The 115,343-nt window shown below is 48.7% G+C and carries 114 protein-coding genes and 1 riboswitch (2 of these 115 running past the window's edge); of the genes, 19 read left to right on the forward strand and 95 right to left on the reverse strand.

The window, feature by feature from the left end; genetic code table 11:
- The 7 genes from B5E53_RS04690 to B5E53_RS04720 all read right to left on the reverse strand — a co-directional run.
- A protein-coding gene (locus B5E53_RS04690; protein WP_162611789.1) for an ABC transporter permease crosses the window boundary here: on the reverse strand, nt 1–382 show its 5' portion. The gene continues 323 nt to the left of window position 1, outside the view; only the first 382 of its 705 coding nucleotides appear in the window; its start codon is at nt 380–382; the stop codon falls past the left edge of the window.
- A gap of 1 nt (nt 383) precedes the next feature.
- Nucleotides 384–1,301, reverse strand: coding sequence for an ABC transporter ATP-binding protein (locus B5E53_RS04695; protein ID WP_343215595.1), 918 nt, complete (start codon nt 1,299–1,301; stop codon nt 384–386).
- Nucleotides 1,302–1,372: 71 nt separating this feature from the next.
- Entirely contained in the window at nt 1,373–2,383 is a 1,011-nt protein-coding gene (locus tag B5E53_RS04700) for a HAMP domain-containing sensor histidine kinase (RefSeq protein WP_087312895.1), read from the reverse strand.
- Complete coding sequence (locus B5E53_RS04705; RefSeq protein ID WP_242963513.1) at nt 2,384–3,094, reverse strand: response regulator transcription factor; 711 nt, start codon at nt 3,092–3,094, stop codon at nt 2,384–2,386.
- 103 nt (nt 3,095–3,197) lie between these two features.
- A complete protein-coding gene (locus B5E53_RS04710) occupies nt 3,198–4,058 on the reverse strand; it encodes a HAMP domain-containing sensor histidine kinase (protein WP_087312896.1) in 861 nt (286 codons plus the stop codon).
- Nucleotides 4,051–4,872, reverse strand: coding sequence for a response regulator transcription factor (locus B5E53_RS04715; protein WP_242963514.1), 822 nt, complete (start codon nt 4,870–4,872; stop codon nt 4,051–4,053). The genes B5E53_RS04710 and B5E53_RS04715 overlap by 8 nt, the downstream gene beginning before the upstream one ends.
- A gap of 98 nt (nt 4,873–4,970) precedes the next feature.
- Nucleotides 4,971–5,228 carry a heavy-metal-associated domain-containing protein gene (locus tag B5E53_RS04720; RefSeq protein WP_087313038.1) on the reverse strand — a complete coding sequence of 86 codons (258 nt, stop codon included), beginning with the start codon at nt 5,226–5,228 and terminating at the stop codon, nt 4,971–4,973.
- Nucleotides 5,229–5,437: 209 nt separating this feature from the next.
- On the opposite strand from B5E53_RS04720, the gene B5E53_RS04725 reads away from it, so the two are divergent.
- Complete coding sequence (locus B5E53_RS04725; protein ID WP_087313039.1) at nt 5,438–6,280, forward strand: DUF368 domain-containing protein; 843 nt, start codon at nt 5,438–5,440, stop codon at nt 6,278–6,280.
- 81 nt (nt 6,281–6,361) lie between these two features.
- Here the strand turns inward: B5E53_RS04725 and B5E53_RS04730 are convergent, their stop codons facing one another.
- Complete coding sequence (locus tag B5E53_RS04730) at nt 6,362–7,030, reverse strand: HAD family phosphatase (RefSeq protein WP_087312897.1); 669 nt, start codon at nt 7,028–7,030, stop codon at nt 6,362–6,364.
- 245 nt (nt 7,031–7,275) lie between these two features.
- Nucleotides 7,276–7,381: riboswitch (TPP riboswitch) on the forward strand.
- Nucleotides 7,382–7,566: 185 nt separating this feature from the next.
- On the opposite strand from B5E53_RS04730, the gene thiS reads away from it, so the two are divergent.
- The 6 genes from thiS to B5E53_RS04760 all read left to right on the forward strand — a co-directional run bounded on the left by thiS (nt 7,567) and on the right by B5E53_RS04760 (nt 13,086).
- Entirely contained in the window at nt 7,567–7,764 is a 198-nt protein-coding gene (gene thiS, locus B5E53_RS04735) for a sulfur carrier protein ThiS (protein ID WP_087312898.1), read from the forward strand.
- 3 nt (nt 7,765–7,767) lie between these two features.
- Entirely contained in the window at nt 7,768–8,526 is a 759-nt protein-coding gene (gene thiF, locus B5E53_RS04740) for a sulfur carrier protein ThiS adenylyltransferase ThiF (protein WP_087312899.1), read from the forward strand.
- A gap of 20 nt (nt 8,527–8,546) precedes the next feature.
- Nucleotides 8,547–9,317: a thiazole synthase gene (locus B5E53_RS04745; protein ID WP_087312900.1), complete on the forward strand. Its 771-nt coding sequence runs from the start codon at nt 8,547–8,549 to the stop codon at nt 9,315–9,317.
- Between the two features lie 183 nt (nt 9,318–9,500).
- A complete protein-coding gene (gene thiH, locus B5E53_RS04750; RefSeq protein ID WP_343215600.1) occupies nt 9,501–10,637 on the forward strand; it encodes a 2-iminoacetate synthase ThiH in 1,137 nt (378 codons plus the stop codon).
- Nucleotides 10,634–11,284 carry a thiamine phosphate synthase gene (locus tag B5E53_RS04755; protein WP_087312902.1) on the forward strand — a complete coding sequence of 217 codons (651 nt, stop codon included), beginning with the start codon at nt 10,634–10,636 and terminating at the stop codon, nt 11,282–11,284. The genes thiH and B5E53_RS04755 overlap by 4 nt, the downstream gene beginning before the upstream one ends.
- 137 nt (nt 11,285–11,421) lie before the next feature.
- On the forward strand, nt 11,422–13,086 hold the full coding sequence (locus tag B5E53_RS04760) for an AAA family ATPase (protein ID WP_087312903.1): 1,665 nt from the start codon (nt 11,422–11,424) through the stop codon (nt 13,084–13,086).
- Nucleotides 13,087–13,174: 88 nt separating this feature from the next.
- Here the strand turns inward: B5E53_RS04760 and B5E53_RS04765 are convergent, their stop codons facing one another.
- The 29 genes from B5E53_RS04765 to B5E53_RS04905 all read right to left on the reverse strand — a co-directional run bounded on the left by B5E53_RS04765 (nt 13,175) and on the right by B5E53_RS04905 (nt 42,991).
- On the reverse strand, nt 13,175–13,438 hold the full coding sequence (locus B5E53_RS04765; protein ID WP_087312904.1) for a Txe/YoeB family addiction module toxin: 264 nt from the start codon (nt 13,436–13,438) through the stop codon (nt 13,175–13,177).
- The gene (locus tag B5E53_RS04770; protein WP_087312905.1) at nt 13,416–13,682 is read right to left on the reverse strand and encodes a type II toxin-antitoxin system RelB/DinJ family antitoxin; all 267 of its coding nucleotides are present in this window, start codon (nt 13,680–13,682) and stop codon (nt 13,416–13,418) included. Before B5E53_RS04770 ends, B5E53_RS04765 begins: the two co-directional genes overlap by 23 nt.
- 87 nt (nt 13,683–13,769) lie before the next feature.
- A complete protein-coding gene (locus B5E53_RS04775; RefSeq protein WP_343215596.1) occupies nt 13,770–15,131 on the reverse strand; it encodes an MATE family efflux transporter in 1,362 nt (453 codons plus the stop codon).
- Between the two features lie 189 nt (nt 15,132–15,320).
- Nucleotides 15,321–16,088, reverse strand: coding sequence for a phosphonoacetaldehyde hydrolase (gene phnX, locus B5E53_RS04780; RefSeq protein ID WP_087312906.1), 768 nt, complete (start codon nt 16,086–16,088; stop codon nt 15,321–15,323).
- Nucleotides 16,089–16,119: 31 nt separating this feature from the next.
- Nucleotides 16,120–17,223 (reverse strand): 2-aminoethylphosphonate--pyruvate transaminase, encoded by a 1,104-nt coding sequence (gene phnW / locus B5E53_RS04785; protein ID WP_087312907.1) that lies wholly within the window; start codon nt 17,221–17,223, stop codon nt 16,120–16,122.
- 35 nt (nt 17,224–17,258) lie between these two features.
- Nucleotides 17,259–18,254: an extracellular solute-binding protein gene (locus tag B5E53_RS04790; protein ID WP_087312908.1), complete on the reverse strand. Its 996-nt coding sequence runs from the start codon at nt 18,252–18,254 to the stop codon at nt 17,259–17,261.
- A 98-nt stretch (nt 18,255–18,352) separates the two neighbouring features.
- On the reverse strand, nt 18,353–20,032 hold the full coding sequence (locus B5E53_RS04795) for an ABC transporter permease subunit (protein WP_343215597.1): 1,680 nt from the start codon (nt 20,030–20,032) through the stop codon (nt 18,353–18,355).
- Between the two features lie 12 nt (nt 20,033–20,044).
- The gene (locus tag B5E53_RS04800; RefSeq protein ID WP_087312910.1) at nt 20,045–20,812 is read right to left on the reverse strand and encodes an ABC transporter ATP-binding protein; all 768 of its coding nucleotides are present in this window, start codon (nt 20,810–20,812) and stop codon (nt 20,045–20,047) included.
- Nucleotides 20,813–21,005: 193 nt separating this feature from the next.
- Nucleotides 21,006–21,875, reverse strand: a complete 870-nt coding sequence (locus B5E53_RS04805; protein ID WP_087312911.1) for a MurR/RpiR family transcriptional regulator — start codon at nt 21,873–21,875, stop codon at nt 21,006–21,008.
- A gap of 339 nt (nt 21,876–22,214) precedes the next feature.
- Nucleotides 22,215–23,765, reverse strand: coding sequence for an FGGY-family carbohydrate kinase (locus B5E53_RS04815; RefSeq protein WP_087312913.1), 1,551 nt, complete (start codon nt 23,763–23,765; stop codon nt 22,215–22,217).
- A 71-nt stretch (nt 23,766–23,836) separates the two neighbouring features.
- Entirely contained in the window at nt 23,837–24,277 is a 441-nt protein-coding gene (locus tag B5E53_RS04820; protein WP_087312914.1) for an RpiB/LacA/LacB family sugar-phosphate isomerase, read from the reverse strand.
- Nucleotides 24,278–24,377: 100 nt separating this feature from the next.
- Entirely contained in the window at nt 24,378–25,172 is a 795-nt protein-coding gene (locus tag B5E53_RS04825; RefSeq protein WP_087312915.1) for an HAD-IIA family hydrolase, read from the reverse strand.
- 36 nt (nt 25,173–25,208) lie between these two features.
- The gene (locus B5E53_RS04830) at nt 25,209–26,387 is read right to left on the reverse strand and encodes a sn-glycerol-1-phosphate dehydrogenase (RefSeq protein WP_087312916.1); all 1,179 of its coding nucleotides are present in this window, start codon (nt 26,385–26,387) and stop codon (nt 25,209–25,211) included.
- A gap of 25 nt (nt 26,388–26,412) precedes the next feature.
- Nucleotides 26,413–27,363, reverse strand: a complete 951-nt coding sequence (locus tag B5E53_RS04835) for a sugar-binding transcriptional regulator (protein ID WP_087312917.1) — start codon at nt 27,361–27,363, stop codon at nt 26,413–26,415.
- Nucleotides 27,364–27,648: 285 nt separating this feature from the next.
- Nucleotides 27,649–28,065, reverse strand: a complete 417-nt coding sequence (atpC, locus tag B5E53_RS04840) for an ATP synthase F1 subunit epsilon (protein ID WP_087312918.1) — start codon at nt 28,063–28,065, stop codon at nt 27,649–27,651.
- Nucleotides 28,066–28,086: 21 nt separating this feature from the next.
- Nucleotides 28,087–29,484 (reverse strand): F0F1 ATP synthase subunit beta, encoded by a 1,398-nt coding sequence (atpD, locus tag B5E53_RS04845; RefSeq protein WP_087312919.1) that lies wholly within the window; start codon nt 29,482–29,484, stop codon nt 28,087–28,089.
- A gap of 88 nt (nt 29,485–29,572) precedes the next feature.
- Entirely contained in the window at nt 29,573–30,466 is an 894-nt protein-coding gene (atpG, locus tag B5E53_RS04850) for an ATP synthase F1 subunit gamma (protein ID WP_087312920.1), read from the reverse strand.
- A 19-nt stretch (nt 30,467–30,485) separates the two neighbouring features.
- On the reverse strand, nt 30,486–32,000 hold the full coding sequence (gene atpA, locus B5E53_RS04855) for a F0F1 ATP synthase subunit alpha (RefSeq protein ID WP_087313041.1): 1,515 nt from the start codon (nt 31,998–32,000) through the stop codon (nt 30,486–30,488).
- Between the two features lie 5 nt (nt 32,001–32,005).
- Complete coding sequence (atpH, locus tag B5E53_RS04860) at nt 32,006–32,530, reverse strand: ATP synthase F1 subunit delta (protein ID WP_087312921.1); 525 nt, start codon at nt 32,528–32,530, stop codon at nt 32,006–32,008.
- Entirely contained in the window at nt 32,505–32,954 is a 450-nt protein-coding gene (gene atpF, locus B5E53_RS04865; protein ID WP_087312922.1) for a F0F1 ATP synthase subunit B, read from the reverse strand. Before atpF ends, atpH begins: the two co-directional genes overlap by 26 nt.
- A gap of 58 nt (nt 32,955–33,012) precedes the next feature.
- Nucleotides 33,013–33,243 carry an ATP synthase F0 subunit C gene (atpE, locus tag B5E53_RS04870; RefSeq protein WP_087312923.1) on the reverse strand — a complete coding sequence of 77 codons (231 nt, stop codon included), beginning with the start codon at nt 33,241–33,243 and terminating at the stop codon, nt 33,013–33,015.
- Between the two features lie 107 nt (nt 33,244–33,350).
- The gene (locus B5E53_RS04875; RefSeq protein ID WP_087313042.1) at nt 33,351–34,043 is read right to left on the reverse strand and encodes a F0F1 ATP synthase subunit A; all 693 of its coding nucleotides are present in this window, start codon (nt 34,041–34,043) and stop codon (nt 33,351–33,353) included.
- A 430-nt stretch (nt 34,044–34,473) separates the two neighbouring features.
- Complete coding sequence (locus tag B5E53_RS04880; protein ID WP_087313043.1) at nt 34,474–35,004, reverse strand: DUF2798 domain-containing protein; 531 nt, start codon at nt 35,002–35,004, stop codon at nt 34,474–34,476.
- A 169-nt stretch (nt 35,005–35,173) separates the two neighbouring features.
- The gene (locus B5E53_RS19925; protein ID WP_275532665.1) at nt 35,174–35,308 is read right to left on the reverse strand and encodes a hypothetical protein; all 135 of its coding nucleotides are present in this window, start codon (nt 35,306–35,308) and stop codon (nt 35,174–35,176) included.
- A 26-nt stretch (nt 35,309–35,334) separates the two neighbouring features.
- Nucleotides 35,335–35,898 carry a 5-formyltetrahydrofolate cyclo-ligase gene (locus tag B5E53_RS04885; protein WP_087312924.1) on the reverse strand — a complete coding sequence of 188 codons (564 nt, stop codon included), beginning with the start codon at nt 35,896–35,898 and terminating at the stop codon, nt 35,335–35,337.
- Nucleotides 35,899–35,919: 21 nt separating this feature from the next.
- Nucleotides 35,920–36,144, reverse strand: a complete 225-nt coding sequence (locus tag B5E53_RS04890) for a DUF896 domain-containing protein (protein ID WP_087312925.1) — start codon at nt 36,142–36,144, stop codon at nt 35,920–35,922.
- Nucleotides 36,145–36,252: 108 nt separating this feature from the next.
- Nucleotides 36,253–38,142, reverse strand: coding sequence for an FAD-dependent protein (locus B5E53_RS04895; protein ID WP_087312926.1), 1,890 nt, complete (start codon nt 38,140–38,142; stop codon nt 36,253–36,255).
- A gap of 281 nt (nt 38,143–38,423) precedes the next feature.
- Nucleotides 38,424–40,871 carry a hypothetical protein gene (locus tag B5E53_RS04900; RefSeq protein ID WP_087312927.1) on the reverse strand — a complete coding sequence of 816 codons (2,448 nt, stop codon included), beginning with the start codon at nt 40,869–40,871 and terminating at the stop codon, nt 38,424–38,426.
- Entirely contained in the window at nt 40,868–42,991 is a 2,124-nt protein-coding gene (locus tag B5E53_RS04905) for an MMPL family transporter (protein WP_087312928.1), read from the reverse strand. The genes B5E53_RS04900 and B5E53_RS04905 overlap by 4 nt, the downstream gene beginning before the upstream one ends.
- Nucleotides 42,992–43,255: 264 nt before the next feature.
- Here B5E53_RS04905 and B5E53_RS04910 point away from each other — a divergent pair, with 264 nt between their 5' ends.
- Nucleotides 43,256–43,867 (forward strand): TetR/AcrR family transcriptional regulator, encoded by a 612-nt coding sequence (locus tag B5E53_RS04910; protein ID WP_087312929.1) that lies wholly within the window; start codon nt 43,256–43,258, stop codon nt 43,865–43,867.
- A 97-nt stretch (nt 43,868–43,964) separates the two neighbouring features.
- On the opposite strand, the gene B5E53_RS04915 is transcribed toward B5E53_RS04910, so the two are convergent.
- The 4 genes from B5E53_RS04915 to B5E53_RS04930 form a co-directional block, all read right to left on the reverse strand.
- Nucleotides 43,965–45,353 (reverse strand): NAD(P)/FAD-dependent oxidoreductase, encoded by a 1,389-nt coding sequence (locus B5E53_RS04915; protein WP_087312930.1) that lies wholly within the window; start codon nt 45,351–45,353, stop codon nt 43,965–43,967.
- On the reverse strand, nt 45,350–45,859 hold the full coding sequence (gene ybeY, locus B5E53_RS04920; RefSeq protein WP_087312931.1) for an rRNA maturation RNase YbeY: 510 nt from the start codon (nt 45,857–45,859) through the stop codon (nt 45,350–45,352). The genes B5E53_RS04915 and ybeY overlap by 4 nt, the downstream gene beginning before the upstream one ends.
- Before the next feature lie 77 nt (nt 45,860–45,936).
- Nucleotides 45,937–46,986 carry a PhoH family protein gene (locus B5E53_RS04925; protein WP_087312932.1) on the reverse strand — a complete coding sequence of 350 codons (1,050 nt, stop codon included), beginning with the start codon at nt 46,984–46,986 and terminating at the stop codon, nt 45,937–45,939.
- Between the two features lie 236 nt (nt 46,987–47,222).
- On the reverse strand, nt 47,223–48,254 hold the full coding sequence (locus B5E53_RS04930) for a YeiH family protein (protein WP_087312933.1): 1,032 nt from the start codon (nt 48,252–48,254) through the stop codon (nt 47,223–47,225).
- 170 nt (nt 48,255–48,424) lie between these two features.
- Between B5E53_RS04930 and B5E53_RS04935 the strand changes: the two genes are divergently transcribed.
- The gene (locus B5E53_RS04935) at nt 48,425–49,318 is read left to right on the forward strand and encodes a LysR family transcriptional regulator (RefSeq protein ID WP_087312934.1); all 894 of its coding nucleotides are present in this window, start codon (nt 48,425–48,427) and stop codon (nt 49,316–49,318) included.
- Here the strand turns inward: B5E53_RS04935 and B5E53_RS04940 are convergent.
- Both B5E53_RS04940 and B5E53_RS04945 read right to left on the reverse strand, forming a co-directional pair.
- Entirely contained in the window at nt 49,300–50,499 is a 1,200-nt protein-coding gene (locus B5E53_RS04940) for a sporulation protein YqfD (protein ID WP_162611790.1), read from the reverse strand. The two genes, B5E53_RS04935 and B5E53_RS04940, sit on opposite strands and share 19 nt — an antisense overlap.
- Nucleotides 50,500–50,588: 89 nt before the next feature.
- Nucleotides 50,589–50,852 (reverse strand): YabP/YqfC family sporulation protein, encoded by a 264-nt coding sequence (locus tag B5E53_RS04945; RefSeq protein ID WP_162611791.1) that lies wholly within the window; start codon nt 50,850–50,852, stop codon nt 50,589–50,591.
- A gap of 173 nt (nt 50,853–51,025) precedes the next feature.
- On the opposite strand from B5E53_RS04945, the gene B5E53_RS04950 reads away from it, so the two are divergent.
- A complete protein-coding gene (locus B5E53_RS04950) occupies nt 51,026–52,321 on the forward strand; it encodes a bifunctional diguanylate cyclase/phosphodiesterase (RefSeq protein WP_087312937.1) in 1,296 nt (431 codons plus the stop codon).
- A gap of 120 nt (nt 52,322–52,441) precedes the next feature.
- Here the strand turns inward: B5E53_RS04950 and dhaM are convergent, their stop codons facing one another.
- The 3 genes from dhaM to dhaK form a co-directional block, all read right to left on the reverse strand.
- Nucleotides 52,442–52,822 carry a dihydroxyacetone kinase phosphoryl donor subunit DhaM gene (gene dhaM, locus B5E53_RS04955; RefSeq protein ID WP_087312938.1) on the reverse strand — a complete coding sequence of 127 codons (381 nt, stop codon included), beginning with the start codon at nt 52,820–52,822 and terminating at the stop codon, nt 52,442–52,444.
- Between the two features lie 12 nt (nt 52,823–52,834).
- Nucleotides 52,835–53,458, reverse strand: coding sequence for a dihydroxyacetone kinase subunit DhaL (dhaL, locus tag B5E53_RS04960; RefSeq protein WP_087312939.1), 624 nt, complete (start codon nt 53,456–53,458; stop codon nt 52,835–52,837).
- A 90-nt stretch (nt 53,459–53,548) separates the two neighbouring features.
- A complete protein-coding gene (dhaK, locus tag B5E53_RS04965; protein WP_087312940.1) occupies nt 53,549–54,547 on the reverse strand; it encodes a dihydroxyacetone kinase subunit DhaK in 999 nt (332 codons plus the stop codon).
- Between the two features lie 244 nt (nt 54,548–54,791).
- Here dhaK and B5E53_RS04970 point away from each other — a divergent pair, with 244 nt between their 5' ends.
- Nucleotides 54,792–55,823: an aldose epimerase family protein gene (locus B5E53_RS04970; RefSeq protein WP_087312941.1), complete on the forward strand. Its 1,032-nt coding sequence runs from the start codon at nt 54,792–54,794 to the stop codon at nt 55,821–55,823.
- A gap of 71 nt (nt 55,824–55,894) precedes the next feature.
- Here B5E53_RS04970 and B5E53_RS04975 read toward each other — a convergent pair whose 3' ends face one another.
- The 11 genes from B5E53_RS04975 to B5E53_RS05025 form a co-directional block, all read right to left on the reverse strand.
- A complete protein-coding gene (locus tag B5E53_RS04975; protein WP_242963517.1) occupies nt 55,895–56,923 on the reverse strand; it encodes a galactose ABC transporter substrate-binding protein in 1,029 nt (342 codons plus the stop codon).
- Between the two features lie 39 nt (nt 56,924–56,962).
- Nucleotides 56,963–57,937, reverse strand: a complete 975-nt coding sequence (locus B5E53_RS04980; protein WP_087312943.1) for a substrate-binding domain-containing protein — start codon at nt 57,935–57,937, stop codon at nt 56,963–56,965.
- Nucleotides 57,934–59,778: a sensor histidine kinase gene (locus tag B5E53_RS04985; RefSeq protein ID WP_343215598.1), complete on the reverse strand. Its 1,845-nt coding sequence runs from the start codon at nt 59,776–59,778 to the stop codon at nt 57,934–57,936. Before B5E53_RS04985 ends, B5E53_RS04980 begins: the two co-directional genes overlap by 4 nt.
- Nucleotides 59,768–61,378, reverse strand: a complete 1,611-nt coding sequence (locus B5E53_RS04990) for a response regulator (RefSeq protein WP_087312944.1) — start codon at nt 61,376–61,378, stop codon at nt 59,768–59,770. Before B5E53_RS04990 ends, B5E53_RS04985 begins: the two co-directional genes overlap by 11 nt.
- A gap of 210 nt (nt 61,379–61,588) precedes the next feature.
- Complete coding sequence (locus B5E53_RS04995) at nt 61,589–63,244, reverse strand: galactoside ABC transporter permease (protein ID WP_087312945.1); 1,656 nt, start codon at nt 63,242–63,244, stop codon at nt 61,589–61,591.
- A gap of 49 nt (nt 63,245–63,293) precedes the next feature.
- A complete protein-coding gene (locus B5E53_RS05000; RefSeq protein ID WP_087312946.1) occupies nt 63,294–64,802 on the reverse strand; it encodes a sugar ABC transporter ATP-binding protein in 1,509 nt (502 codons plus the stop codon).
- A 227-nt stretch (nt 64,803–65,029) separates the two neighbouring features.
- Entirely contained in the window at nt 65,030–66,325 is a 1,296-nt protein-coding gene (locus B5E53_RS05005) for a substrate-binding domain-containing protein (protein ID WP_087312947.1), read from the reverse strand.
- A 265-nt stretch (nt 66,326–66,590) separates the two neighbouring features.
- The gene (gene rpsU / locus B5E53_RS05010) at nt 66,591–66,767 is read right to left on the reverse strand and encodes a 30S ribosomal protein S21 (protein ID WP_087283424.1); all 177 of its coding nucleotides are present in this window, start codon (nt 66,765–66,767) and stop codon (nt 66,591–66,593) included.
- Between the two features lie 182 nt (nt 66,768–66,949).
- Complete coding sequence (locus B5E53_RS05015) at nt 66,950–67,573, reverse strand: NUDIX hydrolase (RefSeq protein WP_087312948.1); 624 nt, start codon at nt 67,571–67,573, stop codon at nt 66,950–66,952.
- 231 nt (nt 67,574–67,804) lie between these two features.
- A complete protein-coding gene (locus tag B5E53_RS05020) occupies nt 67,805–68,821 on the reverse strand; it encodes a uroporphyrinogen decarboxylase family protein (RefSeq protein ID WP_162611792.1) in 1,017 nt (338 codons plus the stop codon).
- Between the two features lie 60 nt (nt 68,822–68,881).
- Nucleotides 68,882–69,697: an ATP-binding protein gene (locus tag B5E53_RS05025; RefSeq protein WP_087312950.1), complete on the reverse strand. Its 816-nt coding sequence runs from the start codon at nt 69,695–69,697 to the stop codon at nt 68,882–68,884.
- On the opposite strand from B5E53_RS05025, the gene B5E53_RS05030 reads away from it, so the two are divergent.
- Entirely contained in the window at nt 69,634–70,272 is a 639-nt protein-coding gene (locus B5E53_RS05030; RefSeq protein WP_087313045.1) for a helix-turn-helix transcriptional regulator, read from the forward strand. The genes B5E53_RS05025 and B5E53_RS05030 overlap by 64 nt on opposite strands.
- Here B5E53_RS05030 and sdaAA read toward each other — a convergent pair.
- Nucleotides 70,266–71,150 (reverse strand): L-serine ammonia-lyase, iron-sulfur-dependent, subunit alpha, encoded by an 885-nt coding sequence (sdaAA, locus tag B5E53_RS05035; RefSeq protein WP_087312951.1) that lies wholly within the window; start codon nt 71,148–71,150, stop codon nt 70,266–70,268. The two genes, B5E53_RS05030 and sdaAA, sit on opposite strands and share 7 nt — an antisense overlap.
- A gap of 1 nt (nt 71,151) precedes the next feature.
- Nucleotides 71,152–71,817 (reverse strand): L-serine ammonia-lyase, iron-sulfur-dependent subunit beta, encoded by a 666-nt coding sequence (sdaAB, locus tag B5E53_RS05040; protein WP_087312952.1) that lies wholly within the window; start codon nt 71,815–71,817, stop codon nt 71,152–71,154.
- Nucleotides 71,818–72,154: 337 nt separating this feature from the next.
- Between sdaAB and B5E53_RS05045 the strand changes: the two genes are divergently transcribed.
- Genes B5E53_RS05045 through B5E53_RS05055 form a run of 3 tightly spaced genes read left to right on the forward strand, consistent with a single transcriptional unit; the run spans nt 72,155 to nt 73,850 of the window.
- A complete protein-coding gene (locus B5E53_RS05045; RefSeq protein WP_087312953.1) occupies nt 72,155–72,526 on the forward strand; it encodes a GntR family transcriptional regulator in 372 nt (123 codons plus the stop codon).
- Nucleotides 72,523–73,221 (forward strand): ABC transporter ATP-binding protein, encoded by a 699-nt coding sequence (locus tag B5E53_RS05050; protein ID WP_087312954.1) that lies wholly within the window; start codon nt 72,523–72,525, stop codon nt 73,219–73,221. The genes B5E53_RS05045 and B5E53_RS05050 overlap by 4 nt, the downstream gene beginning before the upstream one ends.
- Nucleotides 73,215–73,850 (forward strand): hypothetical protein, encoded by a 636-nt coding sequence (locus B5E53_RS05055; RefSeq protein WP_087312955.1) that lies wholly within the window; start codon nt 73,215–73,217, stop codon nt 73,848–73,850. The genes B5E53_RS05050 and B5E53_RS05055 overlap by 7 nt, the downstream gene beginning before the upstream one ends.
- 138 nt (nt 73,851–73,988) lie before the next feature.
- Here B5E53_RS05055 and alaS read toward each other — a convergent pair whose 3' ends face one another.
- The 12 genes from alaS to B5E53_RS05115 form a co-directional block, all read right to left on the reverse strand.
- Nucleotides 73,989–76,628: an alanine--tRNA ligase gene (gene alaS / locus B5E53_RS05060; protein ID WP_087312956.1), complete on the reverse strand. Its 2,640-nt coding sequence runs from the start codon at nt 76,626–76,628 to the stop codon at nt 73,989–73,991.
- A gap of 122 nt (nt 76,629–76,750) precedes the next feature.
- Nucleotides 76,751–76,879 (reverse strand): hypothetical protein, encoded by a 129-nt coding sequence (locus B5E53_RS19930; protein WP_275532666.1) that lies wholly within the window; start codon nt 76,877–76,879, stop codon nt 76,751–76,753.
- 176 nt (nt 76,880–77,055) lie between these two features.
- Nucleotides 77,056–77,808, reverse strand: coding sequence for a class I SAM-dependent methyltransferase (locus B5E53_RS05065; RefSeq protein ID WP_087312957.1), 753 nt, complete (start codon nt 77,806–77,808; stop codon nt 77,056–77,058).
- Nucleotides 77,809–77,919: 111 nt separating this feature from the next.
- Entirely contained in the window at nt 77,920–79,494 is a 1,575-nt protein-coding gene (locus B5E53_RS05070; RefSeq protein ID WP_087312958.1) for an ATP-binding cassette domain-containing protein, read from the reverse strand.
- 396 nt (nt 79,495–79,890) lie between these two features.
- The gene (locus tag B5E53_RS05080; protein ID WP_087312960.1) at nt 79,891–80,319 is read right to left on the reverse strand and encodes a HEPN domain-containing protein; all 429 of its coding nucleotides are present in this window, start codon (nt 80,317–80,319) and stop codon (nt 79,891–79,893) included.
- Nucleotides 80,295–80,696 carry a nucleotidyltransferase domain-containing protein gene (locus B5E53_RS05085; protein ID WP_087312961.1) on the reverse strand — a complete coding sequence of 134 codons (402 nt, stop codon included), beginning with the start codon at nt 80,694–80,696 and terminating at the stop codon, nt 80,295–80,297. Before B5E53_RS05085 ends, B5E53_RS05080 begins: the two co-directional genes overlap by 25 nt.
- Before the next feature lie 165 nt (nt 80,697–80,861).
- On the reverse strand, nt 80,862–82,085 hold the full coding sequence (ilvA, locus tag B5E53_RS05090) for a threonine ammonia-lyase (protein ID WP_087312962.1): 1,224 nt from the start codon (nt 82,083–82,085) through the stop codon (nt 80,862–80,864).
- Nucleotides 82,082–83,023 (reverse strand): signal recognition particle-docking protein FtsY, encoded by a 942-nt coding sequence (gene ftsY, locus B5E53_RS05095; RefSeq protein ID WP_087312963.1) that lies wholly within the window; start codon nt 83,021–83,023, stop codon nt 82,082–82,084. The genes ilvA and ftsY overlap by 4 nt, the downstream gene beginning before the upstream one ends.
- 51 nt (nt 83,024–83,074) lie before the next feature.
- Complete coding sequence (smc, locus tag B5E53_RS05100; protein WP_087312964.1) at nt 83,075–86,641, reverse strand: chromosome segregation protein SMC; 3,567 nt, start codon at nt 86,639–86,641, stop codon at nt 83,075–83,077.
- 25 nt (nt 86,642–86,666) lie between these two features.
- Nucleotides 86,667–87,365: a ribonuclease III gene (rnc, locus tag B5E53_RS05105; RefSeq protein WP_087312965.1), complete on the reverse strand. Its 699-nt coding sequence runs from the start codon at nt 87,363–87,365 to the stop codon at nt 86,667–86,669.
- A gap of 11 nt (nt 87,366–87,376) precedes the next feature.
- The gene (gene plsX / locus B5E53_RS05110) at nt 87,377–88,411 is read right to left on the reverse strand and encodes a phosphate acyltransferase PlsX (RefSeq protein ID WP_087312966.1); all 1,035 of its coding nucleotides are present in this window, start codon (nt 88,409–88,411) and stop codon (nt 87,377–87,379) included.
- Nucleotides 88,412–88,528: 117 nt separating this feature from the next.
- Nucleotides 88,529–89,416 (reverse strand): DegV family protein, encoded by an 888-nt coding sequence (locus tag B5E53_RS05115; RefSeq protein ID WP_087312967.1) that lies wholly within the window; start codon nt 89,414–89,416, stop codon nt 88,529–88,531.
- Nucleotides 89,417–89,591: 175 nt separating this feature from the next.
- Between B5E53_RS05115 and B5E53_RS05120 the strand changes: the two genes are divergently transcribed.
- Nucleotides 89,592–90,302 (forward strand): gamma-glutamyl-gamma-aminobutyrate hydrolase family protein, encoded by a 711-nt coding sequence (locus B5E53_RS05120; RefSeq protein ID WP_087312968.1) that lies wholly within the window; start codon nt 89,592–89,594, stop codon nt 90,300–90,302.
- A 22-nt stretch (nt 90,303–90,324) separates the two neighbouring features.
- Here the strand turns inward: B5E53_RS05120 and B5E53_RS05125 are convergent, their stop codons facing one another.
- The 7 genes from B5E53_RS05125 to B5E53_RS05155 all read right to left on the reverse strand — a co-directional run bounded on the left by B5E53_RS05125 (nt 90,325) and on the right by B5E53_RS05155 (nt 95,674).
- Nucleotides 90,325–90,942 (reverse strand): histidine phosphatase family protein, encoded by a 618-nt coding sequence (locus B5E53_RS05125; RefSeq protein ID WP_162611793.1) that lies wholly within the window; start codon nt 90,940–90,942, stop codon nt 90,325–90,327.
- A 140-nt stretch (nt 90,943–91,082) separates the two neighbouring features.
- Nucleotides 91,083–91,262, reverse strand: coding sequence for a 50S ribosomal protein L32 (gene rpmF / locus B5E53_RS05130; protein WP_087276255.1), 180 nt, complete (start codon nt 91,260–91,262; stop codon nt 91,083–91,085).
- A gap of 57 nt (nt 91,263–91,319) precedes the next feature.
- Entirely contained in the window at nt 91,320–91,838 is a 519-nt protein-coding gene (locus B5E53_RS05135; RefSeq protein ID WP_087312970.1) for a DUF177 domain-containing protein, read from the reverse strand.
- An 824-nt stretch (nt 91,839–92,662) separates the two neighbouring features.
- Entirely contained in the window at nt 92,663–93,043 is a 381-nt protein-coding gene (locus B5E53_RS05140) for a mannose-1-phosphate guanylyltransferase (protein WP_087276260.1), read from the reverse strand.
- A gap of 50 nt (nt 93,044–93,093) precedes the next feature.
- Nucleotides 93,094–93,645 (reverse strand): hypothetical protein, encoded by a 552-nt coding sequence (locus tag B5E53_RS05145; protein WP_242963519.1) that lies wholly within the window; start codon nt 93,643–93,645, stop codon nt 93,094–93,096.
- A 120-nt stretch (nt 93,646–93,765) separates the two neighbouring features.
- Nucleotides 93,766–94,140 carry a DUF2500 domain-containing protein gene (locus B5E53_RS05150; protein ID WP_087276265.1) on the reverse strand — a complete coding sequence of 125 codons (375 nt, stop codon included), beginning with the start codon at nt 94,138–94,140 and terminating at the stop codon, nt 93,766–93,768.
- A 154-nt stretch (nt 94,141–94,294) separates the two neighbouring features.
- Nucleotides 94,295–95,674 carry a TrpB-like pyridoxal phosphate-dependent enzyme gene (locus B5E53_RS05155; RefSeq protein ID WP_087312972.1) on the reverse strand — a complete coding sequence of 460 codons (1,380 nt, stop codon included), beginning with the start codon at nt 95,672–95,674 and terminating at the stop codon, nt 94,295–94,297.
- A gap of 208 nt (nt 95,675–95,882) precedes the next feature.
- On the opposite strand from B5E53_RS05155, the gene B5E53_RS05160 reads away from it, so the two are divergent.
- Nucleotides 95,883–96,953, forward strand: coding sequence for a hypothetical protein (locus B5E53_RS05160; RefSeq protein ID WP_087312973.1), 1,071 nt, complete (start codon nt 95,883–95,885; stop codon nt 96,951–96,953).
- An 86-nt stretch (nt 96,954–97,039) separates the two neighbouring features.
- Here the strand turns inward: B5E53_RS05160 and B5E53_RS05165 are convergent, their stop codons facing one another.
- The 7 genes from B5E53_RS05165 to B5E53_RS05195 all read right to left on the reverse strand — a co-directional run bounded on the left by B5E53_RS05165 (nt 97,040) and on the right by B5E53_RS05195 (nt 103,956).
- Nucleotides 97,040–97,654, reverse strand: coding sequence for a hypothetical protein (locus B5E53_RS05165; protein WP_087312974.1), 615 nt, complete (start codon nt 97,652–97,654; stop codon nt 97,040–97,042).
- 33 nt (nt 97,655–97,687) lie between these two features.
- Nucleotides 97,688–98,230 (reverse strand): pantetheine-phosphate adenylyltransferase, encoded by a 543-nt coding sequence (gene coaD, locus B5E53_RS05170; protein WP_087312975.1) that lies wholly within the window; start codon nt 98,228–98,230, stop codon nt 97,688–97,690.
- Between the two features lie 36 nt (nt 98,231–98,266).
- A complete protein-coding gene (gene rsmD / locus B5E53_RS05175) occupies nt 98,267–98,818 on the reverse strand; it encodes a 16S rRNA (guanine(966)-N(2))-methyltransferase RsmD (RefSeq protein WP_087312976.1) in 552 nt (183 codons plus the stop codon).
- A gap of 122 nt (nt 98,819–98,940) precedes the next feature.
- Nucleotides 98,941–99,663: a tyrosine-protein phosphatase gene (locus B5E53_RS05180; RefSeq protein WP_162611794.1), complete on the reverse strand. Its 723-nt coding sequence runs from the start codon at nt 99,661–99,663 to the stop codon at nt 98,941–98,943.
- Nucleotides 99,664–99,754: 91 nt separating this feature from the next.
- Complete coding sequence (gene recG, locus B5E53_RS05185; protein WP_087312978.1) at nt 99,755–101,776, reverse strand: ATP-dependent DNA helicase RecG; 2,022 nt, start codon at nt 101,774–101,776, stop codon at nt 99,755–99,757.
- Nucleotides 101,777–101,849: 73 nt separating this feature from the next.
- Nucleotides 101,850–103,541: a DAK2 domain-containing protein gene (locus tag B5E53_RS05190; protein ID WP_087312979.1), complete on the reverse strand. Its 1,692-nt coding sequence runs from the start codon at nt 103,539–103,541 to the stop codon at nt 101,850–101,852.
- A gap of 58 nt (nt 103,542–103,599) precedes the next feature.
- Nucleotides 103,600–103,956, reverse strand: coding sequence for an Asp23/Gls24 family envelope stress response protein (locus tag B5E53_RS05195; RefSeq protein WP_087312980.1), 357 nt, complete (start codon nt 103,954–103,956; stop codon nt 103,600–103,602).
- A 187-nt stretch (nt 103,957–104,143) separates the two neighbouring features.
- On the opposite strand from B5E53_RS05195, the gene B5E53_RS19100 reads away from it, so the two are divergent.
- Entirely contained in the window at nt 104,144–104,287 is a 144-nt protein-coding gene (locus B5E53_RS19100; RefSeq protein WP_162611795.1) for a hypothetical protein, read from the forward strand.
- Between the two features lie 250 nt (nt 104,288–104,537).
- Here the strand turns inward: B5E53_RS19100 and rpmB are convergent, their stop codons facing one another.
- From rpmB to B5E53_RS05250, 10 genes are all read right to left on the reverse strand, one after another.
- The gene (rpmB, locus tag B5E53_RS05205) at nt 104,538–104,723 is read right to left on the reverse strand and encodes a 50S ribosomal protein L28 (protein ID WP_087276298.1); all 186 of its coding nucleotides are present in this window, start codon (nt 104,721–104,723) and stop codon (nt 104,538–104,540) included.
- A gap of 156 nt (nt 104,724–104,879) precedes the next feature.
- Complete coding sequence (gene eno, locus B5E53_RS05210) at nt 104,880–106,175, reverse strand: phosphopyruvate hydratase (RefSeq protein WP_087313046.1); 1,296 nt, start codon at nt 106,173–106,175, stop codon at nt 104,880–104,882.
- Nucleotides 106,176–106,536: 361 nt separating this feature from the next.
- Entirely contained in the window at nt 106,537–106,956 is a 420-nt protein-coding gene (locus tag B5E53_RS05215; RefSeq protein WP_087312982.1) for a GerW family sporulation protein, read from the reverse strand.
- Between the two features lie 39 nt (nt 106,957–106,995).
- Complete coding sequence (locus tag B5E53_RS05220; protein WP_087312983.1) at nt 106,996–107,910, reverse strand: DUF2953 domain-containing protein; 915 nt, start codon at nt 107,908–107,910, stop codon at nt 106,996–106,998.
- An 18-nt stretch (nt 107,911–107,928) separates the two neighbouring features.
- Nucleotides 107,929–108,246 (reverse strand): hypothetical protein, encoded by a 318-nt coding sequence (locus B5E53_RS05225; protein WP_087312984.1) that lies wholly within the window; start codon nt 108,244–108,246, stop codon nt 107,929–107,931.
- 144 nt (nt 108,247–108,390) lie between these two features.
- Nucleotides 108,391–109,818, reverse strand: coding sequence for a pyruvate kinase (gene pyk / locus B5E53_RS05230; RefSeq protein ID WP_087312985.1), 1,428 nt, complete (start codon nt 109,816–109,818; stop codon nt 108,391–108,393).
- 49 nt (nt 109,819–109,867) lie between these two features.
- Nucleotides 109,868–110,683, reverse strand: a complete 816-nt coding sequence (locus B5E53_RS05235) for a hypothetical protein (RefSeq protein ID WP_087312986.1) — start codon at nt 110,681–110,683, stop codon at nt 109,868–109,870.
- Between the two features lie 97 nt (nt 110,684–110,780).
- Nucleotides 110,781–111,719 carry a magnesium transporter CorA family protein gene (locus tag B5E53_RS05240; RefSeq protein WP_087312987.1) on the reverse strand — a complete coding sequence of 313 codons (939 nt, stop codon included), beginning with the start codon at nt 111,717–111,719 and terminating at the stop codon, nt 110,781–110,783.
- Nucleotides 111,720–112,064: 345 nt separating this feature from the next.
- The gene (gene rbr, locus B5E53_RS05245; RefSeq protein WP_087312988.1) at nt 112,065–112,733 is read right to left on the reverse strand and encodes a rubrerythrin; all 669 of its coding nucleotides are present in this window, start codon (nt 112,731–112,733) and stop codon (nt 112,065–112,067) included.
- A gap of 201 nt (nt 112,734–112,934) precedes the next feature.
- Entirely contained in the window at nt 112,935–113,288 is a 354-nt protein-coding gene (locus tag B5E53_RS05250; protein ID WP_162611796.1) for a LysM domain-containing protein, read from the reverse strand.
- A 285-nt stretch (nt 113,289–113,573) separates the two neighbouring features.
- On the opposite strand from B5E53_RS05250, the gene B5E53_RS05255 reads away from it, so the two are divergent.
- Nucleotides 113,574–115,343: the beginning of a 2-hydroxyacyl-CoA dehydratase gene (locus B5E53_RS05255; RefSeq protein WP_087312990.1), read on the forward strand. The gene runs 2,493 nt beyond the window's last position; the window shows 1,770 of its 4,263 coding nt (coding positions 1–1,770); the start codon lies at nt 113,574–113,576; its stop codon lies off the right edge, out of view.

The raw sequence follows: 115,343 nt of genomic DNA on the forward strand, positions 1-115,343 counted from the left end.
CGCAGCAGCACAGATAACCCAGCGCCATGGCAGCCGCTGTGAACAAGATGATGATCATAAGTTTTGCTGCAATGAGCCGTTTCTTGTTCAGCGGACAGGTAAATAAGATCATGATGGTTCTGTTATTGTATTCTCCGATGACAAAGGAAGACGTCTGTACCGATGCATATACGAGAAAGAGCAGCGGCAGCAGGATTTCCGTCACCTGAAACATGGACATAAAACTATCTCTTGTCTGTTCCGGGTCTGTCATACTGTCCACCATAGAAACGGTCAGAAACAACAGACAAAACAGATATAAAAATATGGTGATTAATATATTTCTTTTCAGATTGAATTTCCGAAACTCCAGACGGAGCAGATGAGTCATTGTGTTTTCCATCTCAGTCCTCTCCTCTCGTATACGCAAAAAAATAATCTTCCAGGGTACTCTGCTTTCGGACAAGTTCTTCCAGTCCGATTCCATGATTCACGAGCATTGCCGCAATCTCCCTGGGGGAAAGCTCCGGGTCAAAAATCTGAATCCTGTTTTCCTGGAGTATTTTCATCCCGGATATCTGCTTCTCTTTTTCCAGCAGAGCGGCCGCCCGGCTCACATCATCCACTTTGATTTCCAGGTAATCCGACCGGTATGCATGAATTTCATCCATGGAAATTTCTTTCCGCAATATTCCGCCGGATAATATGCCGATTGTATCCGCCATTTGTTCCACTTCCGCTAAAATGTGGCTGGAAATAAAGATGGTGACACCTTCTTCCCGGCTGAGTCTCTGAAACAGCTGGCGCATCTCGCGGATCCCTTCCGGATCCAGAGCATTGATGGGTTCATCCAGAATCAGGAGCTGTGGACGGGTAAGAATGACCCTGCCGATGGCCAGCCTCTGTTTCATTCCCAGTGAATACTGGGAAACTGGTTTGTTTTCCACATGATGAAGCCGCACTTCTTCCAGAACTTCTCCAATACGTTCCCGGTTATGATACCCTATGTAATCGCAGTACATTTCAAGATTTTGCCGCGCCGTCATCTTTTCATAAAAATATGGATTCTCAATAATCGAACCCATACGTTTCAGACATTCATAGCTGCTATCTGTGAGTTTTTCCCCGAAGAGAAAAATCTCCCCGCTGTCCGGAGCAATGAGATTCAGCAGCATTTTCATTATGGTGCTTTTCCCTGCTCCATTGGGCCCCACACATCCGTAGATTTCTCCCTGTTTTACATGAAGGCTGACCGACTTCACCGCTGTCTTTTTCTTATAAGATTTTGTCAGATGATTTGTCCTGATCACATCATTCATCATCAAGACCTCCTTTCGCAAAACAGTATACAAAACGGACTTCTCTTTTTTGTGCCAAAATTCTCACTTTTTTCTCACTTTTCCGGGCAGGCGTTAAAAACCAGCCGGAACACCGCTCCCCGGCCTTTTTTGCTGTGAACAAAAAGGTCTGCCTGCATCTGCCCGGCCAGGTTCCGGGCGATGGAAAGACCGAGACCGCTGCCGCGCCCCTTTGTATAAGTTCTTAAAAATATTCTCTCCTGATCTTCCACGGGGATGCCTTCTCCATGGTCTTCCACCTCTATCTGAACGTTTTCTTCATTCTGGCTGAGACGAACGGCAAGATATTGGCCGCTGTCACCATATTTCACCGCATTATCCAGCAAATTTTTGAGAATCCTCGTCACCGCCTCCCCGTCAGCCATCACATGACAGGGCTCTTCCGGTATCTCTATGTCAACGTGAAACTGCTTTTCTTCCAGCAGATTGTAGTAATCCAGCAACACTTCATGACAAACCCGCACGAGGTTTATTTTTTGAATGTGGAAAATGCTGTCGCCGGATTCCAGCTTGGACAGCGTAAAAAAATCTTCCATGAGCGACGCCATTTCATCGGCTTTCTGATAAATCTTCTCCGCCATCTCTGAGAGATTCCCGGGGGACGCCTTTTCCGTCAGATGTTCCTGCCGGGTTCCTTTTTCCCGGATCTCATTCTGCGGAATTCCTCCTCCCTGAATTTCTCCTCGCCGGGTTTCTTTTTGCAGCATCTCACTGTAACCTTTCAGCACGGTGAGCGGCGTCCGCAGATCGTGAGAGACGTTTGTCAGCACCTGCTGCATGGATCTTCGGGTGCGGTCATAGTCTGTTTTTTGCCGATAGTATTTCTCCAGCATCCGGTTTACCTCCGCCGCCATGCTCTTTATGGCCGGATTGTCAGAGGGGACAAGGATATAGCCTCCCTCTCTGCCCTGACGTACCTGCCTGAGCCGTTCATCGAGATACAGAAGCTCCCGGTGAAGATGCAGATATTTTCTTCTTTCCCACAGATACAAAGAAAAAAGGCAGAGGGACACAAACATCCATCCTGCCATCATCCAGATATTCATTTATTCTTCCTCCATCTTATAGCCGATTCCCCAGAGTGTCTTGATGTAAGTCTTGTCCGGGTTCCGCGGATCTCTGAGTTTGGCACGGAGCCGGTTCATGTGGGAATTCACCACATTTTCTTCCCCATAATAAGGCTCCTTCCATATCTGTTCGTAAAGGCTTTCCTTGGAAAAGGCCCGTCCCGGATTGGACGCCAGCAGCGAGAGAATATCAAACTCAGTTCTGGTCAGATTCAGGGAACGCCCACTCTGTGTGACTGTACGTTTTGACACATTTATCTTCAAATCTTTATAGGTCAGAACCTCTTCTTCCTGACCGCTCTTATCATACTGCAGTGCCCGCCGGAGATTTGCCCGGATCCTAGCCGTCAGCTCAATGAGAGAAAAAGGCTTGACCACATAGTCATCGGCCCCCAGATTCAGTCCCATTACCTTGTCGGTATCATCATCTTTGGCCGTGATGATTATAATGGGAAGACTGCTTTCCTTCCGGATCGCTTTGATCACTTCCATTCCGCTCATGTCCGGCAGCATCAGATCCACCAGCGCCAGGACGTATCTTTCACCGTCAAAAGAAGAAAGGGCGGAATCTCCGTCGTGAAACATCTCCACCTGAAAAGATTCCCCCAGCAGATAATTTTGTATCATCGCACCGATCGCCGGATCGTCTTCCACCAGGAAGATTCTCTGCCGGATGCTGTTATTCATCATCTCTCACTCCTCCCATGAAGGAAATCGCTTCCCTTTATGTAAATCTATTTCTTTTATGCAAATTAATTTCCCTTATGCAGATACATCACAAATTTTGTGCGAATCAATTTCCCTTATGCAGATACAGCAGAAATTCCGAACCATTTCCCGGCCGGGATTTTACCTTAACATATCCATTTTCTTTCTTTAGGATCTCCCTCGTCAGATAAAGACCGATGCCCACGCCTTCTTCCTGGCTCACCTCCACCGCCCGGTAGAATCTGCCAAAGATTTTAGGGATTTCTTCTTCCCGGATCCCGATGCCGGTATCTTTCACGCCGATTGCCAGATACATTTCATATTCCGTGACAGAAAGGACCACTACGCCGCCATTGGGAGAATATTTCACCGCATTATCCACCACATTTCCAAGGGCCTCTTTTGTCCATTTAAAATCAAAAGAAGCCTCCGCGTTTCCCATATACTCATTCCGCAAATGTACTCCTTTTTTCTCTGCTTTCATGGCGGCCTCTTCCAGCACCTCCGAGAGCAGCGGTGCGATTTTCTGCCGCTCCGGGCGCACTGTCACGATATTACTCTCCAGCCGGGACATTTTTGTAAGAGACTGGATGAGGAACTCCAGCTTCTCCGTCTGGCGGATGAGTTCTTTTGTCATGACGAGCGCCTCCTCCTGCCGGAACATGTTCTCTTCCTTGTGGATCAGTTCTTCCAGCAGGGAAGCGTACAGCCGGATATTGGTCATGGGCGTCTTCGTCTGATGAGAAATGTCAGAAACCAGGCTTTTTACATTTTCTTTTTCCCGGGTCAGCGCATCCTTTGACAGCGAGGACGCCACCAGAAACCGCTTCCATTTGGTCTCCAGCCGGGAAAGTTTCGTCTCATCATAGTCACTTTCCCGAAAATCACCGGTCAACGCCGCGTCAAGCATTTTGTCCAGACGATCAATGGTTCTGTTTTCAAACATGGGAACTTCCCTGCCCTTCTTCTTTTTTCTTCCACATATATCCCTGACCATAAATGGTCTGAATATAAGATACCCTGTCCCTTTTATCTTCAAGCTTTCGGCGGAGACGGTTCACCGTCACAGACAACGCATTCTCATCCACATACTCCCCGCTGTCTCCCCAGAGCCGGTCAAAAAGCAGATTTCTGGTGAGAAGCCTGCCGGGATTCTCCACAAAAAGCCGCAGCAATTTCTGTTCATTGACGCTTAAAGAGATTTCTCTGTCATTCTTAAAATATTCCAGCCGGTCAAAATCAAACCGGAAAGAATCTTCCTCAAATACGACCTTCTCCGGCACGGCACCTTCAAAAGTGCCATTTCCGCTTCCCTGGCCGGCTGTGCCATTCCGGGAAGCGGAACCGTCGTTCTTTTGGGAACAGGCGTTCAGACTGCTTTGTCCGGCATCGGCCTTTCGGACGGCGATACGTTTCCTGAACAGTGTGATCCGCGCCCGGAGCACCGCCAGACTAAAAGGCTTCGCCATATAGTCATCCGCTCCCAGCGTCAGCCCCATAACCTCATCCGTTTCCATATCATTGGCCGTGAGGATCAGAACGAGGGCATCCGACCGCTCTTTTACCCAGCAAAGATAGTCATAGCCGCTGCCGTCGGGGAGATTAATGTCAAGAATCACGATATTCGCCGCCTCTTTTGAAAAGTCCTCCCGGGCCTGCAAAAGGCAGGCGCTCTGTACAAAAGCAAGCCCCGTCTCCTGCAAAGCCAGGCGGATACCGTCACTCAAAGCCCTGTCATCCTCCACAATCTGAATCCGCATGTCATTTTCCTCCTGTTTTTCCATCCTGCCCGTTATTCTTATCCACTATAGCACATTTTCCACGGTCTTCACAAGGACGGAGTTTCCGGATTCCATCGTTATCTCCTGCCCCGGCCAAACCATCCTTTTTTCTCATACGGACCCGCTTCAAAAGACAGTACACGGTACCCGGTCTCCCCGATGACATCCCGGAGCTTTTGTTCATCCGGGACCTGCTCTGCCAATATGACCGTCTCCCCCTTGCTGTGGGAAGAAGTCACCTTTTTTACCGGAAATGTTTTGCGGATTACGTCGTTTATGTGGCTCTCGCACATACCGCATGCCATACCGTCAATTTTCAATGTTATTTTCTGCATCATTGTTACCTCTTTTCTCAAACTCAACTATTGGTTGCACACTTCTTATTATAGATAGTTGTATCTAACTTTTCAACAGCAATCCGTAAATTTCTGTAAAAGATGACCCCTGGCGCTTGCCTTGCCATGGCAGGTGTGGTATATTGAGACGTATTGCGGGCGTTATGACCGCATATACTCATATCAATGGAAGAAAGGACAGATTTTTTATGAAAGATAAGCACCCAGGCATCCTGCACCTGATTCTCCGGGTACTTCAGGGTATTCTCATCGGTGTGGGCGCTGTGCTGCCAGGCATTTCCGGCGGCGTTCTCTGTGTTGTTTTTGGTATTTATAAACCGGTCATGGAGCTTCTGGGAAGCCCGTTTAAAAGATTTAAAACCCATGTTCCCATGCTGCTTCCGGTTATCATAGGCGGAGTGGTCGGTTTCCTCGGCGTGGCGAAGATTCTGGCATTTTTCCTGGAAAAATATCCGGATCCGTCCGTGTGTCTGTTCATCGGACTGATCACCGGCATGCTGCCTTCTCTGTTCCGGGAAGCCGGCGAACAGGGCCGTCCGAAAAACTGCTGGATTCCTCTGGTGATTGCCTTTGTCATCATCATGGCACTGTTAATCTCCCTGAATCTGTTTTCCGTGACCATCGCTCCAAACTTTGGATGGTACATTTTCTGTGGTTTCTGCCTGGCACTGAGCGTCATCGCTCCGGGTATGAGTTTCTCTACCCTGTTGATGCCCCTCGGACTCTATACTCCGTTTGTGGACGGACTGGGCAGCCTGGAAATCGGCGTTTTGATTCCGGCCGGCATTGGCGCCGTGGTGACTGTCATCTGCCTGGCACGGGCTGTGGATGCGCTGTTTGACCATTTTTATCCTTACGCCTTCCACGCCATCATCGGTATTGTCATCGCAGCTACCATCATGATCATCCCGGTGAAGAGCTTCACTGTATCGGCAGGCTCTGCCATCATCAATATCATCTGTATCGTGGTGGGGATCGTGGCCGCACTGGCGCTGGACGCTTTTAACTCACGGATTCCGGTGGAAGATTAAAAAAGAGTGAATGTTTCCAGACATCCAAAGAGACCTTTTTGTTTCTTTGGATGCATCCGTACATTCACTCTTTTTTCGTTCTTATACCTGTTCTTCTGCAAGGCGTTCCTTCAGATATTCTTTTACTTCCAGCAAGGAAGGAAGTATACAGCAGGCCAGCTCCCGCATCTCCTCATCCGGCTGTTTGATGTCCGGCACCATGATGCAGGAAAGTCCTGCTCTTGTGGCGGAACGCACGCCGTTAAAGGAATCTTCCACGGCGCAGGCATTCTCCGGTTCCACCTGCAGGCACTCGCAGGCTTTCAGATAAATATCCGGCTCCGGCTTGCTCCTCCTGATCATATCGCCGCAGACGATGGCGTCAAAATAGGACAGCAGACCGGCTTCCTCAATCTCTCTCCGGACTGTCCTCTCCTTTGAGGAAGTGGCAAGAGCAATCTTCAATCCACGCTCTCTCAAAAAGGTCAGCAGCGCATCCACGCCCGCTTTCTTTGGAAGCTGTCCGCCATCTGCCTTCTCATGGAACAGGCCGGCCATCTCCCTCTCATAAGTATCATAAGGAAAATCTTCTCCGTAAACCTCCAGAAACTTTGCCCTGGTCTGTACATCGTTGGTGCCGAGGCAAATGCAGCAGACATCCTCCACACCGGTAAACCCTTTCTCACCGGCAACCTTCTTCCAGCATTCAATCACAAGACGTTCTGAATCAAAGATTACTCCGTCCATATCAAAAACAACTGCCTGAATCATAGAATCCTCCCTGAAATAAATGTATCTTGATCACACTGCATCTCCTTTGGTACAGGGACGCATTTCCCTGCTTCCGGTCCACAGTGTTCGCGCCTATCATATCGTGTTTTTGAAGAAAATACAAGGATTTCAGGAACAATACTTTCCTATTTGTCCGCCTTAACGAAGAGACAGCTTCCGGAACCACATAAAAAACATACACTTTCCCTTGACATTTTCTTAAAATGCTTTTATATTAGAAAACGTAAATAAATATGGGGAGCTTGTAGACAGGCTGAGAGGAAGTTGCGAACTTCGACCCGGGAACCTGATTTGGATAATGCCAACGTAGGAAAAGAACGACAATTACGGGAGACGGCAGATGCCATCTCCCGATTTCTTTTTTCATCAGGGAATTTACACAATACAATACAGGAAAACGTGTGATTGAACGAGATACTTTTGGTTCATGAAGGGGTGCACCACCGCGGGTGTATTCTTTCGTGAACCTTTTTTCTTTGTTCTGAGGATCACACACCCCGGAAAGGAGGCATCTTATGATACGGGTCAACGGACAGGAAGAAGTCCTGGAAGAAAAACTGACCATTGAGGATTACATTTCCCGGCATGGTTACCGTACCAACCGCATTGCCGTGGAAAAAAACGGAACCATCGTGCCCAAAAGAAATTATGCGGACACCTTGCTCGAAGATGGAGATCAGATTGAGATTGTAAGTTTTGTGGGAGGAGGATGATTTATGAGGACGGAGCAATATAAACAGCAAGACCGGAAGACGGCCATTCCAGGGCAGCGGCCGGACAATCCAGCGGCAATCCCCACCCGGGAAGAACTTCAGCAGGCCCTCATCCGCCGCCATACCGGGACCGTGCAGCATCGCCTCGCAAAGGCGCGGGTTGCCGTGGCAGGACTGGGCGGTCTTGGCTCCAACATCGCCGTCTCCCTTGCCCGCATCGGCGTGGGCCATCTGCATCTCATTGACTTTGACCGGGTGGATATCACAAACCTGAACCGGCAGCAATATTTTATTCATCAGATCGATATGGCCAAAACCGAAGCCCTGTCGGAGATTCTTCTCGCCATCAATCCTTACCTGACGATTCAAAAGGATGCTGTGCGAATCACTAAAGAAAATGTACCGGCACTCTTCCAGAATGACACTTATATCTGCGAGGCCTTTGACGTGCCGGAAAATAAAGCTATGCTGGCTGAAGCGGTGCTGGAACATTTTCCGGAAAAATACCTCATTGCCGCCAGCGGTATGGCTGGCTATGGGAACAGTAACGCAATCCGTACAAGAAAAATCTCTTCGCATTTTTATCTCTGTGGGGATGAAACTTCGGAAGTCTGCGAGGGCCGCGGTCTGATGGCACCCCGGGTGGCGCTCTGCGCAGCTCACCAGGCGAACCTGGCGGTGGAGCTGATCCTGAAACAGGCAGAAACGAAGGAGCGGCCATCCTGCGGAAGCTTCCCTTCTGCCAGAAAACGTGAAGAATAATAAAAAGAAAGGACAAAACAATGAAAAACGATACATGGAAATTAGGAAACCACGAATTTACATCCAGATTTATCCTGGGCTCCGGCAAATATTCTCTGGAGCTCATCAAAGCCGCTGTGGAAGAAGCCGGCGCGCAGATCGTGACCATGGCTCTGCGCCGCGCCAATGAAGGCGGTCTTGCCAATATCCTGGACTACATACCGGAGGGAGTCACTCTTCTTCCGAATACTTCCGGCGCCAGAAACGCCGATGAGGCCGTCCGCATCGCCCGGCTGGCCAGAGAAGTCTGCGGCAGTGATTTCATCAAAATCGAGATCATGCGGGATACCAAATATCTCCTGCCGGATAATTATGAGACGATCAAGGCTACGGAAATTCTCGCCAAAGAAGGCTTCATCGTCATGCCTTATATGTACCCGGACTTAAACATGGCAAGGGATATGGCAAAAGCCGGCGCCGCCTGTATCATGCCGCTGGGCGCGCCGATCGGTTCTAATAAAGGTCTGTGTACCAGGGAATTCATTCAGATCCTCATCGACGAAATTGATCTGCCGATCATCGTGGACGCGGGTATCGGCCGTCCGTCCCAGGCCTGCGAAGCCATGGAAATGGGCGCTGCGGCGGTCATGGCCAACACAGCCATCGCCACCGCCGGTGACGTAAAACTGATGGCCGGCGCCATGAAAAAAGCCGTGGAGGCCGGAAGAGCCGCTTATCTGGCCGGCATGGGAAATGTACGGGCCAAAGGAGCCAGCGCTTCTTCCCCTCTCATCGGCTATCTGAGAGACTGATGTCTCTGCATCCGGTACGGGAGGAAATAAACTCCGAAACCGTAGCCTATTTCCTCCGGAAGATTTCCAGAAGTTATTTTCAAAAGTGAAAAGGAGCAAAAAATGAACACAAAATCTCATATCAACGAAAGTATTTTAAGCGATGAAATCCGCGAACATCAGAAAGAAAACCGCATCGACCACATGACCTATCTGCCGGATATGGAAGACATCGGTTCCGACGTGATGGACCAGGTAATTTCCGCCATGAACGCCTACAACTACGATACTTACACTGAAAATGACGTGCGCCGCGCCCTCGCCCATGACAACCGTTCCCTGGAAGACTTCAAGGCGCTGCTGTCCCCGGCGGCGCTGCCTTTGCTGGAAGACATCGCCCAGGCAGCCCAGGCAGAAACCCGGAAACATTTCGGCAATTCCGTCTGTATGTTTACTCCGGCCTACATCGCCAACTATTGCGAAAATTACTGCATTTACTGTGGATTTAACCGTCACAATCACATTAAACGGGCGCAGCTCAATGAAGAGGAGATTGAGAAGGAGTTTGCCGCCATCGCCAAAACGGGACTGCAGGAAATCCTCATCCTGACCGGTGAGAGCCGGAAGCGTTCCACTGTGGAATATATCGGCCGGGCCTGCCAAATCGCCCGGAAATATTTCCGGGTGGTCGGTCTGGAAGTTTACCCGATGAACTCTGACGAATATGCCCATCTGCATCAGTGCGGAGCAGACTACGTCACCGTCTTTCAGGAAACCTACAACTCTGACAAATACGAAACTCTCCATCTGGCCGGTCACAAACGAATCTTTCCGTACCGGTTCAATGCCCAGGAGCGGGCTTTGATGGGAGGCATGCGGGGCGTGGGCTTTGCCGCTCTCCTGGGTCTTGATGATTTCCGGAAAGACGCTTTCGCCACCGGTATGCACGCCTGGCTTCTCCAGAAAAAATATCCTCACGCGGAGATTGCCTTCTCCTGCCCGCGGTTGCGGCCTATCATCAACAACGACAAGATCAATCCTATGGATGTACATGAAGCACAGCTTCTGCAGATTGTCTGCGCCTACCGGCTGTTCATGCCTTTCGCCAGCATCACCATCTCCAGCCGGGAATGCGCCAGAGTGCGGGACAACCTGGTGAACATCGCCGCCACCAAGATCTCTGCCGGCGTCAGCACCGGCATCGGCGAACACGGCGAGGAAGTGGAGGATAAGGGCGATGAACAGTTTGAAATCTCTGACGGCCGCTCTGTTCAGGAAGTCTACGACGCCCTGGTGGCCGAACACCTGCAGCCGGTCATGGCGGAGTACATTTACGTATGAGCGCCCCTCATACCTTACAGCCGGAAAACTCCGTCACTATCGCCGTTACGAACCGCGCCCTCTCCGCCCGCCCTTATGAAGAACAGATTACCCGCATCTGCCGCTTTCACCCGGCGGCGGTGATCGTGCGGGAAAAAGATCTGCCGGAAGAAGAATACGCCCGCTTGGCCGGAAAGGTGCTGGCCATCTGCCGTCAATACGGCGTGCGCTGCATTTACCACACCTACCCGGAAGCCGCCCGGGCCGCCGGCGTCAAAGATATTCATCTGCCGCTCCCCATTCTGCGGCAGTATGCCGGCGGGGCAGATCCGCAACCGGCGGATTCCCTCCGGCCAGATATTCCCGGCGGGGCAAGGACGCCCCTCTCCTTTTTCACTGCCGTCGGCACTTCCGTCCATTCCAGGGCGGAAGCTGAGGAGGCGCTGCGGCTGGGCGCCACCTATCTGACGGCGGGACACATTTACAGCACCGACTGCAAAAAAGGCGTTCCGCCCCGGGGACTTTCCTTCTTAAAAGAAATCTGCCGGATGTCCCCGGTGCCGGTTTACGCCATCGGCGGCATCCATCTGGGCACCAGGCAGCTTGCCGAAGTACTTTCCTGCGGGGCCGCTGGCGGGTGCATCATGTCGGAGATGATGCGGATATAGCAGGATTTTCACTTGCGTCTTTCTTCCTGGCATAGTAAGATAGGATTATATAAATAAGACTATAATTATAGAAAGAACAATTTATCCCCGGCCAAGATGCGCCAGGGACGGTTTGACACCTGGAAAGGAGGGGTACCATGGGCTGGACGCCGCTGCCAATCGGAATTGAGAATTACGCGGAAATGATCGAAAAGGGTTATTATTATGTGGACAAGACATTGTTCATCAAAGAGCTGCTTGACCGCAAAGGCAAGGTCAATCTCTTCACCCGCCCAAGGCGTTTTGGAAAGACTCTGAACATGAGCATGCTTCAGTATTTTTTTGAAAAATCCGAACGAGATCATACCCCTCTTTTTACCGGAACCAAAATTATGAAGGCGGGGGAAAAATATGTAAGTGAAATGGGACGATATCCCGTTATCTTCTTATCATTAAAATCCATGAAACAGGACAGCTACTCCTCTGCTTTTTATTGTCTGAAAGAAGGCATTGCCGCTGAATTTAAAAGGCATCTGGAACTTCTGCGGCAGCTTCCATTAAAAGAAGACTTCGACAAATGCCGGCGTTTTGCCGCCGGAAAGGCAGAAGATACCGAATACCTGACGGCATTGCGGTTTCTTTCTGAATGTCTTGCTGCTGTCTGCGAAACAAAGGCCGTCATTCTCATCGATGAATATGACGTTCCCCTTGAAAACGCCTATTTTCATGGTTTTTATGACAGAATGGCCGGGCTCATCCGCTCCTTGTTTGAGTCAGTCCTGAAAACCAACAACGCCCTGGAGTTTGCCGTCATCACCGGCTGTCTCCGTATCAGCAGAGAATCCATTTTTACCGGACTGAATAATCTGAACATCATCTCCATCATGGACAATTCCTATGCGGAGCATTTTGGATTTACACAGGAAGAAGTTGACACTATGCTCTCCTTCTATCATCTGGAATCCAAAAGAGATTCTGTAAAAGAATGGTATGACGGATATCGGTTCGGCGATACGGAAGTATACAATCCATGGAGCGTCATCTGCTATGTGGATTCCTATTACAAAAATCCCGATGCCCTCTTTAAACCTTACTGGTCCAATACCAGCTCCAACAGTATCGTCCGCACTCTGGTGGACAGAGCGGACCTCTCCGTCCGGCAGGAGATCGAATCGCTCATCGCGGGACATACGATTTTTAAACCAGTCCATGAAGATATCACCTATGAGGATATGGATTCCACACAGGATCATCTCTGGAACTTCCTGTTTTTTACCGGCTATCTGAAAAAAATCCGCCAGATACAGCAGGAAGAAGACATTTTTGTGGAAATGTCCATTCCCAACATCGAGGTTCGCTACATTTACAAAAATACTGTACTTCGCTGGTTTGAAGAATCAATTAACAAGAAAAATCTGTCCCCTCTTTATGACAGCATCCTCAGTGGCAGACGGGAACAGATCGCGGATATTCTTTCCGAAAATCTCATGGAAACCATCAGTTTCTATGACTATCAGGAAAGCTACTATCATGGATTTCTCGCAGGACTGCTGAAAAATATGGGAAATTACATCGTGCTTTCCAACCGGGAATCCGGCAGCGGCCGTCCCGACATTCTTCTGAAATATCCAAGTGTCCGGGGAAAGGCTGTCATTATCGAAATCAAGATTGCCAGAAGTTATCAGGAACTTCCCGGAAAATGTGACGAGGCGCTCCGGCAGATTGAAGAGCAGCAGTACGAAGCTTCTCTTCGCCAGGAGGGGTATCAGGATATTCTCAAATATGGCATCGCATTTTATCGGAAGGAATGTATGGTGAAGTAGATAATGCTGCTGGCTGTCAATTGACGCCAGGTAAGTAAAAACAGGAGAAATGCAACGGTTTTATCAGTTATTACATTCCTCCTGCTTTTTATTTATCGCGATAATGCGAGCCGCATTGAACAATCTTAATAATATCCCCATCAATACGATATACAATCCGGTTAGCTGCATCAATTCTACGACTCCAATAGGGCGCCAAATCTCCACTTAACCGTTCTGGCTTTCCGATACCTTCATAACCGTTCCTGTCAATGTCCTTAAGGAGCTGAAGAATACGTTTTAAAGTCTTTTTATCCTGCTTCATCCAATACTCAAAATCTTCCCATGCCTCATCCGTCCAAGCCTTTATCATCGAAATCCACCTCATGAATCGTTCCACCTGTAGCTTCCATCTGTGCAATTGACTTTTTCAGTCTCTGTATATTCTCATCCGAATAAAATGGATCCACAGACACCTCAAAAGGGATTCTCTTCTCACGCCCAAGTTTTTTAAGATAAATATTAATCGCCGAAGAAAGAGACAATCCTATATCAGAGCAAACATCCTCAGCTCTTTTTTTTACCTCATCATCTACACGCAGACTAATCTGTGCCATAATTATCCCTCCTATCTGCTTTTTCTTCTATTATACTTGAAATTTTGCAAATGTAAAGCATTATAATATACAACTGCTTTCCTTTTTTCATGCCGTCTCTCCCAGCACCTTCCGGCATCGCTTTCTCACAAAGAAGAAGCACACCGCCTGCATGGCGATGGTGGCGATCCAGGAACCGGGATACGAAATAAACAGAAAATGTAAAGAACGGTGCTGCGGGAAAAATCCATAAATCCAGAGAATTCTTGTGCCCACGGTACCGATGATGGATAATACCATGGGAACTGCCGAATATCCCATGCCCCGCATGGCTCCCGGAAACAGATCCATGATGCCGCAGAGGAAATAAGGCACCGTGGTGATGGAGAGAATCTCCAGGCCACACTGGATCACATCTGCATCTGTCGTGTAAATTCTAAGTACCTGAGAGCCGAAAACCCAGGCGCCGACACCCAGCACCAGCGCGATTCCGGCAGACAGAAAGATACAGTCCAAAAGCACCCGGTCCATCCGTTTCGGCTTCTTCACACTGTAGTTCTGGCTGGTGAAACTCATGCAGGCCTGAGTAACCGCATTAACGGATACATAGAGAAAACCAAGAATGTTGTTGGCTGCCGTATATCCGGCCATGGCGATGGAGCCAAAGGAATTCACGGAGGACTGCAGCAGCGCATTGGAAAAGTTAATGACCGTGGTCTGAATGCCTGCAGGAATACCCACCTGAAAAATACGTTTCACATAAATCCCTTTGACGGACAGTCTGGAAAACCGCAGCTGATAACTTCCCTCGGATTTATACAGACAGTGGATGACAAGAATGCTCGATACCATCTGGGAAGCCACCGTTCCGATGGCCACGCCGGCCACACCCAGCGGGATGACGATGACCAGCAGAAGGTCCAGCACCACATTGGCCATACCTGCAAAAAGCAGGAAAAACAGCGGCCGTTTGGTATCCCCCACCGCCCGGAGAATCGCCGCTCCATAGTTATAAAGCATGAAAAAAGGCATTCCCAGAAAATATATCTTCATATAAAGAGTGGACTGTCCAATGACGTTTGACGGTGTGTCCATGAGGCCCAGCGCCCATCCGGCAGCGCAAAAGCCCACCACTGCCATGAGAATACCGCTGATCAGGGCAAGTGTAATGGCCGTATGCACCGATTCCGACATTTCTTTATCATGGCCGGCGGCGTAATATCTGGCACACAACACATTGGCTCCCATAGAGATTCCGATAAACAGGTTGGTAAAAATGTTGATGAGCGCCGTGGTGGCTCCCACCGCCGCGAGGGCGTCGCTGCCGCTGAAGTGTCCCACCACGATGATATCCACTGCGTTGAACATCAGCTGCAGAATACTGGTAGCCATCAATGGCAGTGAAAAAGAGACCAGTTTGTCCATGATAGAACCGTTTACCATGTCGATTTCATACTTGTTCTTTTGCAATTTTCATCCCATCTCCTCAAAATAATCTTTTTATGTATGTGCCAATTCCGTACAAATAAATCTGACAGCACAAATTCAGGTGCGCAAAATCTGCCGGTTTTTCCGTCGAACTTTGCGCACCTGCTTTATCTTACTCCATTCTTTTATTTTGGTCAATGGAATGTTCCGCAACAATCCACGGACATCCTATCATGAGATCAACTCCAGCACGCCCCGGATATCCTGCACCACGGCGTCAGCGCCGGCGTCCATGTAGCGTTTTGTCACTGCCTGCACTTTTGCTTCCTTTTCTTCCGCGGTGAGAGCCTCATATTCCGCTTTGGTCAGCCCCATCTCTGAGCTGCCCTCGATGATGCCCACGGTGAAGACTCCGGCGTTTTTGCCCTCGCGGATATCAGAGAGCGTATCTCCCACCTTCATGACTTTATCCACACCGGTGATCTGCAGCGCTTCCATATTTTTGAAAATCATATATGGATACGGGCGTCCCATGTGGCCTGTGGAATCCGGACTGAACCAGCAGTCCGGCTCATAGCCGGCTTTTGCCGCTTCTTTTGTCACAATGTCCATCATGGCGTCGGTGTAGCCGGTGGTGGAACCGATCTTCAGACCGGCCTCCCGGAGCTTTGCCACAGTCTCCACCACATAATCCTTCGGATCAGAGAACTGATCCAGAATCTTCATGAGGCTGGCGGCAAATTTTTCATGCATTTCATCCACATCTTTATCGGTAAAATCCCTGCCGTGGATCCGCTTGAATTCGTCACGAATCCGTTCCATGGAAAGCATGGTCTTGATATGATCCCATTTTAACATTCCCATAGGTTTTCTTGTCTCTTCCATAGTCGGAGTGATTCCGTATTCTTTAAATATTTCCATGAATGCCTGCACCGGCGCAAAGCATCCGTAATCCACTGTGGTTCCTGCCCAGTCAAATATCACTGCTTCGTATTTCATTGTTCTGTCCTTCTTTCTTTTTTCAGGCTGTCTACGCTGCGGCCTTCTTCATGTTCACAAACTCTTCGATGATATCACAGACTTTGTTGATATCTTCCGGATAAATCTCACCGATGTTTCCGATGCGGAAGGTCTCCGCATCTGTCACCTTTCCCGGATAGATGGCGTAACCACGCTCTTTGATGTATTGGTACATTTCCTGGAAAGTGTAATCTTTGTTGGCCGGATAGAAAAATGTGGTGATGATCGGTCCCTGGTACTCGTCGCCCACATAAGTCTCAAACCCGAGAGCCCGGAGGCGGCTGGTCAGAAGCTTATTATTTTCCGTATACCGTTTATTTCTTGCCGGAATGCCGCCCTCTTCTTCCATTTCCTTTAAGGCCTGGGCAAAAGCCAGCACCACATGGGTCGGAGAAGTAAATCTCCACTTGCCGTCGGCCTGCATGGTCTCCCACTGGTCATAGAGGTCTAAAGAGAGGCTTCTCGCCTTGCCTTTGCTGGCCATGAGGGCGTCTTTCCTGCAGATAATGAAGGAGAATCCCGGCACACCCTGGATACATTTGTTGGCGCTGCTTATGATGAAGTCGATGCCCAGCTCTCCCACCGGGATATCCACGCCGCCAAAACTGGACATGGCGTCCACGATCATGGTTTTTCCCGCTGCCTTTACCACCTTTGAGACGGAGGCGATATCGTTTAAGATTCCGGAAGTGGTTTCGCTGTGAACCATGGACACATGGGTGATATCCGGATCTTCTTTTAAAATTTCCGCGATTTTTTCCGCATCCGGAATCTCATTGTAATTGACTTCATACATTCTGTAGCAGATGCCGGCGTGTTCCGCAATGTCCGCCATCCGGCGGCCGTAAGAACCATTGGCGGCGATCAGAAGTTTTTCCTCTTTTCCGACGGTGCTGGTGATGACAGACTCCACACCGAAAGTACCGCTGCCCTGCATGAGTACCACTGTGTACTCCGGCTCGCTGACATGGGCCAGTTTTAAGAGTTTATCTCTGATTTCCAGTGTGATTTTTTTGTAATCGTCGTCCCAGGTACAGTGATCAAACATCATCTGCTGTTTTACTGTATCGGTAGTTGTCAGTGGTCCTGGTGTTAAAAGTTTATAATTTTTCATAATATCTTGCCTTTCTGCTTTTTTCTTATTTTATCTTACTTTCCCGCCAGCTCTTTGGCGTTCTCAGAAATCTTTTGATGCTGTTCCAGCAAATCCACGGTCAGTTTCTCCGGAAATACTTTCGGATTGGCGGACATGTAAGCGGAATCAGCGGTTTCACCTTCATAAATCGGCAGTGGGTAGTACTCCTGCAGTTTGCTTCTTCCCTTGGTGATAATGCACTCTGCCATCTCCATGGCCAGCTCTTTGCTCTTGTCTCCCTTATCCACAACAGCGATGGATTCTGTCAGAGAGTAATTGCCCTCGGTCGGATCCACATAATCCACCGGCAGGCCGTCTTCCTTATCAGCCACCGCCTGATGACGAAGGCCGAAACCGATGGCCACTTCGCCGGCACGGACTTTTTTAAGTGGTGCGGAACCGGAACTTTCCACATGAGGACCGGCGTTCTTGTAAATGTCCGCAAGAATCTGTGTGGCTTCCTCTTCCCCGTAGTTGTCTACCAGAGCCTGTAACAGAAGCCATGCGGTGGAGGAGCTGGCGATATCGGTCACTGAAATAAATCCGCTGTATACCGGGTCAGCCAGATCTTTGATGCTTGCAGGCATCGGCAGATTATTCTCCTTCATCATCTCGGTGTTAATCAGAATAGCTCCCTCCTGGGCAGTGATCGGCGTATAGAAAGAAGGATATTCTTCCATGGCGTTTGTCTCAAAGGTCAGATCTTTGAACATGTGCTGCTGTTCCTGGGCACTGTCCAGATAAAAGGAGCTCATGGTCACCAGATCCGCCTCTATATTGGTTCCCTCTGCCAGAAGCTTTCCGCCCAGTTCGGAAGTGCCGAAGGACTGAATGATGTACTGACCGGAATATCCGTTTTCATCAAGGGTGCTTTTCATGGCCTCGATGGCCTCGTCATCGGCGTTGGTATAAAGCACCACTTCGTCGCTGGCAGAACCGCCGCATCCGGTCAGGACAGCGGAGAGTGCCAGGGTCATTGCCACTGCTGCTGCTAAAAATTTTTTTCTCATTTTGTTTTCCTCACTTTTTTATTTCTCAGTTATGCTATTTTCCCTTTCGTGCGGGACTGTTGCTTCCTGCGGATCATTTTTTTCACCGTTTGGCCTGATCACATTTCTGCCGCCATGGTCCGGGCCTTTTTCCTGGCCTTTGCTTCTCTCGTCTTGCTTCGGTCGGTGGCAAGATAGCCAAACAGCAGCTTTGCCGCCAGATTGGTGAAGAGGATCAGCAGGGACAGCACAAAAATCTCATTGAATTTCGTATAATACTGCAGTTCCTTGATCTTTGTGGTGATGACCATGGTTCTGGCGCCGGCAATAAAGATTACCGCGCTGACAGTCACCATGGCGTTGACAAAATAGTAGCTGAATACTTCCAGGATGGTTCCCATGGCGTTGGGCGTCACCACCCGGACGATGGTCTTTAACCAGGTATCTCCCATGAGCATGGCCGTGGTCTCCCAGGAGGCGTTCATTTTTGCCAGAGAGTTCTTGATCATCAGGTAAGGTGTCGAGAAGAAATGTATCACGTTACAGATGACGATGATGGCCAGCGTATTTTGCAGCGGCGTGCCGGAGAAAATGAGCATGTAGGCGATACCGATGACCATACCCGGTATTGTATTTGTAATTAACGAAATATTTTCAATGACCTGCTTTACCTTTGACGGCAGCTTGCTCCTGGCTGTGGTAAGGGCGGCTCCGTAGGTAAGAAGGGAACCCAGGAGAGCTGTCAGCACAGCCACCAGCAGGGAATTCTCATAGACGCTGATCAGACTTCTGTCCGCAAATACCGCCTGCACATGTTCCCAGGTAACATTCATCTGATACGGCCAGTTTTCCACCAGAGGCACCGCGAAGATGACCAGAAATACCGAGAGCACCACCAGAAGGACCAGTCCGCTGACTCCGCCGAAAATCACATCCCGCAGGGTATTTTTCCGGATTTCAATATTGGAAATCTTATTATAGCGGATGTTATATTTTTCAAGATAATGGAGCAGCGCGATGGTCACCACCGAAGGAATAAGCATCATCATGGCGACAGCGGAACCGGTATTAAAATTCGGGATACTTCCAAGCATCTCATTGTAGAGCACCGTAGCTACCACATCGTATTCGCCGCCCACCGACGCCGGAATACCGTAATCAGTAAAGCAGAGGAAAAAGCACTGCACAAAGGATGCCGCCAGCGTTCCCAAAAGGGGCCGGACCACCGTTGCCATAAATGTGGTCAGCGGTTTATCTCCCATGATCCGGGATACGATGGTAAATTTCTTATCGATGTACTCCATGGTATTGGACACCAGGAGGAAGGATATCGGCAGCGTATAGATCACATATCCCAAAAGCAGGCCGTTGAATCCGTAGATCTCAAAGAGCTGTCTGCCAAAAATCTTTGTGATCAGTCCCTGTTTACCAAAAGAATAAATGATGGCAAATCCGTAAGTGATGGTCGGAAGCAGCATCGGGACCACCGCCGCCTTCCGGATGAATCCTTTATAGCCTTTTGGAATGTTGGTATAATTGATCGTGTAAGCCAGTAAAAAGGCAAGAAGCGTTGTGATCACCGCGCTGACCGAGGAAATGATCAGGCTGTGTCCAAATGCGCCCATGAATCCGTGGCTGGTCAGCACTTCCGCATAACTGCCAAATCCCACCCCTCCTGTCTGACTTTCAAAGGATTTCCATAATAAGCGGAGAATCGGAATCAGCAGGAATATCAGAAACAATGCTGTGACAATGATAAATATTCCCTTTATCTCTTTCTCTTTTCTCTGTGTACCCATTTTCATTCCCCTCTACATGGCCATCCGGGCTTCTGTTCCCTGATGAAACAGGGTGAAGATATTATTTTTCTTGATGACAAGCTGATTGAGAATAAATTCTTTCACAAAATCATTGTCCGGGGTCTGAATGATGTCATCCGGGCTGCCAAACTGAGAGATAGTTCCGTTATTGACGATCAGGACTTTATCAGATAACGTCAGCGCCTCCTCCGGGTCATGAGTGACAATGATGGTGGTCAGCTTAAATTCCCTCGCGATCTGTCTGATCTTATCTTTGATGGATTCTTTGATGACGCCGTCCAGGGCGGAAAGCGGCTCATCCAGAAGAAGAATCTTCGGTTTCATGACCATGGTCCTTGCCAGCGCCACCCGCTGCTTCTGACCGCCGGAGAGCTGTTCGATCTTTTTATCCAGATGCTCTCTGAGTCCCAGCAGATCGATCATATCCTCCACTTCCTGTCTGGTGGAAACGTCCGGCTTATTTTTTAATCCATATGTAATGTTTTTATATACATTCAGGTTCGGGAATAAGGCGTAATCCTGAAATACAATATTGAAGCCTCTGGCCTCCATTGGAATATCCAGCACATTTTTCCCCTGAAAAATAATTTCTCCCTCATCGGCATCGGTGAGCCCGAGAATCAGATTCAATAAAGTGGTCTTTCCACAACCGGATGGTCCGAGAATAGAAACGATCTCGCCGTCCTCAATCGTTAAGTTAATATCATGTAAAATAGTCACTCCGTCATAGGATTTCTTTAAATTTCTAATTTCAAGCATTTTGTTCTCCTTTCCGTTCGCGAAACAACCGCATGATAACACAGAGACAAAACACCTTTCTATCATTTTTCCAATTCCCGGGATGTTTTCTACATAAGAAATTGCATTCCTATGAAATAAAAAAAGGCGGAGATCAACTCCGCCTGAAACAAATATGTAGTGAGAAAACACATCCCTGCCGGAAATGCGTTTTTTATTCTTTCGATACCGTATCGTATGCCTGCTTCCTTATTATGTTGCTGCTTCTGTCAAGAACCGCCGTGTACTTATCATAATCACTGAGCAGAATCCCGGTGTAAAGCATATCCACCACCGCCAGCTGGGACACCCTGGAGAAGATAGAATCCCCGTAAATAAACTGCTGTCTGCTGGTCATGAGGACAATATCCGCATACTGTTCCAGCAGCGAATTTTCGAAATTGGTGATGGCTATGGTCCTCGCCCCCGCTTTTTTCGCGATTTTCATGGCATCCACTGTGCTCATGGAACAGCCGGAATAAGAAATGCCGATGGCCAGATCTTCCTCTGTCAGGTTGCCGGCGCTGACGTTTTGAAGATAGTAATCGGAATACGAACAGCAGTTAAAGCCCAGATACATGAGCTTTGTGACCAGGTCGCTGGCCGTACAGGCGGAATTCTCCACATAGAAAACCACGATATTTCTTGCTCTGGTGATCTCCCGCACCGCCTTTTCCAGCTGATCTGCCGACAGATTCTTCAGGGTATCCTTTAACTGTTCTATGGCAGTTCCGACAAGCTTAGCCGGAAGTTCCGCGATGGTATCCTCCTGGGAGACAGAAGAACCAAAGAGAAAATACCCATTTTCTTTTCCTCTCTCATCCTTCACCAGCTCATACCGGAAATCCTTAAAGCCCTGATATCCAAGGGCTCTGATAAACCGCAGAACTGTCGGCTGACTGACTCCTGCTCCGTCCGCGAACTGCTCCAGGGTCAGCTCCCGTCCCTCTCCCTGAAAATGCAGCAGAAAATCCGCCGCCTTTTTCTCGGACTTTCTCAAAGAAGAATATTTTTCTCTGATGATAAATTCCAGTTCCTCATTCATGGATCGTCCTCCTGATTTACCCATAGTGTATTTTGCGCGCCTGTCTCTCACCGGCGCATTTGATTTTTTGTAGTTTTTCTACATTTTCTCCGATCTGTGAGAATTGTAGTTCTTCTACAAAATTTTGAAATGTCTTTTGATATATTGTTTTTCCCATTTTTATTTTTTTCGAAAAAAGGAAAGAGTATCCGGACAGATTCCTTCCATAAAAGAAGGGCTGCTCCATAAAAGAAATATTCTTTATGAAACAGCCCTCCGCCAGCGCATATTTTGTCAGAAAACTCTCCTGTTCACACATGCGCTGTCTGTATGAGACGCAATGCCAGGCGTCACAGTCCCTTATTTATTGTTATGATCTACAGTTTTATGTACGATATCACGCATCTGAGGCCATGTTTCCATGTAACGCTCCATGTAGAACTGATATTCTTTGTGTGCTTCCATATCCGGAATATACTCTTTGTCCACACGGATCATGCTGTCAGCAGCATCTGCAAAGGACGGATATATGCCGATACCCTTTGCGGCAATGATACAGTCACCCAGACAGCCTGCACTCTGGTTCTCTACGGTTGTGTACATCGGTACGCCGATGATATCTGCATGCATCTGCATCCAGAAATCAGACTGAGCCAGACCACCGCAGGCATAGATTTCTTTGACATCGTATCCGGCCTCTTTCATGCTGACGATACAATGGTTTGCACCGTAGGCAACACCTTCATAGATGGCTCTTGCCAGATGTGCTGTGGAGGTACCGATGGAAAGTCCCCAGAACATTCCACGGGCCTTGGAATCAGAATACGGTGCACGGTTACCCTGGAAGTAGTCCATCATAACAAGGCCGTCACAGCCGATCGGCACGGTTTTAGCCTTTTCTGTGATGTAATCATAAATGTTCATATCTTTATTCATGGCTTCCTGTGCCCAGGTACCAGGAAGAAGATTATTTCTGAACCAGGTTAAGATCGATCCGGCTGCGGTCTGTCCGCCTTCCAGAAGGCTGGTTCCCTCATACATACAGTTCGGATAGGTTCCGTTTACACCGTTTACATGGAAGTCTTCTTCAGAAAGACCCAGCAGACAGGTGGAAGTTCCACCGATCAGAGTCATACCGTTTGGTCTTACGCCACCGACACCAAACATACATGCGTTACAGTCCGCAGTACCTTCCACAACGACCGTCTTGGTGCTGAGACCAAAAATCTGCGCTGCCTCACGGCTGACGTTTCCGATGATCTCTCCGACTCTGTACATATCTTTCGGGAACTTGTCAACTACATCATCAAGACCAACCGCATTATAGAAATCGATCGGATATCCGCCGTTCTTGTCATCATAGTTCCAGCGGAATGCGGCGATGGACATACATACGCTCTTCTTTCCGGTGAGCTTCCAGTTTAACCAGTCCTCAAACTCCATGATGGTCTTGGTCTTTGCCCAGTTTTCCGGCTCATGTTTCTTCACCCACATACACTTCGGCACCATAGTGTCGGCACGGAAGCTTGGTTTATAGAATCTGGTTGCCTCATAATCGTCACGAATCTCATCGATAAATGAAGCTTCTTCTGTGGCACGAACGTCCATCCAGAGGATTGGCGGGCGGACAGATTCATCATCTTCACCCAGGTAAACCAGAGTGTTGGTCGTGGCGTCACAGGTGATGGCTGCGATATTATCCGGTCCGATACCTGCCTTTTTGATACATTCCGGAATCGCTTTTGTGAGCGCTGCCCACCAGCCTTTGTCGTCCTGCTCTGCCCATCCGTTCTTCGGATATGTGGTCGCGTACTCTTCAATATGATATGCGCGGTTCTGTCCGCGGAAATCATAAAGCGCCACTCTCACACTGCCCGTACCTGCGTCAATACCCATTAAATATTCTGCCATAGTTAAACTCCCTTCTCCTGAATTTGCGAAAAGGCCTGTCTCCTCAGGCCTCTCTTTTTCTTATAAAGCCTTTACTGTTCTTCGTTTTCAAAATCAATGATTCTCTGTACTTTGTCTTTGGACCGGCAGTTCGGATCATAAGTACAGGAAAGATATTCTTTTACCAGACATTTTGCCAGCTCGATGCCAATCACCTGTGCCCCCATGGTGATAATGTTGGCATGATTGGAAAGCTCTGCTCTCTGTGCCTGATAAACATCATGAATACATGCGGCGTAAGCGCCTTTTACTTTGTTGGCGGCAATGGAAACACCAATACCTGTTCCGCATACCACAATACCCCTGTCATATTCTCCTGCAGCTACTGCTTTCGCGCATTTGATCGCAACATTGGCGTAAATCGGGTCGTCGCTGCCAAAATCGGCAACTTCATGTCCCAGCCCTTTTACATATTCCATCAGCTGTAATTTAAAATCTGTTGCGTTAGGGTCACATCCAAATACAATTTTCATTGTGTCTTCTCCTTTCTTTTAACGGGTAAGCCCCGGAACATCACCAAAGGCTCCATATAGCTATAAGTATACCACAACCTTTGGTGATTTTGTACAATAATTATAAGTATTTTCTCATTTCTTTGAGCGAATCGTAAATACAAGTCGGTTCCACATCGGATTCTGCCACCGTCTGCATATCGGCCTCCCCGGTAAGTACCAGAAATCCTTTGGCGCCGTTGTTGACACCGGTAGCCACATCCGTGTACAGACGGTCACCCACAAAGGCCATCTCCTCTGCCTTATATCCGGTGATCTCTGATACCATATCCACTGTCTCTTTCCATGGCTTGCCCAGAAAACGAGGTTTCACTCCGGTGGAATCGGTGATCAGGCTGCACATGGCGCCGCAGTCCGGCATAAATCCATACTCTGTCGGGCAGTTGGTATCCATATGAGTGGCGATGAACGGCACGCCGTTTCTCACATAGTGGCAGATACGATCCAGCTTCTCATAGGTGAGTGTGGTATCAAAACTCTGCACTGCCACATCAGGATCTTCTTTTACAAGATTGATGCCCTTCTCTTTCCAGTTCTCTTCCAGGACCGGCGTACCATTTAAGTACACTCTTGCTCCCGGATAGTTTACCTTCAGGTATTCCGCACAGACATCTCCGGCGGTGACAACCTTGCTCTCATCCACATCAAGTCCCAGCTTATGAAGCTTTTCCACGTAAACCGACGGCACCCGGGAAGCGTTGTTGGTAAAAAAGATAAAATCCCGGTCCTCAGACTGTTCCACATCGTGAATAAAATCCAATGCTCCGTCAATGAGCTGGTCCCCCAGATATACGGTGCCGTCCATATCGAGGACGAATAACTTCACACCGTTAAGCGCTTCTTCTTTTTTCAGCATACATGTACCTCTTATTTCTTCTATGATTATAGATAATTATCCGTAAATCTCTTTGGTGATCTTCTCTGCAATCTCTTCCAGACGGCCATTGTCCTTCGCGAACTGCATAACTGAGTATCTCGGACGTACCGTATAGCCCTTTAACAGACTCTGACGGAACAGCTCTCTGTCGATACCGATCTCCTTCGGGCTGGTCGGAGCTCCGCCTTTTTCCAGCAGCGCTTTGATCTCATCGGCGGAAGGACAAAGTTCTTTGGTTCCCTCCGGAAGGATATCAGCAAGTTCTTCGAAGAAACGGGCGATGACAGGAGTAGCCACGCCAACCTGAATACCGTGGTGGTTCGGATTTAAACCGCGGGCAATATAGTCCATCTCCCAGAAATGGGACAGCATATGTTCTGCTCCTGAAGCCGGACGGGAAATGTTGACCAGAGCCATGGCAACGCCGGTCAGCGTCAGGGCCTCCAGCAGAGCTCCCAGAGAGTCGGCATTTCTGGTCTTTAAGCCTTCTGCCTTGTCAAAACATTTATCCAGTGCTCTCTGCACCAGAGTCACACAGGTATCACAGCGGTAATCGCCGTTGGCCTTCACTGCCAGATCCCAGTCCGCGATGGCTGTGATCTTTCCGATCACATCGCCGTATCCTGCCTGGATCAGATCCTGCGGTGCGGTCTGTAAAATATCGGTATCACCGATCAGTCCATAGGTCAGATGTGCCTGTGGAGAATACTTATATCCGTGGGAAATGATCGGAGCGCCGTCTGCCACATAACCGTCCATGGATGGAGCGGTTGCCACGATAATATACGGAAGTCCGGTACGGGAAGTGACAAACTTCACAGAGTCATTGATGACACCGGAACCTACAGCAACCATCAGCTTCACATCCAGATCCTGCTCCTGGAGAATTCTTCCCAGCGTCTTCTCATCCGGAATCAAAATATCATCGCCGGTATCAAAAAGAAGTTCTTTTACATTGAATCCATCTGCTTTCAGCAGTTCCACAGCCTTCTTGCCGGCCACCTTGTAAGTATGATTATCAAATACGACCAAAACTTTTCCGTCTTTAAACGGAGCAGCCATCTTCGGCAGTTCTTCGATGGCGCCTTTGCGGATCTCCATGGCGTGTACACTGAAGTTGTGATGGCGTCCGCAGGAACAATCAAACTCTGTCTGTGGCATCTCGTTAATACTCATGTTAAGGATCTCATTCATAATAGTTGCCCCCTTGAATAAAAAATTATGGTTCGACAGCCAGCGCCTGCGCGCACTGAATGTCGGTAATCAATATGTTAATGTAATGTCCCCTGACAGCACCCAGCACAGCGGAAAACTTCTCCATGCCTCCGGCTATGCCGATGGAATATGGAATATCCCGAAGCTTATGTATGTCAATGCCGATTACATTATTATCTTTTTCAAACCGGGAAGTATCTCCCTCTCTGTCATAAAACTGCATGCAGATGTCTCCGACCGCATCCCTCTCCCGGAGAGATTCTATCTCATTCTCTTTAAAATAACCGGTCGCCATGATGGATGAATTCACATAAGGACATCCGATGCCGATGATCGCCATATCAAGATTCCTGGTCATCCGAAGCGCCTCCGCCAGACTCTCCTCTTTCATAAACTGTTCCCGGATCTTCGCCCCCGACACTCTGGCCGGCGCGTGAAGGGGAACAAATCTTCCGTCATAAATGTAAGCGAGTGTCTCTGCCAGATTATTGGCATGAAGATCCATCCGAAGCTGTCCCATACCTCCTATGAGGGGAACAAAGGTGACATCTTCCGCCTCAGGATGATTGATGCCTGCAACCACCTCATAGAGAGTGGAACCCATGGAAAGCCCCACGATACTGCCGTCTTTGATCGTTCTCTCCAGATACTGTCCGGCAGCCTTCCCCAGCAATTCCTTCTGCAGGTCCGGCTCCGGAGAGGAATCCACGATCAGCACCTCCCGCAGACCGTACTTCTCTTCCAGCTGTCTCTCCATCTCCCAGTACTTGATCAGATCCAGATTGGAAACGGAAATCTGTACGACTCCCTTCTCCCTGGCTGAGGAAAGCAGACGGGAAACTGTAGGTCTTGAAAGACTGAGCATACCGGCAATCTGCTGCTGACTGATATCCTGATTATAATATAGATCACAGACCTTAGTCATCAGACGCACATCATCTACTATCTTTCTCATACTCCCCGCCCTCCTTTGTTCTGATTATACGGCAGCCAAAAGCCGATGTCAACAAAAACAGAAAATTATTTTATCATTTTTTCAATATTTGTGTTTTTATCTCAATTTTAACCGATTTTTTTATTTTTATTTTTTCAAATGTAAAAATATATTTTATTTTCGTCTTATCATGGCCATCTTTATCCCATGAAGATCCCGGCGAAATGAGCTGTCTGTAATAAAAGAAAAAAAGACCCTGATAACAGGATCTTTCTCCTGTTATCAGGGTCTGCTTCTGATATCAGATCAACTGTGGAATCGTTTTGCCACCTTCAGTCTGGACATGGCACGGGAAAGGGAAGCACTGCTTCTGTAGTATTCCTGGATGCTCTGCTTCTGCCGAAGCTGTTCCAGGGCACGTTCTTTGGCTTCCTCTGCCCGGCGGATATCGATCTCCTCCGGACTTTCGGCTGTCTCCACCAAAAGAGTGACACGGTTATTGGCAATCTGAACAAAGCCGACGCCCACAACACCGTAAATCCACTCCTCGCTGTCCTCGGGAAGGAAACGGATCTCCCCCTCATGAACAGCGATGATCATATTTTCATGATATGCCTGAATCTCCCGCTCTCCGTCTTCCTCCTGGAAGATCAGAGCCTCGCACCGGCCGGAATAAAAAAGCCGGTTTACAGACAAAATCTGCAGATAGAATGAATTAGCCATCCGGACACCTCCCAGTTTCCATTATGCCTGCTGTGCAGCCATCTCTTCCGCTTTCTTCTTCACATCTTCGATGGTGCCCACGTTAAAGAACGCATTTTCCGGATATTCATCCATCTCACCGTCGATGATCGCCTTAAATCCGCGGATCGTCTCTTTCAGCGGAACATAGACACCCTGAATACCGGTGAACTGCTCTGCCACATGGAACGGCTGGGACAGGAACTTCTGGATCTTTCTTGCACGGTAAACCGTGATCTTATCTTCATCAGAAATCTCCTCCATACCGAGGATGGCGATGATATCCTGCAGCTCTTTATATTTCTGCAGAATCTCCTGCACTTTCCGCGCAACCATGTAATGCTCTTCGCCCACGACATCCGCTTCCAGAATACGGGAAGTGGATTCCAGCGGGTCAACGGCAGGATAAATACCCTGCTCCACGATCTTTCTGGAAAGTACCGTGGTGGCATCCAGATGGGCAAATGTGGTGGCCGGGGCCGGGTCTGTAAGGTCATCGGCCGGCACGTATACCGCCTGCACGGAGGTAACGGAACCATTCTTAGTAGAAGTGATTCTCTCCTGCAGATCACCCATCTCTGTGGCAAGGGTCGGCTGATATCCAACGGCGGAAGGCATTCTTCCTAACAGAGCGGATACCTCGGAACCTGCCTGGGTAAAACGGAAAATGTTATCAATAAACAGAAGCACGTTCTGATGTTTCTCATCACGGAAATATTCCGCCATGGTCAGACCAGTCTCTGCCACACGCATACGTGCTCCCGGCGGCTCGTTCATCTGACCGAATACCAGCGCTGTCTTCTCCAGAACTCCGGATTCACTCATCTCTCTCCAGAGGTCATTACCCTCTCTGGAACGCTCACCGACTCCGGTGAAGATGGAATAACCGCCGTGCTCTGTGGCTACGTTTCGGATCAGCTCCTGAATAAGCACCGTTTTACCAACGCCGGCACCGCCGAACAGACCAATCTTACCGCCCTTGGAATACGGAGCCAGCAGGTCGATGACCTTGATTCCGGTCTCCAGAATCTCAACGGCCGGGCTCTGTTCCTCAAAAGAAGGAGGATCCCGGTGAATCACCCATTTCTCGCCTTCCGGCTGTTCGCCGCCGTCAATAGCCTGTCCCAGCACATTAAAGAGACGGCCCAGTGTCTGTTCTCCCACAGGAACCTTGATGCCGCTGCCTGTGGCCCGGACTTCCATATCTCTGTGGAGTCCCTCACTAGGAGCCAGCATGATGCAGCGCACCACATTATTTCCAATATGCTGTGCCACTTCCATGACACAGGTTTTTCCATTATTATCAACTTCCAGTGCATCTTCAATAGCCGGAAGGTCGTTATCTTCAAACATTACGTCCACAACAGGTCCCATGACCTGCACAATCTTTCCGATTTTCAACTTGTGGCCTCCTCTCGGTCCTATTTTTTCAACTGCGCTCCTGCACATTTTTACGGAGCGCGATCAGATGAGAACTCCCCGCATCTGATCAGCGTTTTTTCTTCTTCTGTGCCCGGACACCGCCGATCACCTCTGTGATCTCCTGGGTGATGGCTGCCTGACGCACACGATTATAGAGAACATCCAGCTCATGAAGCATATCCTTTGCGCTGGACGTCGCCGATTCCATGGCTGTCATTCTGGCGCTCTGCTCACTGCAGTACGCCTCCACCAGGGCGCCGTATATAAATCCCACGATGTAGTTCGGCACGATCTTATCCATCACTTCGTTCGGTGACGGACGAAGCAGAAGTTCGGATACAGTGATTCCCGGCGGAAGCTCCATCTTGTAATCCGCCTTTTTCAGAGGCAGGAGCTGCATGACTTCGGCCTCCTCTTTCATTGCATTGACCTGTTTTGTAAACACAATGAAAATCTTATCCAGCTCGCCATCCAGATAATGAGACAAGATCTCATTCCGAATGGATCTGGCCCGGTGCAGCGTAGGGTTCTGCACGGTATAACGGAATTCTTTGTAAATATCCATACCTTTCTGCTCAAAGTAATGGCGGCCCTGCTCACCCACGACCAGAAGACGGGGATCGTTATATTTCGCCATCTCTTCTTCTGCCAGGCGGATGACATTGTGATTGTAGGCACCGGCCATTCCCTTATCGGCCGTTACCACCACAAATCCTGCCCGGGTCTCTTCGATCGGCTTTACCTTTGCGGGATTCTCAAAATATATGTCTTCCATTTCCGGAATATGACGAAGAATACGGGCCATTGTTGACTGTAATGTATAAAAATATGGTTCTGTATCTTCCAGATTTTTTTTCGCTTTTTTTAATTTGGAGGAGGAAATCATATACATGGCGTTCGTGATCTTCATGGTGTCACGAATACTTTTCATTCTCTCCTGAATCTCTTTCATATTTGCCATACAAACACCCGCTTATCTTTTATTCTTCACTCTTGTCTGCCTGAAAATGTTCAGCAACCTCCCTGAGTTCTGCTTCCATCTCCTCTGTGAGAACCTTTTCATTTTCAATGGAATCACAGAGATTTTTATGATGAACATTCATATAATCAAGGATCTCTCTCTGATAAGCTTTTACCTTTCTGGTTTCCACTTTATCAAAAACACCGTCGTTGGCCAGGCAGAGAGTGACTACCTGTTCCCACAGAGAAAGCGGAGAGCCAAGCGGCTGTTTCAACAGTTCCATCAGCGCGCTTCCGTGCTGAAGCTGTGCCTTGGTGGCGTCATCCAGGTCCGAAGCAAACTGGGTAAACACTTCCATCTCCCTGTACTGGGCCAGATCGATACGGATACTTCCCGATGCCTTCTTCATGGCTTTGGTCTGCGCAGCACCGCCCACACGGGATACGGACAGACCGACATTGACCGCCGGACGGAAACCGGAATTGAACAGGTTACTTTCCAGGAATATCTGACCATCTGTAATAGAAATAACGTTGGTCGGAATATAGGCGGATACGTCTCCTGCCTGGGTCTCGATGATCGGCAGCGCCGTGATGGATCCGCCGCCCAGTTTATCGCTCAGACGGCTGGAACGTTCCAGAAGTCTGGAATGCAGATAGAAAACGTCTCCCGGATAAGCCTCACGTCCCGGAGAACGCTCCAGAAGCAGAGAGATCGCACGGTAAGCCACCGCATGTTTGGATAAATCATCGTAAACGATCAGCACATCTTTTCCCTGATGCATGAAATACTCACCGAGAGCAGTTCCCGCATACGGCGCAATGTACTGTAAAGACGCCGGATCACTGGCCGTGGAATTAAGCACGATGGTGTAATCCATAGCGCCGTGGGCATCCAGCATGGATACCAGCTTGGCAACACTGGACGCCTTCTGACCAATGGCCACGTAGATACAGATAACTCCCTTTCCCTTCTGATTCAGAATGGTATCTGTGGCAATGGAAGTCTTTCCTGTCTGACGGTCACCGATGATCAGCTCTCTCTGTCCCCGTCCGATCGGGAACATGGCGTCAATGGAAAGGATTCCTGTCTCCATTGGCGTGTCTACCGGCTGACGGTCAACGATACCCGGCGCATCTTCTTCGATCGGACGATATCCGTCCTCCTTGATGGCGCCTTTTCCATCAATCGGCTCACCGAGCGCATTGATGACTCTTCCGATGAATCCTTCTCCCACCGGAATACCTGCTTTTTTCTTTGTTCTTGTTACTTTTGTTCCTTCTTTGATTCCGGTATCCTTTCCGAATAAGATACATCCGATCTCATTCTCACGGATATCCTGAACCATTCCCTTTACTCCGTTTTCAAAAAGAACAATCTCACCGTACATGGCATGGTCGATACCGTAAATGGTGGCAATACCGTCTCCCACCCAGATGACGTTTCCCGTCTCCCGGCTTTCCATGTCCCAGTCATAGTTCTCTATCTCACTGCGGATAATGGATATAATATCTGTCGCACTGATTGCACCCACAATCTTCACCTCACTGTTAACTTTCTTTCAAGCTGCCGGAGCCGGCCTTCATAGCTCCGGTCATATTCTGTATGTCCGACGCGGATGAGGATTCCGCCCAGCAGATCTTCCTGAACCTGAAGCGATGTCTGGATATCCTTGCCCGGATATTCCCTGTGAAGGAAATCCATGGTCTTTTCCACTTCGCTCTCTTCCGGAGATTTCGCGCAGAGAAGTTCCGCATGAATGATGTTATGCTTTTCCTCCCACAGGGAATCATATGCATCAACAATATTTAAAAGCAGGGCAGTGTCTCTGTGGTCGCATAAATACTTTAAAAAGTTCTTTATGTTCGCCGGAAACCCTGCCTCCCTGGCGATATCGTCGATGATCTGATGTTTTTTTGCAAGAGGGATCATAGGATCTGCCAGAACTTCTGCCAGCGGCGCAGCTTCCTCAAACAGTGTACGCAGCTGGTCCACTGTCTCTTTCCCGGGCGTCAGCTCATACAAAGCCGTTGCGTAATTAATTGCCCGCTGCGTCATGAACATCACCTGTCTTCATTATCTTTCTTGCTGCTTCCATGGCCAGAACAGCGATATCTGCCTGCACCTCTTTTTTCGCCTGTTCCTGTTCTGAACGAATCTCCGCTCTTGCTTTTTCAAGCATCTGCTCGGTTTCTTCTTTTGTCTTTTCGACGGCAAGGCGCTTTTCTTCATCGGCTCTGGCTTTCGCCTCCGCAATGATATCTTCTGCCTTCTGGCTGGCGTTTTTCAATTTTTCCTGATAATCTGTTTTTAACTGTTCCGCCGCTTTCTCTTTTTCAGCGGCATCCGCCAGCTGATTGTGGATCATTTCTTCCCGCTGGCGGATGATGTTCAGTACCGGCTTGAACAGGAACACCTTCAGTCCCACAAATAAGACCAGTACGTTTACTACAGTAAAAAACAAAGTCCATCCATCTAAACTAAGCATGTACTTTCACCTGCATTCTTTTTTACATTTTCAAAAAAATTACCGCTGTTATGACTTATTATCCAAGGAAGAGGATGATCAGAAGCGCGATAACGAAACCGTAAATAGCGGTTGCCTCTGCCAGCGCACAACCTAAAAGAAGGGATTTGCTGATCTTGCCTTCCGCTTCCGGCTGTCTTGCGATGGCGTCCACTGCGGAAGCAGTGGCTTTTCCGATACCAATACCTGCTCCAATACCTGTTAATACTGCGATACCTGCTCCGACTGCTACTAATAATGTTGTTGCCATAATCTATTTCTCCTTTTTCTTTTCAATGTTTTTATTTTGACGTCTCACAGACGTCTGTCTTTTCCTGTTGTTCTGAATGTCTGCGAGTTACATTTTCTTTTTGTTTGTTATTCAATTGCTTCCTTTACAAATAATGCTGTCAGGAAAACAAAAACGTATGCCTGAATGATGCCATCAAAGATATCAAAATAAGCACTGAACACCACCGGCACCACAGCCGGCACAATCTGTTTGATCAACTCCATGATAACAAAGGAGCCCAGGACATTACCAAACAACCGCATGCACAGCGACAGCGGTCTGATGAATATCTCCAGCACATTGATCGGCGCCACGATGGCAATGGGCTCTGCAAAACTCTTCACCCAGCCCTTTCCGCCTTTTTTGCGGATGCCGGCAAGCTCGATCAGCACAATACTCATCAGGGCAAGTGCTGCTGTCACATTGATATCTTTTGTAGGCGGCTTAAAACCAAAGAGTCCAATCAGATTGGACGCACCCACATAAATTGCGACAGCCATAAGATACGGCACATAATCTCTTCCTGCTTCTCCTAAAATCTCATCAAAAAAGCGATAGATACCAGAAACCGCGGTCTCAAGAACCATCTGCTTTTTGCCGGGATGCATAACGTCAAACCCTCTGACAAGGATGATACAGACCAGAAAAAGAACGGCCATGATGATCCAGGATACAACAACAGCTTCTGATACGGGAATCCCTCCCAGTATCGGGATTGTAAAGACGGTCTCGCAATTCAATTCTTCCATTAATTGTTCTACGAGCGCTTCCACTGGCATATCCTCCTTCATTTTTCTCTTTCGGGCTTAGAAAACCCTCTTCACACTTTTTGTTTCTTTTTGCAGTTTTTACAACCTCCTTTTTCATTTTTTGTTTGAAAAATGCAAAAGTTGTATCTTGACTTTTGTTGCTTTAATCATATCCCTTTCCACTAAAAAGTCAACCGGTTTTTTTACGAAAATATTAAGAAGAAATTTTTGTTCCGCGAAATTTTTTAATTTTTTTAATTTTTTTGGTATAAATCGACATTTTTTCACTTCTATTTTCTGTTATTTTTGTTTATATTTCAAGTATTCTTAAAGAATATTGTGTGAATTTTTGGCACAATTACCTTTAGCCAGATTCTGACATCTGTGTTTTTATCGTTTTTTATGAGTTATTTTTTGAAATTTTTAATTACAAATCTTTCATTTTGTAATATTTTGCTCACTAATTCTTTTCTGTGTTAAGTCCGGAAACATTTTCTCCAAAATTCTCCCTGTTATGCACAGTTTTTTCCTCTTTTTCCGGGAAAATTTTTCTGAAAATCATCCGCACAAACGGTCCCGCAAAGAAGATCTGCCAGCAGAGCGCCATCGGAAAATTCAAAGCAGAAGTCTGCAGCCATTTTGCGATGATCTGGCTGTCCACGCCCTTAAACAGCACTGTGGCCACAAAACTCATCATCGGGCACATAAGACATACTGTCATGGCTGAAATGGCAAGAATCACAAAAATCATCTTATCTTTTCCCGGTGTCACGATACGGAAGGCCAGTTTTTTTGATAATGGTCCTGCCACAAACATCTCCAGCACGAAACCGACCACTCCCATGATCACCAGCTCACCCAGCGCCAGGGCAAACACCTCGTTAGACAGTCCTCCCTTATCGATGGAAATGTTGTACACCACCATTCCGTAGACCATAACGATCACCATCATAATCGTAAAAATAACATCCTGAAACTTTGTTTTCGGCATTTTCTCTTCCTCCTGTTTTTCCGGCAGCAAAAAAAGTAGTGAGACCTCCCGTATTCATAACTTTCGCTGCGATTACGGAAAATAATCTCACTACCATTCTCATCTGCCTGTATTTATTTATTATTTTGAATCAGCCGGACAGGCACCGCCGTCCCTGCTGCGACTGTCACTATATCACAAAATATACTTCTTCATAAGTACTTTTTTTATTTTCTATGTATTGAGAGAAAAAAATATAGTTTTCTTTTGAAATTTTATGCATATTTTCTTTCACCGGCTCTACAGCCTGCCGCAATTCTCCCATTCCTCTGCAGCTGACGCATCACAAAATCACCGGCAATCAATGATCCGTTCCGGCGTTATGATATAGTCCACCTGCTTATCATGTTCCTCACACGGTACTTCGTCCAGGATCTGAAGTTCATAAGCCAGAGCTGCGCACGGATAATCCGGATGGCTCTTCAGATATTTATCATAATATCCACCTCCGTATCCGAGACGGCTGCCCTTTTCATCAAAAGCCAGTCCGGGAAGGAGGATCAGCCCCGGGTCGTCTGCCGGCGCCTTGTAAGAAGCCGGTTCCAGAATACCGAACTCACCCGGACGGCAATCTTTGATGGACTGAATCTCATAGAAAGCGATCTCGTCATCTTCCACCTTCGGCACGGCCACTTTTTTGCCCATCCGGATAAAATCGCAGATCAGATCAATGGTATCCACCTCGGACCCGATGGCCATATAAGAATAAATCCACTGATTTGCCTGAAATTCCGGAAGGGCGGCCAGATTATCAAAACACTTCCTCGTAAGATCATGGATCTGCGTCAGGGTCAGATCGTTTCTCCTTCTGCGCATTTCTTTTCTTAATTCTTCTTTATTATTCATCTGTGACATGGTATCACCTGCTTTCTCCGGCTAATTGCCGGAATATTTTTTTCCGTATTTCTCCCCAAGGTTGGTAATGGAGCCATCTTCATTCTCGATGGAAATATTATTTAACTCGCCCCGTAAATTCCTGCGGATGGCCAGGACGTACTCTCTCCGGAGTCTCTTCTGCTCCGCAGCCTCGGCCTCCGTCAAACCAACGCTCTTGGATTTATGATACAATTCATTGATGCGGTCAATATCCGTATGTTTCATTATGATCTCCTTTTGATTTTATTTTTCCTGCTCTTGCAATATAAATACCCGGAATCAAAAACACTTCTCTGTCATTATACTGGAAAAATCCTCTATTGTAAATTTATTTTATTCATATTTTCCACATATCTTCTGCGCCGCTGCCTCGGCCATGCGGATTCCGTCCATGGCCGCCGAGGTGATTCCTCCGGCATAACCTGCACCTTCCCCGCAGGGAAACAGCCCCCGGATGCCGGACTGGCCGCTCTCGTCTCTTTCCAGACGCACCGGCGAAGACGTCCGGGTCTCCACACCGGAAAAGATCGTATCTTCCCGGTTAAACCCATGAATCCGGTGTCCGAAAGCCTCCATGCCCTCCAGCAGCGATTCCACAATGTACGGCGGCAGACACTGCCGCAGATCGGCAAACTGCCACTGGCCTTTCATGCAGGTCCGGATCTCACCAAAACCGCTGCTCATCCGGTCCTGCCTGAAATCCCCGTAAAGCTGCACCGGCACCTTTCCGCCGCCCGCCCGGAAAGCCAGCTCCTCGTACTTTCGCTGGAAAGCCATGCCTGCCAGCGGATGACAAGGCAGGGTATTCTCTCCGTCAGCTGTTTTACCTGCGCACATCCACGCCGGGCGATCTCCCTTTCTCATGGCTGCATCCTGTGCTGTCATCCCTGCCATATCGGACAACGCCGCGAAATCCTCCGGCGTCACGGTGGTGATGATGGCGCTGTTGGAATTGGCGCCGTCCCTCCCGTGGTAACTCATACCGTTGACGCAGAGCCGCCCCTGTTCCGAGGAGGAATTGACCACGTAGCCGCCGGGGCACATACAGAAAGAATAGATACCCCGTCCGTTCTGACATTGATGGGTCAGCTTATAACTGGCTGTGGGCAGACTTTTATCATATCCCCTTCCGTACTGACTTTCGTTGATCATGGCGGCGGAATGTTCCACCCGGACGCCGATGGCAAAAGCCTTCGGCAGCATCTTCACCCGCTGCTCATAGAGCATGGAAAAGGTATCCCTGGCACTGTGGCCGATGGCCAGGATCACCGTACGGCAGGATCTTTCCGTGAAATGTATTTTTCTGCCGTGGACGGCTGCCGCCGCTGCTGCCACATTGGCTGCAGCTATCCCGGCTTTCACCGCCGTATCGCTGCCGGCTTCTGCCGCGGCTGTCTCCAGACGGATACCGGTCAGAATACGCTCTCCGCCCCTTTCTTCTGTCAAAAGCTCCACAAGTTTCGTGCGAAAATGCACCTCTCCGCCCAGGGACAGAATCTCCTCCCGGATGGAAGCCACCACATTTTTTAAAATATCCGTGCCGATGTGAGGTTTCGCCTCATAGAGAATTTCCTCCGGCGCGCCGTGGCGGACGAACTCTTCAAGCACGAGCCGGTTGCGCCCGGACTTATCCCTGACCACCGTGTTCAGCTTGCCGTCTGAAAATGTACCGGCGCCGCCCTCTCCGAACTGCACATTGGACTCCTCATCCAGGTCTCCCCCGGCAAAAAACGCCTCCACCTTCTGCGAGCGGACATCCACTGCGTCTCCCCGCTCATAGAGCACCGGCGCAAAACCTCCGCGGGCCAGCATCAATGCGGCAAACAGACCAGCCGGACCGGCGCCGATGACCACAGGGCGTTCCTCCTCCGTGGGCCGCCGTCCGCCACGTGGGAGTCCGTCGTATGATATGCCGCCAAGCGGCGTTTGGTCGCATGGTATGCCGCTATCACCGGACATCCCGCTGCGGAAGGGAAACTGATATGCCGCCTCGTGGATTTTGCTCCATTTGCTGTTCCTGTGATGGAGCACTTTCTTCTCATTGGCAAACTCCGCGTCAATGGTATAAATATAATAAAGCTCCGGCTTCTTCCTGGCGTCAACGGAGCGGCGCACGATCTTCCACTTTACCGGCTTCTGCCCGTAAGCCCGCCGGGCGATCTCCGCCGTCAGCGCTTCCTCCGTGTGGGGAATCTTTAACTTCAGCTGTGATATTCGTATCATGGATTATCCTTCCTCTTTTCTGCCTTTAAAAATAAGATGCATTCCTTCCTTACCAAAAAGAAGTAAAATGCATCTGTACATTCTCATGTATAGTATCTATTTTTCCCGGAAAAATCAAGCGTCAGGCGTTTTTTAACATGAAAAATCTGAAAAAATTCAATCAGAGAACACCGTGGAGCAGAAATGCGGAAGCGCTTTTCAGCGCACTGAGAAACCGAAAGTTCTCGTGCTGCCAAAAAGCGCCCGACAGATTACAGATTCTTTTATCCGGTAACCGGGATTTATTCCCCGTCATCGGTTTCCACAGCGCCGGTCTCAATGATAAACCGGACACTGCCGCTGGCTTCTTTTTGCTTGCCCGCAAAGCTATCATATTTTTTATCCGCTTTTTTGATGGCTTTAAAGCGATGGATGACAGCCTGCAGATCGTCCCCCGCCAGATCGGAGATTTTACCGATGCCATCTTTGTTGAATTCTTCCATGCCGGAAGAAAGCGTGCCGGCTCCGGCAAGGAGTTTGTCAATACCGTCTGTAAGCAGACTTCCGGCTCCGCGGAGCCGGGCAGTGCCGTCAGAAAGTGTCCCGGCGCCCCCGGCAGCCGTGGCAACACCGGCAGTGTAGTCGGTGATTCCTTTTTTCAGCTTTCTGCTTCCGGAGTGCAGCTTTCCTGCCCCTTTCTCTGCGGCATCAGCGCCGTCATTTAGCGTATCATTATTTTCACTCAGCAAAGCGGCGCCGGTCTGCATGGTCGTGATACCGGAAGAAAGGGCGTCAAGGCCATCGCGCAGCGTCTTCATCCCTGTCAGCATTGTCTCATTCTTGCCGGTCAGGGCATCGGCCCCTTCTTTCAATTCCGATACCCCGTTAGTCAGAGCCGGCAGATTTTTCGTGAGATCTGCCAGTTCTGATGTACTCTTCGCAAAGGTTTCCAGTACCGCCGCCTGATCCTTCATATCCGAAAGCAGCGATTCCATATCTGAAAGATTCAGATCCACAGAAGAAATATCCAGTGTCGGCGCAGTACCAAGAGCTTCCCTCGCTTCATCCGCAGCGCCTTTTATGGTGATGCTGTCCACATCCACCTGGATGTCTATGGCCTCTTCTATGGCTTTTTTCAAAGCGGCTTTTTCTTCTTCAGGGATATCCTGGGCGTCCACGGCGGCCTTTGCCTGACGGACCGCCTGACTGGAAGCCCGGGAGTTCATGGAATCTTTCTGATCTTCCATCTGTTCGTTGGCCTGGCCGGATGCCTTTTCATCCACTTTGTCCAGCGCTTTTTCCGCCTCGGAAAAACGTTCTTTCACATCGGCGTTATGCTTCTCTGTCAGCGAGGACAACTGATTGATCTGCTCCATGGCCGAAGTAACGGCAGCGGCGTTTTTCTGCAGCATTGCGGCATCTTCTTCCAATTTTCCGGCCGCTGTTTTCACGGCAGACAGCGTGCCGCTGTCAGGCAGAGACACATTTTCCAGCGTGTCAAGCTGTTTTTGAAGCGCGGCGAGCCCTTCTTGCAGGGAAGCGACTCCGTCGGTATAGTTCTTAAGCCCCTTCTGCAGAGTGCCGGCGCCTTTCTTGAGGGACTGAGCGCCGCTGTCTGCGGTCTGCAGGCCGGCATCAAGGCCGGATACCCCGCCGGTATATTTTTTGATGCCGTCTTTCAGCGACTGTGTCCCGTCTTTCAACGTTTTCAGGCCATCCTTTAAATCATCGGCTCCGTCAGTGAGGTCCTTTTTCCTGGAATCCAACGTTTCCAGACCTTTTTTCAATTCCTGTGCGCCCTGATCGGCATCTGTCACCCCATCCGTATAAGTATCAAAAGAATCTGACAGTGTGTTAAGACCTTCCAGCAGTTCCCCGCTGCCGTTTTCCAGCGCTTCGGAAGCATCTGTGAGTTTTTTGATATTCTCTTCCAGATCGTCCATGCCGCCGATACTGCCAATATCCATCTCATCAAGAATTCCTGTGGCTGCCGCTGTCAGAGTCATAGACAGGGCAAAATCGTTCACGTCCGCCGTAACTTCCACATAATCCGGAAGGGTGACCTCCGACAAAGCGTCATAATCCGACAGTTTCAGACTGTCCCCAAGCCCGGGAAATGCAATGCCGACCACAATATTTTTATCTCCGTCCGCCATCACCTGCCCGTTTTCCACCTGCACATTGGTAAAAATATCGGAAGGCAGCACCATGGCCGTCACCATGGTAAACGGAGTCTGAATTTCATAATCCTCTCCTTTCACCTTCACTTTTTCGCTGGAATGGTTGTAATAATCAAAGCGGATCTTTACTTTACCACTTTTTCCCGCCAGCTCTTCCGGAGATATTTTCTGCCCGTCCAGATAATAGCTGACTTCCATGGAAACCGGCAGCGCCTCCTCTGTTTTCCCCTGGTAATAGATATCATTGCCCCGGGCGTCCCAGGTGAGATTCCCGCTGCTGTCTTCCGTAAAAGTTTCATCCCCTTTTACGTTGGTGATTTCTTTCAGATTGGAATAATCCTCGAGCGTCTCACTGCCGTCAGGGTTCCGGAGCCATTCACTGACAGTCACCTGCTCTGCTTCACCCTCAGCGTCAGCATTGACATACACGGTCTCCGTCTTATCTTCTCTTTTTTGTTTCTCTTTTTTTGCGGCTGCCTGTGCGGACACCGGCATCCCGGAAGCCAGAACGGCGCTCATCACAAAGGCAAATACCCTTGAACTATATCTGATATATTTTTTATTTCTCATTTTTCATCCTCCCGAATCTTCTGAATTGCTGAAACTCCCTGTTTCTTTTTGCCCACAAGATTCCCCATTCCCAGAGTCGTCTTACAGATTACTTTATCAAAAATCAAAAACATGGCCGGCAGCAGCGTCACCACCACTACCATGCTGATAATGGCGCCCCGGGCAAGAAGAGTACAGATGGAACCAATCATATCCACCTGGGAATAGCAGGCCACGCCATAGGTGGCGGCAAACAGGCTCAGGGCGCTGGTAATGATGGAAAGCATATTAGTTTTGTGCGCCGTCCGCACCGCCTCCCATTTTCCTTTGCCGTCTTTTCTCTCCCGAATATACCGGCTGGTCATAACGATGGCATAATCCACCGTGGCTCCCAGCTGAATGGTTCCGATGACAATACTCGCCACAAAAGGCAGGCTGGTATCTTGATAAAACGGCACTGCCATGTTGACAGCGATGGCAAATTCTATGACAGATACCAGGATCACCGGCAGGGAGACAGACTTGAATACCAGCAGGATGATCACAAAAATCGCCAGGACAGAGGCTATATTGACATTCTGGATATCCACGTCTGTCACCCGCTCAAGATCTTTCATGAGAGGAGCTTCGCCGATGACCATGGAAGACGAATCATAACTCTTTGTAATCCGGGTCACTTCCTGAATCTGGTCATTGATCTGCGGCGTAGCCGCATCATATTCGGAACACAAAAAAGCCAGTTCTGTATTGCCGCTTTGCAGCATCCCCTTTATGTCTTTCGGGATCATGGAATCAGGCACCGCCGGCCCCACCAGAGAACGCATGCTGATACACCATTTGATTCCGTCCACATCGTCAATGGCATTCATCATGGCAATCTTATCTTTCGCCTCTATATTTTTATCCATCATGATCATATAGACTGTATTCATATCGAAGTCTTCTTCCAGCTTTTGCGCGGCCACATTGCTCGGCAGGGAATCCGGCAGAGACTGAGCGATATTGTAATATACCTGTGTGTGATCATTTCCGTACACCGCCGGAATCAGGAGAATCAGAAAAACCGCCGTCCAGATTTTATAATGCTTTGTCAAGAATCCCGATACGCCGTCCACACTTTTGATGAGCGGCCGGTGCGCCGTCCTCTCGATCTGTTTATCAAAGGTCAGGATCATGGCCGGAAGAAGGGTGACGCAGCATAACACTCCGATGATAACCCCCTTGGCCATGACAATCCCCAGATCCCGCCCCAGAGCAAATGTCATAAAGCACAGAGCGGCAAACCCGGCGATGGTCGTCACGGAACTACCCACGATGGAGCGAAAAGTGTCCGCGATGGCGTACCCCATGGCAGCGATTTTATCATTGGAAAATCTTCTCTTGTTCTCCTCAAAACTGTTGAGAAGAAAAATGGAATAGTCCATGGTAACACCCAGCTGCAAGACTGCGGTGAGCGCCTTTGTGATATAAGACACTTCTCCCAGGAAATAATTGCTGCCCAGATTATAGAGAATGGCAATGCCGATGCTCAACAGAAAAAATACCGGAACCAGAAAGGATTCCGTGGTAAGTTCCAGAACCACAAACGACAATACCGCCGCGATGACCACATAGACCGGCAGTTCTTTCAAGGCGATATCTTTAATGTCATTGACAATTCCGGACATGCCGCTGATAAAGCATTGCTGTCCGGCCAGCTTACGCATATCCGCCACGGCATTCATGGCTTCATCCGAAGACGTGGTATTGTCAAAAAGCACCAGCATCATGGTGGCGTCTCCCTGAAAGAACGCCTCCCGCAGATTCTGCGGAAGCATCTCCACCGGCAGACTTAAATCCGCCACATCATCATACCAAAGCACGTCTTTCACGTGATCCACCTGACTGAATGCGTCTTCCAGTTTCTGAACATCTTTCAGCTCCATGTTTTCCACCACGACCATGGAAAAGGCCCCCATGCCGTACTCATCCACCATCACGTTCTGCCCTTTCACTGTCTCCAGCGAGTCCGGCAGGTAGCTCAGCAAATCATAGTTGACCTTCGTGGCCGCCATCCCCAAAAAGGAGGGAATCAGCAGCAAAAATCCAAGCAGAAGAATCAGCTTCTTATGTTTTGCGATCCATTTTCCCAATCGAATCAAGTTTCATCATCCTCTCTGTCTGTTATACCGCGCAGTCCGGATCTTTCACTGCGCGGCCTCTGCGAAAATTTTCCGCAATCCTATCTACTATTATATTAAAAAATGACCATTGGTCAATACTTCACATTTCACAATTCTCACCACAATAAGAAAATGAATTTTGGTCATTTTTATCCATAAGACACACTTTATGAATCTTGTTTTTTTTTTCTTCTTATTGTAATATGAAGGAAATCAGCAAAGAAAACAGATGGAGATGAAACAATGGGAAAACTGGAACGTAAAAAACTACAGAAAAACACAACCCTTCTGCAGACCGCCTTCGAGCTGTTTCTGGAGAAAGGATTTGCCAAAACTACTATTTCCGACATCGTAAACCGGGCAGGTCTGGCCAAAGGCACTTTTTATCTTTATTTCAGGGATAAATATGATTTGAGAGATCAGCTGGTCATCCATAAAACCGGGCAGCTTTTTATGGATGCCCATGAAGCGATCTCCAAAGAGGACATTCATGGTTTTGAGAATCAGATGCTGTTTGTGGTGGATCATATCATTGAGGCATTAAAAAAAGATCCGGCTCTTCTCCGGTTCATCACCAAAAATCTCTCCTGGGGCATTTTCAAACATGCCTTTGAAAATACCGTCACCGAGGGATCACAACAGTTTTATGACTACTATCTGGAACAGATGAAAAAAGATCACATCGCCTGTGAACAGCCGGATATCGTTCTTTTCACCATCATCGAGCTGGTAGGGTCCACCTGTTACAGCTGTATTCTTTATGGAGAGCCGGTATCCATGGACGAATATCTCCCCTGCCTTCATCAGGTGATCCACCAGATTCTCAACACTTTTACCACAAAGGCAGAGCCTTAAAAAAGCGGGTTCCGGCCTTAGAAGTTTGATCTAAGGCCGGAACCCGCTTTTTCTTTTTACTGCGGACCCCGCTTTTGACTAGACGGCGCCGCGTGATTTACTTTTGATTTCGCCTCCAGGCTGCCTGTCCGGCGACGCTGCCGCTGGAAAAGGCCCACTGAAGATTATAGCCGCCGCAGGTCCCGTCCACATCGAGGACTTCTCCGGCAAAAAACAGGCCCGGGCAGCAGAGGGATTCCAGATTGCCCGACAGTTCAGACAAAGTAACGCCGCCTCTGGTCACCTGCGCTTTCTCATAGCCCACGTAGCCGGAGATGCGCAGCGGAAAATTCCCGATGATCGCTGATATTTTCCGGAGGATGTCGTTGGTTTCTGTCCGCCACTGTTTCAGCGGGATATTCATCTGATCTGCTTCCAGACCCGCCTCCCGGAGAATCACCGGCGCCAGTTTTGCCGGCAGAATGCCGGAAAGCATCTCCTGCAGACTCTTATATGGACAGTCATCGCAGCAGGAGCGTAGAAGTTCTTCCACTTCCCCTGCGGAATACTCCGGCATGAAATCCAGAGAAAGCTGCACCGTTCTTCCTTCTTCCAGGGCCAGAATGGCAAAACGACTCATCTGAAAAACCGCTACGCCGGAAATGCCATAATCGGTCCATTGGAGCTCTCCCCTCTCCCGGCACACTTCTCTGCCATCCACCAGCAGGACTGCCGACGCCTGATTGCGAAGGCCGCTCAGCTTTTTTAAAAATGGCGCGGAAGATTTCAGGGCCGTGAGAGCCGGCAGAGGTTTGATAATATGATGGCCCAGGGATTTTGCCAGAGGATAGCCGCTGCCATCACAGCCCAGATGGATGCCTGCCATTCCGCCGGATGCGAGGATCAGGCTGCGGCAGGCAAACTGCCGTCTGACCGCATTGACAGCCTGCCTGTCCCCCTTTTTCCCCTGGCGCTTTTCCGCCGTCTGTTTCTTTTTCGTTCTTGTCATGCTTTCCCTTCGACGCTCTGCCGCTTCTTTCCGTCCCGCTTTTTCAGTCAAAAAAGATTCCGCCGTCACCACAAACCCCTCCGCCGTCTTCCGGACGGCGGTCACAGAGGTTTCCGTCAGCACATCCAGTCTTTCGCGGGACAAAACCGCGCTCTCAAAAGCATCCCGGACGGCGGCCGCCTGTTCGTTATAGGGATACACATAGCCATCTTTATCTCTGGTAAGGATACCCAGTCGATGAAAAAACTCCATGGTATCCGCCAGATCAAAGGCCGACAGCACACCGGCAATTTTCTCCGGATCCTCTCCCCGGTAACATTCCGGCTCCTGACGGCGGTTGGTCAGATTACATCTGCCGTTGCCGGTCACCAGAATTTTCTTGCCGATGCGCTCGCACCGTTCCATGAGCAGCACCCGCTGTCCGCCTCTGGCACACCAAAGGGCCGCCGTCATGCCTGACGGTCCGGCCCCCACAATAATCGTATCGTATGATCTCACTGATTTACCTCCCGGAGATATCCGCACTGTTTCAGTATCTCTTCCTGCTTCTGCTCCATGACAATGCGCTCCTCCTCTTCCATGTGGTCATAGCCCATGAGGTGAAGCATACTGTGGGCCACCAGAAAGGCCAGCTCTCTTTTCTCGGAATGGCCGTATTCCCTCGCCTGTTCCTTTACCTTATCCATGGAAATGAGGATGTCTCCCAGCATCAGCTCGCCGCTTTCCGGATGAAAGGCATCCGGCTCCCGTTCCTCAAGGTCAGAAAAATCCGCCGGGTGTGTATATTCCGCCATGGGAAAGGACAGCACGTCCGTGGGCCGGTCGATCTGGCGCTGTTCCAGATTCACCTGATGGATCTCTGCATTATCTGTGAGGAGCACATACACCTGCGCTTCGTAAGGACAGTCCTCATAATCCAGAGCTGTCTCCACCACATTCCGGATGATGTCCTCGTAGTCGGGGATAAATTTCTCTTCGTAACTGTATTCAATCTCTATATGCATAGTATTCTCCCGTTCATCTGCCATAAAACAAAGGTCTGCCTCTGCCTGCCATGCAGGGGCCCGTCCCTTCTCATCTTTTAAGACTTCTTCCTGCGGCGCAGCATCTTGTCCTTTTTATCCTTTTTGCCGTCGGCGTCAGCCCGTCTTGCGCGGTTTCTTGCCTCCCGGCGCTTCTCATCGGCGTCATAAGCCGATACAATCTTCTGTACCAGAGGGTGCCGGACCACGTCCTGACTGGTCAGCATACAGACGCCGATCTCATCGATGCCCCTCAACACCCGGAGCGCATCATCAAGACCGGATCTCGCGCCTTCCGGCAAATCCTTCTGGGTCATATCACCGGTGATGATAGCCTTGGAACCAAAACCGATTCGGGTCAGGAACATCTTCATCTGCGCCGGCGTGGTATTCTGTGCCTCGTCAAGCACCACAAAAGCATTATCCAGCGTCCGCCCGCGCATGTAGGCAAGGGGCGCCACCTCAATGAGTCCCTTTTCCATATTTTTCTGGAAGGTCTCCGCTCCCATGATCTCATAAAGGGCGTCATAAAGAGGACGCAGGTACGGATCCACCTTACTTTGCAGATCTCCGGGCAGAAATCCCAGCTTTTCCCCGGCCTCGATAGCCGGACGGGTCAGAATGATCCGGCCCACCTCGTTGGCTTTAAACGCTGTGATGGCCTTGGCCATGGCCAGGTAAGTCTTTCCCGTTCCGGCAGGTCCAACGCCGAACACGATCATCTTATCGGTGATCTCTTTGACATACTTCTGCTGTCCCATGGTTTTCGGCTTCACCGGCTTGCCCATGACTGTGTGACAGATGATATCGCTGTCAAGCTCCGTCATGGATTCCACGGTGTCGGACTGGGACATAGCCAGGGACAGCGCATAGTTGACATCCTGTTCTGTGATGACATTTCCCCGCTCTGAAAGAACCGTAAGTTCATCAATGACATCTCTGGCTTTCTGACAGCCTTCCCCGCTGCCGATTATCTTTATCTTATCATCCCGGAAAATAAGGGTCACATGCAGCGCCCGCTCGATCTTCTTCATGTAAGCGTCAAACTGTCCGAAGACATTGCCTGCATGTGCCGCTGGAAAAGAAAATTCCACTTCCGATATATTCATGCTTTCGCTCCCTTCTGTCTGATATCATATTTCTCCCTACCTGAGAAAACTCTCTTTTGTTCCGGGAAAGAACCCCCTTGTTTCAGGAAAAACTCTCCGTCCATATAGGTAGAGAAAACGTGTCTATTAACCATTCTATCATCTTTTTGTATTATTTCCAGCCTTTTTTGTCGCTTCCGGAAATATCGGAGCCATCACCAAGGTCTGTCACAAAACACAAAAGGAAGCGCCGTCTGTTACCAGATGCCCATGACATTCTGAAGAAGCAGGCTCACTGCCGTGATCCCCGCCCAGCAGCAGGCACCCATCACCAGCGGTCTGCCGCCGGTTTTCACCAGCTTGACCACATCGGTATTGAGTCCGATGGCAGCCATGGCCAGGACAATGAAAAATTTGCTGAGCGTCTTCAGAGGAGCAAAAATATCCGCTGAAACGCCGCACTGTACAGCCACCGTGGTGATCACGGAAGCGGCGATGAAATATAATATAAAAAACGGGAAAATCTGTTTCATGCTCACTTTCTTTCCGTCATTTCCCGACGCCTGTCTCGTTCTCAGGAAGGCCAGCACCAGAGTGATCGGAATGATGGCGAGAGTTCTTGTGAGCTTTACAGTCACCGCCTTATCAAGTGTCTGGCTGCCAAGCCCCCACATACTGTCCCAGGTGGAAGCCGCCGCCGTCACCGATGAAGTGTCATTGACAGCGGTTCCCGCAAAGATGCCGAAAGCCTCGCCGGAAGTGGTGTCAAAGCCGATCATCTGTCCGAAAACCGGAAAGAGAATGGCGGCCAGCACATTGAAAAAGAAAATAACAGAAATCGCCTGGGCCACTTCCTCGTCATCGGCGTCAATGACCGGTGCCGTCGCGGCGATGGCGGAACCTCCGCAGATGGATGAACCAACCCCCACCAGCGTGGAGATTTTGGACGGGATATCCATGGCTTTATGCAGAGCGAAGGCGATCACCAGCGATGTGGTGATCGTGCAGACGATAATCGGCAGAGACTGTTTTCCCGTCTGGAAAACCACACCCAGATTCATGCCAAATCCCAGCAGGATCACTGCCCACTGCAGGATCTTTTTGGAAGTAAATGTGATCCCCGACGCGAAATCTCTCTTTTCCTTCCAGAATACTGTCACAGCCATTCCTGCCACAATGGCAATGACGGCGCCGCCCACTACGGGAAATAATTTACCAATAAACCAGGAAGGCACTGCGATGACCAGACAGAGCAGCAGTCCTTTTCCATTTTTTTGTATCCAATTCATTTTTTCTACCTCTTTCTTTTGTTTTTCTCAATGTAGCATAATTTTACCAGAAGATAAAATGATAAATATTTATAAATCCATAAATTTATGTTATGATAACTGCGACACCTGCCGGCACCGGATATTTCCGCCGGCCATAACATATCACACCGCAAAAGAAGAGGATTCCTATGATCGATTATCGTTTACATACATTTTTGACCGTCTGCAGATACATGAATTATACCAAAGCCGCCCGGGAGCTGTTCATCACCCAGCCAGCGGTCTCTCAGCACATTCGTTATCTTGAGAAATATTACGGCGTCCGCCTGTTTGACTACAGAGGAAAAACTCTGACCCTCTCCCCTGCCGGCCGTCTCCTTTTGGAGAAAGCCTCCGTTATGGATAATGACGGGCGCCGCCTGAAAGAGTCCTTACATGAAGCGGAAAACGGCGGTGCCACTTACCGTTTCGGCGTGACCACCACCATCGGGGAGTTTGTCATCGCCCGGCCCCTGGCTCGTTTCCTCCGGAATAATCCTGACATACAGATTCAGATGACCATGGGAAACACCGAGGAACTTCTCTCAGGTCTGCGGGACGGCACCTTTCATTTTGCCCTCATCGAGGGATTTTTCCCCCGGGAAGAGTTTGCCTCCCGCATCTATAGCACGGAAGAGTTCATCCCTGTGTGCGCCGCCGGTCATGTCTTTTCCAGACAGCCCGCCCGGATACAGGACCTTCTTTCCGAACCGCTTTTGCTGCGGGAACCCGGCTCCGGCACAAGAAATATCCTGGAAAAGGCGCTGGATATCAACAATATTTCTCTCTCCTCCTTCTCCCGCATCACAGAAATCAACAGCATGTACGCCATCGTCCAGCTTTTGCTCGAAGACTGCGGCATCTCCTTTCTGTACAAGACAGCAGTGCTGCCCTATCTCGCTTCCGGAACGCTGCGTCAGATTCCTCTGGAAGATTTCCGCCTGCAGCACGACTTTTCCTTTCTCTGGCAGACCGATACGGTCTTTGCCCGGGAGTATGAGGCGATTTTTGCTCAGTTGAAAGACTACTGCGAGATTTCCTGAATTTTTCCAAAAGGTTCCCGCACGATAATTTTTCCTTTTGCCCTGCAGACTCCCTCCCCGCAGGTAATGCGGACTTTATTGTCTATAATTTCCACCCCCTGCTCTTTGTATTCCTGCAAAAATACAGAGAGCCTTTTTTCCGCTTCCTTCACAGCCTGCTCTTCGGTGTAAGTTTTTTCCTGTATCTGACATTCCGAGCGGGTAGTCACATACAAAGACAGGGGCAGGTAAAGCTGCGGACCGATGTGCAGTATATGCTGCTTTGTCTCCTCGTCATAATACCGGTAGGTCTCCTTTTTTCCGGGCAGACTGATCAGTTTTTCTCCCGCCAGGATCTGGAAGAGATCAAAGGAGCGGCCTGTATGTTTTTTTACATAATGGAGCATCGAAAAAGAATCCTCATACTTGATTTTTGTGATGGCCAAAATACTTCCCTCCGCCTTCACCAAAGCCGTCTCCGTCAAGGTCCCGCTGTCATCATAAAGCCCCACTTCACCGGAAATAAGCACATCCCCCCGCTTCACCTTATCCCCTTTTTTGACCATGGCGCTGCCGCTTCTCACCACAATGGAATCAATGGTCCCCTTTTTGGCGGCGATCAGATTGCAGGGGACGTCTGCCGTCTCCGCCTGCACCGCTTCTTTGTCCAGAGTTTCCTTTATGGTCACCGTGAGCAGCGTTCCCTTCAAATCACAGGACACCCAGGCGATATCCTTATAATCCCGGCGGATCTGTTCCTCCAGCGCATGGCAGGAAATCTCCGAGAGTCGTCTGCCGCTTTTGATTCCCTGTTCTTCCAGATAATCAAGAATCTCTTCCTCCGAATGACTGCGGCAGCCCACCGCCTGAATCTGCCAGAGGAAAAGGGACATCACATACAGGCTGACGGCTGAAAAGAGAAAGGCCGCCAGAAGAATTTTTCGTTTTCTATAGCGATGGAACAAAAACGGAAGACCTTTTTTACAGATAATCCGATAGGAACATCCGGTCTTCGCGGATATCTCTTCCAGCTCTTCCATTCCTGCTCTGCTTATAAAAAAAATATAATGGGAATCCTTTCTGGTCAGCTTCCACAAAAGAATCTGCTTGCTCACACAGATATTCAGAAAACGCTCCTGTCCCCCTCCGTTCAGCACAACTTTGCAGTATCCGCCGAGAAAATGCAGTATGGAAAAAATCATAGACGTACCCTCCCTGTTGATTGGTGCCTTCCCATATGCAAAAGGCAGCAAAACCAGCCGTTTCCGGCTCTTTTTCATTTTGCTTTCCTTTAAAAATGAATCGAATGAATGTTTCCTGTGATCCTCATGTCAATGTCCGTAAAATACTCGATCAAAAGGCGCTCCCCTTCTATGACCATCTTGCATTTATAACAATGGAGCACGATTTTTTCTTCATTATAATCGCCCAGGGATCCATAATTCTCAATATTCAGTTCTCCGGTTCCGTTCATCGTACACACGAAGGCACGGCGACGGTCCTTTGCAGTTGTTCCGGCTCCCGCCTGATTTTCTTTTTTCTTTTTTTTGAACACCCAATCACTTCCTGCAGAATTCGTTGATAGCAATGGTCTTTTTTTCATCTTTATGCATCAAAAGAGAAATCAGAACAAAATATAAAAAAGTATCAATTTTGAATTGAATTTTTCGTGAAAAAAGTATAGAATTACACATATTGCAGAAAAAGAAAGAATAAAGGAAAAGTGTTATGAAATCAAACAAAACTACCATTCATCTGGAGCCATTACACCCTGGAACTTCCGGTTTTTATTCTGATCTCAGAAATCTGGAACCCGGCTGTTCCCATGGCGCTTTTCTCCGGTTCGGCATTGATGGTCTGAAAGTCATCAACACACATTACGGCATCGAATACGGCAACATGATTCTCAGAAAAACGGCCGACTGTATTTCCAATCATCTTCTTCCCACCCAGCAGCTGCACCACATTTTAGGAGATGAGTACATTGTCACCGATTATCAGAGCGACGATGTGGCAGCGGCCATCCAGCTGTATCGGCGGGTATCCCATGCCATCGAGGAAATCAACATTGCCAATAATTATGAAGCCATGTTTACGATTTCCTGCGGTATCATTTTGCGCAGAGATATTGAGCATTTTTCTTATTCCAATGTGATGAATCTGACGGAATTTTCTTTAGATGAGGCAAAAAAACGAGGCCGGAATCAATATTATCTGTTTGAAAAACAGGATTACGAAAAGTTTTTAAGGAAAAATGCCCTGACCCAGGAACTTCGGCAGTCCATCAATCACAATTTTGAAGGGTTTGAAGCATATTTTCAACCGCTGATCCAGACAAAGGATCAAAAGATATACGGCGCAGAGGCACTGATGCGTTATCATTCCAGTCAGTTCGGCGATGTCTCTCCCACAGAATTTATTCCCATACTGGAAGAGACAAACATGATCATCCCCGCCGGCCGCTGGATTCTCGATCGGGCTGCCGCCGCATGCCGGGATTTTCAAACCCTCATCCCTGATTTTAAGATCAGCATCAATCTGTCCTATGTACAGGTTTTAAAAAGCTATGTCGGAAGCGACGTGATCCGCACTGTACAAAAATACGGGATTTCTCCGGACAGCCTCACCATTGAACTGACGGAGAGCGGTCTTCTGGAAACAGATTCTCACCTGAAAAAAATGTGGACATACCTGAAAAAAGAAGGGATCAGCCTGGCCCTCGATGATTTCGGAACCGGTTATTCTAACTTTGCCTACCTGGCGACTCTCCGGCCGGATACCATAAAAATCGACCGGGAATTTACATGCCGGGCACTCCACAATTCCTATGAATACCAGCTTCTGGCTCTTTGCAGTTCCATGGCCCATTATCTTCGCCTGTCCATCTGTATTGAAGGAGTGGAGACCGCGGAGGAACTCTCTGCAGTCCGCAAACTCTCCCCTGATTATATCCAGGGATATTTCTTCGGACGGCCATGCGACTACGATACTTTTTTCAATACCTATATAAAAGCTGCGGTATGAACAGCGTCCGCGCTGTTTTCGTACCGCAGCTTTTCTGCCGGAGTATTTCTCCCGCCTCTATATTATAGTTTAAACCGTTCCCGGATATCTGCTGTTTTCCGGACAGCATCCAATCCTCTTCTAGAACTTTGCCGTTGTCTTTGCGGCTTCTGCCACCTGGATGACATCTTCCATGGACGCATTTCCCGCAGCGACGACCGCAGCGGCCACCGCTCCTTCCACGACCGGACAGTCGACCATTTTGACCTTGCGGTCTTCCATGGTCTCCAGAACCATCTCTGTGGTCATGACAGCGCTTCCCATATCCATCAGAATGATGACGCCGTCATCAGAATAAATCTCATCGATGGCATTGTTGATCTTCTCAAAACTTGTTCCAAAACCGCCGTCGTCCATACCGCCGGCTGCCCGCATCGGTGTCTCCGGTGCCATCAGGGAAGCCAGATCCACTACGCCTTCTGCCAGTTTCTGACTGTGAGAAACAATTACTATTCCAACCATATGACAAACCTCCTATGCCAGTGCCTGTACTGCCTTGAGCATCAGTGTAAAGGATGTAGCACCCGGATCCTGATGTCCGATACTTCTCTCGCCCAGATAACTTGCACGTCCTTTTGTGGCGATGATCGTCTTCGTGTACTCGATTCCTTCTTCCGCAGCTGCCACGCCGGCATCCAGTGCCTTCTTAGCGTCTTTGTCCGCCTCATAGGAAGCCTTCATGGCGTCAAGAGCAGGAATCATAGCGTCAAGCATGGTCTTCTCGCCTTTGACTGCTTTACCACGCTTCATGATACCTTCAATGGCAACATCCATCATACCGATAAAGTCGTCCATGTTCATCTCCATCTTGCCGTTTAAGTATGCGCCGGCTTTCATAAATGCTGTGCCGTATAACGGACCGGAAGCGCCTCCCACGGTGGAAACAAGCTTCATACCCACAGCTTTTAAGATGGATCCGATATCTTTGCCCTCGAAAGTTCCGATCACATCGTTGACCGCGTCAAATCCACGGGCCAGGTTGATACCGTGGTCTCCGTCACCGATCACATTGTCAAGTTCTGTAAGGAAAAGCTTCTGCTCATCCACATCCGCGATGATTTTTTTAAGAATTTCAATTACTTTTGCACTGTCAGCCATTTTCATATACCTCTTTTCTTTTAATCATTCCCTGCTGTCGTTACGAAAAGAAAAGGCCGACGGGAATTGTCGGCCTTCTTCGCCAGTAAATTATTTAGCTACTGTCATAGCCGGAGTGTCTGCTTCTGCATCTAACAGCTCTTTCATCTGATCATCCAGACGGAGTAAGGAAATAGAGAATCCTTCCATCTCCAGGGATGTCATATATTCACCAACAAGGGTCTTGTAAACTTTAATGCCTTTTTCGGCAAGAACATCAGCCACATGATTGTTGACGATGTAAAGCTCCATCAGAGGAGTAGCGCCGCATCCGTTAACCATTACAGCAACTTCAGAACCGGAGTAGTCGATGTCAGCGAGAATCTTGTCCAGTAAAGTATCAACGATCTCGTCTGCTGTCTCCATAGGCTTCTTCTCTACGCCTGGCTCACCGTGGATACCGATACCGATCTCCATCTCATTGTCAGCCAGTTCAAATCCAGGTTCTCCTGCTGCAGGAACCGTACAAGGACGGATAGCCATACCCATGGTTCTCACATTGTCGATAACCTTCTGAGCCACAGCCTGTACTTCGTCAAGGCTTGCTCCACTCTCAGCCAGAGCGCCGGCAATCTTATGTACAAATACTGTACCGGCCACACCACGACGTCCTGTGGTATATAAGGAATCCTGTACAGCCACATCATCATTCACTACAACTTCTTTTACTTCGATGCCGTCCATATCGGAAGCCATCTCAGCAGCCATCTCAAAGTTCAGCACATCACCGGTATAGTTCTTAACAACCATCAGAACACCTTTGCCGGCATCAATTGCTTTGATTCCTTCATAAATCTGGTCCGGAGTAGGAGATGTAAATACAGCACCTGCCACAGCAGCATCCAGCATACCTTTTCCGACAAATCCGCCGTGTGCCGGCTCATGTCCGCTTCCGCCGCCGCTGATCAGAGCAACCTTGCCCTCTTTTTTATCAGCTCTTACTACAACGTTTCCACAGTCAAGCTTCTTCAAATACTGAGGATAAGCTTTAACCATACCTTCTATCATCTGGTTTTCTACCTGATCCACTGCATTAATAATCTTTTTCAAAATAATCTCCTCCTTACTGGTTCTTTGAAAATAGTTCAGATTAGACAATTATTGCCTACATCCTTTATTAATAATATCACTTTTGCACATACAGGTCAATTAAAAAAATCTATTTTTCATCCAATTTACACACTTGTCTCATTTCCTTTATTTTATTAATCCGCAGCACAAAATGACGGTTGTGTTTTCCGTAAAAATATTATATAGTTTTTGTAAATTACCCATTTGAGAAAAGGAGAAAAATATGAACGTATTGGATTTTGGGAAGACAAAAGACGGCGTACAGACGCATCTGTACACCATAAAAAACGAAGATCTGGAATGCCGTGTCACGGACTTTGGATCGATCCTTGTCAACCTGTTTGTGCCGGACAAACACGGAAAGCCTGTCGACGTGGTCCTGGGTTTTGATACTGTCTCCGGCTACGAACAGGATACCGCCAGCCTCGGCTGCAACGTGGGCCGCTGTGCCAACCGGATCGGCGGCGCCTCTTTCACTCTGGACGGCCGTACATATACCCTGGATAAAAACGACGGAGAGAATTGCCTGCACAGCGGTTTTCACCAGTATTCCAAGCGGATCTGGACAGTCACACAGCACACAGACACCTCCGTCGCCTTCTCCCTGGACAGTCCGGATATGGATCAGGGATTTCCGGGCGCTGTCACCATGACCGTCACCTACGAACTGAAAGAGAACCAGCTGATCATTTCTTACGCCGGCACGCCGGACAAGGATACGATCATCAACATGACCAACCACAGTTATTTCAATCTTAACGGCGGCGGTAATGTTCTCGGTCATATGGCTGTGGTCAACGCCAGCCGGTTCACTCCTTCCGACGCGCAATCCATTCCAACCGGCATCTTTGCTGAAGTGGCCGGCACTCCTATGGATTTCCGTGAACCGAAGGCCCTCGGGCAGGACATCGGGGCAGAGTACGACCAGCTCATTAAAGGACTGGGCTACGACCATAATTATGTCATCGATGATTATGACGGCACCACCCGCTATGCCGTCCATCTGTATTCCGAGGAATCCGGCATCCTCATGGATCTTTCCACCGATTACCCGGGTATCCAGATGTACACCGCCAATTATCTCAAAGACGACAACGGCAAAAACGGTGCAGTCTATCACCCTCGTGACGCTGTCTGCTTTGAACCGCAGTTTTTCCCGGACGCCATCAATAAGCCGGAGTTTCCAAGTCCCGTATGCAAAGCGGGCACTCCGTATCACAAAGAGATTATCTATACGTTTTCCATCGATAAATAGGAATCTTAAAGAAGCGATACCCTCACGGATACCGCTTCTTTTTATTTTCGCGCCGCTGCGCATCACATCTTTCACTGCCGGTCCATAAATTCTTCCACGTTATCGCCGGTCACTTTCAGATAAGGCAGATAAATGTACCGGTCATTTTCAAAGGCAATATCCTCCAGTCCTTCTCCGGTACCCAGAGCCACAGACAGCTCTGCCATGGCGGACGCCTGTCCTTCTTTATCATTATACACTGTCCCGGCAAAATCTCCGTCTCTGACTGCCTGCAGTCCTACAGAAGTGCCATCCACGCCGAAGAAAACCGGACGGCTCTCCTCGGTATAATTCAGTTCATCGTAGGCGTCAATGGCTCCCGCCGCCATATCATCATTGTTGGCAAGCACCAGCTCGATCTCATCATGGAACTGCCGGATCATCTGCTGCATCCGGTTCTGCGCCTGCGCCCGGTTCCAGTTGGCGATCTGATAGCTGAGCTTCTCCAGGGCAATCCCGTTTTCTTTTAATGTATTGACCACACTTTCTGTGCGGATAATAGCATCCTGGTGATCCGCCTCTCCTTCCAGAATCACGTACTGGATCTTTCCGTCCCCGTTTTTATCTACTTTTCCTTCTTTGATCACCTCGGCAGCCATCTCTCCCTGCAGTTCACCGGACTGTCTGGCCACCGCGCCCACATAATACGTTTTATCCCACTGCATCATATCTTCCGCCACCGGTTCTCTGTTAAAGAAAATCAGCGGTATATCCCGCTCTCTTGCCATATCGATGATTTCCGACGGGTCTGCCCGGTCCACCAGATTCACGCAAAGCACGTTGCATCCGGCATCGATGAGTTCCTCCACCTGCTCATTCTGCGTCTTTTCCGATCCCGCCGCCTCCCGGACCATGACTGTCACTTCCAGATCTTCTGTCTTGCGGCTTTCCAGATCATTCTTATAGCAGTCAATCAATTCCCGCAGGAACGTATCTGTCTGATTATAATAAGTTACCCCCACCTGCACCTTTTCCGGAGTATTTCCTGACGTTTCTCCGCAGGCGCACAGACTCCATGCGGCAAATCCGCACAGAAATATCATACATAATGTTTTTCTCATAGTTTTTCCCTTCATAACAATAGCTTGCCGGTCTATCACTTACTGGCTCATGCTGAACAAAATATTCTGATTTTCCTCGGAAAACAGCGTGTCCCTCCGGACCACCGTGTAAGACACCAGCAGGCGGTCCTCCTGCCGGTAAGCGTGATCCAGCTTTTGCACAACCGCCGACAGACTCTGGTATCCCACATTGAATTCATCGGGGACCACCAGACATTCCACATAACTGTTATCCAGACAATAAAAGGCTTCCACGGAATTCCCGATCCCGTAGACCACCGCTCCGTGCAGCTGCTTGTCCGCGGCAGCTTCCCCCGCCTGTACAAGACTGCTGTCATCCAGCGCAAGCATGATATCTACCGGCGGATAGGCCGGCAGCGCCAGCTCTCCTCCCTTTCCTGTATATCCGCTGACCGTCCAGAGGATTTCTCCTCCGGCTCTGCGGATGCAGTCTTTTGCTCCGGCCTCCCGTCTTTTGGCTGCCTCCGTCCCCTCTTCTCTCTGAAAAATCCCAATGGTCTTCCCATGGAGACTGCCGCCAAAATCTTTTTTCAACTCTTCTGCCAGCGCCTGGCCCACTGCATAATGATCCGGCTCCGCCACCGGCAGATCCGATGCGCCTCCCTCCGCATCGCCGGCGGATTCCACCTGGATGACCGGAACTTTTTTATTGATTTTTTCCAGGAAGCCTTCTTCGCCACTTCCCGGCACCGGCTGCACGATAATACCGTCGGCACCGTTCTCCACCTCTGTTTCCAGCAGCTCTTTTTCCTCCTCCGCCGTCAGCGTCCCGCCGGTGCTGACCACAAATACCTCCACATCGTTATCTGACGCCGCCATCTCAAGCCCATACTTAAAGGCAGCCCACCGGGATCCGTCTGAATCCTGCACCACCACGGATATTTTCCGTACCTCTGTATCCGCCCACTCTTCAATCATAAAGAGGGCGACGATCAAGGCCAGAACCGCCAGGATAGTTTCAATCAATATAAATATTTTTTTATCATTTTTCATGACCGCTCCCCTGTGGTCTCCTCTCCCCGTAAAATATGTCCCTGCTCCAGTATCTTCCGGTTTTCTTCCGTATAAGGTATTTCCGGAATACAGATGGAAACCTTCGTTCCCTCATCCGGTTCACTTTCTATAGTGAGTCCGTATTCTTTTCCGAAAAGAATCTTGATCCGGTTGTTGACGTTGACAAGACCGACTCCGGAACCTTTCTTATGTACCCGGCTGCCGTCTGTCAACACCAGCGCCGCCTCTTCTCCGGACATGCCGAGTCCGTTATCTTCCACAGCCAGAATAATATTTCCATTCTCCCGTTTTCCGGTCACGATAATCTCTCCGCAGTCATCCATGCTGCTGACTCCGTAATTGATGGCATTTTCCAGGATCGGCTGCAGGATCAGCTTCACTGTACAGCAGTCCTCGATGTCGGGATCCACCTGAAAATCCACGGAAAACGTATTTTTATATCGAATTTTTTGAATATTCATGTAGCTTCTCGCATGCTGGAGCTCATCTCTGACCGGAATCACCGTGCGCCCTTTGGACAGACTGATGCGGAAAAGCTTGGCCAGCTGAGAAATCATAAACGAGGCCTCCTCATTTCGCTCTCCCTCGATCATCCAGATGATGGAATCCAGGGCATTATACAGGAAATGGGGATTGATCTGACTCTGCAGCGCATCCAGCTCGCTCTTGCGCCTCTCATTCTGTTCAACGACGATCTCTTTCATGAGGGTGTCGATTCTCTCATAGGACTTCTGAATGGAATAACCCAGATGCCGGATCTCCAGCGATCCTCCGATGTAGATTTCCGGCTTTTCGCCGGCTTCATATTCTTTGACAGAATCATTGAGCTTCATGATCGGGCTGGAGATCCTCACAGAGACAATGCGGTTGACCGCCATCAGCATCATAAAAGTGAGAAGGATGAGCAGCGCCACAAAATACTGCATATTGAGCATCCCTTTGGTAAAGGAATCATAAGGAATGACTCCGACCAGCTTCCATCCGGTATAGCTGATGGTATCCACCACCACCTTGCGGCTGTTTCCGGCAAAATATTCGTCGTAGACTCCGTTCTCATATTTGCCGTTAACATCGGTATTTTCTTTATAAAGTCCTTCACTGATCTGAATCTGTCTCGGATGATAGATGATCTCCCCGCTGCTGTCGCAGAGATAATAATACTGTCCGTTGTTTGATGTATTGATCTGTTTCATCATCCATGAAATGCCGGAAAAATCCATATCGACCAATAAAACGCCGGTCTGTACCACACCGCTGTCAGTAATCTCCACTGCCCGGCTCAGGGAGATCACCCAATAATAATGCTGCGTCCCGTCATCAAACAGATTCTGGATATGCGGGGTGGAAAAATGCATGTTTTCTGTCTTGTTCATGGCCTGTTCGAACCACTCCTGGCCGGTGATATCCACATTTTCTTTCTGGTTTGCCACCGGCTCCGCCATCATAAGCGCACCTTTATTATTATAAAGCGCAATACTTCTCAGTTTATCTTTATTGGCTTCATAGAGAAGGTTCATCTTCACCTGAATATCCTGCACATCCCGAGAAAATTCGCTTTCCTTAATGGTGTTGTAATACAGGGCGTCTGAAATCTGACGCATACTGACCAGATAGTCTTCGAGACTTTTCCCGGTCTGCTCGATGAGCTTCTGGGTATTCTGGACATTTTCTTCCCGGATGATACTCAAAAAACGGTTGTACATGATGATCCCCATGACCAGCATGATAAAGACCGAGATCAGGGAAAACGCCGCCATGATGGTGGACTGGATCTCTCTGGGTTTGATGCTGTCCCAGAATCGGATGCTTTTATTTTTCACTGTTTGTATGCTCCATTCTGTATTTGGACGGGGATACTCCGAACTGCCTCTTAAATACATAGCTGAAATAATTCGGGTCCGCGTACCCCACCTGTCCGGCGATAACATAGTTCTTTTCATCGGTCTCGATCAGCAGCCGTGCCGCCCGCTCCATGCGGCACTCCGTGAGAAATCCGATGAAAGAAGTGCCGGTTTCTTTTTTGAAAATGCTGGAAAAATAGGAGGTGGACACCCCAAGCTCCCGGCAGATTTCGTCGAGAGAAAGAGCCTCATCCGCATAGTTAACATAAATGTACTCCCTGGCTTCGGACACAATGGACTGCGAGGACGTGCTTCTGACACGTGCCAGTCTGTCGCTTAAAGCAAAACTCGTATCTGTCAGCCACTGCCGGAGGATCTCCGGCACCAGGTCGATGAGACGGTCATACAGCTGTTTCAGATCCCCGAGGATATCCTCCGCGGGAATATCATTGTGGGCGGCAAAGCGGTACAGTTCGCTGAGCATCTCCATGACCGCCACGTGGTGCTGCTGCAGGGACTGCCCGGAAAAGGAAGGATGCTGCAGATATCGTTCCGCCGCCTCCTCAATCCGTTCTCTGTCTCCCAGACGGATCATTTTAAAAAGTTCCGATACATCGGCGCTGTACTCAGAATCCGCTTTGTCAAACTTCTGAGGGATGATCTCCTCAATATTGATAGCCCGGGACGCTCCGTAAATCGCCCGATAGGACAGTGCCTCTCTGGCTCCTGTGTAGGACTGGGACAGTTTCTGAATATCCGCACACACCGCTCCCACTCCCACGGTAACTACCGCCTCCAGAATACGCTGGGCGTAGCGACAGAACCGGTCACAGTCATCGGTCAGTTCCGTGATGTCTTCCTCCCGGTTAAGCTGGGCGATGGCCACCCCGTTCTCCAGATAGGTAAAATGTTTGATTCTCCACTTCCGGCTCAGATGCTCGTCAGCCTGCTTCTGCACCAGGGTATCCAGAAGGACCGGATGCATCCCTTCCGGCACCTGACTTTTGGAAGTATGGATCACCAGGCAGCAGTAAAAGGGGCCGTCCAGGGTAATCTGATAATCGGAAAGAGAACTCTGCAGTTCTGCCGGCACGATTCTTCCCTCAATGAGCGTCGAATAAAAGTTCGCCTGCAGCAGAGGAAGGGATTCCATGTAATACTGCTGAAGCACCTCCACATTTCTTTTCTCAGCTTTCTCCTGCTCCAGCTTCTTCCAGAGACCGGCAAAGACCCCGGACAGTTCCACGGAGTTGACCGGCTTTAAAATGTATTCCTCCACGCCCATATGTACAGATTCCCGGGCGTATTCAAACTCGTCAAAACCGGTAAACACCAGAATCTTTGTCTCCGGATACCTGTCCCTGATCTGTCTGGTCAGCTCGATGCCATCCATGTAGGGCATCTTGATATCTGTCATGACCACGTCGGGCTGATACTCTTCCACCATTTCCAGGGCCTTCACTCCGTTGCCGGCATAGCCCACCACGGAAAAACCCAGGGCATCCCAGTCCATTTTTTTGATGATGATCTGAATCACTTCCTCCTCATCATCCACCAAAAGCAGGGTGTATTTACTCATTCTTTTCTCTCCAACTTCATTATCATTTTAGTGATTATTTATTTTGTCTATCATAACAAATCATACTGTCTATCATAACAAATATGTCCGGCAATGTAAACATGAAGAAAATCTCTCATAGTCTTTGCAGCAGACACCTGCCGGCACCAAATCTTCCTACTCCAAAAAGGACCAGAATATCGTCTGGTCCTTTTGGCGAACACTTATCATTTATTTCTTCTGAACGTATTTCAGACAGTCCAGAGTAACTGCGATCAGAATGATGATACCGGAGAATACGAACTGCAGGTTCGTATCGATACCGAAGATTGTCAGAGAGTAAGTCAGAGCGGTAAAAATACACACACCGACAACCACGCCTGAAATCTTACCGATACCACCGGTAAAGGATACGCCGCCCACTACGCAGGCCGCGATGGCGTCCATCTCCCAGCCCTGTCCATAAGCGGCAGAACCGGAACCGACCATTCGGATACATTCAAGCCATGAACCAAAACCGTAAAGGATTCCCGCCATGACAAAGGCGCCTACGGTCACCGCAAACACAGAGATGCCGGATACCGCTGCCGCTTCCGGGTTACCTCCAACGGCGTAGAGATTCTTTCCGAAAGTAGTCTTATTCCAGATAAACCATACGATGGCAATGGCTGCCACGGCCCAGATGATGATGGTCGGAAAACCGTTGATCTTTGGAATGATCATATTCGGAATCGCCGGTTCGATGGCTCCAAAGGACACACCCTTTGTGGCGTATGTGACAAGACCGAAAATCACAAGCATGTTCGACATGGTCGAAATGAACGGATGCATTTTAAACTTCGCCGTAAAAAAGCCGGCAATGGTTGTAAAAAATGTACACAGAACCACACAGGTGATCAGCGCAAAAATCACACGCACGCCGAGGGGCAGTCCGGTAAAATCAAAAATATGTCCGAACACACCGCCGGTATTGATGCCCTGATGCATGATGATGGTGGCCGCCGTCATGCCCATACCAACCATACGTCCGATGGAAAGGTCTGTACCTGCCAGCAGGATCAACGCCGCAACTCCCAGCGCCAGGAACATTCTAGGCGATGCCTGCTGCAAGATATTGAGCACGTTGTTATAGGTTAACAGCGGCGATCCTTTAATGATCGGCGTGATGATACAAAGTGCTATAAATATAAGGATGATGGCTATGTAAAGACCATTCTGCAGCAGGAACGATCTTTTATTAAAGGTATATTTATAATTTTCCCATTTCTGCGCTCTGGTCTCCCCAAAGGTAAATTTGGACATACGCAGCAGATCGATGAGATGATATTCATGGGAAAACGCTTCATGTCTTCTGTCCTTGATGGACTGCAGGTCGTTCTGCAGCTGCAGTTTCGCGTCAAACAGACGGTTCTTGTAGACATAATTCTCGTCTTTGATTTCCTGGCTGTCCGACAGTCCTTTCAGATTCTCTTCATGCTCCTGTTTTAACTCTGCCAGTTTCTGGTTATATCTCTCTTTGGCTGCCACTTTTTCCTGGGCGCAGCTTTCTTTGACCGGATTATAATAATCCTTTTCAAAATGTGCCTTCAGATAACTTTCCGCATCGGCGATCAGCCCGGAGATTTCTTCTTTATTCTTTGCCTCCACGCCTTTTGCCATCTCGATCTCTGTGCGGAGGGTGGCGATCCGGTTCTCTTTTTCTCCCTGGGTCAACGAGCGGTCCCGTTTTACCCCGTCCAATGTATTTTGAAGAGAGATCACTTTGTCAATGCCGTCCGCCCGCAGCGCGTCGATTTTTTTCTGGATATTTCCTACGTATTCGTCGATGGGCTGACGCAGCTTCTTTTCTTCTTCAACCGTAAGAATAGTTGTATTTCCTTTCTCCATATCTTCTTCTCCCTTATTATAGGTATCATTTACAGGTTACTGGTCCTCATTACAGGTATTTTGCACTGAGCCGCAGCAGTTCCTCCTGATTGGTTTCCCTGGTGTTGACGATTCCGGAAAGATGTCCGTTGGACATAACACCGATACGATTCGTGATACCGAGGATCTCCGGCATCTCCGAGGATACCACGATGATCGTCTTTCCTTCTTTCGCCATCTTGATGATCAGCTCGTAGATCTCGTATTTGGCGCCCACATCGATTCCTCTGGTCGGTTCATCCATCATAAAGACCTTCGGATTCCTCTCCAGCCATTTTCCAAAAATAACCTTTTGCTGATTGCCGCCGGAAAGACTGGCGATCATATCGTCCGGCCCCATACATTTGGTATTCATGATCTTGATCTCATCCGCCGTCGCCTTCACCATCTTGGGATCCGACAACGCCACACCGGATTTATAATGATTCAAATTGGCAATAGTCGTGTTAAAGGTCAGATCGGTCTTTAAAAACAGTCCGTTGGCCTTCCGTTCCTCAGTGATCATGGCAAATCCGTGATCCATGGCCTCTTTGGCACTGTTAAAGTTCATCAGTTTGCCGTTGTAATACATCCGCCCGGCCGCTCTGGTCCGAACGCCGAAAAGAGTCTCCAAAAGCTCTGTCCGCCCGGCTCCCACCAGTCCGTAGAGTCCGAAAATCTCGCCTTCCCGCACATCGAAACTGATGTCTTTTAAATGCGGTTCGAACTTCGTGGATAAATGCTGTACGGACAAGATCACATCCTTCGGCGTGTTATCCACCGGCGGGAATCGGTTCTCCAGGGAACGGCCGACCATGGCCGCGATAAGCTCATTCATATTGGTGTCTTCGGAACGTTTTGTCATAACGAGGTTACCATCCCGCAGCACGGATACTTCATCACAGATGGTAAAGATCTCGTCCATTTTATGGGAAATGTAAATCAGAGAGATTCCCTGATCTCTGAGCATGCGCATCATCTCAAACAGCTTGTCAACCTCCTGCACGGTCAGAGAGGAGGTCGGCTCATCGAGAACGATCACCTTGGCATTGTAGGAAATGGCCTTGGCAATCTCGCACATCTGCCTCTGGGATACGGACATATTCCGCATCGGCTGTGTCAGGTTCACTGTCATTCCCAGCTTTCTGAACAGTTCAGAAGCCTCTTTTTTCATTCTTCCTTCATCCACAATACCCATGGAATTGACCGGATACCGTCCCAGAAACAGATTATCCACCACATTTCTTTCCAGACACTGATTCAGCTCCTGGTGAACCATGGCAATTCCATTTTCCAGCGCATCTTTCGGACCGGAAAAACTGACTTCATTTCCGTCCAGGAAAATACTTCCCTCATCTTTCTGGTATGTACCAAAGAGACATTTCATCATGGTGGACTTGCCGGCACCATTCTCGCCCATCAGTCCCATGACCGTTCCCCTCCTCAGGTCCAGATTAATGTGATCAAGCACCCGGTTCCGTCCAAAAGATTTGCTCATATTGCGTATGGATAAGATAATATCGTCTTTCTTATCTGCCATATCTTTTACTCCTGTATCTATTCCTGGATACTTTACACAAGTTCCGATTCCTTCTCTTCCCATTTCTGTAAAATATCCAGGTTGCAATGGAGGATTGGAAAAAGCCTCCCCAATCCTCTTTTTTTCCCGCGGCGGCGCGGATACACCGCCACCGCCGCTTTAACTATAAAAATGAAACAAATGAAATTAAAAAACAAGATGAGAATTATTCCGCAGATCCCTGCCGCCTACTGAAGGAGAGTAGTGTAGGAAGCCGCGTTGTCTGTTTTCACCATATTGATGGCGAATGCATCGTAAGCTCCCGGATTTCCAAGACGATTTGTGATATTGGACTCTGTCTGTCCGTCACCGCCGATATACTCGACATTGAGGTTCAGCAGGTCGTCGTACTGTTCCAGAAGAGGCTGATAGGTAGAGCTTAAGAAGTTATCTGCCGCATTGTAGATGTTCAGCCATACGTTCTTTGTGGCATGAGAGCCTTCATCAAGCTGTGCGGACACCGGTTCATAGATCTTGGTAGAGTCTGTGAAATCCTGATAATTTTCAGCAGTTACCGCCAGGTTCAATGCGTAATAGGAACGCTCGTCTGCGTTATATACGTAATCCACGCCTTCCTGCAGTGCATTTCCCGCCTCATCCGCAGTACCGATACCGGTATCGATATCCACGCCGTCAAGGGCGTTACGAAGAACACGAAGCGTTAAATAAGCCTGTACATCAGCATGCTGGCTGATCGTTCCGCCGTATCCTTCCGCAATGGCTGCCACCGCGTCGCTGTTAGCATCATAACCGAAGGTAGGAACCTTGTTATCTTTGGACCATGCGTTGAACATGGACATTCCCATACCGTCGTTGTTGGAAGCAACGACATCGATCTGGTCTCCGAAGGAAGAAGCCCAGGTTCCGATGGCGTTACCTGCTGTAGCCGCATCCCATGTGGCACCGGCAGAGTTCTTCATTTCCTGAGAAGCCAGCTCCCGAACCACGTAAGTCTTTCCGTTCACTTCGATCTCGCCGTCTTTTACCGCTGTGGCGGAACCGTCTGTGTTGGTTCCCACCGGATTACTGTTTACAGCGCCGTCAGTTTCCACTGCGGTACCGAGGGCGTTGCGGACGCCTCTGGTACGGGCGATGGAATCGTTATGTCCGATATCGCCGATGGCCAGAACATATCCGATGACACCGTCGCCGTTACGGTCGATGGTATCGATATTCTTTTCGATGTACTCTTTGATCATTGTTCCCTGAAGTTCCGCACCCTGATTTGCGTCAAAACCTACATAATAGGTATTATCGTTGAAATTAAGGGCTGCCATATCCAGCTCTCCTGTGGAACTGTTGGAAGGCTGACGGTTAAACCAAACCAGCGGTTTGTCCTTATTTGCCACAGAACTTCCTGACGCTGCCTGCTGTGCTGCTCCGGTGTTTCCCTCGCTGCCTGCATCGCCGCCGCTTGAACCACACGCACACATGGACACTGCCAGCGCTGCTGCCATCACAGTCATAAACAATTTTTTCCTCATTACATTTTTCTCCTTTCTCCAAACGTTTGACTCACGTTTTTGTTGACAATGACAGTTTAGCGCACATTTCTTCCGGTTTATATAGAATATTTTACTATTCATCTTGAAATTCTTTCGATGGTTCTGCAAAAATCTAAAGAAATTTAAGCAAAAAAAATGGCTGACGCCATCTCTCATTATCATAAACCACAAAGATCCCTCTCTGTTCACACTTTTTGTAACGACAAAAAGGAGCATCCTTACGGATACTCCTTTTACAGCACAATTATTTATATTTTCTTTTTCTTGCAGCTTCGGATTTCTTTTTACGTCTAACACTTGGTTTTTCGTAATGCTCTCTCTTGCGAATCTCCTGCTGAATTCCTGCTTTAGCACAGCTCCTCTTAAATCTGCGAAGAGCGCTGTCTAAAGATTCGTTCTCTTTAACGATTATATTTGACATTGTCTCACCTAACCTCCCTCCAGTTGCGTATTGTGCCTAATACAACTGTTTGGGTATTTTCGCACTGCTTTATATTATACCATAACATCCGTTTTCGTCAATAACTTTTTGAAGAAAAACTAAATAAATCTCTGTCAGCCGCGGATAATCCCACTTTTTCGACATGGCCGGCATCCCCTCTGTCATTCCAGGATCGTCTTCCAGGTGTCCGCGTGGTGATAAGCGTCAAAACACAGAGCGATCTGCTCCGCGTTGTTCTTCTCCTCCGCCAGAGGCGGCAGCTCATCCAGGCGAAAATATCCGCTGTCAATGGTCTCACTGTTGGCCTCAAACTGTCCTCCGGTCACTGAACACAGCACAAACACTTTGCAGATCTTGTGCACATAGACCGGCAGATTATGCTTATCTCTGTCCTGAATGGCGATGACCAGATCTGCGGTGACATCCAGCCCCGCTTCCTCCCTGGCCTCCTTGACCGTGTTCTCTCCGATGGACAGATCCACATCCACCCAGCCGCCCGGCAGAGACCAGGTGCCGTTCTTCTCCTGTACTAAAAGTATCTTATCCTCTTTAAATATCGCTGCCCGGGTATCAAGCTTCGGCGTCTGGTAACCGCTCTCATCACAGAACAGATCCTTTACCTTGTCCACGGGAATCTCCGTCTTATAGGAAATCATCTCCGCTGCGATCTCCCGGATCCTCGCATAGCGTTCCCTGTCAAAAACGCCTTCCCCGTACCACAATCCGGTCTGCGCGATACTCTGTAATTCCACTGCCCACTGCAGCCATTTTTCATTTTTATCCATGGTGTACCTTTCTTGTTCTTTGCCGGCAAAGTTCTGCCGTCTGCCCTTTGAAGTTCTACTGTCTGCCCTTTATTGTAGAGAAAATTTACAGCCCTGTCAACATTCCATCTGACGGTTTCAGCAAATGTACACACGTTCACGAAAAAACCCGCCGCTCTCCATCAAAGCAGCGGCGGGTTTTTATACAACTCATTTCACACTATTTTATTTTTTAAGGAGAAGGAAGAACGCCTATCCGCGGTTTTTATTGAAATCCCGGCAGGCCTCAAAATACGCGTCAATGTTCTCTTTTGGAACCACCGGCGCCAGATCACATCCGGATGACAGCACAAAATGCGGATATGGTTTCATATCTTCCAGCAGTTTCAGGGTCTGTTCCCGGATGGATTCCGGCGTGCCCATGAAAAACGCTGTGGACGGGTCGATATTTCCAAATACCAGAATGTCCGGCGGAATCTGCGGAAGGATATCTCTCATATCCACAGAGTTTCCATAATGATGACCCTTACATCCGGTGCTGTACATGGATTTCACAGAATCTTTTACCTGTCCGCAGTCATGCAAGATCAGGAAAAAGTAATCATCCTGGACTGCTTCCACCAGTTTTTTTACATATGTGGAGGAAAACTCATCCAGCTGGTCCGGAGACAGCAGTCCCGCTGTCGGTTCCGCCATAAATATTCCGTTGGCTCCTGCGGCCTTGTATTCTTTCGCCCGCGCGATCAGGAATTCCGTCGCTTTGTCCAGAAGAATCTTCATCGAATCCGGGTCCGTCATGGTCAGCATCAGCGCGTTGGATACCTCCATCAAATTGGCCGCCAGAGAGAACGGTCCCAGCATTCCTCCAAAAATCGGCCGGTCGGTGATCAGTTTCTGCGCTTCTTTCACCGCATCTGTAAAAACATCCACCCGGCCGCTGTGTACGTCAGGAACCTTCAGATTGCGGATATCTTCCGCCGTCTTTACCACATGTTTTACGATGGACGGCACCTGCTTGTCACTGAATTTTACTTTTCCACCAAAGGCTTCCGTATCCACCGTCAGATCCATTCCCGTGACCGCGGCGATGATGTCCGGATATTCTTCTGTCACCTTTTTCATGGTCTTCGCGATATTTTCCGGTGAGCTCACTGATTCCGTTACCGTAAAGCCCAGCTCCTGTACGCATGGGAAATATAATACCGGAAGATTTTTCACATCTTTTGACTCAATAATTTCTCTCGACCATTTATCCATATTGATTCTCATTGTCATTTCCTCCTGTTTTCTGTTTTATTTATACCAATGTTCACAAATTCATTGCAATGCTCAGAAATTCATTGCGAGCATATACTCTTCCTGAAAATCCATATTCACGGACAATTCCACGTGCTCCACCTGTTTTACCCAGACTTCCGCATTCCGGCGGCAGTCCCTGTTCAGGAGAGCCATGCATGCGCCGGTTCCCGCGGAATTTCCGATGGAGATGATCTTCTCCGGAGCCACAGACGGAAGCATCCTGATTTCCAGAGCACTGTTTTTATCAATGTAATTGCCGAAGGCTCCGGCGATGAGCAGGCCATCCAGGGACGCCTCATCGATACCGGCGATTTTCATCAGCGTTTTCATCCCCGCCAGCATGGCTCCCTTGGTCAGCTGAATTTCCCGGACATCATTCTGGGTAAGGATGATTTCTTCATCCTCTTCTTTCCACACGGTAAATTCCATCCCTGTGTCAGTTTTTCTCAGACCGTCCGCCAGGGATTCCGGTATGCCAAGGGCCAGCGCCTCCTCCCGCTCAAGCATCCGTCCTTTATCATTGATCAGACCCGCCCGGCGCAGGGCCGCGATCAGATCTATGACGCCGGAACCGCAGATGCCCAGTGGTTTTTCCTGGTCGATCACCGAAATCTTCAGGTGCCCTTCCTCTATCCACACTTTCTCAATGGCGCCGGGTGCAGCGCGCATTCCGCAGCGTATGCCGGCCCCCTCAAAAGCAGGTCCCGCAGCCGTGGAACACGCCAGCAGTTTTCCATCCCGGGCACAGACAACCTCCCCGTTGGTCCCGGTATCAATTTTCCATCGGCGAACTGGCTGACCTGGTTCACAAGAGCAAGTCCACCCTTTCCAAATATGAGAACGGATTGATCACGATCGATATCCAGACCCTGGAAGATATCTGCTGCGCTCTCCATGTGGATATCCGGGAAATGTTTACCTACAAAAAACCGGAAGAACAATCCGCACTCTTCGCGCACAACCGGATTTTTTCCAGAAATAAATTATATATCTATTATTATGACGGGAGAAAAAAGAGTATTGTCAAATCTTATATGACCATTCAGAATAATAATTCACAAAATGTGGTGAGCTGCACTTTCTACATGGATATTCCCTCTTTTGAAGAATACGATCAGTGTGCGTTTTACTATATCGGAAAGATGGATCCCTTTGATCTGGTCACCTACTGCACTTTGATCAATCAGGTCAATCCCATGGAACGACTTGGTATGTGTTTTTTGAATCCTTTTCATCACAATGTAAAAACCTGGGGAATCATGTTCGGCATCAGCTACCGGCCCATCGCCCCTTTTGCCTTAAAATTCCTCCTGTCCACCGCTCCGCTGAACGAAAATGAACTTCTGGAAGAAAATCTCATGATCACCCAGGATGAAATCAAAATTATGAAACAGATGAATATGATGCTGTTAAATCAATAACCGTCCGGAGAACCTTCCTCCAGCATCTCCCTGATATTTTTTCCTGTGGGCGTAACAGCCAGACCTCCTCTGGCCGTCTCCCTCAACTCTTCCGGAAGGGCTCTCCCCACCTGGCGCATGGCGTCAAAAACCTCATCTGCCGGAATCCGGCTTCTGATACCGGCAAGAACCATATCTGCCGATGTGAGGGCATTCACCGCTCCGATGACATTCCTCTTGATGCAGGGCACTTCCACCAGACCTGCCACCGGATCGCACACAAGCCCCAATAGTCCTTTCATAGCCAAAGCCGCTCCATGGGAAATCGCTTCTCCGTTTCCTCCCATCAGATAAACGGCGGCTCCGGCCGCCATGGAAGAAGCTGCGCCAATCTCCGCCTGACACCCGCCGGCAGCTCCGGCCAGCGTCGCCTTCCTGGCGATCACCCCACCGATCCCTGCCGCCACAAACAGCGCCTCTACCATTTTTTCTTCCGGTATCTTTTTCTGTTCTTCCATGGTCAGAAGAACAGCGGAGAGGACTCCGCAGGAACCTGCCGTGGGAGCCGCCACGATTTTTCTCATGCAGGCGTTGGACTCGCCCATCTTCAGGGCCTTTTCCATGACACGGTTGATAAAATCTCCGCAGAGCAGTTCCCGGTTTTGCCGGGCCGCCGCCATTTTCTGTCCGTCTGCGCCGGCAAGACCGCTGTGGGAACGGAGAGAAGGATCATAGTCCGCATCGGCCTGCTTCATTTCCCGGTACATATTTCTCATCTGCTCAAACAACTTTTCCGGGGATATTTTCGTCTCCTCGCACTCCTCCCTGCGGATCAGTTCCCAGAAAGGAATCCCGGTTTCCTGTTCCAAATCTATAATCTCCTGTAATGACAGATACATTTTATACCTCCCTTTCCAAACTAAGATATGTCACCTTCAGCACACCTTCCAGATGAGCCAGCCAGCGGATGGATTCCTCCGGAATCTCCTGATCACATTCCAGGATCATCACCGCATTTCCTCCCCGGTGCGCCCGGTAGAGCTGCATTGTGGCAATATTGACAGACTTATGTGCCAGCATGGACGCCACCTCCGCCACATGTCCCGGCTGATCCAGATTGTGGACCACCAGGGTAGGATACTCCCCGGAAAAATCTGCCGGCAGTCCGTCGATCTCCGTAATCCGGATGGAACCGCCGCCCACGGACGCCGCCATCACCTCCAGCTCTCTGCCTCCGCCGTACAGCAGCATTTTCACTGTGTTCGGATGCACCTCTCCCAGATCTGCCGCCTGTATGGAAAAATCCAGTCCCGCCTCCCCGGCGTAACGAAAACTATCCGGGATCCGGATGTCATCCACGGGAAATCCCAGAAGCCCCGCCACCAGCGCTTTATCGGTGCCATGTCCTCTGCCGGTCGCATAGAAGGAGCCGTGGCAGTATATTTCCGCCCTCTCCAGAGGCGCCCCAAACAGTTTTCGTATGACATTTCCTATTTTTACCGCTCCCGCCGTGTGGGAGCTGGACGGCCCGACCATCACCGGACCGATTATATCTGACAAATTCACAGTAAACCGCCTCCTTAAAACAAAAAAAGGCAATACAAAATACTTCTTTGTACTGCCTTGTAATACGGTGTCATCATAGCAGACGAAATTTTGTTTGTCAAATAACAGTGTTCCCCTTTTCTTTCCGGATTTTCCTGTCAGGAAACTTTTTCTCTAAAATGCAGTCTGCCGCAGCCTTTCCAGTTAAAAATCATCTGAATGTTTCCTGAAAATATTTTTGATAAAAACACCAGAAAAAATTTTGATAAAAAGTTCTTGACATCTCCACTGTATGAATGTATTATTGTACTAAGTTATTAATACAATAACGCACTCAATATTTTAAGGAGGTGAGCACATGCCTTGGAACCTTGATTCCAGCCGTCCGATCTACACACAGCTGGTGGAACGGATTCAGCTTGACATCCTGGCCGGACAGTATCAGCCCGGCGCCAGACTTCCGTCCGTGCGGGACCTGGCCTCAGAGGCTGGCGTGAATCCCAACACCATGCAGAAGGCGCTGGCAGAACTTGAACGAGAGAACCTTGTACACTCCGCCCGAACGAGCGGCAGATTTATCACAGAGGACACAGCTATGATCGAAAAGATGAGGGAAGAGCTGGCAACAGCTCAGATAAGAGAATTTTTTGAAAAGATGCAGCAGATGGGATTTGACAGCCAAAAGACCATTCAACTCATTGAGAAAATGATGAAAGAGGGGAAATCATGAAAACGATTCTGGAATGTAAGAATTTAACCAAACGTTACGGCCGCACCCAGGCTCTTTCCGGCATCAATCTGTCGTTGAAAGCCGGACGGATCATCGGTCTGCTGGGGCCAAACGGCAGCGGCAAAACCACCATGATCAAACTGATCAACGGTCTTCTCACACCTACCGGGGGAGAAATCCTCATCGACGGCATGGCGCCGGGCGTGAAGACCAAGTCCATCGTCTCCTATCTTCCGGAGCGGACCTACCTGGATGAATCCATGCGGATCACCGAGGCCATTGACTATTTTGAAGACTTTTATAAGGATTTTGACCGAAAGAAGGCCATGAAAATGCTGGAAAAAGTAAATCTGAATCCGGCCCTCCGCATCAAAACCTTATCCAAGGGCAACAAAGAAAAAGTACAGCTCATCCTGGTCATGAGCCGCCGGGCAAAGCTCTACTGTCTCGACGAGCCCATCGCCGGCGTGGACCCGGCTGCCAGAGATTACATTTTAAGTACTATTATCAATAATTACGAACCGGATGCCACCATCCTGATATCCACTCATCTCATCAGCGATGTGGAAAACATTCTTGACGAAGTGGTCTTCATCCAGAACGGCCATATCCGGATGCAGGAGGAAGTGGAAACCATCCGCGACAAAGAAGGAAAATCCGTCGACGACTTATTCCGGGAGGTGTTCAAATGTTAGGAAAATTATTCAAACACGAATGGATCGCCATATCAAAACTGCTGGTAGTCATCCACGGCTTCATCCTCATATTTGCCATCCTGTCCCGCCTCTTCTTTGAAGTCAGCGGCGGCATTGAGGTGGTAATGGCAGCAGGATCCAATAATATCACGGGAATCATTGCAGCCATGATCATCTTTGTCCTGGTACTATTTATTTTCTGTGCCGCGATGTTTACCTCGGTATACATTGCCTACCGGTTCTACAAAAATGTATTCACTGATCAGGGATATCTCACCAACACCCTGCCGGTGACACCGGCACAGATCATCATCTCAAAAGGACTGACCGCCCTTTTGTGGACCATCATTGACCTGGTAGTTCTTGGCGCTTCCCTGCTGATCCTGTTTGCCAACGGAGAATTTATGTCCGTACTGCTGCCGGCATTGGGACAGCTGTTCACATACCTTAACACGCTGCCGGCATTCTGCTGGATCTTGCTGATCATGATCCTGCTGTCTCCGTTTTTGATGATCATCCACATGTACTTCTGTGTGGCCGTGGGCAGCCTTGTCCCGAATCACAAGATTCTCGGAGCCATCGGCGTCTACATTATAAAAAATAACATTTTTTACCGATCAACAATATAAAAATCCCCGCAGAGTTTATAAGCATTGAAGCTTCTGCGGGGATTTTTTCTTATATTCCTTATTTACATTTATATTGACCTGTTGGCACCATCTGTTCCGGCCATCGTACTTATGCCGACTGTCCTTTAACGATGATTTTTACGCCAGCTGTCCTTTCGCCAGTTCCACGGCTTTTGCCAGGGCATCTTGAATGCCTGCCGGGTTCTTTCCGCCGGCCTGGGCCATGTTCGGGCGTCCGCCGCCGCCACCGCCAACGAGGGCTGCGGCCTCTTTGATGATCTTGCCGGCATGAGCGCCTGCTTTTACCGCATCATCGGTGGCTGTGACAATAAGGTTCACTTTGCCGCCCATGTCGGAGGCAAGAACCACAACTCCGCTGCCGATTTTTTCTTTCAGGTCGTCGCCCAGAGTACGGAGGGCGTTCATGTCCACATCTTTTACGGATACCGGAAGAACCTTGAATGCGCCGGCCTCTTCCACCTGGTTCATGACATCTGCCACTTCACTCTTGGCAATCTGATCTTTTAATTTCTCATTTTCAGAGGAGAGAGCCTTTACTTCGTCAAGAAGGGCGTGAATCCGCTCTGTAAGTTTATGCGGGTCTGCCTTGGCAGCTTTTGCAGCCTCCAGAAGCATCTGCTCCTCATTCTGATAATATTTCAGTACGTTATTGCCGGTGATGGCTTCGATACGACGCACGCCGGCTGCCACACCAGTCTCGGAAATGATCTTAAAGGTCTTGATATCGCCGGTATTTGATACGTGAGTACCTGCACAGAACTCCTTGGAGAAGTCACCCATGCTGACCACACGAACCTTCTCACTGTATTTTTCACCGAAAAGCGCCATAGCTCCGGTCTTCTTTGCCTCATCCACCGTCATGATCTGTGTCTCAACCGGAAGCTGTGCGGCAATTTCTTTATTGACGATTTCTTCCACCTGAGCAATCTCTTCCGGTGTCATAGCCTGGAAGTGAGAGAAGTCAAAACGCAGACGGTCTTTGTCGTTGTAGGAACCGGCCTGTTCCACATGGCTTCCCAGAACCATACGAAGGGCTTTCTGTAACAGATGCGTAGCGCTGTGGTTCTTTCTGGTATCATTTCTCTGTTCCGTGTTGATGGACAGAGTCACGGTATCGCCGGTCTTGAACATACCCTTGGTCACACGGCCGATATGTCCAACTTTATCACCAAGCATCTTCACGGTATCTTCCACCACAAACTCTCCGTCCTTGCAGCGGATCACGCCGGTATCGGCATGCTGTCCGCCGCCGGTAGCATAAAATGGTGTCTCTTCCACGAAGATAGTTCCCACCTGTCCGTCGGTGAGGGCCTCGGTAATCTCTGTGTCGGTCGTCATGACTGTGATTTTGGAATCATACTCGTCATGGTCATATCCCACAAAGGCAGTAGTGATGGATGGGTCGATGGACTCGTAAACAGTCACGTCAGCACCCATGTAGTTGGTAGTCTTTCTGGCCTTTCTCGCCTTCACTCTCTGCTCTTCCATGCAGGCTTTAAAGCCTTCCTCGTCGATGGTGTATCCTTTCTCGCCGAGAATCTCTTTGGTCAGATCCAAAGGGAATCCGTAGGTATCATATAATTTAAACGCTTCCTCGCCGGAAAGCTCTGTCTTTCCACTCTCTTTTAATTCATTTTCCAGTTCATTTAAGATATTCAGTCCCTGATCGATGGTCTTGCTGAACTTGCTCTCTTCCTGAGTCAGCACGTTGAAGATGAACTCTTTCTTCTCTTCCAGTTCCGGATAACCGTCCTTGGAACCTTCGATCACTGTCTTACTGAGTTCTGCCAGGAACTGTCCGTCGATGCCGAGAATCTTTCCGTGGCGGGCTGCCCGGCGGATGATTCTTCGGAGCACATAACCGCGTCCTTCGTTGCTCGGCATGATTCCGTCGGAAATCATGAAAGTGGCAGAACGGATGTGGTCAGTGATCAGACGGATAGATATATCGTCCTCTTCGTTCTCCTGGTAAGTCTTTCCTGCCATCTCGCAGACCTTGTCCCGCAGAGAGCGGATCGTGTCCACGTCAAAGATGGAATCCACATCCTGCACAACCACTGCCAGACGCTCAAGGCCCATACCGGTATCAATATTCTTCTGCTCCAGCTGTGTATAGTTATTATGTCCGTCATTTTCAAACTGGGTAAATACGTTGTTCCACACTTCCATGTAACGGTCGCAGTCGCAGCCTACTGTACAGGTCTCTTTACCGCATCCGTATTTCTCGCCGCGGTCATAGTAAATCTCGGAACATGGACCACATGGACCTGCGCCGTGCTCCCAGAAGTTATCTTCTTTTCCAAACTTGTAAATGCGCTCCGGCGCGATGCCGATCTCATCTCTCCAGATGGCAAACGCCTCGTCATCTTCCAGATATACAGACGGATACAGTCGATCCGGATCCAGTCCCACTACCTCAGTGAGGAACTCCCAGGACCAGTGAATGGCCTCTCTCTTAAAGTAATCTCCGAAGGAGAAGTTACCGAGCATCTCAAAAAAGGTACCGTGGCGGGCTGTTTTACCTACGTTCTCAATATCACCGGTACGGATACATTTCTGGCAGGTGGCCACCCGTCTTCTCGGCGGGATCTCCTGTCCGGTAAAGTATGGCTTAAGCGGCGCCATACCTGCGTTGATCAACAGCAGACTGTTATCGTTATGCGGAACCAGTGAGAAACTCTTCATCACCAGATGTCCCTTGCTCTCAAAATAGTCAAGAAACATTTTCCGCAGTTCATTTACTCCATACTTCTTCAATGTCTTATCCTCCTACTATTACGCTATATCCCTGCACGCAGGGTAAAGGGTGCTGAATGAAACAATACCTTCTTTGTTTCCTCCAGCACCCGGAAATATCTTTTGGGACTGCCAGCCAGTTCTCAGCTCTCTGTCCGTCTCTTTTTTCTCTGCAGGAGCTTCTTCCCTGCAAAAATCCCAAGTCCGGCAATGGCAATATAATAAACCGCTGTCACCAAATATTGCATAAATGCCCCAAATACTGCCGACATACCAAAGCCCCCTTTACATTAATGCGCCCCCTGCCGCTGTATTTTAAAAAAACAAAACGGCAGCGCGGCGGTGTCTGCACCCCACTAGTATTCGCAGTTATAAATGATTATAGCACAATCGGGGAAAATGTGTAAATATATTTTTGTGATTTCTGCCTCCCATGAAAATAAATAGTTTATTTCTTTTCCCTCTCCGGGCCGGGCTTCCTCGCCGCTACCAGAAGCATCATCGGCCGGCGCATCTCATCTTTCATGCCCGGGAGATCCATCATGTTCTCCGGCGGCTGCGGTTCAACCACATGCCGGAGGATAAATTCATTCTGCAGCAGTGTCTCCAGATAGGTGGTGAGAGTCCGGTGATATTTCACCACATGTTCACCCAGAAAAATGGCGTCCCGCTTCCCTTCATAGTAATAATTGTCCACAGGAAAATGCAGAATATTTCCGTCAGCATCATAATACCAGTCCTGGGAGCCGTAAGCCGTAAACACCGGGTGTTCCACCGAGAACACCAAATCTCCGCCAGGCTTCAGCCACCGGCCGATGCGGGACGCCAGCCCCGAAAAGTCTTTTACATAGTGAAAGGCCAGGGAACTGATAACGCAGTCAAAGCTCTCCGCCGGAAAATCCAGGTCTTCCATGGCGGCGCACTGATACGTGATCCTGGGGTCGCTGTTTTTCTGCCGGGCCGTCTCCAGCATCCTGTGAGAAATGTCCGTTCCAAGAACAGAAACCGCGCCATGGTCGGCGGCATATTTGCAGTGCCAGCCATACCCGCAGCCCAGATCCAGCACTCTTTTCCCCTGAAAATCCGGGAGGATCTGTCTCAGTGCGTACCACTCGCCAGCGCCGGAAAGTCCCTCCCTGGAGCGGGGCATCTCACTGTATTTTTTAAAAAATTGTTCGTCGTCGTATCTGTTTTCTTTCATAACCATGTTCCTCTTTTATCTGTCGGTTTTGAATCATTACATTTGAGCGTCACTCTTAACTCTTCATTCCGAGAAACAATCTTCTGTTGCTTCCGGGGAAACTATCCTCAGTCACTTCACGGAAAAATCATCCTGCGTCACCCTGCGAAGCCCGTCTTCCGTCAGCTGGTAGATCGTCTCACACACTTCCCCGATATATTTCCTGTCATGGGAAATACTGATGATCGCGCCGCCAAAGTCCCGGAGCACCTGCCGGATCACCGGGTTGGACAGCGGAGAAAAGTTGCGGGTGGGCTCGTCGAGGATCAGTACATTTGCTCCGGAAAGATTCATTTTCAGAAGAAATATTTTTGCTTTCTGACCGCCGGACAGCTCCCGAATGGGATGTTCCATCTCATCGGCAGTGTACTTCATGGAGCCAAGCCAGGTGCGGATTTTGGTGATTTCCCCTTTATGGCCGCTCTTTGACAGGTAATCCACCGGCGTCTTGTCAAGGTCCAGCAGTTCCTCATAATTTTGCGGCATATAAGCGGCCTTTATATCCTGCCGAGGCAGAAGCTCTGCGGCGATACGCTTTAATAGGGTCGTCTTGCCGACGCCGTTTCTGCCGATCATGCAGACTTTTTCCGGGCCGCGGACAAGGAGATGGATATTCCGGGCCAGCACACGGGACGGGGCGCATTCTGTACCTTTCCCCGCCGTCAGGGCATCCAGATGAAAATCCAGCACCGTCTTTCCTGCCGGCAGACGGATATCCGGCGAAAATCGCAGCAGGATCGCCTCCTCTTCTTCCGGCCGTTCCGTCATCTGGCCTGCCGCCTTATCAAAACGTTTCTCCATGGATTTGACCGCTTTCATTTTCTTTTTCAGCAGCCGTCCGCCGTGGGGATCCTGGCGGGAGATGACATTCTGCTCATGTTCCACCCGCTGCATGATCCGGTTCAGCTTCTCCCGGCGGATCCGCTCCTGCCGCCGCTCATCAAGCGCCATCTGCATCTGGTTGTCCATGACATTTTCCCGGTGGGAAAGATATTCCCGGTACGACATCCGCGCCACGGTGTGGCGGCTCACGGTCTTTCTGCGAATCTGTTCCAGGTGGATCACCACGTTGGCTGTCCGCTCGATGAGAGTCTCATCATGGGAAATGTAGAGCACCGGCTGCCGTGCCTCTGAAATAAATCGTTCCATCCACTCCAGCGTGTCTATGTCAATATCGTTGGACGGCTCGTCCAGCAAAAATGCATCGGGTTTTCCCAAAAGTATCCTTGCCATCTGCGCTTTGACCTTCTCGCCGCCGGACAAGGTGTACATTTTCTGCTCCCCGTAATAAAAATCTGCCGGCAGCCTCAGCTCCTTTGCCAGCCTGCCCAGTTCTCCCGGATCCTGCAGAAAAAATTCTTCTTTCTCACAGAAAAACTCGTAAATCGTCCGCCCCTTTTCTTCCTCGGGAAGCTCCTGGGGCAGATAACCGATTCTGACGCCGCCGGTGATGCGCTCCCCCTCCGCTTCCACATAATCCTCCACCAGAGCCGGATTTACCAGCCATTTCAGGAGCGTGGACTTTCCGTTGCCCTCTTCCCCGATGACGACCGCCTTATCGCCCGGGTTCAGCGCAAAACTGAAATCATCAAGAATCGTCCGAAGATCTTTTTTATGCATCAAATGCAGGTTCTTTACCTGTATCATGATAATCCCTCCTCACTGTTTTCCCTCTACAGTGAGCGAACGTTGCTTTGCGCCGGTGTTCAGCCTGCCTGAAAGACTGTTTTTTCCGGAAATCCAGCGAAAGTTCAAAAAAAAGTTCCCGGGAAAGAAAAACGGCTGTCCGTTACCGGACAGCCGATGAATGCACCAAAAGAAACCTGATGCAAAAAACACAGGTTTCACGAAAATGCCATTCCTCTTATCCGGTATCACAAACAAATCCCCTCACTGTAAACGGGACTATTATCGTCTGTCTGTTACCAAATAAGATTATCTGAACATTTCCTCACCTACACATGAAAACATGTGCCTTTCTTTTTATTTCGGTCATAACTATAACACATCTTTGGAGAAGATGCAAGCAAATAAAATGAATTATTATTCTTCTAATCTTTTTATTATATCCAAAGTAAATTCACGCGTTAATTTTACTGCATTCGCAGCATCTGCGATTTCTTCCTCTCCCGCAATAAAACTATCATTCCCCGGATATCGTGTAGTAAAGTAAAAACCATCTATTATTTTCATTGCATTGGAAACTGAAGAAGGAATTTGAATCTGCATCTCATCTTTCATGTAACGCATAATCTTTTTTAAGCTGTGCGCATGCAAAACAGCCTTTTTATTCATTTCTTCCTCCACGCTGCATGGCTGTGCGTATTCTGAAATAATGTGTTTTAAATACCGTTCACATATATTCTGCCCCAATGCAGCCATGGAAGTACCAAACACCTCATGATCAAAATTATACATAAAAAATTTATAATCATTTTCCGCAAAGTCTAAATATGTGCTTCGTTTTTCCAAACATCAATCCCTTCCCTTCTGATGTCTTTATAATATAAATCCTCATTTTTTTCCCAATCATTACCTACTACAATATTCAAATCTATATCAGGTAAATCATCTTCCAGTGACGTAAGTTCCGATTTAAGCATATAAAGATAGGCTCTGTGTGTTTGTATTTCATCTGTATCTTTTAATACCAGCAATAAATCTATATCACTGCTATAGGTCTGTTCTCCTCTTGCCGCACTTCCGTACAATATCAGTTTTTCAACAAATGGCGCTATCCTGGATTGTTTTATGATTGAACAAGCTTTTTGTACAGAACGAATGCTGCGTTCCTTATTGAATTTTCGAACCTCTTTTGAAGATTTTGATGCAATAATCACATTCATCATCCCCCATTGAAAATATTTTCTTACAGCACTTTGTCTCTAAAACACCTGCGCCGGGCGCAAGAGTTCAGCCGGGCAGAACTCTTTATTATTATATCGGATGAAAAATATATCTGCAAGAAAATCTTCAGACTGTTCTAATACTGACTACTCTAATACAATGCCGCTCTAATACAACGCCCGCGGATTTCTCTCTTCCGGCGCGAAGCCTGCGTCCCGCAGTGCCTGGATGATGCTCCGCTTGTGATCTTCGCCGAAGGCCTCCATGGTGATGATCAGTTCCACGGAGCTGTTTCGGTTGACGCTGATAAACTGGTTGTGCTCCAGTTTGATGACGTTGCCGTTGGCGTCGGCGATGACCTTGGATACTTTGTTGAGCTGTCCCGGCACATCCGGCAGACGCACGGAAACCGTAAAGATTCTGGAACGCTGGATCAGGCCGTTTTGTACCACGGAGGACAGGGTGATGATATCCATGTTGCCGCCGCTTAAGATAGAAACCACTTTTTTATTCTCAGCCGGAAGATGCTTTAAGGCTGCCACTGTGAGCAGGCCGGAGTTCTCCACCAGTAATTTGTGGTTTTCCAGCACGTCCAGGAAGGCGACGATCAGCTCATCGTCCTCAATGGTGATGATATCATCCAGGTTCTGCTGCAGGTATGGGAAAATGTTCTCTCCCGGTGTTTTTACGGCTGTACCGTCAGCGATAGTATCTACTTTATCAAGCGTTGTCACCTTTCCTTCCCGCAGGGATACCTGCAGGCAGTTAGCACCCGCCGGCTCCACGCCGATGACATGGATCTTCGGGTTGAGCATTTTTGCCAGGGTGGACACGCCGGTGGCAAGACCGCCGCCGCCCACCGGAACCAGGATGGTATCTACCGTCGGTAGTTCTTTTACGATCTCCATGGCAATGGAGCCCTGTCCGGTAGCCACATCCAGATCATCAAAAGGATGTACAAAGGTGTAGCCGTGTTCCGCCGCCAGTTCAAGCGCCTTATCACAGGCTTCGTCATAGACGTTGCCGTGAAGAATCACTTCTGCGCCAAGATTTTTAGTGCGGTTCACTTTCAGGAGCGGAGTGGAAACCGGCATTACGATGGTCGCCGGAACGCCAAACTTTCTCGCTGCATAGGCCACACCCTGGGCATGATTACCTGCTGATGCGGTAATGAGGCCTTTCTGTTTTTCTTCATCACTCATGGTGCTGATCTTATAGTAAGCGCCACGGATCTTGTAGGCGCCGGTAAGCTGAAGATTTTCCGGTTTTAAATAGACTTTATTGCCGGTTGTCTGCGAAAAAAAGTCGCTCTGGATGAGGTTGGTCGGCAAAACGACCTCCTGCACCCGTTCATAGGCTTCTTCAAATTTGTCAAGGGTTAACTGATTCATTCTTCTTCCTCCTCGGTCTTCTCAAATAATGCATTTACAAATGAATCGGAGTCAAACTTCTGTAAGTCTTCGATATGTTCGCCGATACCGATATATTTCACCGGAATACCCAGCTCCGCCTGAATGGCGATGGCAATACCGCCTTTGGCGGTTCCGTCCAGTTTGGTAAGGACGATGCCGGAGATATCGGTCACCTCTTTAAACTGTCTGGCCTGCACCAGTGCGTTCTGACCGGTGGTTCCGTCCAGGACGATGAGGGTCTCCAGATAGGCCTCCGGGAACTCCCTCTCGATGACCCGCCGGATTTTGGACAGCTCATTCATGAGGTTCTTCTTATTGTGAAGACGTCCTGCCGTGTCACACAGCAGCACGTCGGCGTTTCTTGATTTGGCCGCCTGGCAGGCGTCATAGACAACCGCCGCCGGGTCTGAACCTTCCTGCTGGGCGATGATGTCCACGCCGGCCCGGTGGGCCCATTCGGTCAGCTGCTCGATGGCCGCCGCCCGGAACGTATCGGCCGCGGCCATGATCACTTTCTTATTCTGTGCCTTTAACTGGGCGGCCAGCTTTCCGATCGTCGTGGTCTTGCCGACGCCGTTGACGCCGATCACCAGCACCACGGAAGTCCTGTTCTCATATTCATAAGCGGTCTCGTCCACGGCCATCTGCTCTTTGATGATATCGATGAGCAGCTGCCGGCACTCGGACGGTTCCTTGATTTTTTCTTCTTTGACTCTCTCCTGCAGATTCTCAATGATGTTCATGGTCGTATCCACGCCCAGATCTCCCATGATGAGAATCTCCTCCAGCTCCTCGTAAAAATCATCATCGATTTTTGAAAAACCGCTGAAAATCGCATCAAGTCCGGAGGCAATATTTTTTCTTGTCTTGGTCAGACCGCTGACCAGACGACTGAAAAATCCTTTTTTCTCTCCCATGTTCTATTCCCCTTTTTATTGTTTCGGTTTCCCGGTGAGCACAGTCTTTCTCTATTCATCCAGCTGCTTGTCAATGAGGTCCACAGAGATCAGCGTGGACACGCCTTTTTCCTGCATGGTAATGCCGTAAAGGGCTTCCGCCGCGCTCATGGTCCCCCGCCGGTGGGTGATGACAATGAACTGAGTGTCGGCGGACAACTTTTTCAGATATCTGGAAAAACGTACGATATTGGCGTCATCCAAAGCCGCCTCAATCTCATCCAGAAGACAAAACGGCGACGGTTTCAATTTCTGAATGGCAAACAACAGGGCAATGGCCGTAAGCGCCCTCTCCCCGCCGGATAACAGCATGATATTCTGCAGTTTCTTTCCCGGCGGCTGCGCCACAATACGGATACCGCATTCCAGCATATTTTCATCGTCCATCAGTTCCAGATCGGCGGTGCCTCCCTCGAACAAATCCTGAAAGACTGTGGTAAACATCTGCCGTATCTCGGCAAACTTTTCCGTGAACTGTTCCCGCATGGCAGTGTTCAGCTCATCGATCATGGTCAGCAGCTTTGCTTCCGCCTCTTTGATATCGTCGTACTGTCCCCGCAGGAACTCATACCGCTCTCCCACTGTCTTGTACTCTTCGATGGCGCCCACATTGACATTTCCCAGTTTTTTAATCTGCTGGGAAATCTCTTTTTTCTCCTGACGGTACCGGGCCGCCACCTCGCCGCTGACATCCTGATGTTTTAATTCCATGGCGTAATTATAGGTAAGCTCATACTGTTCCCACATATAATCCACACGGCTCTCCAGATCACTTTCCAGCTTCTCCTTCTGGGCCGCAAGACGGGCGTTTTCTTTTTCCAGAAGAAGCATACGATCGTTCTGCTCTTCCAGTTCCCGGAAAATTACCGTGTGCTTTCCGGACACGGTTTTCTGTTCTTCCTTCAGGCTGTCCAGCTTTCCGGCAATTTCCTCCAGAGCCTTCATGTACTTCTCCGTTTGTCCGGAGATCTCCCGCCGTTTTTCTTCCGCTTCCCCGTTCTGCCGCTGCAGCTCTTTTTTCTGCTGCCTGTTTCCTTCTATGCTGCGGTCACAGCCAAAGATTTCCTCTTCCAGACGCCGGCAGTCAGACGCATAGAATTCCATCTGCTGCTTCGCCTGAGAGATACGAAGAATCACCTGATTCTCTTTTCCTTCTATATCACGGATGGTTTCCTCCAGAGCGGCTATCTGCTTTTCCAGACGATCCATGACATCGTTATTTTTCTCATGAATCTTCTCATGACTCAGCTGGTTTTCCGCCAGCACTTCTTTCTGCGCCCGGATTTCCAGCAGCTGATTCTTCAGTGAAGCGTGCTCCTCTTTCAATGTCTCAATATTCTCTTTTAACGCCTTCTCTTTTTCCAGAAGATCCGGAATCTGATGTCCCAGATCATGGAGGGCCATCTGCAGAGAAGTCACTTTTTCCTGCTTTTCTTCCAGACTGTTCTGATTGGCCTCCCGGTTTTTTCCAAGAGCGTTCAGTTTCTCTCTGATCTGCCTGCAGGATGCTTCCGCCTGCTGCATCTTCTCCCGGCTCTCTTCCATTTCTCTTTTTCTTCCCAGAAGATTGCCGGAATGCCGGTAAGCTCCACCGGTGATGGAACCGCCGGGATTCAGCAGCTCACCGCCGATGGTGACTACCCGGAGACTGTAATTGTTTCTTCTTGATAACAGAAGCGCATTCTCAATGGTATCCACCACGATGGTCCGCCCCAGAAGGAACTGCACCAGCGGTTCAAAGCGGGCCTCCACGGTGACCAGGTCGCTGGCCAGACCGATGACCCCTTCCTCCTCCAGAATGGACGGATGAATACTGCTGTTTCTCCGCCGGATATTGGTCAGAGGCAGAAAAGTAGCCCGGCCAAACCGGTTCTGCTTTAAGAATGCGATCATCTTTTTGGCCACCTGGTCGTCTTCGGTGACCACATTCTGCAGGGCGCCTCCCAGGGCAATCTCGATGGCCGTCTCATACTTTTGGTCCAGCTTCATGATGTCCGCCACCACGCCGATAATGCCGGGATTATTTTTTTTCTGCTCCATGATATGTTTGATGGACTGATTATAGCCCTCATAGCGCTCCGTGATGCCGGCCAGTGTCTCATATCGGGAACGGGCCCGCAGAAAATCCTGATTCTCCTGTCCGAGAGCCGTATCAAGACGGCTCTCTTCCGCAGAGAGCATCCGGTCTTCTTCCTGGGCCTGCTCCAGCTCCTCCAGAGCCTCATCGTAACTTTGCTGGGTCTTTTTCAGCTCCTCTTCCAACCGGGTATTCTTCTCATTATACTCTTTTAAATCCGACTGCAGGGCAATGAGCCGGCTGTTATATTCCGCATTCCGGATCTGCAGCTGCTCTTCCATGGTGTCATACCGGCTCAGTTTCTCTTTGGTGTCCAGCTGGTCGTCCATCATGGAAAACAGCTCATCCTTCTGGATGGACAGCTTCTCGGAAGCCAGCTTCTTTTCCTCGATGTACGTTTCTTTTTCCTTCGCAAGCCGTGACTTTTCCGTCTCAAGCTCCGCCAGCTCTTCCTCCCGGGAAGCCAGCTGTTCCTGCTGCTCTTTCTTTTTTGCAGTTTTTGTTTCTTTTTCCACCAGATTCTGGCTGATAATCTCCTCATAATGGGCGATCATACGCTCATTAGACTCAATCTTGTGCTGAAGAAGGAGATTCTGGCTGTCCAGCTCTTCCTTTCCGGAAGAAACGCGCTCCTTCTCCGCCCCGGTCTCCTCAATCTTTGCCAGAAGTGCCTCCGACTCCTGCTGGAGGGACGCATTTTTTTCTTTAATCTGGTCATGAATTTCTCTGGTCTTCTCCAGATCCTTTCCGACAATCTCCTGCCGGTTCTGATTCTCTTTTAACTCTTTTTGTGTGTTTTCGTAATCATAAAGAAAGAGATGGATATCCAAATCCTTCTCTCTGTCTCTTAATTTCAGATATTCCTTTGCCGTCCGGCTCTGCTCTTCCAGAGGACCGACCCTTTCTTCCAGCTCCCTGAGGACATCGGTCACTCTCTCCAGATTCTGGCGCTCCTGCTCCAGAGATTTCTCCGTCACGGAACGATTCTTTTTGTATTTTGCAATACCGGCAGCTTCATCAAAGAGCTCCCGGCTGTCCTCAATCTTTCCGCTCAGGATCTTTTCCACCTGACCCTGTCCAATGATGGAATAGCCTTCCTTTCCGATACCGGTATCATAAAAGATCTCCACGATATCTCTTCTCCGGCAGGCGGCTCCATTGATGAGGTATTCGCTCTCACCGGAACGGTACACTCTTCTTGCCACCTTCACCTCATCATAATCGAGAGCGATTTTTCTGTCCCGGTTGTCAAAAAGGATCGCCACATAAGCAAACCCCAGCGGCCGCCGGTTCTCCGTACCGGAAAATATGACGTCTTCCATCTTGGAGCCCCGCAGCTGCTTAGCGCTCTGTTCTCCCAGGACCCATCGTACCGCGTCGCCGATATTGCTCTTTCCGCTGCCATTCGGTCCCACAATCCCCGTGATCCCGTGGGGAAACTCAAACACAATCTTGTTGGCAAAGGACTTAAATCCATTAATCTCTATACTTTTTAAATACATTGATGCACCTGCCTGCTGCCATACTTTACTGCTTCTGCTGTTTCTTTAAAAGAAGGATGGTCTGATAGGCCGCTACCTGCTCTGCCCCCTTCTTTGTCTTACCCACACCGGCTGCGTACACTTTATCTCCGATATGCGTCTCCACAGTGAACTCTTTATTATGGTCAGGGCCGGTCTCCCGCACCAGCTTATAATAAAGCTGCCCGTTTCCTCCGGACTGCACCATCTCCTGCAGAATCGTCTTGGCATCATAAAACAGTGACTTATCCTCCACATCCTTTAACAGGTGATCCCGGATAAACCGTCCCGCTTCCTCGATTCCTCCATCCAGATAAATGGCGCCGATAAGCGCCTCAAAAGCGTCGGAGAGGATGGAATCCCGCTCTCTCCCTCCGGTCAGATCTTCTCCCTTGCTTAAAAGGAGATAATTCCCCAGAGATACATCCCTGGCACAGATGGCCAGGGTATATTCACAGACCAGGCTGGAACGCAGTTTGGTAAGCTTGCCTTCCGCATAGGAAGGATACTGCCGGAACAGATAATCAGATACCGTCACTTCCAGCACCGCATCTCCCAAAAACTCCAGACGCTCATTATTTTCTTTTTTTCTGCCTTTATGCTCATTGGCATAGGAGCTGTGCGTGACGGCCAGCAGCAGCTTATTCTTATCTGCAAATGTATAACCGATCTTCTGCTCCAGCTCTGCTAATTTTACAGGCTTCATTCTATGCCTCCTTATCTCGCACTCTCTCCGGCTTCTTCTTTTGCCGGGGCGAGATACTCCATAATTCTCTCGTTGATTCTTGCTTCCTTAAAGGAAACACACTGCAAAATGGCTGTTTTTGTCTCCTTGGCTGTGGAACTTCCGTGAATCTTTACCACAAGTCCCTTAAGTCCCAGCAGAGGCGCGCCGCCGTGCTCAGATGCATCGAAGGTCTTCAATGTCCTTTTCAGGGACGGTTTCGCCAGAAGGCCGCCGATCTTACCCATCAGTGAAGACATCATACCTTTTTTCACCACGGAGATCATGGTCTTTGCCAGACCCTCTTCCAGCTTCAGGATGACATTTCCCACAAAGGCCTCTGTGACAATGACGTCCACATCTCCTTTCGGGATATCTCTTGCCTCAATGCTTCCCACAAAATTAATGCCCGGACATTCTTTTAACAACGGGTAGGTCTCTTTTACCAGGGCATTTCCCTTTGCCTCCTCAGCGCCGATATTTACAATGGCAACTTTCGGGTTCGGGATTCCCACCACATGTTCCATATAGATGGAGCCCATCTGCGCAAACTGCACCAGATGTTCCGGACGGGCGTCCACATTGGCGCCGCAGTCAATGAGCAGGGAAATTCCCTTCTCCGTCGGCACGATCGGAGCCAGAGGCGCCCGCTTCACGCCTTTACATTTACCGACGATGACCTGTCCGCCCACAAGGATGGCTCCGGAACTTCCCGCAGAAACCACCGCATCACATTCACCGCTTTTTACGGCCTTTAATGCAACTACCAGAGAAGAATCCTTCTTTTTCTTTATGGCCGCTGCCGGGGATTCATCGCAGCTGATCTCCTCCGTGGTGTGGACAATCTTTATCTGTCCGGCATCATAGGTATATTTCTTAAGTTCCGCTTCAATTCTGTCTTTATCTCCGAATAACTGAACCTGAATATCTTTTCTCTCATTGATCGCGTTCACCGCGCCTTTTACGATCTCTTCAGGCGCATTATCGCCGCCCATGGCGTCCAGCGCCACAACTGTACTGAAACTCATAAGAACTCCTTTCTAAAACCATTTTCCTTTCGGAAACCTCAGGCCATCATAGCATATTTTCCATTCTTTGTAAATGTCCGCTTTTTCAGAGCACACCGGAATCACGGCCGCTGTCTCTCAATCTTTTCTCTCATCTCCCCAGAAAAACAGAGCCACGGTCCCGGGTCCCGTATGGCTTCCGATGGTCGCTCCGATAGGATAAATCTCCACGTCGCCGGAAAGCTTCGGAAATCGCTCCCTGACCAGCGACGCCACCGCCCTGGCGTCCGCCTCACAAAGAGAATGGCAGATATAACATTTCCCACTATACTCTGTCCCGTTTTCCGCATGGGCTTCCATCTTCTCCACAATCCGCTTTATGACTTTCTTCTTGGTGCGGATCTTCTCCCGGGGAATCAGCTGCCCCAGATGATTGACATTCATCAGCGGACAGATATTCAACATGGTCCCGATGAAACCGGAAGCCTTCGAGATACGGCCGCCCCGGATAAAGAACGTGAGATCCGTGGAAAAGAACCAGTGATGCAGATGCAGCTTTCGACTTTCCACCCACTGATAAAGAGTATCTATATCCATACCGCCATCCCTCCGGTCCGCCAGTTCATCCATCAGCAGACCATATCCGCTGGAGGCCGCCAGAGAATCCACCACATATATTTTCCGTTCCGGATATTTCTCCCTCAGATCTTCCGCGGCAATACGGGCGGAATTCAATGTGCCGGAAATACCGCTGGACAGTGTCACATGGAGGATATCTTTTCCTTCCTTTAAAAAACGTTCAAAATGGTCAGCGTATTCTCCGATACTCACCTGTGAAGTCTTCGTATCCTCCCCGGCAGACATTCTGCGGTACAATTCTTCCGGCGGCATGGATACTCCCATATCGTCCTGATACTCAGTTCCTCCCACCTCAAAATGAAAGCACAGATAATAAATCTCCCTCTGTTCGAAGTGTTTTCCGGACAGATCCGCCGCGGAACAGCAGCTTAAAATATAAGGCTTCATGGCACCCTCCTCTTATCTTTCTGATATTTATTAGACTATTTTTGTAAAAATTATAACACAGGGGATTTTCACAGGCAACATTGCAGTTGCCATTCTGATATGCTATAATATGCCCCGGGCAATGAAGTTCTTTGGAATTTCACTGCCTTTTTATTTTTTCAGGAGGATAAAAATCATGACAAAACCTGCGATTGGCGTTCTGCCATTATATGATGAAGATAAAGAAAGTTACTGGATGCTTCCCGGATACCTGGACGGTCTGCTGGAGGCCGGCGCATTACCGGTCATGCTGCCCCTGACCGACGACCAGGACATCCTGGAGCAGATCATCCGTCAGTATGACGGATTTCTCTTTACCGGAGGACACGACATTTCCCCGGCGATATATGGAGAAGTTCCGCTCTCCTGCTGCGGCCTGCTCTGCCCACAGCGGGATCTCATGGAACAAAAACTGTTTTCACTGGCTTACGCTCAGGACAAACCGGTCTTTGGTATCTGCCGCGGCATCCAGTTCATTAACGCTGCTCTTGGGGGAACATTATTCCAGGACCTGCCGTCCCAGCATCCGTCTCCGGTGGAACATCACCAGACGCCCCCTTATGACCGACCGGTCCATCAGGTAAAAATATTGGAAGACACCCCTCTTTTTCATTTGTTAAAAAAGCCTGCCCTGGCTGTAAACAGTTATCATCATCAGGCCATCCGGAAATTATCTCCGCAGCTTAAAGCCATGGCTGTGTCTGAGGACGGACTGACCGAAGCCGTATACGCACCGGACAAAACCTTTGTCTGGGCAATACAGTGGCATCCGGAATTTTCCTACAAAAAAGAGGAGGACAGCAGAAAACTTTTTAAAAATTTTGTACAGGCTGCTGCCCTCCGGTGATCACGTCGGATTCACGATATTTTTATTCTTCATAATATACTTTACTTTCAAAATCCATGGCAAATGTTCCATTTTCACAGTGGAACTTTGCCACCGCGCAGTTCTGCTGGAAAGTAGTCTTTTTAAACGCTTCCAGAGGTCTGTGATTCAGCTGTTGAATGAAACTTCTGATCACATTGACATGGGCGGTCACCAAAACACAGGACTTATGTCCTTCTAGCGGAAGGAGGATCTCTTCCACAAAAGACCAGATTCTTTTGTTGACATCCCGAAAGCTTTCTCCGCCTTTTGCTCCCCGGTAATGGACCGGGTCATTGAAATATCTTTGTTTTCGGGTAAAAGCCGGGTTCGCAAGAATCCGGTTGATATGTCTTCCTTCATCCGCGCCAAAACTGATTTCTTTCAGCCGGTCGTCCCGGATGATCGGAATATTTCTCTCCCCTCGTACAATCTGCGCAGTCTCGTAAGCTCTCTCCAGCGGACTGGAATAAATGATATCAAAGGGGAGGTCCTTCATCCCTTCCGCGGTCAGTCTGGCCTGCTCCAGTCCTTTTTCGGAAAGCCTCGTGTTTTTCTGCCCCTGAATACGCCCGCGGGTATTCCATTTTGTCTCACCGTGCCGTAAAAAATAAATGTCCATGCTGTCAACCTCCTGCCGGGAACATCTTTTTTCTGTCATTCGTTTATCTTTTACCGTATTCCTGCCTTTTCCGACGTCCGCCTGCAAAAAAAACCAGAGCCTCTTTGCAAAAGCCCTGGTTTTAAGCTGCCTTCTTATAATTAGTTAGCAGAAATAATCTCTTTTTTGTTATAGCTGCCGCATGCTTTACATACTCTGTGTGGCATTGTTAATGCTCCACATTTGCTGCATTTTACCAATGTAGGCGCAGACATTTTCCAGTTTGCTCTACGGCGGTCTCTTCTTCCTTTGGAAGATTTATTCTTTGGACAAATTGACATGGTCACACCTCCTCTTGTACAAAATCGTTACAGACGCAGGAACCTATACCTTTTTACTTACTGATTAAAGCTTCGAAAGATATCCTGGATCGCTGCCATGCGGGGATCGGCCACATGCCGGTCACAATCACATGTGCCATGGTTGAGATTCATACCACAGACACTGCACAATCCTTTGCAATCTTCTTTACACAGGACCTTTGTAGGGAGTGCAACCACAATCTCATCAGAGATAAGCTTGTCTACATCCAGTATACATCCGTCCATGAAAGTGATTTCATCTACGTCTTCCGCGCCATCTGCTTCCTTATCAGGATTCCAGCGGTAGTCAATCCGAATAGGAAAGGCTGTATCCACCTCATCCAGACACCGGTCACAGGGTATCAGAAGATGAATCTCTGTCTCTCCAGTGACATGAAGCTTGTCCGCCTCTTTGGACACTGTCAGGACAAAGGGCTCCTTCCGGCTGACCGGATAACTGCCCTGCTTCAGCTCCAGAGCCTCAAAAGACGGCTCCACTCTGAACTCTCTGACCACAGATGGATTGGCCAAGATTTCCGATATATTAATTGTCATAATATCAGCAACCTTTCGTACTCATACTCTTGGTATTATACACAGGTGGTTTTTCTTTGTCAAGTAATTTTTCTTGATTCAAATGTTTTTATTTTGTGCCGTCCTGTGCTATCCTGGCATAAAATCAAGCTCTTCCTATTTATATAGGATTCGTCTTGTGCTGTCTTATGTTGTCTTTGTTCTGGAATTTGTCCCAAGATTGTCACAGAAACTCAGGATATTCTTATATTTTGGATCGCTTCCTCTCGCTTTTTCTTTTGCTCCTCTGTCAAATGGGTGTAGGTATCTAACGTTACCGAAGTTGAATGTGGACAAAAATTATTAATCAAATTGATAAACAACTCTTCTCCTTAATATCGATTCAAAATCTCAACATATTTCTTGCACTTTTCTCGCTTCTATGCTATATTGAGGATAGAAAAAGGGAAGCCACAGAAGCGGCCTACCCTCAATAGCAACTAAATTTAACGCTTTGTAGCGTCAGCCGTCAGCTATTCCCAGTAGTTGGCGGCTATTTTCGTTTATCCTTGAGAATCTCGTAAACAAGACCAACAAGGGAGACAATGAATATTAGAAGCTGAATCAGATCAGCATATGTAACATACATTGGCATCGCCCTCCTTTCTTTCGTCTGGAGGGTACGCCCCTCCGAAAAAAGAGGGTAAGCCGCCCGGCTCTGTGGTTTCCCCGTGGCTATATTCTACCATGCCGCTGCCAATTCTTCAATATTAATATTGTTTTTTAATAGATAAAATACTAAAAGAATTTATTCATCGCTTCATCATGTAAAATAATCAAATCATTTTTAAAATACATAGAGCATATCATTTTTTCTCATTTAATAACTGTTTCACCCGCTCTATCGGAAATCTGTCTTCTATATCCACTATCTCAAATACATTCGCTGGCAATTCTTTTTCGCCTATGAATGCAAGATATTCACTGACAGCCCGGCGGTCTATGGCAATTTTGCCATGTCCGTCCCAATGACGGTTACTCTCTGTTTTTTTCAAACCAGAGATCCAGTATTCATCTCCGTTTTCAATATCTACATAATTGGAACAGCTTCCGATTGATCTTTGAAAGGCGTGATCATTAAAATAAATGGTTTTTTTGCTTTTTGAAGTTTTTACATATCCGATCCATGCCGGTCCATCATCGGAATAACCTGTTTTAAGTTCTATATACATCAAATCATGTATCATAGCATTATCCCTCCTGTATGTTCTCATATATATTTTCCATAGGTTATAAATTATGAAATCCACCAATCTCCATCAGCCGACTGATTTAAGCATCCAAGTTCTTCCGAAATCGTATTGCCTGCAAAATCTTTTATGATAATTCGATTGTAATATTTATACTGATCCGTTGCACGACCAGCTGCAACATCCCATCCTTCTTCTACCCATTCTTCTATATAAACTTTTCCGTCCTCTATTAAAATAACGGACTGCTGTTCTTTTAGCGGGAATGAAATTTTATCCGGATAGTAACACCGAAAACCATCCTCTGCTTCCTGACTGATAATGTACAGAGGATTTCCAATAATTATTAAATTATATAAATTTACGTCTTCCATATTTAACTGGACAACCTTTTCCAGAATTTTCTCTGGCATATACCTGTACAAAGTCACTTTTTTACTGTCGTAATCACCCTGTAAAAAATATAGAAATTTCTCCACATATACAGGCGCACCATAGACAGTATTTCTTTTCTTATCAAAAGGTTTATATACATTTCCGGTATGAAAATCATAGAACAACAATTCAGAGCCCCGGTATCCTCCCTGCTCTGCCCACATGATCAAATCATATAAATCCTCATTATCAGATTGGGAATATCCAAATCTGTCCTGTCCATATATTTTTTCTATGTATCTGCCCTCAATTTTATCGAACCTTTTTATCACTTTATGCTTTCCTCAAACTTTCTTGTAAAATGACAGATATCTGGTACCCTGGAATGACAGTTCGCCCTCGTCTCCTTCAGCAAACATTCCATACTCTGAACCAGGCACAGACATCTCTATCCTGTCGCCACTTTCCACCTGAAAAGTAACATAGTATGTAGTATGAACCGTTGTATGATATCCATGCGCACCTGATACATCGCCTGCATTCGGGTGATTGTGATGCGTGGTATTCTGGCGTTTTGCGACAATCTTTGCCGGTACGGTTAAACGCGGAGAGTTATTATTGTCATGCCAGGTCTGAATCCCTTTTGCAAAAGTAAATATAATCATCGCAATAATCAGTATGAACATCACAGGAAATATTATTTCCATTAAATCAAACATGATTGCCTCCCTCCTGAAAAAAATCCTATTATAAAATTTCTCCGGATTTGTCACAGCTTTGTCACAAACCCGGAGATTGAGTTTCCAAAAAAGGCTTATTTATTTTTCAAAGAATAAACGTTAATTAATATTTCCGATATTCCCGAAAATATTTCTACTGAATTCCCGGAATCTTCGGGATACCCGCGAATCCTGCCGCCAGTTCTTCGTCTGTCGGAATGTAGTCACTCATCTCGCCATCGTTGAATCTCTGGTAGGCCACCATATCGAAATATCCGGTTCCGGTCAGGCCAAAGAGAATGGTTTTCTCTTCGCCAGTTTCCTTACACTTCAGCGCCTCATCAATGGCAACCTTGATGGCATGGCTGCTCTCTGGTGCCGGGAGGATTCCCTCGATGCGGGCAAACTGTTCTGCCGCCGCGAAAACTTCTGTCTGTTCTACAGCGCGGGCTTCCATGAGACCCTGGTCGTAAAGCTCGGACAGAGTGGAGCTCATGCCGTGGAAACGAAGTCCTCCGGCATGGTTGGCAGATGGGATAAATCCGCTTCCCAGTGTGTACATTTTGGCCAGCGGGCAGATCATACCGGTATCGCAGAAGTCATACAGGTATTTTCCCCGTGTGAAGCTCGGACAGGAAGCCGGTTCCACTGCGATAAACTGATACTCAGCTTCTCCGCGGAGCTGTTCGCCCATGAACGGAGAAATCAGACCGCCCAGGTTGGAACCGCCGCCGGCGCAGCCGATGATCATATCCGGCTTGATGCCATATTTATCCATGGCTGTCTTGGTTTCAAGACCGATGATAGACTGATGCAGAAGCACCTGATTCAGTACGCTGCCCAGCACATAACGATATCCCTCGTTGGTGGTTGCCACCTCAACAGCCTCGGAGATAGCACAGCCAAGGCTTCCGGTTGTCCCCGGATGGGCTTCCAGTATCCTCTTACCAACCTCTGTCGTGGTGGACGGAGACGGAGTCACGCTGGCTCCATAAGTACGCATAACCTCTCTGCGGAATGGTTTCTGTTCATAAGATACTTTTACCATATAAACCTTGCAGTCCAGATCAAGATAAGCGCACGCCATGGAAAGAGCTGTTCCCCACTGTCCGGCGCCAGTCTCCGTTGTCACTCCTTTTAATCCCTGTTTCTTTGCGTAGTAAGCCTGGGCAATGGCGGAATTAAGTTTGTGACTTCCGCTTGTATTGTTTCCTTCAAATTTATAATAAATCTTAGCCGGTGTATCCAGTTTCTTTTCCAGACAGTATGCCCTAACAAGCGGAGCCGGACGATACATTTTATAAAAATCCTGAATCTCCTGCGGAATGTCGATATATGGTGTGGTATCATCCAATTCCTGCTGTATCAGCTCTTCACAGAATACAGGTTCCAGCTCTTCAGCCGTCATCGGTTTGCCGGTCGCTGGATTTAACAGGGGAGCCGGTTTCTTTTTCATGTCCGCACGGACATTATACCACTGTTTCGGCATCTCGTTTTCTTCCAGATAAATCTTGTATGGAATCTCTCTGCTCATAGGTTTCTCCTTTTCTTTTTTATTCCTTTTATAAATATAAACAGGAAAGTTTATTAATTTCATCTATTGATGTAATCAGATATAAAATCATTAAAACTTTATATACCGGTATCAGTTTACCGCATTAAAGTGTTCCCGTCAAGGTAATCTTCTCATATTCCCTGCTCCGGCTGCATATACATACACAAAGCTGCCACAGGAAGACGCCATGAAAACATCTTTTCTTCTTAAAATCTGCCAGATTGCATGTATCATATCTTTCTTTTTTCTTCTGACCCATTCTTCTCTTGTCCTTGATTATGCGAAATCCGGCCTGTCTTCCTGGGCATTTTCCGTCCTGCCGGTTTTGCTGCCGTTTATTATCCTGTCCAAACTGTGGATATATTATGATGTACCCCAGCTGTTTTTTCACACTGCAAGACGAATGCTTCCCGGACACAGCCGGGCGGCTCTCTGCCTTACTGTTCTTCTCCTCGGGCTGTCCTCCGGGTTTCCCATCGGGGCTATTTTTGTCCGGCACTTCTATGAAGACGGCTTTCTCGCAAAGCGGGAAGCCGAAGAACTGCTTCCCCTCTGCTCTTTTGTAAGCCCTATGTTTCTCATGGGCTATGTCCGGCCTCTCACCGGATACAAAACCTTATACTGGTGGCTCTTTGCCCTCAGCCTGTATCTGCCGCTGTTTTTATATTTTGGAAAATTTTTATTTGCCCACAGAAAGCATACAGCTCTGAGATCATTTTCTGCCAAAATCAGACCTTCTTTTGACAGAAAGCTGGCATCTGCCCGGAATAACGATGAAGTCACAGCGAACAAACAATTCTTTATTTCCAAAACAGAAAGCGGAAAAAGAAAAACGGAAGCCGGGAAAATGACAATAAAAAAAGCGAAAACAATGCAGAAATCCACGCTGCGGGATGTCTGGCTGTCTTCGCTTGAAATCATATTTACCATCGGCATCTATATGATGCTCTTTTCCATCCTCTTCGGAATCACTCTTCACGAGCCTCTGCTGCGGGGCACTGTGACAGAAGTTCTTCTTTCTAATCTGGAAATCACCACCGGCATCGCATGGCTGTCCCGGATGTCCGCCTTCTCCGGCGCTGTCCGAGGCGCTTTGATGGCTGCTGTGGTGTCTGTGGGCGGGCTGTGCACCACAGCACAGGTCTACAGCGCCACCTTCGGCTGTTCTTTTTCCATGGGGCGTTACCTCAGGATCAAGAGCATCTGCGCGCTGATGAGCGCCGTACTCGTTCTCCTGCTCTGGCAGATTGTCTGCTGAAAACTGTGCCGCGGGATCCCGGGACACCGCTTCTCCACAACACAACAGCCACCGCCGGTTTTGGCAGGCTGTCCGGCAGGGCGGACCTACTCGGTCTGACCTCCGCTGTTTTCTTTCTTTTCAAAATCCTCCTTGCTCCGGGCACTTCTCGCTCCGTTGCCCAGCTGGAGATCTATCTCGTGTTTGTCTTCCTGAATCTGCCTGTGCTCATCTCTTAACTTGGTGATCACCGAATCAAAATACTGTTTCTCCTGGTCAATGATGCTGTTGTACATATATTCCAGTCCGCTTAACATATTCTGCGTATATTGAAGGGCGCCGGTCTGCAGGGTCCGGGAGGTCTCTCTGGCGCGGCCGATAATATCATCAGCCTCGTTCTGCGCATTTTTGACAAGTTCTTCTGCCCGCATGTTGGCGAGAGCCACGATCTCGTTGTCATCAATCATGACGCCAGCCTCCTTGGCGGCATCCTGTACGATTCTCTCCGCCTTGGCTTTGGCATCGGCAATGATGGATTCCCTCGTCTCAATGATCTGCCGGCTCTCCGCCAGCTCTCTTGGAAGCTGTGTCCGCAGTTCATCCATCATGGCAAGCAGTTCTTCCCTGTTTACCTTGATCATGCTGCCTCCGCTTAAAACGCCAGTTGTCTTACAGGTATCAATATACACTTCGATTTCTTCAATTAACTGGTCTACATTCATCTTTCATTCCTCCTGAATCCCTTCCCGGTACAATCAGTCTGCGCCGCTGCCTTCCTGGCATCCGGAAGCCGGATCACCGCTGATCTCTGTTTGTCTGTGTTCATCTATCTTCTCATATACCTTTTGTCGCACGTAGTCCGGAACAAATGGCGTGATATCTCCGTCAAACATTGCCAGCTCTCTGACGGTGCTGGAGCTTAAAAAAGAATACTTTGCGCTGGTGGCAAAAAACATCGTCTCCACGTCAGGATGCAGCTGCTTATTGGTCTGCGCCATCATCAGCTCATACTCAAAATCGGAGACTGCCCGGATTCCGCGGACAATCACGTCGGCATGCACCTGCTTCGTAAATTCAATCAATAATCCGTGGAAAGACACGACTTCCACATTGGGATAATCCTTCACCACTTCCCGGATCATATCCACTCTCTCCTCAAAATTAAAGAGCGGCGTCTTTGTCTGATTCTTGAGCACTCCGACGATCACCTTGTCAAACACTTCTGCTGCCCGGCGGATGATATCAAGATGTCCGTAAGTGATCGGGTCAAAACTTCCCGGATAAACTGCTGTTGCCATATTTTTCTTACCTTTCTCTTATGATGATATACAGAACTATTTTCCGATGAAAATGTGCTGATTCGTCTTGTATTTTTTCTGTTTGATCATGTGAAATTCCGTCTTGTCCAGATAAGAAAAATCTGTCTCCAGATCCGCTTCCACAATAATTCTCGTCTCAGCGTCACACAGAGACGACTTCTCAAGGAAAAGCAGCACTTCTTTCTCGAGAAGCTTCCCATAAGGAGGGTCCATAAAAATGAACGAAAATGCCCGGCCTTCTCTGTCAAGGCGCTTCAGTGCGTACATAACATTTTCTTCCATCAAAACAGCCCGTTCCGCCAGATGGGTATGTGCCAGATTCTCCCGGATACAGGCGGCAGCCCTGCGGTTATTCTCCACAAAAACGGCTTCCTCAGCCCCCCGGCTCAGCGCTTCAATGCCGATGGCTCCGCTTCCGCTGAACAGATCCAGGAAACGGCTGCCCTCCACATCATAGGACAGCATGTTAAACAGCGTCTCCTTGATGCGGTCCGTCGTCGGCCTGGTATTCATTCCTTCTATCGTTTTTAATTTCAAATGTCTTGCCGTGCCGGCTATTACTCTCATCGGTTCCTACTTCCTATCGGTTTTTTCTGTTTTTATAATTGTGCCAATTGTTTAATCATTACCTTTATTTTATAATATCCTTCTCTTTTGTCAAGGAAAACAGGCGCTAAACCGCGTCTTTTCTAAAGAACAAGCTTTCTCCGGATCTTCCGGATCTCCTTTTTCCTGAGCCCCGCTTCCAGAAGATAATTCCTGAAACTGCCATACTCTGTGATCACATGATCATAAGCCGCCTCAATCCATTCCGGCTTTGAGTATTCCAGCTCTTCGAGGCCGTCATGAATCCGCAGCTCCACATGATCTTTCAAATATGTATGGGATACCTGATAATTGGCAATGATGTCTTCCTTTGACACGCCGCAGATACCAAGAAGCAGCATGGCCAGAATGCCTGTGCGGTCCTTTCCCGCCTGACAGTGAAACAACACACAGCCTTCCTCATGGGCCAGGATAAAACGAAACAGCTGGACCACCATATCTTTGTATTCCACCAGATTGATATAAAACACTTCCGGTTTAAATCCCTCTTCCTTCACCGCGCGCATGTCAAGAACGGTGTCCGTGATAAACGGAAGATTAATGTAGGTCACCTCCGGATGTTCCCGGAAAGGATTCGGATAAATGAGCGTTTCTTCTCTTCCCCTCAGGTCAATGACCGCCCGCAGCCCGTAATTCAGAAGAAAATTCTTATCTTCTTCTGTGATATCGGTCAGATTATCCGTCCTCAGAAACTGATGATACTTTGTGACAGAGCCTTTTCTCGCGGCGTAACCGCCCAGCTCTCTCACATTATATGCCTTCTCCATAGGCAGCCTGTTATAATTCAAAAGTGCATTTCTCTTCATATCTGCTGTCTCCTCTTGTATTTTCTCTTCCGGCAGACTGCCGTACATACCGGCAGACGCCGCTGCTTCTCTCTGCTGTCTCCGGATATATTTATAAATTTCTTGCGTAATTTAACGCTTCATCCAAAGAGTACTGATGCAGTTTTCTAAAATTATACCCCTCCGCTTTCAAAAAGTCGACGGCTTCCGCAGCGGTTTTCAAAATATCCGCGTTCTCATAAATATCTCCCAGAGCAAAATTCATGGTGCCGCTCTGCCGGGTACCGAAAAATTCTCCCGGCCCCCGCAGCTTCAGATCCTCGTTGGCAATGTAAAAACCATCATTGGATTTTCCCACCACCGAGAGACGTTCCAGGGCTTCCTGCTGCTCTGAACCGGATATAAAAATGCAGTAAGACTGTTCTTTGCCACGGCCCACACGTCCCCGCAGCTGATGAAGCTGAGAAAGACCGAACCGCTCCGCATTTTCTATGAGCATCACAGTGGCGTTGGGCACGTCTATTCCCACTTCCACCACAGTGGTGGAAACGAGAACCTGTATCTTTCCGCTGGCAAACTGCTCCATGATCTCATTTTTTTCAGCCGGACTCATTTTTCCGTTGAGCGCCTCCACACGGATGGACGGCGGCAGCGCCTGGGCGAGCATTCCCGCATAGGAAGTGACATTTTCCACGTCCAGGGTCTCGCTTTCCTCGATCATCGGACAGATGACATAAGCCTGCCTGCCCAATGCCACCTGTTTTTGAATAAAATTCCACGCCGCCGGACGGGCAGTCTGTTTCACCACGCAGTTCTTGATGGGCAGCCTTGACGCCGGCAGTTCATTCATCACGCTGATATCCAGATCCCGGTACAAGATCATGGCGAGGGTTCTGGGAATCGGCGTCGCGCTCATGACCAGCACATGGGGTTCCATCCCCTTGTGCATCAGAGCATCTCTCTGTTTGACACCAAACCGGTGCTGTTCGTCTGTCACCGCCAGCGCCAGATTCTTAAAAACCACATCTTCCTGGATGATAGCGTGAGTTCCGATGACAATATCAACCTCGCCGCTCTCACAAAGTCTCTTGACGGCTTTTTTCTCCGACGCTTTCTGAGAGCCGGTCAGAAGTCCGATCCGTACACCCCTTGGCGCAAGCATGTTCCGGAAGGACTCATAATGCTGCAGCGCCAGCACCTCCGTCGGCGCCATGAGTGCCCCCTGGTATCCGTTTTTTACCACAGCGTAGAGAGCCGTCATAGCCACAATGGTCTTTCCTGAACCCACGTCTCCCTGGACCAGACGGTTCATGGCACTGGTTCCCGCCATATCTTTGCGGATATCCTCCAGAGTCTCCTTCTGCGCTCCGGTCAGCGCATACGGCAGCGAATCCACGAAATTCCGGACCTCCTCTCCCATGGTGATGACATAATGATTCAAGGTCTTATGTTCCTTTTCCTGCAAAAGCTCCAGGGCGCTGAAAAACCGGAAGAACTCGTCAAAAATGATCCGTCGCCGGGCTTCCGTCAGCGGTTTCGTCCCCGATGGAAAATGAATCTCCCTGAGAGCGGTATCTTCTTCCGCCAGTCCGTAATACTTCCGGACATTTTCCGGAAGAAATTCTTCCGCCCGGTACATATCAAAAGCGGCAGTCTGCGCTTTTCGCAGAGTCTTATTGGACAATCCTGCGGTCAGGGGATATACCGGCTGGAACGTCTCCATCATCTCCCGGTATTTTTCCCTGGAACAGTACTCCGGATGTTCCAGCATCACCCGGCCGTTTTTATAAACCGGCGTTCCTGTAAAAACATATCTCTGTCCCTGTTTCAGAGTTCTGTGCAGATACGGCATATTAAACCACCGCAGAAAAATCTGTCCGCTTTCATCGGCGGCCAGGCAGGTACAGATCTTCAGCCTTCCCGCCGACTTCAGATGGACCGGCGAAGCGATCTCGCAAAAAATAGAACACCTCACTCCGGTTTTTACCTCACTGACAGAAACCGGCTCCGGGTAGGCCATATAACATCTCGGATAATGATGCACCAGATCCTCCACCGTCTCAATATGAAGCCGTTTCAGAAGTTTTTCTGTCTTTTCTCCGATTCCTTTTATGTCTCGTACTGAAACTCCCATTGTATTCTCCTCACAAAGTAAAAGGGAAAGCCGGCCTATGTCCAAGCTTTCCCCGCAGTTCGTATCCGTTTATTTATTCCACAGATACCATGTAATAATAAATCGGCTGTCCGCCAAAGTTTGTCTCAATCTCCACATCCGGGAACATCTCTTCCACCTTCGCCGCAAGCTCCGCCGCCTGCTCCTGTGTGACGCTGTCGCCATAGTACAGAGAAATCAGTTCCGAATCCCCATCCACCATATGAGACAGAAGATCCAGGGTCGTCTGTGCCACATCCGTACCCACAGCCTGGATGCCGTCATCATCAATTCCCATGATATCTCCGTTCCGGATCGTCTTTCCGTTAATGGACGTATCACGGACTGCATAGGTCACCTGTCCGCTCAGAATATTCTGATAACATTCCGTCATACCTTCTTTGTTCTCTTCCACATCCATCTCCGGCATGTATCCCACCATGGCGGAAATGCCCTGCGGAATCGTCTTTGTCGGCAGAACGATGATATTTTTATCTCCGGTCAGCTTCGCTGCCTGCTCTGCCGCCAGGATGATATTTTTATTATTTGGAAGAATAAAGATATTCTCCGCATTAACCTGCTCAATGGCTTCCAGCATGTCTTCCGTGCTCGGATTCATGGTCTGTCCGCCCTCGATCAGATAATCCACGCCGAGATCTTTAAAAATCTCGCTGAGTCCGTCTCCGATGGAAACGGCGATGAATCCTATCTTCTTCGGTGGTTCCTTGGTCTGCTGTGCGGCCAGAGCCTCCTCTTCTCTCTGACGGGCGGCTACCTTCTCCGCATCCTTTATGAGTTTTTCCTCATGCTCCAGACGCATGTTGTCCACCTTCATATTAGAAAGAGGGCCATAGGTGAGCGCTTTCTCAAAGGCCTGTCCCGGATGATTGGTGTGCACGTGTACCTTGCAGATATCATCATCAGCCACCAGCACCAGGGAATCTCCAATGCTCAGAAAATATTCTTTCAGTTCTTTTTCTTCTTCCGCAGAAAGCGGCTGGTTCAGCATGATGATAAACTCTGTACAGTAACCAAACTTAATATCCGCCGGCGGCACGTACTCTCCGCCTTTGGCCGGCGCTGACGGTTCAGAAACCGCGCGGCCCTCCGGAATCACGACATCTGTCACCTTTCCGGTCAGCGCATCGAGAACTCCCTGCAGAACTTCCATCAGTCCCTGACCACCGGAATCCACTACGCCGGCTTCTTTCAGGACCGGAAGCATTTCCGGCGTCCTGGCCAGCACTTCATACCCGTAGGAAATAATTTCCTCACAATAAGGAATCAACTCCAAATCCGTCTCTGACAGCTCAGACGCCTTCTCCGCCATACCTCTCGCCACCGTCAGGATGGTTCCTTCTTTCGGCTTCATAACCGCCTTGTAGGCCGTCTCCACAGCCCGGTTAAAACCGGCGGCAATCTCTTCTTTTCCGAGGCTGTCCGCCTTGGAAACCGATTTGGTAAATCCGCGGAACAACTGAGAAAGAATCACGCCGGAGTTACCTCTGGCACCCCGCAGAGAACCTCCGCTGATCGCTTTGCAGAGGGTGGATATGGTCGGCTGTGACAGCTTCTCCACCTCTCTGGCTGCTGACAGAATCGTCAGAGACATATTGGTGCCCGTATCCCCGTCCGGAACCGGAAACACATTTAACTCATTAATATATTCCTTCTGCTCGTTAATGCGGTTTGCACCGGCTAAAAATAATTTCTGAAATGCTTTTGCATCTATGGTCTGTGTACCCACAACAGCTCCTCCTTAAACACATCGATAGTCAAATATAGATTCGTCCGTCTCTCTATTCTCAGTCGACAATGCGGACGCCCTCCACATATATATTGATCTTCTCCACAGTCATATCCGTGAACTTCTCTACTCTGTATTTCACACTCTGAATCAGATTCTCCGTCACCGTCGCGATGGAAACACCGTAGACCACAATGATATGAAAATCAATAGAAATCTTGTTATCCTGCAGCTTCACCTTGACGCCCTTGGTGAGATTATCTCTTTTCAGAAGCCTTACCAGACCATCCTTCATGTTGACGGAGGCCATACCCACGATGCCAAAACATTCCAGTGCGTTCATACCGGCATACTTTGCGATAACTTCTTCATCTATTACAACCTGACCTAAATCTGTCTGCATCTGACCTTTCATAGAAAATACCTCCATTTTTTTGCGCGAAGGCGCATCTTTGGATATAGTATACCCTCTTTCTCAAAAAAAAGAAACTGTAAAATACATTCTGTTCTCATGAAAAACATGAAAAAAATACGGATATGACAGCACATCCGGCGGCAGCTCTGCATATTCTGTATAGAAGAAAACCATGTGGGGAGATGCCATGAAAAAAGTATGTGGATTCGGTCTGCTCTGTTTCTCCCTGGGATTATTTTTAAGCTGTTTTCTTTCCGGTTTTGCCATAAAATTCATTCTTCTTCTCTCCGGCGCCGTCATCGGATATCTGCTGTTTCACGATCATTTCTAGCGACATCTTCCTGTCCGCCGCAGTGCGATCCTCGCAGAACGTTCTTTATTTCATAGGAATGCAGTTTCCTGTGAAATGAAAAAAGAGGCCGCCGCAAAAGCCACTTACTGTACGGAATATCGTATATTCCTGTAAAAATACACGATATTCTGTACAGACAGCATGCTTTGCAGCAGCCTCATAATCTCACATCCGTATACTTGCAATATGCAATATGTCAAGCATTCTTCATATAACGGTAAAGGAGAAACTAAGCACGTTCTACTTTGCCGGATCTTAAACAGGAAGTACAAACGTACATCTTCTTTGCAGCTCCGTTTACTTTCACTTTTACAGACTTGATGTTGGATTTCCACATTTTGTTAGATCTTCTATGAGAATGACTCACTTTGATACCGAAATGAGCACCTTTGTCACAAATAGCGCATCTAGCCATGATAGCACCTCCTTGCGTATATACTTAAGCCTGACAGACTTACAACGAGTCTATACTATCAGAAACGGGCTCAAAAAGCAAGAGAAATTTTAAAAAATTTCTCCTGCTCTTTTCTCCGGCTTCACACACCAGACTTTTTCATGCTTTCTGAATCTGTTATCTGTGAATATGGAAGGCTCCTTTGCCCGGATAGACGGCGGAAGCTCCCAGCTCTTCCTCTATGCGCAGAAGCTGATTGTATTTTGCCACTCTCTCGCTTCTGCTCGGAGCACCCGTCTTAATCTGGCAGGTATTGAGCGCCACTGCCAGATCTGCGATGGTAGTATCTTCCGTCTCCCCGGAACGATGAGAAGTCACCGCGGTATAACCGGCATTGTGGGCCATCTTGATAGCTTCCAGAGTCTCGGAAACAGAACCGATCTGATTTAATTTGATCAGGATGGAATTTCCGCAGCCCATGGAGATTCCTTTGGAGAGCCGTTCTGTATTGGTCACGAACAGGTCGTCTCCCACCAGCTGTACACGGCCGCCCAGCTCTTTTGTCAGCTGCTGCCAGCCTTCCCAGTCTTCTTCATCCAGCCCGTCTTCGATGGAATAAATCGGATATTTCTCCACCAGCGCCTTCCAGTGATCGATCAGCTCCGCGGAGGTAAACTTCTTGCCGCTTTTCGGAAGAATGTATTCTCCCTTCACGCTTCCCTTCCATTCGCTGGACGCTGCATCCATGGCAAGAACGAAATCTTCTCCCGGCATATAGCCAGCCTGTCTTACGGCTTCCAGAATGGTCTCGATAGCCTCCTCGTCGCTGGCAAGATCCGGAGCGAATCCGCCTTCATCACCGACCGACGTGGCAAGTCCCCTGCCCTTTAAGATTGCCGCCAGCGCATGGAACACTTCTGTACACCAGCGGAGTCCTTCCCGGAAAGACGGCGCTCCCACCGGCATGATCATAAACTCCTGTACGTCCACGGTATTGGCCGCATGGGCGCCGCCGTTTAAGATATTCATCATCGGCACAGGCAGCCGGTTGGCATTCACCCCTCCCAGAAAACGATATAAAGGAATATGTAACGCTTCTGCCGCCGCTCTTGCCGCCGCGATGGATACCGCCAGGATCGCATTGGCTCCCAGACCGGACTTATCTTTTGTCCCGTCGGCCTTTTTCATGGCGCCGTCCACCGCATAGATATCAGAAGCATCCATGCCCACAAGGGCCTGCGCGATTGTCGTATTGATATTCTCCACCGCTCTGGATACTCCCTTTCCTCCAAATCGTTCTTTATCTCCATCACGAAGTTCCAACGCTTCAAATTCACCGGTGGATGCGCCGCTCGGTGCCGCTCCTCTGCCGATGGTTCCGTCCGCCAGCCATACTTCCGCTTCCACGGTCGGATTGCCTCTGGAATCAATGATTTCTCTTCCGATTACTTTTTCAATCTCTAAATATGCCATAATTCTCCCTAAATCCTTTCCCATGGGTTCCTTCTGCCCCCTCTTTGTGCTCCCTGTGAGACAGAAGGAGTAACCATGATTCTTTCACAAAGTTAGTATATACTAACCATCATTAGAGTATCACAACACCAGACCGGAAGTCAAGCATAAAATGCAGAGTGACAAGAATTGGAAGTAACTTCTTTACAAATAAAAAGGCTGCCGCAAAGCACCCGCTTTTGTACCAGACAGAACCTGCCCGCTTTTACATCCGCGGAATATTTCTTTCGTACAAAATAGTTCTTTTACAGCAACCCTCATCCTCTCAATGTCTCATTGAAAAGATCGCTTCTTCAATATTTTTACAGTTTTGATCCTTTGTTCAGATATCTTCTCTCACAGAATCGCCCTTTGCTTTTTCATCCACTGCTTCCTTGACGATCGGATCTTCCTCTTTTCCGTCGCCTTTGATCAGGGAGGAAACCTTGTTTACCGCTTCCGGAACCATATCAAGCACTTTTGTGATGGCATCCTGATTACGCACATTGACAAGTTTGGTCTGTCCATTCTGTATCACGAGAATGGCGCTGGGAGACATCTTGCCGCCGATACCGCCGGCGCCGTTATTGGAATGCTCTTTGCTGAATGCGCCCGCTCCCATGCCGAAGGACACATCGACCAGAGGCAGAATGATGGTATCTCCGATCACCTGCGGCTCACCGACCACAGTTTTCGTGGAAATCACATGATCAAGCCCCTGAAATAATGAATGCACTGTCTGCTCAAAATTGTTGTTTGCCATAATTTCCTCCTTGTTCTGTTATCCTGTATGATTGTATGGTTAAAGCATCTTCTTAATAAGGTTCCGCACATCCCGGTTCATCAGTGCGGTGATCCCTATATATAGGAAAAATCCGGGATGAATCCTTCCCCTTCCGCGGCAGTCCGCCGCAAAACACTGTCTCTGAAAATTCGGTTCCAGCGAAAAACTCTTCTGATACTTCGGATAAAAAAGTGCTGCCACTCCTGTGACCATGCCCGTCACTGCCGGATCATCAAAACCAAAACGGATATATCCCCGCAGCTTTCGCGGCAGGACATGCTTCAGTATCTTTATTATAGTGGTCTTTGCGAAATCCAGCAATTGTTTTCCGTTATATTCTTTCCATGCGGCCTTCAGAGTCTCTATTTTTTTCCTGAGAAAAGCAATCCGGCCTTCCCGGCGCTTTTTCTTCGGTTTCACAGAGGCCTTCCGCTTCTTTCCGGCGTCTTTATGCTCCATGTCCGTCTTTTTCTCATCAGGCTTTTTCGTCACAACATCTGTTTCTTTTGTCTCCTGTACCAAAACCTCTCCTGCCGGTTCTGCTTTGCTTTCCGGGCGGTTTTCCGTTTCTGAACCCGTTTCCGGCTGATTCTTTTCTTTCTGCTTTTGTTTTTCTTTTTGTCGCTTCTTCTTTTTTTGTTTTCGTTCTTTCTTTTTCCGCTTTCTCTCCAGAAATTCTTCCTGATTGCCAAAAATCTGATGTCCGAAGATCCTCACCCGGTAATCGAACATTTTATCTATGTAACTGGCTTTCAGGTAAAAGATACAGAAAAGCCATGTTACTTTGATCTGCCCTCCGGGAGGTGTGTCCTCATCCATACGAAACCGGAAGGAATACCGGATTGGCGCCGCCAGAACGAGAACGATCAGACCAACCGCCAAAGCCAGAAGAATTCCTATGATCTTCAGCAGAACAAGCAATACATATAACAAATTCTTCCTCCCATGCTTTTATATCGTTTCCAGATACTGTTTCATATTTAAAATATCACCTTTATTATACCCTTCCTGCACAAGATTTAAAACAATCTTTCCTGCCTCTTCTCTGGAACCTGCCAGCCCCAGAATCTTCAGATCACTTTCCAGATAGGCGGCATGTCTCATTTCCAGTCCGCTTAAAATATACATCAGATTATCATTTTCCATTGCCGTGGTGACGGCATACCACACCGGATATCCGCAGGGTTCTTTCTTGCGGATGGACTTGAGAATGTCATCGGCCCGCCAGGCGATGTTCTCACCGATTATAATATTTTCCGAGATCGTCACGGATATCCTCCCCTTTTATTCTTTCTGTCATCGCTCCTCTTCGTGGGAAACGCTTTCTGTGCTGCAATATCCCGGCCCGGGATCCGCCCGGATGCCAGACCTCTCTTTTATTTAAACTTTCTTTCCTGTCAGACTCCTTTTGTGTCAGGATTCTCCCATGCGGAAGACCCGTATCATGTTGGTGGTGTAAGGATTACTCTCCTTCGCGGCAATGCCGGCGGTCATAATGCACACATCGCCGTCCCCGACAAAAGACTTCCGGCCGGTTTTCTCCACGGCGGAGAGAATCAGATCATCGGTGGTGGTGATTTCCCGAATCTTCACCGGATACACGCCCCAGTATAACTCCATCCGTCGCAGCACCCAGTCATTGGGCGTCACGCCGGCGATCACACAGGGCGGACGGAACTTGGAAAGATATCTGGCTGTTGTCCCGGTCATGGTCGCCGCGATAATACAGGAAGCGTCCAGCTCCTCGGCCGCCTGCACAGACATGTGGGCGATGGTGCTTGATATGGTCACCCGGGACTTGATGTCCCTCTGCTGCTCCAGCAAAGGCCCCTGGAGATGCTGTTCCGTCTCCTCGGCAATCTTCGCCATCATATTCACCGACTCCACCGGGAACTTTCCCGCTGCAGACTCGCCGGAGAGCATCACCGCATCGGTGCCGTCATAGATGGCGTTGGCCACATCGGCCGCCTCCGCCCGGGTCGGACGGGGATTACGCATCATGGAATCCAGCATCTGCGTGGCTGTGATCACCGGCTTCATCTTAAAGTTACATTTCTCAATAATCTTCTTCTGGAGGTACGGAACCTCCTCCGCCGGGATCTCCACTCCCAGGTCGCCCCGGGCGATCATGATCCCATCGGCGGCGTCTATGATCTCATCGATATTCTCGATGCCCTCTTCATTCTCGATCTTTGCGATGATGAAGATATTTTTCCCGGCACTGTCACAGATGGCACGGATGCGCTCGATGGCCTCCCGGCTTCTGACAAAGGAAGCCGCAATGAAATCAATGCCTTCCTCAAGACCAAAACGGATATCTTCCTCGTCTCTCTCTGTGATGGCCGGCAGATTTACCTTCACCCCGGGTACATTGACTCCTTTGTTGGATTTCAGTTCTCCACCGTTTAACACCCGGCACAAAAGATCCTCCGCTCCGATCTCCACCACCTGCAGACGGAGAATACCATCATCAATAAGAAGCAGTGTTCCCTCCCGGACTTCTCCGGGCAGCGGACGATAACTGACAGAAAAACACTCTGCCGTCCCCACTCTCTCATCGGTGGTAACCCGCACCAGAGAGTTCTCCGCCAAAGTGACGGAACCATTCTCCATCTTGCCGGTTCTGATCTCCGGGCCTTTGGTATCCAGAAGGATCCCCACCGGAACGCCCAGCTTCTCTCCCGCCTGCCTTACCATGGCAATCCTTCTGTGATGATCTTCTTTTGTCCCATGAGAAAAATTCAGCCTGGCAATATCCATTCCAGACTGAATCATTGTCATCAATACCGGCTCCACATCCGTTGCCGGCCCCAGCGTGCAGATGATCTTCGTCTTCTTCATAACATGCTCCTTTCCAAAAAAGGCGGAACAAAAAGACGGAAACCACCAGCTATTTCACATGGGTGTGTGTGAACAGGTGCTCGTTACAGTATTCATAATTACCGTTGCACTTCGAGCAGTAACGGAACTCCAGATTCGGGTCGTCAAGCTCTGTCCGGTGGCAGACCGCACACTGATGTCTGGCGCCACCGGCGTTTTTGTTCACCTGTCTCTTATATTTGATCTTCCGGTGTACTTCCTTTGGAGAAACTCTCCGGTAATTTCTCGTGGAGAAATAGAACAGAAGGAAGTTCAGAAGGCTGACTACAATGGCGATCCGTGTGCCGATTCCTCCCTGGATGAAGGAAAACGCCAGTAAAACGACGTCGAGAATCGCCAGCCATTTGACCTTAAGCGGAAGAATTCCGTAAAGATACACCCGCATCTCCGGGAAAATCGCCGCGTAGGCGAGAAACATGGACAGGTTCACATAATACGTGTCCATAAAGATCAGCGGGCTGCGGGTGACCGCGTAAACAAGAAACGCTGACGCAATGGTTCCCAGCACACCGATCAAAACGTACATATTAAACTTGAAAGCTCCCCAGACCTGCACCAGCGACTGGCCGATGGAGTAATAGAACAACAGCACAAACACAAGAAAAATAATATTTGTGTTCGGCGCCGCCGCCAGAAAAGTGACGATCCTCCAGATCTGCCCGTGCAGGATCAGATATGGGTTCAGGCTCAGATACGTATAATATATGGTGCCCTGAGACAACACATCAAGAACCGCTCCCACTGCATAAAGCATGACAATATACAACGGCAAATTGGTTATGGCGTATTTTCCAAATTTTTGTTCCAGCCGATATAACCAGTTCAATAGTAATTCCTCCTCTATTATGCTCTGCTGTTATGATTTTATTCTTAATAGATAATAAGTGTACTGGCACATGTCCGCAAAGCCATGTGCCAGTACACTAACGGAAGCTCTTTGTTCTTCCAATAATAATACCTGCAACCAGGGTCAATACCAGTGACAGCCCACAGATGATCCAGAATCCCATTGGATGAGAGGAAAACGGAATCCCTCCCACATTCATGCCGAAGGCACTGGTGATAATGGTCGGTATGGTCAGCACGATGGTAATGACGGATAAAAACTTCATGACAATGTTCAGATTGTTGGAAATCACAGAAGCAAAGGCATCCATCATTCCCGTCATGATGTCGCTGTAAATCTTCGCCATCTCAATGGCCTGCTTGTTCTCAATGATAACGTCTTCCAGAAGCTCCTCATCATCCTCATATCGTGGGATGGAGGTATTGCGCATCAGCTTCTCCAGCACCATCTCATTGCCCCGCAGGGAAGTAGAAAGATAAATCAGGCTCTTCTCCAGTTCCAGCATCTCGATAATCTCCTGATTTCTCTGGGAAATGTGAAGACGTTTCTCCACCTCATCGCTCTTCTTATCGATGATACGCAAAAACTGCAGAAACATGGCCGCATTGCGGTACAGCATCTGATACAGAAACCGGGTTCTCTTCTGCGTCTTGAAATTCCGCATCCGTCCGTCCATAAACACAGCCAGAATCGGCGTGTCCACCAGGCAGACCGTAATGATGTTCTCCTCTGTGATGTAAATACCGAACGGAATCGTATAGAAATACTCTTTTCCCTGTCTCTCCTCGGTGGTCGGAATATCGAGAATAATCAATGTGTAGTTCTCTTCCACTTCGATACGCGAGCGCTCTTCTTCATCGAGAGGTCCCTTTAGATCATCCAGATCGATCAGAAACTGTTCTGATATGCTGATCAGTTCCTCCTGGGTCGGATTCGTCATCGCAACCCAGCTTCCTTCCTCTGCCGCAGGAATTTTCTGGACCTTCCCCTCCACTGTCTTAAATATTCTTATCATGAGATTTCCCTCTTTCAGCGTTTGTCTGTTTTACGGCAATACAACAGGAGGCGCCCGTCTGAACTCCTCACATCATGGAAACCGCTGGTATCATTATAAAGAATAAGCTATCCTTTGTCAAACCCAACCCAAAGTTTTTTCCTGTCTTTCTCAATTCCTTTACTTTGGGAGTTTTTAAGGAATTTTCCGGATATTTTCTTCTATATATAAAAAAGAAGGAACCGGTTCCTCCATAACGATGGTTCCGATTCCTTCTATATTATATACGTGATATACTGTCATCTCTTCCGCGTCCCCGACGATGGGTGGCGCGAAGATACATTTCTCTCTGAAAATGTACCGGGATTAGTAATTCTCTTTTCTTACTTCGAAGAAGCTCTGGGAATATTTACATACCGGGCAAACTTCCGGAGCTTTCTTTCCGATTACAAGGTGTCCGCAGATACGGCATTCCCACATGGTCTCTTCTGCCTTCTCAAATACCTTCTGCATCTCAACATTGTTAAGAAGAGCAAGATAACGCTCCTCATGAGCTTTCTCGATGGCTCCTACTTTACGGAAACGTTCTGCCAGATCGTGGAATCCTTCCTCGTCTGCTTCTTTAGCCATACGATCATACATATCTGTCCACTCGTAGTTCTCACCTTCTGCAGCTGCTTTTAAGTTCTCTGCAGTAGTTCCGATATTGCCGAGCTCCTCAAACCATACACGGGCATGTTCCTGCTCGTTGCGGGCTGTTTTTAAGAAAATCTCTGCCAGCTGGTCATATCCTTCGCGGCTTGCTACGTTGGCGAAATATGTGTATTTATTTCTTGCCTGGCTCTCACCGGCAAATGCTTCCATCAGGTTCTTCTCTGTCTTAGTTCCAGCATATGGATTCTTGGATTCTGCCGGAGCTTCCTCCTCAATCTTTTCAAAAACAGAAGCTGGCTGTTTACATAACGGACAGACAAAATCTTCCGGCAGCTCACCTTCATAAATATAACCACATACTGTACAACGATATTTTACCATAGTGTATTCCTCCCTGTTTTCTTTCCACTTCATTCACGATCCGCTTAACAATAATGAGAATCGTTACTGTTATTCTACCACAGGAATTTTACTTGTCAAGTAATTTTTCCTGGTATTTTTTAGAACGGTTTTCCTGTGTGATCTTTTCGGGGAGTCCGAAAGTATATCCCTATTTACGGCACGGCAAAACGCTGCCATATTTTACGCCTTTATTTTATCGGCCGGAACCAGTAAAATGGTTCCCGGACGCAGGGTGAGATTGGAAAGCACCTTATTGACCCTCGCCAGTTCTTCAAAGGACATGGACAGGGTTTTCAGGATATCGCTGACAGTTTCCTTCTGTTTTACCACATACGGGCGAAATCCCATCTGTCCCGATGACGGAGACGCCGGAATACAGATTTCATCTCCCGGCTGCAGATTATATATATCAACAAAGGGATTCAAGTCCAGAAGAACCCGGACCCTCGTGTGATGTTTCTGCGCGATTCCATACAGGGTATCCCCCGGCTCCACCACATGCACCGGACCGGAGCAGTTCGTTTTATTACACATACTCAGATAAATTTTTTTATTCAAGGCTGTTCCCTCCATCTTTCTCTACAATTACAGTATGATGCGGGGCTGATGTTTGTCACAGCGTATTTTTTTCGAATTGTGTTGTATTTTAAAAAAACTTCGTTTATAATAGTTGGGACTTTCGATAAAAGTCAAAACTCAGACACATTTTGTTTGATCTGCCGCAGTCCCGCCGTTGACCGGCCGGGAACTTCCCTGAAAAACGGCATAAGAAGCCGCGGCAGGACATAGATTTCGATTTAAAGGAGTTGACAAGGATTAATGGACTATTCATTAGGAATTGATATTGGCTCTACCACTGTAAAAGTCGCTGTCATCGACAGCGGGCATAAAGTTCTCTTTTCTGATTATCAGAGACATTATGCGAATATAAAAGAGACATTGCAGGAACTTCTCACCAAGGCCAGAGCACAGGTCGGCAACGCCACCGTCCATCCAACGGTAACCGGCTCCGGCGGTATGGCAATTTCTGAATATTTACATATTCCTTTCTGCCAGGAAGTTGTCTGCGTGTCCAACGCACTGCAGGATTACGAGCCAAAAACTGACGTCGCCATCGAGCTGGGCGGCGAGGACGCCAAAATCATATATTTCACCAACGGCATCGAACAGCGGATGAACGGCGTATGTGCCGGAGGAACCGGCTCTTTCATCGACCAGATGGCCAGCCTTCTGCAGACAGACGCCTCCGGACTGAACGAATACGCCAAAGGATATGACACGATTTATCCTATTGCCGCCCGCTGCGGCGTTTTTGCCAAGACAGATATCCAGCCTCTGATCAATGAAGGCGCCACCAAAGAGAATCTGGCTGCCTCCATTTTCCAGGCGGTTGTGAACCAGACCATCAGCGGTCTTGCCTGCGGCAAACCTATCAAGGGACACGTGGCCTTTCTGGGCGGACCGCTGCATTTCATGCCGGAACTGAAAAAGGCATTTATCCGTACACTGCATCTGGATGATGAGCATATCATCGACCCGCCGCACTCCCATCTGTTTGCGGCTGTGGGTGCGGCCCTGAACGCCAAACAGTACTGCTCTATGGACTTTGACGAGCTTTTGAGTTATTTCGAATCAGAAATGCACCTGGCTGTCGAGGTAGAACGTCTGGAGCCTCTGTTCAAGGATGAGGCTGAGTACGACGCCTTCATCAAAGAACACAACCGTTTCAATGTCAAAAAAGGCGATCTGTCCACCTATAAGGGCAAATGCTATCTGGGCATTGACGCCGGCTCCACCACCACGAAACTGGCTCTGGTGGGCGAGGACGGCTCCCTTCTGTGGCGGTTCTATGACAACAACAACGGAAGTCCCTTAAAGACCTCCATCCGCGCCATGAAGGAATTAAAAGAACTTCTTCCTAAGACAGCGAAGATTTCCGGCTCCTGTTCCACCGGTTACGGCGAGGCCCTCATCAAGGCGGCTTTCCAGCTGGATCACGGCGAAGTGGAAACTATGGCCCATTATTATGCCGCCGCATTCTTTGAGCCGGATGTGGATTGTATCCTCGATATCGGCGGCCAGGATATGAAATGTATCAAGATCAAGAACAATGCGGTGGACAATGTCATGTTAAACGAGGCCTGCTCCTCCGGCTGCGGTTCTTTCATCGAGACTTTTGCAAAGTCTCTGGATTATTCCGTGGAAGACTTCGCCAAGGTGGCGCTGTTTGCCAAATCTCCGATCGATCTGGGTTCCCGCTGTACTGTGTTCATGAATTCCAAGGTAAAGCAGGCTCAGAAAGAGGGAGCCAGCGTGGGCGATATTTCCGCCGGCCTTGCTTATTCCGTCATCAAAAATGCGATCTTAAAAGTTATCAAACTGACAGATCCGAAACAGCTGGGCAACAAAATTGTCGTGCAGGGCGGTACCTTTTACAATGACGCGGTACTCCGTACTTTCGAGCGGATCTCCGGCTGTCATGCCATCCGTCCGGATATCGCCGGCATCATGGGCGCGTTCGGAGCCGCTTTGATCGCCAGAGACCGGGAAGAAGAGACAGGACCGACAAATATGCTCTCCATCGATGAG

It is taken from the genome of Eubacterium sp. An11 (assembly GCF_002161065.1).
GTDB lineage: Bacteria > Bacillota > Clostridia > Lachnospirales > Lachnospiraceae > Anaerobutyricum > Anaerobutyricum faecale.

Bases quoted from the DNA above. Each gene is read 5' to 3' on its own strand.
- B5E53_RS05180 (WP_162611794.1), bottom strand. From the start codon at position 99,663: ATGAAGAGAAATGCACTTTTGAATTATAACAGGCTGCCTATGGAGAAG.
- B5E53_RS05160 (WP_087312973.1), top strand. From the start codon at position 95,883: ATGAAAACATCTTTTCTTCTTAAAATCTGCCAGATTGCATGTATCATA.
- thiF (WP_087312899.1), top strand. From the start codon at position 7,768: ATGAGGACGGAGCAATATAAACAGCAAGACCGGAAGACGGCCATTCCA.
- rpmB (WP_087276298.1), bottom strand. From the start codon at position 104,723: ATGGCTAGATGCGCTATTTGTGACAAAGGTGCTCATTTCGGTATCAAA.
- B5E53_RS04935 (WP_087312934.1), top strand. From the start codon at position 48,425: ATGATCGATTATCGTTTACATACATTTTTGACCGTCTGCAGATACATG.
- B5E53_RS05195 (WP_087312980.1), bottom strand. From the start codon at position 103,956: ATGAAAGGTCAGATGCAGACAGATTTAGGTCAGGTTGTAATAGATGAA.
- B5E53_RS04770 (WP_087312905.1), bottom strand. From the start codon at position 13,682: ATGGCACAGATTAGTCTGCGTGTAGATGATGAGGTAAAAAAAAGAGCT.
- recG (WP_087312978.1), bottom strand. From the start codon at position 101,776: ATGGGAGTTTCAGTACGAGACATAAAAGGAATCGGAGAAAAGACAGAA.
- phnX (WP_087312906.1), bottom strand. From the start codon at position 16,088: ATGAAATACGAAGCAGTGATATTTGACTGGGCAGGAACCACAGTGGAT.
- B5E53_RS04885 (WP_087312924.1), bottom strand. From the start codon at position 35,898: ATGTCACAGATGAATAATAAAGAAGAATTAAGAAAAGAAATGCGCAGA.
- B5E53_RS04975 (WP_242963517.1), bottom strand. From the start codon at position 56,923: ATGAGAAAAACATTATGTATGATATTTCTGTGCGGATTTGCCGCATGG.
- B5E53_RS04880 (WP_087313043.1), bottom strand. From the start codon at position 35,004: ATGCCGAAAACAAAGTTTCAGGATGTTATTTTTACGATTATGATGGTG.
- B5E53_RS05050 (WP_087312954.1), top strand. From the start codon at position 72,523: ATGAAAACGATTCTGGAATGTAAGAATTTAACCAAACGTTACGGCCGC.
- rsmD (WP_087312976.1), bottom strand. From the start codon at position 98,818: ATGAGAGTAATAGCCGGCACGGCAAGACATTTGAAATTAAAAACGATA.
- B5E53_RS04995 (WP_087312945.1), bottom strand. From the start codon at position 63,244: ATGGAGAAAGGAAATACAACTATTCTTACGGTTGAAGAAGAAAAGAAG.
- phnW (WP_087312907.1), bottom strand. From the start codon at position 17,223: ATGAAAAATTATAAACTTTTAACACCAGGACCACTGACAACTACCGAT.
- coaD (WP_087312975.1), bottom strand. From the start codon at position 98,230: ATGGCAACAGCAGTTTATCCGGGAAGTTTTGACCCGATCACTTACGGA.
- B5E53_RS05055 (WP_087312955.1), top strand. From the start codon at position 73,215: ATGTTAGGAAAATTATTCAAACACGAATGGATCGCCATATCAAAACTG.
- B5E53_RS05145 (WP_242963519.1), bottom strand. From the start codon at position 93,645: ATGTGGGCAGAGCAGGGAGGATACCGGGGCTCTGAATTGTTGTTCTAT.
- B5E53_RS05120 (WP_087312968.1), top strand. From the start codon at position 89,592: ATGACAAAACCTGCGATTGGCGTTCTGCCATTATATGATGAAGATAAA.
- B5E53_RS05015 (WP_087312948.1), bottom strand. From the start codon at position 67,573: ATGGATAAAAATGAAAAATGGCTGCAGTGGGCAGTGGAATTACAGAGT.
- B5E53_RS04925 (WP_087312932.1), bottom strand. From the start codon at position 46,986: ATGAATATATCGGAAGTGGAATTTTCTTTTCCAGCGGCACATGCAGGC.
- B5E53_RS05150 (WP_087276265.1), bottom strand. From the start codon at position 94,140: ATGTTTGATTTAATGGAAATAATATTTCCTGTGATGTTCATACTGATT.
- dhaL (WP_087312939.1), bottom strand. From the start codon at position 53,458: ATGGCTGACAGTGCAAAAGTAATTGAAATTCTTAAAAAAATCATCGCG.
- B5E53_RS04715 (WP_242963514.1), bottom strand. From the start codon at position 4,872: ATGCGGATTCAGATTGTGGAGGATGACAGGGCTTTGAGTGACGGTATC.
- pyk (WP_087312985.1), bottom strand. From the start codon at position 109,818: ATGAAGAAGACGAAGATCATCTGCACGCTGGGGCCGGCAACGGATGTG.
- B5E53_RS04755 (WP_087312902.1), top strand. From the start codon at position 10,634: ATGAGCGCCCCTCATACCTTACAGCCGGAAAACTCCGTCACTATCGCC.
- sdaAA (WP_087312951.1), bottom strand. From the start codon at position 71,150: ATGTATCTGTCATTACAGGAGATTATAGATTTGGAACAGGAAACCGGG.
- atpC (WP_087312918.1), bottom strand. From the start codon at position 28,065: ATGGCTAATTCATTCTATCTGCAGATTTTGTCTGTAAACCGGCTTTTT.
- ftsY (WP_087312963.1), bottom strand. From the start codon at position 83,023: ATGGGAGAGAAAAAAGGATTTTTCAGTCGTCTGGTCAGCGGTCTGACC.
- B5E53_RS04820 (WP_087312914.1), bottom strand. From the start codon at position 24,277: ATGAAAATTGTATTTGGATGTGACCCTAACGCAACAGATTTTAAATTA.
- B5E53_RS05125 (WP_162611793.1), bottom strand. From the start codon at position 90,942: ATGGACATTTATTTTTTACGGCACGGTGAGACAAAATGGAATACCCGC.
- B5E53_RS05240 (WP_087312987.1), bottom strand. From the start codon at position 111,719: ATGATAAGAATATTTAAGACAGTGGAGGGGAAGGTCCAGAAAATTCCT.
- B5E53_RS04970 (WP_087312941.1), top strand. From the start codon at position 54,792: ATGAACGTATTGGATTTTGGGAAGACAAAAGACGGCGTACAGACGCAT.
- B5E53_RS19925 (WP_275532665.1), bottom strand. From the start codon at position 35,308: ATGGGAGAATTGCGGCAGGCTGTAGAGCCGGTGAAAGAAAATATGCAT.
- plsX (WP_087312966.1), bottom strand. From the start codon at position 88,411: ATGAGTTTCAGTACAGTTGTGGCGCTGGACGCCATGGGCGGCGATAAT.
- B5E53_RS04825 (WP_087312915.1), bottom strand. From the start codon at position 25,172: ATGCTGAAAAAAGAAGAAGCGCTTAACGGTGTGAAGTTATTCGTCCTC.
- B5E53_RS05070 (WP_087312958.1), bottom strand. From the start codon at position 79,494: ATGATACAGGTAAAGAACCTGCATTTGATGCATAAAAAAGATCTTCGG.
- B5E53_RS05215 (WP_087312982.1), bottom strand. From the start codon at position 106,956: ATGGCAAACAACAATTTTGAGCAGACAGTGCATTCATTATTTCAGGGG.
- B5E53_RS04805 (WP_087312911.1), bottom strand. From the start codon at position 21,875: ATGAATGAGGAACTGGAATTTATCATCAGAGAAAAATATTCTTCTTTG.
- B5E53_RS05115 (WP_087312967.1), bottom strand. From the start codon at position 89,416: ATGAAGCCTTATATTTTAAGCTGCTGTTCCGCGGCGGATCTGTCCGGA.
- rpsU (WP_087283424.1), bottom strand. From the start codon at position 66,767: ATGTCAAATATAATCGTTAAAGAGAACGAATCTTTAGACAGCGCTCTT.
- rpmF (WP_087276255.1), bottom strand. From the start codon at position 91,262: ATGTCAATTTGTCCAAAGAATAAATCTTCCAAAGGAAGAAGAGACCGC.
- B5E53_RS05000 (WP_087312946.1), bottom strand. From the start codon at position 64,802: ATGGCAGATAAGAAAGACGATATTATCTTATCCATACGCAATATGAGC.
- B5E53_RS04815 (WP_087312913.1), bottom strand. From the start codon at position 23,765: ATGGCAGAATATTTAATGGGTATTGACGCAGGTACGGGCAGTGTGAGA.
- B5E53_RS05140 (WP_087276260.1), bottom strand. From the start codon at position 93,043: ATGATACATGATTTGATGTATATAGAACTTAAAACAGGTTATTCCGAT.
- ilvA (WP_087312962.1), bottom strand. From the start codon at position 82,085: ATGAATCAGTTAACCCTTGACAAATTTGAAGAAGCCTATGAACGGGTG.
- B5E53_RS04890 (WP_087312925.1), bottom strand. From the start codon at position 36,144: ATGAAACATACGGATATTGACCGCATCAATGAATTGTATCATAAATCC.
- B5E53_RS04830 (WP_087312916.1), bottom strand. From the start codon at position 26,387: ATGAATGAGATCCTTAACATGAGTATTAACGAGATGCCACAGACAGAG.
- B5E53_RS04725 (WP_087313039.1), top strand. From the start codon at position 5,438: ATGAAAGATAAGCACCCAGGCATCCTGCACCTGATTCTCCGGGTACTT.
- B5E53_RS04720 (WP_087313038.1), bottom strand. From the start codon at position 5,228: ATGCAGAAAATAACATTGAAAATTGACGGTATGGCATGCGGTATGTGC.
- thiS (WP_087312898.1), top strand. From the start codon at position 7,567: ATGATACGGGTCAACGGACAGGAAGAAGTCCTGGAAGAAAAACTGACC.
- B5E53_RS05065 (WP_087312957.1), bottom strand. From the start codon at position 77,808: ATGAAAGAAAACAGATACGACGACGAACAATTTTTTAAAAAATACAGT.
- B5E53_RS04795 (WP_343215597.1), bottom strand. From the start codon at position 20,032: ATGGGTACACAGAGAAAAGAGAAAGAGATAAAGGGAATATTTATCATT.
- B5E53_RS04900 (WP_087312927.1), bottom strand. From the start codon at position 40,871: ATGAGAAATAAAAAATATATCAGATATAGTTCAAGGGTATTTGCCTTT.
- B5E53_RS04745 (WP_087312900.1), top strand. From the start codon at position 8,547: ATGAAAAACGATACATGGAAATTAGGAAACCACGAATTTACATCCAGA.
- atpF (WP_087312922.1), bottom strand. From the start codon at position 32,954: ATGCTTAGTTTAGATGGATGGACTTTGTTTTTTACTGTAGTAAACGTA.
- thiH (WP_343215600.1), top strand. From the start codon at position 9,501: ATGACCTATCTGCCGGATATGGAAGACATCGGTTCCGACGTGATGGAC.
- B5E53_RS05005 (WP_087312947.1), bottom strand. From the start codon at position 66,325: ATGAGGAAAAAATTGTTTATGACTGTGATGGCAGCAGCGCTGGCAGTG.
- B5E53_RS04990 (WP_087312944.1), bottom strand. From the start codon at position 61,378: ATGAGTAAATACACCCTGCTTTTGGTGGATGATGAGGAGGAAGTGATT.
- B5E53_RS04910 (WP_087312929.1), top strand. From the start codon at position 43,256: ATGGGAAAACTGGAACGTAAAAAACTACAGAAAAACACAACCCTTCTG.
- smc (WP_087312964.1), bottom strand. From the start codon at position 86,641: ATGTATTTAAAAAGTATAGAGATTAATGGATTTAAGTCCTTTGCCAAC.
- ybeY (WP_087312931.1), bottom strand. From the start codon at position 45,859: ATGCATATAGAGATTGAATACAGTTACGAAGAGAAATTTATCCCCGAC.
- eno (WP_087313046.1), bottom strand. From the start codon at position 106,175: ATGGCATATTTAGAGATTGAAAAAGTAATCGGAAGAGAAATCATTGAT.
- B5E53_RS05135 (WP_087312970.1), bottom strand. From the start codon at position 91,838: ATGACAATTAATATATCGGAAATCTTGGCCAATCCATCTGTGGTCAGA.
- B5E53_RS19100 (WP_162611795.1), top strand. From the start codon at position 104,144: ATGAAAAAAGTATGTGGATTCGGTCTGCTCTGTTTCTCCCTGGGATTA.
- B5E53_RS04705 (WP_242963513.1), bottom strand. From the start codon at position 3,094: ATGATGAATAACAGCATCCGGCAGAGAATCTTCCTGGTGGAAGACGAT.
- B5E53_RS05155 (WP_087312972.1), bottom strand. From the start codon at position 95,674: ATGAGCAGAGAGATTCCATACAAGATTTATCTGGAAGAAAACGAGATG.
- B5E53_RS05085 (WP_087312961.1), bottom strand. From the start codon at position 80,696: ATGATGAATGTGATTATTGCATCAAAATCTTCAAAAGAGGTTCGAAAA.
- dhaM (WP_087312938.1), bottom strand. From the start codon at position 52,822: ATGGTTGGAATAGTAATTGTTTCTCACAGTCAGAAACTGGCAGAAGGC.
- rbr (WP_087312988.1), bottom strand. From the start codon at position 112,733: ATGGTAAAATATCGTTGTACAGTATGTGGTTATATTTATGAAGGTGAG.
- B5E53_RS04760 (WP_087312903.1), top strand. From the start codon at position 11,422: ATGGGCTGGACGCCGCTGCCAATCGGAATTGAGAATTACGCGGAAATG.
- atpG (WP_087312920.1), bottom strand. From the start codon at position 30,466: ATGGCAAATATGAAAGAGATTCAGGAGAGAATGAAAAGTATTCGTGAC.
- B5E53_RS05045 (WP_087312953.1), top strand. From the start codon at position 72,155: ATGCCTTGGAACCTTGATTCCAGCCGTCCGATCTACACACAGCTGGTG.
- B5E53_RS05020 (WP_162611792.1), bottom strand. From the start codon at position 68,821: ATGAGAATCAATATGGATAAATGGTCGAGAGAAATTATTGAGTCAAAA.
- atpE (WP_087312923.1), bottom strand. From the start codon at position 33,243: ATGGCAACAACATTATTAGTAGCAGTCGGAGCAGGTATCGCAGTATTA.
- B5E53_RS04930 (WP_087312933.1), bottom strand. From the start codon at position 48,254: ATGAATTGGATACAAAAAAATGGAAAAGGACTGCTGCTCTGTCTGGTC.
- B5E53_RS04730 (WP_087312897.1), bottom strand. From the start codon at position 7,030: ATGATTCAGGCAGTTGTTTTTGATATGGACGGAGTAATCTTTGATTCA.
- B5E53_RS04700 (WP_087312895.1), bottom strand. From the start codon at position 2,383: ATGAATATCTGGATGATGGCAGGATGGATGTTTGTGTCCCTCTGCCTT.
- B5E53_RS04695 (WP_343215595.1), bottom strand. From the start codon at position 1,301: ATGATGAATGATGTGATCAGGACAAATCATCTGACAAAATCTTATAAG.
- B5E53_RS05165 (WP_087312974.1), bottom strand. From the start codon at position 97,654: ATGAATGTAGACCAGTTAATTGAAGAAATCGAAGTGTATATTGATACC.
- atpH (WP_087312921.1), bottom strand. From the start codon at position 32,530: ATGTTCATGACGCAGCGGGCAATTAATTACGCAACGGCTTTGTATGAG.
- B5E53_RS04765 (WP_087312904.1), bottom strand. From the start codon at position 13,438: ATGATAAAGGCTTGGACGGATGAGGCATGGGAAGATTTTGAGTATTGG.
- B5E53_RS04895 (WP_087312926.1), bottom strand. From the start codon at position 38,142: ATGATACGAATATCACAGCTGAAGTTAAAGATTCCCCACACGGAGGAA.
- B5E53_RS05250 (WP_162611796.1), bottom strand. From the start codon at position 113,288: ATGTGTAATAAAACGAACTGCTCCGGTCCGGTGCATGTGGTGGAGCCG.
- B5E53_RS04790 (WP_087312908.1), bottom strand. From the start codon at position 18,254: ATGAGAAAAAAATTTTTAGCAGCAGCAGTGGCAATGACCCTGGCACTC.
- B5E53_RS04835 (WP_087312917.1), bottom strand. From the start codon at position 27,363: ATGAGAAAGATAGTAGATGATGTGCGTCTGATGACTAAGGTCTGTGAT.
- B5E53_RS04710 (WP_087312896.1), bottom strand. From the start codon at position 4,058: ATGTTTGAAAACAGAACCATTGATCGTCTGGACAAAATGCTTGACGCG.
- B5E53_RS04980 (WP_087312943.1), bottom strand. From the start codon at position 57,937: ATGAAAAATGATAAAAAAATATTTATATTGATTGAAACTATCCTGGCG.
- B5E53_RS04875 (WP_087313042.1), bottom strand. From the start codon at position 34,043: ATGCCAGTGGAAGCGCTCGTAGAACAATTAATGGAAGAATTGAATTGC.
- B5E53_RS19930 (WP_275532666.1), bottom strand. From the start codon at position 76,879: ATGTCGGCAGTATTTGGGGCATTTATGCAATATTTGGTGACAGCGGTT.
- B5E53_RS04800 (WP_087312910.1), bottom strand. From the start codon at position 20,812: ATGCTTGAAATTAGAAATTTAAAGAAATCCTATGACGGAGTGACTATT.
- B5E53_RS04940 (WP_162611790.1), bottom strand. From the start codon at position 50,499: ATGATTTTTTCCATACTGCATTTTCTCGGCGGATACTGCAAAGTTGTG.
- rnc (WP_087312965.1), bottom strand. From the start codon at position 87,365: ATGAAGCCTGTAAAATTAGCAGAGCTGGAGCAGAAGATCGGTTATACA.
- B5E53_RS04950 (WP_087312937.1), top strand. From the start codon at position 51,026: ATGAAATCAAACAAAACTACCATTCATCTGGAGCCATTACACCCTGGA.